Source organism: Desulfotomaculum copahuensis, from assembly GCF_001655685.1.
Taxonomy (GTDB): domain Bacteria; phylum Bacillota; class Desulfotomaculia; order Desulfotomaculales; family Desulfovirgulaceae; genus Desulfotomaculum_G; species Desulfotomaculum_G copahuensis.
The window spans coordinates 57,672-173,014 of the sequence record NZ_LYVF01000158.1; the positions used below are offsets into that span (position 1 = coordinate 57,672).

Here is a 115,343-nt window from a genome sequence, read left to right on the forward strand (position 1 = left end):
CGCTCCCCCTCGGCCACCACGGCCATCAACTGCCGCCCCATTTGCCCGGATTGTCCTTCCCGGCGCACGTGCTCAAAGGACACCGGCGTGCCGCAGACGATGCACCGCGCTCCCCGCCGGTTCACCGTTCCTTCCGGCGGGCCGCCGTTTCCCGTGCGCACCTCGAACCGCACCGTTTTTGCTTCCCGGTCCACCACCGGCTCCACCCAGGCCTGCTTATTTTTCTTTTTGGACAGCCAGAAGGAACGCACCAGGGGCATCTGTGCCTCGCAGGCCGGATTGGGGCAGCGCACCGTGCGCGCCCACAGCCAGGCGATCACCGTCTCACCATGCGGTCCTTTGGGGTATAAGTGGCCGATGCGCTTTTCCGCTTCCTGCCGCATCCAGCGGCCATAGTAGTACACGTCGGCAGCCAGGCCGGCGGCCCCGCGCCAGCCCTCACCCGCCAGCATTTCCCCCCTCTTTTCCGGATTCACCGGCGGCCGCCCGGCAAACCGGGGCGGAATTTCAATCAGCGCCCTGGTGATCAGCACGGCCACGGGGTTCAGGTCACTGCCATAAGCCTGCAACCCCAGCCGTTGCGCCTCCAGGGGGATGGAGCCGCCGCCGCAGAAGGGATCCAGCACCGCCGGCGGATGGCCGCCGGTTGATTTCAGGATTTCCTCCCTGGCCTGCTTCAAAACAGTTTCGTTATTTACATTTTCCCATTTGACCAGTTCACCAATTAACTCAAAGAGTTTTTCCCGTTCCCGGTCATTACCCGGATCATCCAACAGTGAGGCGAAAAGCACCGCCCGGCAGGCCGCCAGGGGACGCCGCGCCCACCATAAGTGCAGGGTGGATGGATGGCCATGCCGGATGGATTTTTCCCGGGCCGACTGCTGGTTGATCGCGTCCAGGGGCAGGGCCACTTCAATCAGTTTTTTGCGCACACCCATTATGTATATAACCTCGTTTCATCAACTGTGTTCAATCACCATCAGTTCCGGCATGGGGAAGTGCCGGACGTTTTTTGTCACCAGGGTCAGGGATTTCTCCACCGCCGCAGCGGCAATCAACGTGTCGGAAATGGACAGGGTGATCCCCTTCTTCTGATAATCCCGCCGGTACAGGCCGGCCCGGCGGGCCGTCCTGTAGCCGATAGGATGGTAGACCAACGCCTCCAAAAATTCTTCGATCCGGGGCAGTTCTTCCGGCTTGGCCCCGGAAAATATCTCGGCCACCGTCACCGGACAGCAGGCCAGCGGTCCTTCTTCCACCAGCCCGTTCAGCATCTCCGCCGCTTCTTTCCGGCCGCGGAGAAAGTCGATCAAAATGGTGGTATCCAAAAGAAATCCGTTATTGTTCAAAAAGTCTCCTCCTCCGGGCCTCCGTTTCTTCCCTCAATTTACGCACCCAGGAATAGGTGTCCCCGGAAGTGGCAAATTCGGGGTAATCCTTTTCCCTAAAAATGCCGGCCGCCGTTTGCAAAGCCTTTTTTTGTTTCAGCCGGAGCAGTTCTTTTTGCGTCGCTTCGATGATGAATTTGCTGCGCTTGCCCGGACCGACCAGCTTATCCAGGTCGGTGAGCAGGGCAACCGGAAACCGGACGGGCGTCAGTTTGGTGTTTTCCATACCACAGCCTCCATGTAAATGTGTTTGTATTATTTTATTGTATATACAATGGAGAGGCAAGCATTATTATTTAAAAACGGCCGGAGCAATAGAAACCGCCCGCTCATACACCCCTGGCCAGCAGTTCATCCAGGTCATAGTTTACACTGGTTACTCCGAAATCGGGCTCCTTTTGGAAGGGTTTGTTTAAATACGCCGTCCGTTCCACTTGATCCCCGTCCGCCACCACCAGGGCCAGAATGAACTGTTCGGGTTTGTTCAGTGCCGTCAGGATCTCGTTCCTGGTCACCGTAACCGTTTTGGCCCCTTTGATCCGTCCTTTGACCTCGATGAAGTAGAGCAGTCCGCGCGCTGGATCCCGGGACTCAATGTCGTAACCGCATTTATCCGCCGAAACGTCCCGCGGCTCCCGGCCCAGGCTCCGTTCCCGAACCAGCACCGCCTCCATGGCCAGACGCTCCACCCGGGCGGTTTCCCGGGCGAATAAATCCGGTTCCGCCGTTTCTTCTCCCCGCAAACGGGCCGGCAGACCGGCGGGTACCACCAGGGCGCCGCCCGTCACCACCGGGGGCAGGGGCGACAGACGCCGTTCCTGCGCCAGTTCGGTGAGGCGTTTCTGCAGCCGGGCGGCCAGCTCGTCGGCCCGCTGGCGGGCCTTGACCGAATTGATGCGGGCGTTTATTTTTCCGGCGCTCTCCTGTGCCTTGAGATCTTCCGCCCGGTGATCCCAGTAGTTGATTTCCTTGGTCAGCCGGTCTTTGACCGCCGCCGCCACTTTGTCCACCAGCTCTTCCCGGCGGCGGCGCGTTTCTTCGAAATGCCGCGGCACGATGTGCTCCACCGCGTGGGTGATTATGCTTTGCTCCAGCTCACCGTGCAGCCAGGGGGCATCCAGCGCCGGCCGCAGCAGGGCAAGCTCATCTTCTTTTGCCGGCCGGTAATCCAGATAGGGGGCGTAACCGGCGCTGCGCACCCGGCCGGTTTCATCCATCTCCACAAACTGCATCTGGCGGGAGACCACCCGCCGGTTCCCGGCCTGATCGCTGCGCCCGTCCTGGATGGCATGTTCCAGGTAAAAAAGCACCCGTGTCCGCCCGCCGTTGTCGCCGGGGTCGATCAAAACAGCACCTTTTTTCAATAGCTCCCGGTAGCGTTCGATGATCAGGTCGATAGTGGCGTCAAGCAGGGGATGGCCGGGACAGATAAAGGCGGCCGGCGGGAAACCGGGCATGTTGATCCTTTCTTTTTCAAAGCAGACCCGCTCATAGCAGGAAAGCACCGGGCTGCCGGTACCGATCAGCCGGTCCCGCTGGCGGATCGACGCCGGCACATGGGTAATCTCGTAACGCCCCGGCTCCCGCTGGCGGATGGTGCCGCCCAGCAGGGCAAAGGCTTCCAGAAAGAAGGAACGGATGAAATGAGGCTGCAGGCGGCGGGCCGCGGCCCGTTCCATATCCGCGCGGATCCGCTGCACCCGGGTGGCGTCCATGGAACCGGCGGCCAGCGCCCTTTCTTCCAGCAGCCGGGTCAAGTGTTCCCGGTCCAGCGCCCGGTCGACCACCTGGTATAAACGGGCGCGCACTTCCGGATTTTCACCGTAGCGGATGGCTTCCATGAGCAGATCCCGTAACGGGTAGTCGTCAAATACCCGGCCCAGCACGTCAAACACCCGGCCGCCCAGGGCCTCCCGCTCTTCGGCCAGTTTTTCCAGCAGACGGTGGTACACTTCCCCTTCCCTGGTTTCGGCGGCCACCAGGTTCCACAGGTGGCAAACTTCGGTCTGGCCGATGCGGTGAATGCGCCCGAAGCGCTGTTCCAAACGGTTGGGGTTCCAGGGCAGGTCGTAGTTGACCATCAGGTGGGCGCGCTGCAGGTTGATGCCTTCCCCGGCGGCGTCGGTGGCCACCAGGATCTGCACTTCCTTCTGGTGGATGAAGGCTTCCTGCACTTTGCGCCGCTCTTCCCGGGACATGCCGCCGCTGATGGTGGCCACCGCCTCTTTGCGGCCGAGCAGGTTGCTGATTTTTTCCGCCAGGTAATGCAGGGTATCCCGGTATTCAGTGAAGATGACCAGCTTGCGCCGGTGACCGTGGGCGTCGAACATGCGGGCCTCATCCTGCAAAAGGCTGGACAGCTCTTCCCATTTTTTATCCGCCCCGGACAGATAGACCCGCTGCGCCGTTTCTTCCAGCTGTTTCAGTCCGGCGATTTCTATTTCCAGTTCGGCGATGGTGCGGGCGGCGGTGGCCTGATCCACCAGGATCTCTTCCGTTTCTTCCCGCTCTTCGGCCGGCGCATCCTCCAGGTCGGCCAGGGCTTCCTCGTCCAAAGTGTCGCTTATGGTTAACCTTGCTTCCCGTCCCCGTTGAAGCAGCTTTTCTTCGCGCAGCCGTCTTTCCAGCCTTTCCCGCCGGCGTTTGAGGGACTGGTAAATGGCTGCCGGCGATGAGGCCAGGCGCCGCTGCAGTATGGTCAGGGCGAAGCCCACCGAGGTGCGGCGCGCCCCTTCTCCCTCCGCGGCCAGGCGGTCGGCGCGGTTCATTTCCTCCCGCACGTAAGCGGTCACAGCTTCATAAAGCGCCGCCTCTCTGTCAGACAAGCGGTAGGTGACGGTGTAGGCGCGTCTTTCGGGAAAAAGCGGTGTGCCGTCGAATTTCAGCAGCTGTTCTTTGACCAGGCGGCGCATCAAATCCGAGGTATCCACCACATGCACCCCGTCCCGGAAGCGCCCTTCAAAGCGGTCCCCGTCCAAAAGGGCCATAAACAGCTGGAAGTCTTCCTCCTTGCCGTTGTGCGGCGTGGCGGTCATGAGCAGGAAATGGCGGGTGATGGTGCCGAGCAGGCGGCCCAACCGGTAGCGTTTGGTCGTTTTCAGCTCGCCGCCGAAGAAGGTGGCGGACATTTTGTGCGCCTCGTCGCAAATGATCAGATCCCAGTCCGTGATCCGCAGTTTGTCCTGGATGTCGTCGTTGCGGCTCAACTGGTCCAGGCGGCAGATGATCAGGTTCATTTCGGCGAAGGGGTTCCCCGTGCGGGCGGTTTCAAACCTTTCCCGGGTGAGGATTTCAAAGGGCAGGTGAAACTTGCCGGCCAGTTCGTCCTGCCACTGTTCCACCAGGTTGCCGGGAACGCAGATCAAACAGCGGTGCACGTCGCCCCGGATAATTAACTCCTTAATCAGCAGGCCGGCCATAATCGTTTTGCCCGCCCCGGGATCGTCCGCCAGCAAAAAGCGCAGGGGCTGGCGGGAGAGCATTGATTCGTATACGGCGGTGATCTGGTGGGGCAGCGGTTCAATCAAAGAGGTATGCACGGCCAGCAAAGGGTCGAAAAGGTAAGCCAGCCGGATGCGCCGCGCTTCGGAAACCAGGCGGAAAAGCCCGCCGTCGCCGTCGAAGTTCCAGGGCCGGCTGCGGGTGACGATTTCCAATGCCGGTTCCCGGTCGCGGTAGAGCAGTTCGTTGCCCAGCCGGCCGGCGGCATCTTTGTAAGTCAACTCCACGGCCACGGTGCCGAGCCATTTGACGTCCACCACCGTGACCGGGGAGCCGGGCAGGATGCCTTTGACGGATGCGTCGCGGGTGAGGTCTTCCAATCGGGCCATAAAATTGCTCCTCGGTATAAGTTTGTTGAATATTTCTATTTCGAAGATGAAAATCCTTTAAAGAAACTATTTCCGACAATACCACAGGATGGCGTTAGCGAGAACTATTGCATCCCGAATTTCTTTATATAACGGCAAACCATGCTCCCCGGTTTCCACTCCGGAAAGCATCTTTAAACGCTTGTTTGCCATTCCGCAGACGGTCAAGGCCTACCGGATATTCCATCCCTAAAAAATAAATTCTCGCCCTACTGGTTTTGATTTACCACTTCAACACAACCCGTATCGGGATCCATCATTAGTCCATGTATTTTCACGTCACGGGGAATCAAGGGGCTGTTGCGAATTTGCATAACAACACGACGGACGTTTTCCGTTTCATCCGCAAAAGTACCGATCCATTCGACCAAATTTAATTCAGCGATCGCCCCCTCAGGCACCCCCCTGGCGAGCATTTTCTGCCGCAGCGCCTGAACATCCACCCCGACCATGCCGCAATCCCTGTGCCCAATGACAATGATTTCCCCGACCCCCAGCAGATAAACGGCAACCACCAGGCTGCGCAGCGCTCCCTGATCGAGGATATTGCCCGCATTCTTGATCACTTTGGCATCTCCCCGCGCCAAACCCAAAGCCGGTTCCACCAGTTCAACCAAACGCGCGTCCATACAAGTTAAGATGGCCAAACGCAAACGCGGGTATTTTGAAACAACGGGCGTTTTTTTCGCCATAAAGTTTTTGTTGGCTGATAAAAGCTCTTCAATCATTTTGGATTACCCCCCCCTTAATTTATCCGGGTAATTCTTTTGTTTTGAACGGAATCTCTGCCGGTACGGTAAAACTTTTTAGTTTCCCGGCATTGTCATCCCCGTTCCCGATCCGCACCGGGGCGGGGAATCATCCCAACCGGCATTAAAAATCAAACAATCTATAATCCGTCTTGTCAAACATAATCTTCCCCAGATAAGTTTCGCCGTCCATGAGCACGGCGCGTGCCCCCTGCAGTTGCCCGGCGGGGATGGCGATCAGCAGCCGGTGCGCGTCGCCCTCCACCTGTGCCGGCGGCAGGTCGAGGTTGTTGGGCGCCGGTGTCTGCACCTGCACCTGGCGGCCGGTTATCTCGTAATCCAGCCGTTTCACCTTGCCGTCCGGGAAGAAAAAGCGCATGTCCACCCGGTAGGCGACCCGGGTTGAGAGCGGCTGTTCGGTCTGCAGCACCAGCCACAGGCGGTCGTCCTGGCGCAGCATGCCCACGGCGGACAGATCGGGCAGCCTTTCCAGGCGGTAAAACAGCCGGTAGAAGCTGGTGTCCGTCCGGGCGTCGCGCACCAGGGAGGCAAAGTCCTCCCGGCCGGAAAGGGCGGGCGGCTCACTGCGGTTGGGGATCACCGGCACATTGAAGGAGCCGTACAACTCGGTGCTTCTGATAAAGGCACGCAGAAACGGACCCATCACCTTTTCCTGGGTGGCGTAACAGTGGATGGCCCGGCTTTTTAAATCAATTTCCTCTTTTGACAGGGGCACCTCCCGCCATTTGGTGCCGATCCCGAGCATTTCCTTGGGCGGCCGCAGCGGCTTGCCCGGCTCGGCAATCAGCGGTTCCGGCCAGTAACTGCGGTGCACCAGGTAGGTGTATAGATTGGCCCGGTAGTTCATTTCGGCCAGGGTATACTGGACAAAGGCGTTTACCGCCCAGTGATCGGGGTGCTCGTCCCCCGGGTCGGGCAGATAAATGTCCGTCGGCTTGTATTCGGCGATGATATTGGTCAGGGCGGCGACCACGCTCTCACCACAATAGGGGGCACCCGGTTTCCAGGCGCTGGCATAGGGGACCCGGTCAGCACCGTTGATGCCGGTATACGGATGGCTGCAATCCCAGTTGTTGTACCACAGGCGGCGCGTGCCGCCGTCGGGGTAACCGAGGAATATGACGTCCTTTTCCGGCAGCCCCAGCGTTTCCATGGCCCGGATGGTTTCCAGGCGCCGGGCTTCCCCCAGCCTGCGGTAGTCCGCGGCGGTGAGGCTGCGTTTGCCGGTAAAAGCCTGCGCCGCTTTGGCAAACCCGTCCCCGTAGGTGACCACGACCACGCGCACCGGCGTTCCCTGCTTCACCGCCCGGGCAATCATGCCGCCCGGTCCCAGCGTCTCGTCATCCGGGTGGGGGGCCACCACCAGCACCCGCTGCACCGGCACGTCGCCCGCCGGCACATTGACCCCGAACCACTGCGGGTAGGCGAAAAAAATGAACAGGCCCGCACCAACCAGGATCACCGCCAGGAGCAGGGAAGGAATAATTCTTTTCCGGGGGAGCCGTTTCAATCTATTGAACAAAGTGCCCCCTCCTCCGGTCCTCCGCCTCTTCCCTCAATACACGCACCCAACGGTAAATATCATCCGCAGCGGCAAATTCCGGGTAGCAGGCTTCCTTGAAGATGCCGGCAGCCCGCCGCAAAGCATTTTTTTGTTTTTCACGCCAAATTCGGCCGTTGTCTTTTTCCATTTCCATCACCAGAAATTAATTATTCGCCACCGGCGGCAAAATCACCTCCGTCATCTGCGCCCGGACATGCAAACCGGAAAACAAAACTGGTCTACCGGCCGGCAGGTGATCCATATAAATCTAAGGGAGGAGATGCATGCCAGCGGCCCGGCACAATTATGCCGTGCCGCTTCTCCCCAAAGGCAGGTGTTTTCCCTTGCTCACCCTTACCGTGGCCGTACTGACGGCGCTGGCACTGCTTTATGCTCTGGGGCGGCGCATGCTCCGCCTGGCCGGAAAATACCACCGGCAGTTGGCCCGTTTCTTCTGGACCGCCCTGGTGCTGTGCTTCGTCACCGGTATGGTGCTCCAGCCGAAGACGGTTTATGAAGGCGCCGTCACCGGCTTGAACGCCTGGTGGAACATTGTTTTCCCTTCACTGCTGCCCTTTTTTATCGCCTCGGAACTGCTGCTCAATTTCGGCGTGGTCCATTTCATGGGCGTTTTGCTGGAGCCGGTGATGCGCCCCCTGTTCAACGTGCCCGGCGCCGGCTCTTTTGTGGTGGCCGTGGGCTACACCAGCGGCTACCCGATCGGGGCAATGGTCACCGCCCGCCTGCGCACCAGCCGACTGTGCACACGCATCGAAGGTGAGCGGCTGATGGCCTTCACCAATAATTCCAGCCCCCTGTTTATGCTGGTGGCGGTGGCGGTGGGCATGTTCCACGATCCGGCCCTGGGCGCTTTAATCGCCGGCGCGCACTACCTGGCCAACCTCACTCTCGGGTTTGCCCTGCGCTTTTACGGGCGCCGCGACCGGGAAGTGCTCCCCGCCCCGCCGCAGACGGGAAACATCTTCAGCCGGGCGCTGCGTGAGATGCTGCGCCTGCAGCGGGAGGACAACCGTGCCCCGGGGCAGGTGATCGGCGATGCGGTGAAGAAAGCGGTCAACAACTTGTTGAACATCGGCGGTTTCATCATTCTCTTTGCCGTAATCATCCGCCTGCTCACCGGCGCCGGCGTGATCGACCTGCTGGCCCGCCTGCTCGGCCTGATTTTGGGCCCCCTGGGCCTGGCGCCGGCCGTCTGGCCGGCGGTGGCCAGCGGCATCTTTGAAATGACCATCGGCACCAAAATAGCCAGCGAAGCGGCGGCGCCTTTATTGCACCAGCTGGTGGCCGTGGGCGTTATCCTGGCCTGGAGCGGACTGTCGGTGATCGCCCAGGCGGCCAGCATGATTGCCGGCACGGATCTGCGCCTGACGCCCTTCATCATTGTGCGCGTCTTTCACGCCGCCCTGGCCGCGGTCTATACCTGCCTCTTGTTCGGCCCGGCCCGCCCGCTGGCGGAAACCCTGGCCCGCCCGGTATTCGCCCCGTTGGTGGAGCACACCGCCTCCCTTTGGACCGGCGCCTGGCTGCCCCTGATTGTTTTTTTACTTGCCCTGGGTGGAATTGTTTTATTGGCGCTTTTCTATCACCTGTGCCGCGGCGTGCGCATTTTGATTTTCCGGACCGGCCGCTGAAAAACTGTTTCCTCCCCCCTTTATTGCATGTTCAGCCCGCAACACGGAAATGCTAAAGCCGACAACAGCGGCAAAGAAGGTGAGCAGCTTGACCGGTCCGGCCAGTTTTTTCAGTCCGCAAACGGCGGCCATTATCGGTGCTTCCAAAAAACCGGGGAAAATCGGCTACGCCATTTTAAAAAACATGATCGACTGCGGCTTCAAGGGTAAAATTTACCCGATCAACCCGAAAGAGGATGAAATCGCCGGCCTGCAATGCTATCACAGCATCCGGGATATCGGCAGTGCGGTGGATCTGGCGGTGGTGGCCGTGCCGGCCAAACTGACGGTGGGCGTGGCGGAAGAGTGCGGCATCGCCGGGGCCAAAAACCTGGTGGTGGTTACGGCCGGTTTTAAAGAAACCGGCAAGGAAGGCATGGTGCTGGAACGGGAACTGACCCGGATCTGCCGCCGCTACGGTATGCGTCTGTTGGGGCCGAACTGCGTGGGCATGATGGACACACACGTGCCGATCAACGCTTCATTTTCCGCCGTTTTCCCGGCCGCCGGGGACATTGCCTTCATTTCGCAGAGCGGGGCCATGCTGCTGGCCATTCTGGACTGGAGCCTGGCCAACCGGGTCGGCTTTTCACAGGTAATCAGCCTGGGCAACAAGGCGGATCTGAACGAAGCCGACTTTATCGCCGCGGCGGCGGAAGATCCGCAGACCCGGGTCATTTTATGTTATATTGAAGACGTGGCTCGGGGGGAACAATTCCTGCAGGCGGCACGTGAGGCCAGCCGGCGCAAGCCGGTGATCATTTTGAAAAGCGGCACCAGCCAGGCCGGCGCCCGGGCCGCCTCTTCCCATACCGGTGCTTTGGCCGGCAGCGATCTGGCCTACGAAACCGCCTTCCGGCAGAGCGGCGTAATCCGCGCCCGCAGCATGGCCGAACTGTTCGATCTGGCGGTGGCCTTTTCCCGCCAGCCCGTGCCGGCCGGCGACCGGGTGGCGGTGGTGACCAACGCCGGCGGACCGGGCATTATTGCCACCGATCACATTGAACGGGCGCATCTGAATATGTCCCGGTTCAGCAAGGAAACCAGCGACGCCCTGCGCGCCGGCCTGCCGCCGGAATCGGCGGTGTACAATCCGGTGGACGTGCTGGGGGACGCCGGAGCGGACCGCTACCGGCTGGCCCTGGATCAAACACTGGCCGATCCCGGCACGGACAGTGCGTTGGTGCTGGTCTGCCCGACCGCCGTGACCAATGTGGAAGAAACCGCCCGGGCGATTGTGGACAGCCACCGCAACCACCCGGACAAACCGGTGTTTGTCGCCTACATGGGCGGCGAAACGCTCGCTCCGGGAGCGCGACTGGTGGCGGCGGCCGGCATCCCGGTTTACACCTTCCCCGAACCGGCCATTGCGGCAATCAGCGGTATGGTGCGCTACGCCCGGACATGCCGGCGCCCGGCCCGGGAGGAACCGGACGCCCTGCCGGATGCCAACCGGGCACTGGTGGCGGACATACTGAAGGCGGTGAAAAATGAGGGCCGCCTGGTGCTGCTGGGCAGCGAAGCCACCCGGGTGGCGGAAGCTTACGGCATTGCCGCCGCCCCCGTCGCACTGGCCGGCAGTCCCCGGGAAGCGGCACAAAAGGCGGGCGAAATCGGCTTTCCGGTGGTGATGAAGGTGGCTTCCCCGCAGATTATGCATAAAACCGATGTGGGCGGGGTGCAGGTGGGCATAAACAGCCCGCAGGAAGCGGAGCGGGCATTCATGCAGATCCATGAAAATGTGCAGCGCTACCTGCCCCGGGCGGTGATCCACGGGGTGGAGGTACAAAAAATGATGCCCAAGGGCACCGAATTGATCATCGGCATGACCCAGGACGTACAGTTCGGGCCGCTGATTGCCTTCGGCCTGGGGGGGATTTATGTCAATCTTTTAAAGGATGTTTCCTTCCGCCTGGCCGGCAGCCTCGGCGCGGGCGAAGCGCAGGCCATGCTCACGGAAACCAGGGCCTATACCCTGCTGCGCGGATACCGGGGCGAAAAACCGGCAGATATCAAAGCCCTAACCAATATGATCACCCGGGTGGCCCGGCTGGTGCTGGATTTCCCGCAGATCGCGGAAATGGATATCAACCCGGTGTTTGCCTACCCGGACGGGGCGGCTGCGCTGGATATTAAAATCACCGTATCGTGAGGTGTTTGCGATGAAAAACCTGTACATCATGGGCACCGCGGGCAGCGGTAAAACAGCCTTCGCCGTGGGCCTGGCCCTGAAGCTGAAACAACAGGGCCACCGGGTGGCTTATTTCAAACCGGTGGGTCATCCCGCCGGCATCACCGGGCAGGAAGACGAGGACGCCCGGTTGATGCGCCGGGTGCTCGACCTGCCCCAACCGCTGGATGTGATCGTACCCTTTTTGGCCGGACCTTCTTACCTGTCCGGACACCGGCACTGCGCCGGCCTGGACCGAATTCTTTCCTGCTACCGGCAGGTAGCTGCGGAAGCGGACGTGGTGCTCATCGGCGGCGCCGGCTTCCCCCATATCATGGGCTGCCTGGGCCTGGACGCGGTCACCCTGGCCAAGGAACTGCAGGCGGCGGTCATTTTCATGATCCGCATTGAAAACGACTTCAGCATGGACCAGGCCATCTTCATCAACACTTTTCTGAAAAGCCAGGGGATCACCCCGGCCGGCAATATCTTCAACCACGTGCCGCGGCCGCTGCTGGCCAAAACAGAAGGCATCTACCGTTCCATCCTGGAGGAGCGGGGATTCAAGAGCCTGGGTATCATCCCCCGGCGCCCGGAAATCGCCTCCCCCACCGTGGCCGAATATTACGAGGCGCTGGGCGGCGAACTGCTCACCGGGGAGGAGAGGCTGGACCGGGTGGTGGAAGACGTGGTCATCGGCGCCATGACCATTGAAAGCGCCCTCGGTTACCTGCGCCGGGCTCCCAACAAGGCGGTGATCACCGGCGGGGACCGGGCCGACCTGGCCCTGGCCGCTCTAGAAACCAGCACGGCGGTACTGATTCTGACCGGCGGCCTCTATCCCGACGTCAAAGTAATCGCCCGGGCGGCTGAAAAGGAAGTGCCGGTAATCCTGGTGCATTACGACACTTTTACGACAATTGAAAAAATTGCCGAGGTGGGACGGCGCATCCGTCCCGACGACGCCCGCAGCATCAACCTGGCCATGGAAAACGTGGAAAAATACTGCGACTGGCCGGCCATCCTGCAATTGTTCAAATCATGACCGGCAACCGGCGGCAGCGGACCGGTGCTTCAGCTAGCGGCTTTTTTGACGGCGCCGCCTTTCAATTCGGCGCGGCCGGCTTGAATTTCCAGCATCAGCTGGTTTAATTTTTCCTCCAGCCCGTTCAGGATATCGTCCGCGTATTCCCTGGCGCCGTGCTTGATCTGAGCCGCCACTTCCTCGGCCTTGTCCACAATTTGTTCGCCAATAACCCTGGCCTGGCGTACCACTTCGCTTTCCTCCGCCTGTTTTTCCATCTGCTTTTGGGCACTTTCCAGCAGGCGGCCGGCTTCCTTTTTGGATTCGGCCAGCACCTTTTCCCTTTCCTGAAGCACCCACTTGGCCTGCCGGATTTCCTCCGGCAGCACGGTGCGGATCCGGTCCACATAATCCAGCAGGCTGTCCTCATCAATAATGACTTTTCTGGTCATGGGGATTCTGGGGCTGTTTTCAACCAATTCCTCCAGTTCGTTAAGCACATTGAAAAGCTCCACTGATTATCCCTCCCGGCCCGCTTCCCGGCGGGCGTTGAATTTCCGGTGCAGTCTCTTTTCCACCGCCCCGGGCACCAGATCCTGCACGCAACCGCCGAAATAGGCCACTTCCTTTACGGCGCTGGAACTGATGAAGGAATACTCCGCCCGGGTCATTAAAAAAAGTGTGTCCACCGACGGCACCAGCTTTTTATTGGTCAGGGCCATCATAAATTCGTTTTCAAAATCGGAAATCGCCCGCAGCCCGCGGATGATGGCCTGGGCGTTCTGGCTGCGGGCATAGTGCACCGTCAGGCCTTCAAAGGAATCAACCAGTACGTTATAATAAGGCTGCAGCACCTCGCGCAGTATGTCCACCCGCTCCGCCACGGTAAACAGCGGCTTTTTGGCCGTGTTACGGGAGACGGCCACAATCAGTTGATCGAATAAAAGCGCCGCGCGCTCAATTACATCCAGATGGCCGTTGGTAACCGGATCAAAGCTGCCCGGATAAACCGCGATGCGCAAAAAAAGTCCTCCCTCCGGCGCCGTTCGTCTGGTACTGTTCCACAAAAACTGATATTTAATTCCGGCCGGCCGACCGTACAGCTTCGCCGCATCCGGACACCTTTCCAGACCGCGACGCTTCCCGGCGGTTAAATCACGTGCCCTGCGGGCTTCCTGGCGGAGACCGCCGGATCCACTTCATGCCGCCCCGGTTATATTGCATGCATACGGCGGAAATCTCACTCCGAACGCCAATGATCATGCCTGACGCCCGTCACTGCGGCGGGGCTGTGCCGGTACGTAAAGGGAAAGCATGGTATCACCATACCGCTCCTGGCGGAAAAGGATCAATCCGGCCGCCTCCCGGGGCAGGATTTCCCGCTTGCCGCTTTCCACGATCACCCAACCGCCGGATGCCAGCAGGCCGTTGCCGCCGATCAAATCCAGCGCTTTTTTTTCCAGCGCCCGCCCGTACGGCGGGTCGACAAAGATCAGGTCGAAACAATTCCGTCCGGCCATTTCAGCGAGTGCCGCCGGCATGTCCCTTTTTAAAACCTGCGCCCGCCCCTCCAAACCGGTGGCGGCCAAGTTTTCCTCAATGGCGCGCACGGCCCGCCCGTCCTTTTCCACAAAAACGGCCCGCTCCGCTCCCCGGCTCAAAGCTTCAATACCCACGTTGCCCGTGCCGGCAAACAGGTCGAGAAAACTGCTGCCGGGCACCCGGGCGGCCAGGATGTTGAAGAGCGCCTCTTTCACCCGGTCGGCGGTGGGGCGCCCGGGCCAGCCGCGGGGGGCTTTCAGCCGGCGCCCCCGCGCCGTGCCGGCGATAACCCGCAAGGCAAAAGCCCCTTTCCTTTTGATGCCAGCAATACCAACGGCAATATTATAGCATAAAGGGCTTAAAAAATCGATTTTTATCCGCATAATTCTCAACCGGCAGGAAAATATATGGATGTACTTGAAAGGGGAAATCAGGTTGCTTCTGGAAATTTACCGTTCATTCGGCGTCAATCTGGATCTGGCGGTGGAGGCCCGGGAAATTGTCCGGGGAGAAACCGGACAGGAGATACCGGGGGTGAAGGTGGACCGGGAAAGTTACGAGCACGCCAGCGTGACTATTGTGGAAATCGTGGACAAATCGGCCGAAGCAGTAATGGGCAAACCGGTGGGCACTTATATCACTGTTGAAGCGCCGGTTTTAAGGGAGAACAACCCGGCCGCCCACCAACAAGTCGGCGAAGTGCTGGCCCGCAATTTAAGCCGCTTCGTGAACTTATCCGAATATTCCAACATCCTACTGGTCGGCCTGGGCAACTGGCGGGCCACCCCGGACGCTCTGGGCCCCAAGGTGATCGAAAACAGTCTGGTCACCCGTCACCTGTTCAACTACGCCCCACAGGAGCTGAAGGGCGGCATGCGTTCGGTGAGCGCATTAGCCCCGGGTGTGCTGGGCATCACGGGCATTGAAACGGCGGAAATCATCAAAGGCGTGGTGGAAAAGGTGCGGCCGGAACTGATCATGGTCATTGATTCCCTGGCCGCCCGCAGCGTCACCCGGATCTGTACCACCATCCAGATTGCCGATACGGGCATCAGTCCCGGTTCCGGCATCGGCAACCGCCGGGCCGGCATCAACCGGGAAACCATGGGCGTGCCCGTGGTGGCCATCGGCGTGCCCACCGTAGTGCATGCAGCGGTGATCGCCCAGGACAGTATCAATGGTTTTCTGGAAGAAATGAAAAAGAACAATCAGGCTTTTCAGGGCTTGAACCCCGGGTTCGCACAGCACATCATCGGCAAGGTGCTCGAACCTTTCGGCGGCGGCAATCTTACAGTCACTCCGAAGGAAATTGATTCCCTGATTCACGCTATGTCCAAGGTGATCGCCGGCGGCATTTCCCTGGCCCTGCATCCCGGACTGACCGCCGATGATTACGCCTACTACCTGCATTAAAAGTTTAACAAGCGGAGTATTCCGCTTGTTAAGCTGGTCCCTGCCGGAGGCCGGCCAGACAGGCAACGGTCGCATCCAGACTATCCACCTCTAGTCTGCCGGTCATTCCACTTCCTGTTTTGACCGGTCCCCCCGCCAGGGCACTTAAGCAAGCCGGTACACAAACCCGCTGCAATCTGTGTACCTGTTAAGCTCATACCTCACCTCCGCTAGGGAGTGGTACGCGCATTGGTCACCTGGGGAGTCGGGGGCTGGGCACCGCCGGCCAAGCTTTGCTCATAAGCGGCAATCATCTTTTTGACCATGTTGCCGCCGATGGCTCCGTTTACCCGGGAAGGCAGGTCGCCCATGTAGCCGCTCTGCGGCACCTGGATGCCCAGTTCATTGGCGGTTTCCCACTTGAACTGCTCCATAGCCGCGGTGGCCTGAGGCACCACCATCTGGTTCCGTTTCTGTCCTAACGCCACTTTGTATCACCTCCTTGTTTGAACTTGGTCTTAGTATGAGCGTGGAATGTGCCCTTTATGACTAGAACATTTTACCCGGACGGGGTTAATTTAAAAGTGATGGCAGAGTGTTCATTCAATACAGGCGTAAAATAAGGGATGGCGCTTTAACGCCATCCCTGTTGATAATTTTGCCAATATTAATGACAATCTTTTAAAACCCATAAGGATAATCATACAAGCGATAGAAATGATTGTTTAAGCGGATGTAATACTCATGGAAACGGCTGCTTCTAAAATCACTGCGGTAAATAACCACATATTGATGATTATTTTCCCGGTAGATTTCCGGCCGTCCCAGGACGGTATACCAGCTAATTACCGGCAGATAAGACATGTGAATATAACGCCAGTTATATTCATCCGGACGGATATCAACGGTACGGAATCCATAACTGGTAAAATAAGCACTGCCATTGTCATAATTATAAGTGACACTTTGCGTGGAAGCCATGGCAGGAATGGCAAACGCAAGAGTTAATACCAATACGGTAGCCAATACAGCCAATTTTCTAAACATAGACCGCTCCTCCTTCAAAATTATTATAGGCTTACCCTGTTTTTAAGATTAACACGAATATACCAGGTTGTCTACTGGAGCATTATAGCAGATGAGGACTTAATTTCTTCTACATTTGTGAAGATAAGAATCATGCTATAGTGCAAACCACCCTGGACTTTGGCGACGCCAATGATAATATAGCCGGGATGGTGCTTTCCACATTGCAGTCCGGCATGATGATGATGAAATTCTTGGCTTCACCATTGGCCAGGCAGCGCTTCCCTGCTTTCCCGCATGATTCATAGATATATTTGGCCACTGCAGTCGAACCGACGAAGGTTACCCCGGCCACATCTTCATTCGCCAGCATGGCCGACACCACTTCCCGGTGGCCGTTGACCACATTCCAGACCCCCGGCGGAAAACCCGCTTCTTCCACCAGTTCAGTGAGTTTCATCTGACTAACCGGATCCTCATAGGGTGGCTTGATCACAACACAGTTGCCCGTGGCCACAGCGTAGGGCGCAAACCAGAGCGGCACCATGAAAGGAAAGTTGAAGGGCGCGATAATGCCAAACACACCCAGGGGTTGGCGGATGACGTATTCATCAATGCCCGCAGCCACGTCTTCCAGGTTGTAACCCATCATCAGGCTGGGAATGCCGCAGGCGACTTCCACATTTTCAATGCCGCGCCTCGTTTCCCCCCGTGATTCATCGATCACCTTCCCGTGTTCCTGCGTCTGGATTCTGCTCAATTCCTCAAAGTTTTCTTCCATCAGTTCCCGCAGTCTGAAAAGGCACCGCACCCTGGCCACCGGGGGCGTTGTCCGCCATTCCTGAAAAGCATCTTTAGCCGCTTTAACTGCCACATCCAATTCTTCCCCGGTGGAAATGGGAACTTTAGCGATCGTTTTTCCGGTGGCCGGATTTATTACGTCGCGCATTTCCCCATTGGAATCAACCCATTCTCCATCAACGTAATTTTTTACCAACTGCACTTCTTTTAAGGCTTCTTCCAGAACAGCCATAAAGATTCCCCTCCATTTGCCCGTAAAATTAATACTGTTGCAATTCTGAGCCGCACATGAAAACCATGGGAGCCAAAGATATTACCTGAACCATAAACAAGGTGCCAATATATTTGGAATAATGAGAATATTAGACACGTTCCCTCCCTTCAATTTTGCCCCGGCACCAGGCCCTTCCCAAAAAACAAAAAGAGAGCAACCAAGAACGGCCTCTCTCAAATACTCACTTACTCCCGGGATAATACCCGTGCCTGCTGTATTGATTTTACCTTGTGAAAAAGGATAGCAGGAGGAATGTTTCATGTAAACCAATATCCGGTGAGTGGTCATTTTCAATCGTTGACCGGTAGAATATAATTCTAAAACAAACTTTATTCACAGGTCATCTCGTCCGCCACAAAACCCTGGTGGATATATTTCAATCCCCACTCAGCTGATTTCCAGATATCCGCTCCGGCTGAAACGCCGCTTCAACTCTTCCGCCAGAGCCCGGTGTTCCGGCGCGGTCAGATCCGGATCGGCGGTTATTAATTTGACCGCTTCGGAGCGGGCGGTTTCCAGCGCCCGCCAGTCGCGCACCAGGTCGGCGATTTTCAAATCCGGCAGGCCGGACTGGCGGGTGCCGGTGAATTCGCCCGGTCCCCGCAGTTGCAAATCTTTTTCGGCCAGGACGAAGCCGTCGGTGGTGGCGGTCATGGCCGCCAGGCGGGTGCGGGCTTCTTCGGTGCGGGCGCCGGAAACGAGGATACAGTAGGATTGATGCGCCCCCCGGCCCACCCGGCCGCGCAACTGGTGCAACTGGGCCAGGCCGAAGCGGTCGGCGTCCAGGATGACCATCACGGTGGCGTTGGGCACATCCACGCCCACTTCCACCACCGTGGTGGCCACCAGCACGTCTATTTCCCCGCCGCGGAAGGCATGCATCACCTGTTCCTTTTCCGCCGCTTTCAACCGGCCGTGCAAAAGGCCGGTCCGGCAGCTTTTGAGCGGCCCGGCGGCCAGTGCGGCCGCCAGGTCCACCGCCGCCTGCACGTCCAGCTTTTCCGACTCCTCCACCAGCGGGCAGACAACGTAGGCCTGGCGGCCTTCCCGCACCTGCTCCAAAATCATCCGGTAGACATCCGGCAATTGCGCCGGCGCGCAGGCCAAAGTCTGTACCGGACGGCGGCCGGGAGGCAGTTCCTTGATCGTGCTCACGTCCAGATCGCCGTAAAGGGTCAGGGCCAGCGTGCGGGGAATGGGTGTGGCGGTCATCACCAGCACATCGGGATGCCGCCCCTTGTACTGCAGGTGCGCCCGCTGGCGCACGCCGAAGCGGTGCTGCTCGTCAATAACCACTACGGCCAGGCGCTGAAACTGCACCACTTCCTGGATCAGGGCGTGTGTGCCCACCACCAGTCCGGTTTCACCCGATTGCAGTCCGGCCAGCACCGCTTCCCGCTCCCGGTTTTTCATGCCCCCGGCCAGCAGGGCCGTTTTTACGCCCAGCGGCTCCAACAAGCGGCAAAGGCTCAGGTAATGCTGCCCGGCCAGCGTTTCCGTGGGCGCCATCAGGGCGCCCTGCAGGCCGCTCTCCACCGCCCGGAGCAGTGTCAGCACGGCCACCACCGTCTTGCCCGCCCCCACGTCCCCCTGCAGCAGGCGGTTCATGGGCGCCGCGGCATCCATGTCCCGGCAAATCTCCCGCCAGGCCTGTTCCTGGCCGGCCGTAAGCTGAAAAGGCAGTGTGTCCAGCAAACGCCTCACCAGTTCACCGGCCGGCCGGTAGGAATGCCCTTTTTCCTGTCTGACCAACCGGCGGCGCCGCCCGGCCAGGACCAGCTGGAGCAAAAACAGTTCCTCAAAAATAAAGCGCTTTTGCGCCCGCCGGGCTTCCCGCTCCGTGTCCGGGAAATGAATCTGGACCAGCGCCGTGGACAGTGCGGGCAGATGATAGCGTGCCGGCAAGGCAGGAGGCAAAAATTCGTCCATTTGACCGGCCCATTCGTCTAGCGCCTGCCTGACCACAGAGCGCATCAGGCGCTGGGTCAACTGTCCGGTAAGCGGATAGACGGGCACAATGCGCCCGGCATGCAACGTTTCCTCGCCGTCCAGCACCTCGTAGTCGCTCACCGCGACCTGTACCGCGCCGTATCCGCGCTCCACTTTTCCCGTCACCAGCAGGCGGGTGCCGGTAGGCAATTGTTTTTTTATGTAAGGCTGGTTGAACCAGACAGCGTAAAAAATACCGGCCCCGTCCTGCAGGACCAGTTTGGTGATGGTCAACCCCCGCCGGGGTTTTTGCTCCTGAGCCGCGGCGACCACGCCCTGCAGGGTGGCCTGCTCCCCGTGGACACAGGCGTGGGCCGGTTTGATCAGGCTGCGGTCATGGTAAGCACGGGGAAAATGATAAAGTAGATCCCAAACAGTGCCGATGCCCAGACGGCCCAGCAGGGCGGCCCGCCGGGGACCGACCGATTTCAGGTATTGCACCGGCTGTACGGCCGGATTGGAGACGGACAAAGCAGTCATCCTTTCACTAACAACCCTTGCGCCCGGGTGCCGTTTCTGTTAAAATAGCAATGTGTGTCAGCTTAAAGGAGGTGTGTTCAAAATGGCCAGGAAATGTGCCATCTGCGGCAAGGGCGTGGTGGTCGGCATGCAGGTGAGCCACTCCCACATCCGGAACAAGCGCACCTGGGCGCCCAACCTGCAACGGGTCCGGGCGGTGATCAACGGTGCCCCCCGGCGGATTCTGGTCTGCACCCGCTGCCTGCGCAGCGGCCGGGTCAAGCGGGCCATCTGAGCTTATAAAAGCGGCTTTCGGGCCGTTTTTTATTTTGAGCGCGGCCGGGACGGCCGCGCTCAAACCGCTTACAGAATCCGCTGCAAGCGCGGCGCCGCGGTAATGCCCGGAATGCGCCCGCGCTTGGCAACCGGCCGGCCGGCCACTTCCTTGATGTCCATGGTCATGTCAATGGCCGGGGCGCCGGATATGTAACTGCCCACGCCGAAAGAGTCCGCCCCGGCTTCGGCCAGCAGGGCGATGCGTTCGGGGGTCAGCCCGCCGCTGACCAGGATCTGCACGTGACCGAAACCAGCCTGGTCCAGCCGTGCGCGCACCTCCCGCACCAGCGCCGGCGTCACCCCGCCCCGTTCACCTGGCGTGTCCAAACGGATGGAATGCAGGTCGCCGCCCAGGGCCGCGGCCACCCGCAGCGCCTCCTCCGCTTCGTCCTTGAAGGTGTCCACAAGCACAATCACCGGGGAACCGGGCGGCATGAACTGTTTATAGGCCCGCGCCACTTCCACCGTATCGCCGGTGATCAAAATCACGGCGTGCGGTACTGTGCCCACCGGTTCCTGCCCGGCCAGTTTGGCCCCCAGGATGCAACTGGCCCCGTCGGCGCCGCCCGCCACCGCGGCCCGCTCCATCACCGGCGCCACCGCCGGGTGGACATGGCGGGCGCCGAAACAGACCACCCGCCGGTCACCGGCCGCTTCCTTGCAGTGCCGGGCCGCCGTGGCCCAACCGCTGGAACTGGCCAGGATGCCCAGCAGGGCGGTCTCATAAATGCCGAAACGGTCGTAGGAGCCGTGAATGCGCAAAACCACTTCCTTCGCCGCGAACCATTCCCCTTCCGGCAGCGCCCAGACCGCCACCCCGGCTTCGCACAAAAGGTTCTTCACCTCCGCGGTGCCAGCCAGCAGGCCCGGCCGGCCGGCAAACACCTCCGCCACCACCGGGGTGGCGGCGAGTTCCAGCCGGCGCAGAATCTCCCTGGTTTTGACAAAGTAAATATCCGTGGTCCAGCCCTGACGGATTTCTTCCTGGTCCGCGGAAAAAAGGCGCTCATCCGGGGAAACCCGCCGGGCGGTTACTTCCTGCAGGTCCTGGATGGTATGTATACTCATCGTCCGCAATGCCCCCTACATTTTTGTCTGTCTATGTTATATACCGGTCCGGACCGGACGCAAGATCACGCCGCCGTCAGACCCCGGCGCCGGGCGGTCCGCCCCGGCTTAACCGGCCAGGTTGCGCATCAGGTTGGCCATTTCAATGCCCGTCACGGCGGCGTCCCAGCCTTTGTTGCCGGCCTTGGTGCCGGCCCGTTCCACAGCCTGTTCGATGGTGTCGGCGGTGATCACGCCGAAGACGGCCGGCACACCCGTGTCCAACCCCACCTTGGCCACTCCCTTGGCCACTTCGGCCGCCACGTAGTCAAAATGAGGTGTCGCACCGCGGATGACCGCGCCCAGGCAGAGCACCGCGTCGAAACGCTGCATTGTGATCATGCGCCGGGCCACCAGGGGAATTTCAAAAGCGCCGGGCACCCAGGCAATTTCAATGTCCTGATCGGCCACCCCGTGCCGGTTCAGGGCATCGAGCGCCCCTGTCAAAAGCTTGCCCGTGATAAACTCGTTGAACCGCCCCACCACCAGGCCGAAGCGCAAACCCTGTCCGACCAGATGCCCTTCGTAAACTTTCGGCATTAAACCGCATCTCCCTTCAAGAAATATAATCTACTACCCGTTTTTGCACCTCAAACCATCCGGCGGGCATTGATTGCCGCCGGGCGGCACCGCCATAACAATAAGTTTGCTTTTAGCGCGAAACATCCGCCCGCCGCCGGTACCGGGACGCCGCCACCGGCGGCGGGCGCAATATCGTGCCGGGAGATCCTGTTGACACTGTCTCCCGGTGCAAAACCAATACCCGGTACGTTCCGGGCCCCTCCGCGGGGGAAAACAGCTGCCGGATACCTGGATATCCAGCGGAGGGGACGGGCGAAAGCCGGCCCGTTGCCTACCGCAGTCCGCCGGCTATTTGGATACCCGTTCAGGCGGCCTGTATTAGCCGACCTCGCTTGAGATATTGAGCAGGTGGCCCAGTTTGCGTTTTTTGGTCGTCAGGTAGAAACGGTTGTTTTTGCCCGGACGGATTTCAATCGGCACCCGGGCCACCACCTGCAGGCCGTGTCCTTCCAGCCCGGCAATTTTACGCGGGTTGTTGGTCATCAGGCGGATTTTCTTCAGCCCCAGGTCGGCCAGGATCTGGGCGCCGATGCCGTAATCGCGCAGGTCGGCCGGAAAACCCAGGGCTTCATTGGCTTCCACCGTATCCTTGCCCTGATCCTGCAAATGGTAGGCGCGAATTTTATTCAAAAGGCCGATGCCGCGGCCCTCCTGACGCATGTAAAGCAGCACACCGGCGCCTTCCGCTTCGATCATTTGCAGCGCCCGGGCCAGCTGATCGCCGCAGTCGCAGCGCGCCGAACCGAAAACATCCCCGGTCAGGCACTCCGAGTGCACGCGGACCAGCGGCGCCTCGACGCCGCCCGGATCGCCCTTGACCAGGGCGATGTGGCCCTTGCCGTCAAGCAGGCTTTCGTAGGCCACGGCGGTAAATTCACCGTATTTGGTGGGCAGTTTGGCCGTATCCACCCGCCGGATCAGTTTTTCCGTATGCCGGCGGTATTCGATTAAATCGGCGATGGTGATTATCTTCAGCCCGTGTTCCAGGCAGAATTCCATCAGTTCCGGCACCCGGGCCATGGTGCCGTCTTCCTTCATGATTTCGCAAATTACACCGGCCGGGTACATCCCGGCCAGCCTGGTCAGATCCACCGCTGCTTCTGTATGGCCGGCCCGGCGCAGCACGCCGCCATCCCGGGCGCGCAGGGGAAAGATGTGCCCCGGACGGCGCAGATCCTCCGGTTTGGTGGCCGGGTCCAAAATCGCCCGCACGGTCATCGCCCGCTCGTGGGCGGAGATACCGGTGGTGGTATCCTTGTAGTCCACTGAAACGGTGAAAGCCGTACAGTGGTTGTCAGTATTGTTGATGACCATCGGCTGCAGGTCGAGTTCATCCGCCCGCCATGCATCAAGGGGCATGCATACCAACCCCCGGGCGTAGGTGGCCATGAAGTTGATTACTTCCGGGGTGGCCTTTTCCGCGGCGACAATCACATCGCCCTCGTTTTCCCGGTCCTCGTCGTCCACCACCACCACCATTTTACCCTGCCGGATATCCTCAATCGCTTCTTCGATGCTGGCAAAACGCTTTTCCAACACGCTCACTCCCCGTTCATATTTTAAGCAAAACCATGTTCAACCAGGAAATTCATGGAGACGCCGCCGGGTGACGGGGCGTTTTCCCGGTTTGAAAGCAGCTTTTCCACATATTTGCCGATCAGATCCGCTTCCAGGTTCACCGTATCCCCGGGCTTTTTAAAGCCGAGGGTGGTGGCGCCGGCGGTATGCGGAATGAGGGAGACCTGAAAACCGGCGGCGTCCAGATCCACCACGGTCAGACTGATGCCGTCAACGGCCACCGAACCCTTTTTGACCACATAGCGCATTACTTCCGGCGGCGCGCCAATGGTGACCAGTACGGCAATGTCATGCTCCTCCCGGCGTGTAATCGTACCCACACCGTCAATATGACCGCTGACCAGGTGCCCCCCCAGGCGACCGCCCAGGCGCAGGGCGCGCTCCAGGTTCACCCGCCGCCCGGGCGAAAGCGCGCCCAGATTGGACTTGGCCAGTGTTTCGGCCATCACGTCGGCGGCAAATGATTGTTCATCACGGGCCACCACCGTCAGACAGACGCCGTTGACAGCGACGCTGTCCCCAATCGCCAGCCCGTCCAACACTTTCCGGGCGGTAATGTGCAGCCGGGCGGAATCGGTCCCGCGGGTCAGTTTTTTCAAGCCGCCCAACTCCTCCACCAGTCCGGTAAACATATGCCTCATCCCTCCCCGCGCCGCACGTATCCTTCCAGACAATAGTCTTCCCCGTAACGGGTCAACGTCATTTGTTCCAGTCCGACTGCACCGTCCAAAGTGGCCGGACCATCCCCGCCCACCGGACCGGGCGCCTGCCGCCCGCCGATAATCAGCGGGGCGATAAACCAGACCACTTTATCCGCCAGTCCGGCGGACAGAAAAGAAGCATGCACTTCGCCGCCCCCCTCCACCAGCACGCCGGTCAGTTCCCGCCGGGCCAGTTCAGTGAGCAGGGTGCGTAAATCCACCCGGCCGCCGTCCCCGGGCAGCATCAACACTTCGGCGCCGGCGCTTTTCAGCGCGGCCACCCGTTCCGCCGGGGCGTCCGGCGTCACCGCCACCAGCGTGGGCGCGGACGACTGCTGTTTGATTACCCGCGCCCCGGGCGGCGTACGGGCGCGGCTGTCCAGGATCACCCGCACCGGATCCCGGCCCCGGCCGTCCGCCAGACGGGTGGTCAGGGAGGGATCATCGGCCAGGACGGTATTCACCCCGGCCAGGATCGCGTCGTACCGGTCGCGCAGGACATGCCCCGCCGCCCGGGCCGCCGGTCCGGTGATCCACTGCGCATGGCCGGTGCGGGTGGCAATCCTGCCGTCCAGGCTCATGGCCGCCTTGAGCACCACAAAGGGCAGGCCGGTGGTGATGTACTTGATAAAAACCTCATTCAGCCGGCGCGCTTCCGCCTCGCATACCCCGGCCACAACCTCGATTCCGGCCCGGCGCAGCCGCTCCAGACCGCGGCCGGCCACCAGCGGGTTGGGATCGGTCATCGCCGCCACCACCCGGGTCACCCCGGCCTCAATTACCGCTTCGGTGCAGGGCCCGGTACGGCCGTGGTGACAGCATGGCTCCAAAGTTACATAAAGAGCGGACCCCCGGGCCTGTGCGCCCGCTTCGCGCAAAGCATGAATTTCGGCATGGGGGGTGCCGGCACGGGCGTGATAGCCCCGCCCCACCACCCGGCCGTCTTTGACCAGCACCGCCCCGACCGCCGGATTCGGACTGGTACGCCCCAGTCCCCGCCGGGCCAGATCCAGGGCCATTTGCATGTACCGCCTGTCCATAAACATCACCTGATGAAAAAAGTCCCCAAACTGCCGCTGCAAATGACAAAAGCCCTCAAGGCTGAATACCTCCAGGGCACATGAACATAAAAGCAATACCTTTTACCCAGGCAAAAGGCTGCTCCGCCACCTTCTCCCATCCAGACTTTTACTGTCGGCCCTGGCTTCGCACCAGGTCAACCCGTTACCGGGCTCGCGGGCTCGGCACCTCTTTGACGCCTTACCGCCGGTAGGGAATTGCACCCGTCCCCGAAGGTTGTTTGAGATTTTAGAATCCATTAATAATTATAATCCTGCTGCCCGCCGGTGTCAATGCCTTGCTCAAGGTAAAATGCGTAAAACCGTCCGGGATTGAAAAACGTCCATTGACCATTTATTTTAGTTCACTGAAGCAAATATTCTTAATGTTTACCCAATTTTGACTTATAATTATTTTCGGCAGGTTTATTACTCTTGCGGAGGAGAGGATGTATTTATGGGGGCGAATAAAGCTGGCACCGGCCTGGTACCGCCACAGGTAAAAAGTTTTATGCGCTGGGCGGAGGACGATGTGGAGGGCTTCTGGGAAAATGCCGCCATCAAGGCGGCGCATGACATTCACTGGTTCAGGAAGTGGGACAAGGTCTTCACCTGGGAGTACCCCACCTTCAAATGGTTTGAAGGCGGACTGACCAACATCAGCTACAACTGCCTGGATTACAACATCCAAAGAGGCCGCGGCGGCCGGGCGGCGATAATCGCCGAATCGGGCGAAACCGGCGAGATCCGGACGGTCACCTACGCCCAATTGCTGCACCTGGTCGGGCAATACGCCGCCGCCCTGCGCGGCCTGGGTGTCCAAAAAGGCGACCGGATCGCCATTTACATGCCTACCAGCATCGAGTCGGTGGCCGCCATGCTGGCCTGCGCCCGGGTGGGCGCCATTCACGTAGTCATCTTCGCCGGTTTTTCCTCCGTCGCGGTGGCGGACCGGCTCAATATCTCCGGCGCGCAGTACATGCTGATCCAGGATGAGGGCTCGCGGCGGGGCAAGCCCATCGACCTGAAAAAGATTGTGGACGAAGGACTGGACATGTGCCCGCCGGAACAGATTAAAAAAGTGGTGGTGCTCAACAAAGGCGGCAACCCGCCAATGAAACCCGGCCGGGACATTTTCTGGGAAGAGTTTCTGGCCGGCGGGGAAGGACAAAGCACCGCCGTGGAAATCATGGAGTCGAACGAACCCCTGTTCTTGCTCCCCACTTCCGGCACTACGGCCAAACCCAAAGTCACCGTGCAAAAGCACGGCGGCTATCAGATGTACGTCTATTCGATGGGCAAATGGATTTATGACCTGCAGGATAGCGACATCTGGTTCTGCACTTCGGACATCGGCTGGATCGTCGGGCACAGCTTCAATGTTTACGGTCCGCTGCTAGCCGGCTGCACCACCATCCTTTACGAAGGCACCCCGGATTATCCGCGCAAGGATATGTGGTGGGATGTGGTGGAAAGGAACAAAGTCACCGCCATGTGGCTGTCCCCCACCGGCGTGCGCGGCTTGATGCGGCTGGGCATTGAACATGCCCAAAAGCACGATCTGAGCACGGTGAAAAGGATTTTCTGCGCCGGCGAGGTTTTGAACCCGCCCGCCTGGCAGTGGCTGCAGGAGGATGTTTTTGACAACCGCATCCCGGTAATCGATCACATGTGGCAGACCGAAACTTCCGGTCCCATTTTCGCCAATCCTTACGGACTGGGCATGATTCCGATCAAGCCGGGCTCCGCCGGCATACCCGTTCCCGGCATCGTAGCCCGCGTGGTGGACGAGAAAACAGGCGAACCGGTGGCGCCGGGTGAAAAGGGCGTGGTGATCATCAAGCGGCCGTTCCCGGGATTGACCTCCACCCTGTGGAACAACGAGGAAACCTACCAGCGGGAATACTGGGAGCGCCTGCCGGTAACCAAAGGTTCCTATTACTGCGGCGACGCCGCCAGTCTCGACGAGGACGGCTACCTCTGGTTTGCCGGCCGGTCCGACGAAGTAATCAAAATCGCCGCTCACCGCATCGGCACCATTGAAATTGAGAACGCTCTCATTTCCCACCCCGCCGTGGTGGAAAGCGGCGTTTCCGGCGTACCGGACGAGCTGCGGGGCGAAGTGGCCTGCGCCTTTGTGGTGCTCAAATCTGGTTACGAGCCTTCGGAGGAACTGAAAAAAGAATTGATCAATCATGTGCGCAACACCATGGGCGCCATTGTAGTCATGCGGGACATCCAGTTCATCAGCACACTGCCCAAAACCAGGAGCGGCAAGATTATGCGCCGCGTCATGCGCACATTGTGGGCCGAAAAGGAACTGGGCGACCTGTCCACCATCGAAGAAGAAGCTTCCGTGTCGGAAATCCGGGAAGCGATCAAGAAAATGCGCGGTTGATCTCTTTGCCGGACCGGAGCACCGGAACGGTGAAACACGGCACGGCGGCCAAACGGAATAAAAAACCGGCCCATCACGGGGCCGGTTTTGTTCATACCGGGCTCAATACGGGAGGTTCGCACGGAATCAGGTCAACCCCGGACAGAACAATCCGTCTAGCGGTTGTCTTCCTCTATCCGGCCGGTTTCTTCAGGACTTTCCATCTCACTCTGTCTGCGCAGCAAAGCCCGGTCGGGTTTTACCCCGGTTTTTCCCTTAACGTCGCTGACCTTGCTTTCAAAGTCCTTCCAACCCACGGATATTACCTCCCTTGTTATTATGGTTGCCATTAGTATTCCCGGTACTTTCCAGGTATATAAGCAAATATTGAAAATTTATTATAATTATTATTGCGGCAGTATTCCGTTCACCAGATTGTACACCTGATCCTTCAATTCCGGCGGAGCCAGCAAAATCAAGGCATCTCCGGCCCGGATGACAGTTTCGGCGCGCGGGGAAAGAATTTCCTCCCCGCTGCGGTAAATGGACAGCACAGTGGAACCGGTCTTGGCGCGGAACTGGGCCTCGGCCAGGGACTTGCCCACCAGCGGTGAAGTAGGCAGGACCTTGATTTCCTCGATCCGCTGCAGGCTGCCGGCCATTTTGAAAGTGTATTCAAGCAGTTCATTCATCAATTTTTCGATTTCCGCGTTTACCTTGTCCCGCTGCCGGAGCAGGCTGTGCAACCTGTCCTGCATATCCCTCAACACCTGGCGTTGACCACATTCGGCTAGGAATTCTTCAGCGGCCTTCTGGGACTTCACCACCACCCCCACCCCGGGGGAGACCTGGACAATACCGGTATCCTGCAGCAGGGTCAGGGCACGGCGAATTGTTTCCGGAGAAACATTGTACTTGCCGGCCAGGGTGGAACGCCCGAAAACCTTCTGTCCTTCCCGGTATTCACCCCGCACGATGCGGGTGGCGATATCGATGGCAATTGTGGCATAACGTGCCAGTACGTGGGCACCCAGGGTATCCATTTCAATCTACTCCTTCTCGGATATAGCTGTATTATTCGCCGTTGGCGCAAAAGTAAACCGGCCCGTCCGGACCGGAGGCTGTATTGGCGCAGGCTCCGGTTGATGTTTTAACTAACCGAGATAATATTGTATTCATGCTGTTTCATGTCTTGGATTAACGCTTCCGGCTCGACCGTACTCAAACGGAGCATGATTTCAAATTTATTGCTTTCTTTTTCCAGGCAGGCCACACCGATCACATTGATATTGTGCTCCCTGACCAGCGCCAGTATGTCCGCCAACGCGCCGACATGGTCACCGGTTTCCACGACCAGGCGGGTACCGGCCTTACGCAAACCGAAGATTTTAATCATGGCCTCGAACACATCGGTCTGGGTAATGATGCCCACCAGTTGTCCGTTTTCCACCACCGGCAGGCACCCCACCTTGTGCTCGCGCATGATCAGGGCGGCTTCTTCTATGGAAGCGGTGGGGGCAATCACAATCGGTTGTTTAATCATCACCTCTTTGACCACCATCTTGGACATCAAATAATTTATTTCAAAAACGCTCAAGGTGGTGGCCGGCGAGGGGGACACGGTCAGCAGTGTCCGCTCGGTGACCAGGCCCGCCAGCCGGCCTTTTTCCACCACCGGCAAATGGCGTATTTTCTGCTTTTTCATCATGTTTAAAGCTTCCAGAATGGGAGTCGCCGGATTGATGTTAATTGGAGAGGTGCTCATGTGCTCCCGTACAAACATGCTTTCAACCTCCTCTTGGACTGGCTTTTTATTTTATTATAGCAGTATTTGGATGAACCGCAATGCTCCCTTAAAAATTTTATAATTGCACCGGCCGGTGGGAAACAACCCCCGCTTTTGATCAAAAAATGCCCCGCTTTTAAAGCGGGGGTCAGGAAAGGTAATATCGGGAATAAATCGCGGCAGCTTGATTATGTCATAAACGGCGCCCGGTTTCTGTCATTGCGGCGACATTTCCACTGTCCGCTAAAAGACCGGCGGTATTTATAACAAGCCGGGGAATGACGGGTGGCCGGGGTTGAAATAATTCACCAGCAGCCAGGCGCTGACCAGCAAAAACAGGCCGCAGATCCAGAAGGTGGCAATCTTCCAATGATTCCAGGCGGTAAAATCCCAAAAGTAAAAATATAACAGCATATACGGGCAGAGGATCAGGAACAGCCAGGTTATATCCATCTTCTCCACCCCCTGCGGCAAAATGCAATCTATATATATATTATATTTTAGCATAAGTTTGGTGCCGCCGGAAGAGGAAAAAGCAAGCAGGCCGGCCGCGGCCAGCCTGCATAAACAGATTGCTTCTGGGGCTCGATTATTCCGCTTTGAAATCCGCCTTGCGCTTGTTCAAAAAAGCATCGATCCCTTCCCGCCGGTCGGCGGTGGTGAAGACCAGTCCAAACAGGTCCGCCTCGTGGGCCAGGGCTTTCTCCAAATCCATTTCCAATCCGTTGTTGACCGCTTCCTTGGTCATAGCAACGGCCAAAGGACCCCGGGCGGCGATGCGCGAAGCCATTTCCTTGCAGAAAGAGAGCAGTTCCTCCGCCGGCAGCACGTGGTTGACCAGGCCCATGCGCGCGGCGTCTTCCGCCTTGTAGACATCCGCCGTGAAAAGTATTTCCTTGGCCAGACCGGGGTTGACCAGCCTGGTCAGACGCTGGGTGCCGCCGAAGCCGGCAATCAGGCCCAGGCCCACTTCCGGCTGCCCGAATTTGGCCTTTTCCGAGGCCACACGGATGTCGCAGGCCATGGCCAGTTCGCAGCCGCCGCCCAGGGCGAAGCCGTTTACCGCGGCGATGACCGCTTTCGGCAGGTTTTCAATTTTACTGAACACCTTTTGCCCCAACCGGGAGAAGTTCCTGGCCTCCAGGGGCGTCAACCGGCTCATGAAGGCAATGTCCGCGCCGGCCACGAAGGCCTTTTCCCCGGCGCCGGTGATGATCAGCACCCGCACCGTGTTGTCCGCGGCCAGTTCATCCATGGCCGCGTCTATTTCGCTCAGGGTTTCGGCGTTTAAGGCATTCAATACTTTGGGCCGGTTGATGGTCAATACGGCCACCGGACCCTCTTTTTCCAGCAGGATGTTGTTCCAGGTCATTTTTTCACCCCCGCCGTTAATTATTATAGACATAGAAGCCGCGGCCGCTCTTGCGTCCCAACCAGCCGGCGGCCACGTACTTGCGCAATAGCGGGCAGGGCCGGTACTTGCTGTCGCCCAGGCCCTTGTGCAGCACTTCCATGATGTACAGGCAGGTGTCCAGACCGATCAAATCGGCCAGGGCCAGCGGTCCCATCGGGTGGTTCATGCCCAGTTTCATCACCTGGTCCACCGCTTCCGGGGTGGCGATACCTTCGTAAACGCAGTAAACGGCTTCGTTGATCATGGGGATGAGCACGCGGTTGGAAACAAATCCCGGGGCGTCGTTAACCTCCACCGGCACCTTGCCCATACGTTCACTCATCGCCTTGACCGCCTCAAAGGTATCATCAGCCGTGGCCAGGCCGCGGATGATTTCCACCAGCTTCATCACCGGCACGGGATTCATGAAATGCATGCCGATCACCTTTTCCGGCCGTTTAGTCACCGCACCGATTTCAGTGATCGGCAGGGAAGAAGTGTTGGTGGCCAGAATGGTGTGGGCCGGACAGGTTTCATCCAGCGTTTTGAATATGTTGGATTTGATGTCCATGTTTTCCACCGCCGCTTCGATCACCAGGTCCGCATCCCCGGCGTCGGACAGGCTGGTGGAGGGAATGATCCGCTTTAAAATGGCCTCTTTGTGCGCTTCCTCCAACCGCCCCTTGCTCACGTCCCGGGAAAGGTTCTTTTGAATGATGCCCAGGCCGCGCTGCACAAATTCGTCTTTAATATCGTTCAAAATCACCCGGCAGCCCGCCATAGCCGATACCTGGGCGATACCGGAGCCCATCTGGCCGGCGCCGATGACCATTACTTTTTGGATTTCCATGTTTTGCTACCCCTTTCTTGACTAACCGGCATTTTCCACAACCATGGCCATACCCTGACCGCCGCCGATGCACATGGTCACCAGCCCGTAATGGAGGCTTTGCCTTTTCATTTCATGCATGATGGTCACCATCAGGCGCGCCCCCGTACAGCCGATCGGGTGCCCCAGGGATATACCGCTGCCCAGGGGATTGGTTTTTTCCATGCTCAGGTCCAGTTCCCGCATACAGGCGATAGCCTGGGAGGCAAAAGCTTCGTTCAGTTCGATCACATCCAGATTGGCGGCGGTAATTCCCGCCTTGTGCAGGGCCTTGCGCACCGCCGGAATGGGGCCGACACCCATGTAAGCCGGATCCACGCCGCCGGAAGCCCAGGACCGGATGGTCAGCCACGGCTTCAGCCCCAACTGCGCCGCCTTTTCCCGGGACATGAGCACCACCGCGGCAGCGGCGTCATTGATTCCGGAAGCATTACCCGCTGTTACCGTGCCGTCTTTGCGGAACACCGGTTTCAAACGGGCCATTTTTTCCCTGGTGGTGTCCATGGGCCGCTCGTCGGTGTCAAAAATGACCGGATCGCCTTTGCGCCGCGGGATAACCACCGGAACAATCTCCGCTTTGAAAAGGCCGTCCGCAATGGCCGCCCGGGCGCGCTGGTGACTTAAAAGGCCTATCTCGTCCTGTTCCTCGCGGGAAATGCCGTATCTGGCAGCCACATTTTCGGCCGTATTACCCATGTGGTAACCGTAAAATATTTCCCAAAGGCCGTCGTGGACCATTAGGTCCAAACATTCGCCTTTGGCCGTAACGTCCATCCGGTAGCCCCAGCGGGCGCGGGGCAGGGCGTAGGGAGCCTGGCTCATATTTTCCATCCCGCCGGCCACCACCACCTCCGCGTCACCCAGCATGACGGCCTGGGCGCCCAGGGCAATAGCCTTCAGTCCGGAGGCGCAGACCTTGTTTACAGTAAAAGCGTTCGATTCCTTGGGCACACCGGCATGCACGGCCGCCTGCCGGGCTGTGTTCTGGCCGCAGCCAGCCTGCAGCACGTGACCCATAATCACCTCGTCCACCTGGACCGGCTGCAGCGCGTCGTCCCAGTCCGCGGCCTCCTTTTCCAGTTCGGCCGGAGGTAATCCCTTTAAAGCGTCGGGAGCGAAATTCAACAATTCTTCGCCCGATTTGGGCCTTAAGCCGGACCTTTTAAGCGCCTCCTTGATTACCAGGCTGCCCAGTCCGACCACCGGTACATCCTTCAGCGAACCGCCAAAAACACCGATGGCCGTCCGGACGCCGCCGACAACAACCACTTCTCTCATCAATGACGCCTCCCCATTGATTACGGGCCGGTAGGCACCGCCCCGCAGCTTGCGGACTGCAGCCGTGCACTCCGTGAACACGAAATTTTACAGGCTTTCCTGCAATACTTCGCTGATGTCCTTGACGGCCATTTGCTCGTCCTTGTTCAGGTTTTTCAAGCTGTCCTCCAGCATGACAATGCAGTAAGGGCAGGCCGTAACCAAAAGGCTGGCCTCCTTGTCCGCCGCTTCCAGCACCTTGACGTCGGAAAAACGCTGGCCGGCTTTTGTTTCCATCCAGATCCGGGCGCCGCCACCGCCGCAGCACATGCTGGCGTCGTGGTTTTGATCAAATTCGGCCACTTCCAGACCGGGCACGGCGCCCAGCAAATCCCGGGGCGCGTCGTAGACATGGTTGTGCCGCCCGAGATAGCACGGCTCGTGGTAGATGGCTTTGCCGGCCACCGGTTTGGCGGGCTTGAGCTTTCCTTCGGCCAGCAGCCGGTCGAGCAGTTCGGTATAGTGCAATACTTCAAACTCCGCGCCGAATTCGGGGTATTCGTTTTTAAAAGTATGGTAGCAGTGGGGCGATGTGGTGATGATTTTTTTGACCCCTTTATTATTGAAAAGGTCGATATTGTACCGGGCCAGGTTGCCGAATTCCTCTTCGGCGCCGATCTTGCGCGTGGCCTCGCCGCAGCACTGCTCCTCCGCGCCAATCACGCCGAAATCAACCCCGGCCGCCTGCAGCAACTGCACAATGGCCCGGGCGATCTTCTGGCTGCGCCCGTCGTAGGCGCTGGTGCAGCAGACGAAAAGCAGATATTCGGTATCCGGGGTGAAGGCCGGTACATTCAAGTCCTTCATCCAGGCAGTGCGCTCGCTACGCTCCTGCGACCAGGGGTTGCCGTTGCTGTTGATGCTGCCGACTACCGCCTTCAGGTTTTTCGGAATGCCGCCGGTTTCACAAATCACACTGCGCATCGAACGCACAATTTCCGGTATTTTCACTCCCCGCGGGCAGTTGACCGCACACAGGTTGCAGGTGGTGCAGGCATACAAAAAGTCGTCCGATTCATAGCCCTCGTAGCCCAGCCGGCCCATATGGATCATGGACCGGATGTTGAAAGGGCTCTTTTCCTCCATCCGCCCCCAGGGACAGAGCGCCGAACAGAGGCCGCACTGCATGCAGGAGAGAATGGGCTCCCCGCCGCATAATACGATGGCGTCCCGCACTTCATCAAATATGGTCTGTGACACGCCGCTTCCTCCTTATTCCCGCCCGGTGCCCGGGCACCGGGTTTTCCAGACTTTTCCACCTTAAAAGGGCTGCTTTCCCGGGCCGAAACGCCCGGGAAAGCCGGTCAGCATTGTTCTTTATCCAGCATTTTTTTGAATTCTGCCGTCAGCAGGGGCACCACTTCAAACAGGTCGCCGACGACACCATAGTCGGCCACTTTGAAGATATTGGCCTCGGGGTCTTTATTGATGGCCACGATGCACTTGGAGGAGCTCATGCCGGCCAGGTGCTGGATGGCGCCGGAGATACCGCAGGCAATGTAGAGCACCGGGGAAACGGTTTTGCCCGTCTGGCCCACCTGCATGCTCTGGGGCACCCAGCCGGCGTCCACGGCGGCCCGGGAAGCACCCACGGCGGCGCCGAGCACATCGGCCAGTTCATCCAGGAGCTTGTAGTTTTCCGGCCCTTTCATCCCCCGGCCGCCGGAAACGATGATGTCCGCTTCGGTCAATTCGGGGCGGGTGCTGATCTGACAGACGATGTCCTTAATCACCTGGCGGATGTCACCCGGTTGGGCGTCCGCCTTGATTACTTCCGCGCTGCGGCCGGCCTGCGGCGCGGTAACGCCCAGCACATTGGGCCGCACGGTAGCCATGGCCGGCCGGGCTTCCGGTACGGCCGCCTTGACAAACGCCTTGCCGGCATAGATGGGCCGGGTGAAAACCAGCCGGCCGTCCGCCAGTTCCAGCCCGGTGCAGTCGGTACACAGGCCGGTGCCCAGGCGCTGGGCCACCTGTGCCGCCAGGTCGCGCCCCTGGACGGTGCAGCCCAGCAGGATCGCCGCCGGCTGCTGCTCTTTGGCCAGGGCGGCCAGCACATTGGTGTAGCCGTCGGTGGTGTAGTTTTCCAGGGCGTCGTTTTCGGCCAGGTATACTTTATCGGCGCCGTATTCGCCCAGGGTGGCGGCCAGGGCGGCCACATCCTTGCCGATCAGCACGGCGGCCAGTTCTTCATTCAGTTGACCGGCCAGTTTACGGCCTTCGCTCAGCAGTTCGAGGGTTACTTTTTTCAGTTGCCCGTTTTTATGTTCGGCGTAAATCCAGATTGCCATCTTTGCCTCTCCCTCCTCAGATGATCCTGGCTTCTTCGCGCAGGGCGCGGACCAGGGCGGCCGTTGCTTCCGCCGGTTCGCCGGGAATGATCTTGCCGGCCGCCCGCGGGGCGGGCAGGAAATATTCGAGTGCGCACACCCTGGCCGCCACCGCGGCGGCATCCAGTCCCAGACCGGCCGGATCTTTTTTCTCCATCGGCTTTTTCTTGGCCTTCATGATCCCTTTCATGGAGGGATAGCGCGGCTCGTTGAGCCCCTTCTGGGCGGTGATCACGGCCGGCAGGGGCACTTCCACCACTTCGCTGCCGCCCTCAATCTCCCGGGTGGCCAGCGCTTTACCATCCGCCACTTCCAGTTTGGTGACCACGTTCACCACCGGCAGGCCGAGAATTTCCGCCACCCGGCCGGCTACCTGGGCCGAGCCGTCGTCCACCGCCCGGAAACCGCCGATGATCAGGTCGTATTCCAAACCGGCGATGGCTTTGGCCAGAATGGTGGCGGTGCTGTACTCATCCATCGCCGCCAGTTCCGCCGTAACCAGCACGGCCTTGTCCGCGCCCATGGCCAGCGCCTGGCGCAGGGCGTCCTGCGCCTTGGCGCCGCCCACGCTGACCACGGTCACTTCACCGCCGTTTTTTTCCTGCAGGCGCAGGGCTTCTTCCACGGCAAATTCATCATACGGGTTCATAATCAGGCTGACGCCCTGATCGTTGATTTTACCGTCGGGATTAATCGTTATTTTAGCTTCGGTATCGAAGGTTTGTTTGAGGCAGACGACGATTTTCATGTTCTTCCTCCTTTAAGCCAATGTCTTATTTCAACAAATTGGCCGCAATGACGATGCGCTGCACTTCGCTGGTGCCTTCGTAGATTTCGGTGATCTTGGCGTCGCGCATCATGCGCTCCACCGGATACTCACGGGTATAGCCGTAGCCGCCGAAAATCTGCACCGCCTTAGTGGTCACCCACATGGCGCATTCCGAAGCGTAAAGCTTGGCCATGGCCGATTCCTTGCCGTAGGGCTGGCCCTCGTCTTTCAGGTAGGCCGCCCGGTAAACCAAAAGCCGCGCCGCATCAATGCGGGTGGCCATGTCCGCGAGCATCCACTGCAGGCCCTGATTGGCCGAAATCGGTTTGCCGAACTGCTCCCTGATTTTGCTGTAGGCCAGCGCCTGATCAAAAGCCCCCTGGGCGATGCCCAGAGCCTGGGCGGCAATGCCGATGCGGCCGCCGTCCAAAGTGGCCAGGGCGACCTTGAAGCCCTTGCCGTCCCCGCCGAGCATATTTTCTTTGGGCACACGGCAGTTTTCAAAGACCAGTTCGTAGGTATAGGAAGCGCGGATGCCCATCTTGTGTTCTTTTTTGCCGAAGGTGAAGCCCGGGGTGTCCTTTTCCACGATGAAAGCGGCGGTGCCCCGGTGTCCCTTGCTCTTGTCCGTACTGGCGATGACTACGTATATGTCGGCGCGGCCGCCGTTGGTGATGAAGATCTTGGTACCGTTGAGCACATATTCATCCCCGTCGGCCACGGCGGTCAACTTCACCGAACCGGCGTCGGAACCGGCCGACGGCTCGGTCAGACCGAGCGCGCCGATTTTCTCCCCTTCGGCCAGGGGCACCAGGAATTTTTGCTTCTGCTCCTCGGTGCCGAAATGGTAAATGGGCCATGAACCGAGCGAAGTATGGGCGGAAACGAGCACGCCGGTGGAAGCGCAGACCCGGCTCAACTCCTCCACGGCAATGGCGTAGCTCAGGTTGTCCATGCCGGCCCCGCCGTACTCTTCCGGAAAGGGGATGCCGGTCAGACCCATTTCGGCCATCTGATCCCACAGGCTCCAGTCGTACTCCTCGTTTTCATCCATTTCGGCCGCCTTGGGCGCCACTTCGCTTTCTGCAAAATCGCGCACCGTTTTCTTGAGGAGTTCCTGTTCCTCGGACAGTTTAAAAATCAAAACATTCTCCTCCTTGTTTTTGATAAAGTACCGGCGCAACCCGGCCGCAAGGGAACAGGCGCCCGGTCCTGTTCTATCCGGTACAAGGTTACATGCAAAAATCGTACCTGATTTTTTAGAAAACTCAGACTGACAATGCCGCCAGCAATGGCGCGATTTTCAAACTGCCCGGGGCAGGCTGGGGAATAGTTCCGGGTGCCATGAAAATAGACAGGTTTCGTGCGCCACCCCCCATCAATAATTACTTTACCGTTCTTGCGGGAAAAATACAAGCCCTTCCCGTCTGTCTACAAAAAGAAACACTGTAGACATAATACGGGCTTTCTGATTGAACGTTCACTCATATAATAAAAGATTTCACGCATCCGGTCAATACCCGCCCTCTCAAATGCGGTACGCAAAAACCGGGCGGGACCAGCATCCCGCCCGGAAAAATAGCAAGCGCAATATTATCTCTTGCCCGCCCATTCCTTTTCACGCAACTCGATGCGGCGGATCTTGCCGCTGACCGTTTTGGGCAGGGAATCCACAAATTCAATCTTGCGCGGATACTTGTACGGGGCGGTCACTTTTTTGACATAATCTTGTAACTCCTTGACCAGCTCATCGGAGGGCTGGTAGCCGGGAGCCAGGATGACAAAGGCTTTGACCACCTCGCCGCGCAGTTCGTCCGGACTGGATACCACCGCCGACTCGGCCACCGCGTCGTGCTCCAAGAGGGCGCTTTCCACCTCGAACGGACCGATGCGGTAACCGGCCGCCAGAATCACATCGTCCGAACGGCCGACAAACCAGAAATAGCCGTCTTCATCCTTGTAGGCACGGTCGCCGGTGATATACCAGTCGCCCCGGTACACGCCGGCCGTTTTTTCGGGATTTTTCCAGTACTCCTTGAATAAACCCACCGGCCGCTCCGGCTTCACCCGCACGGCAATGTCCCCTTCCTGTCCGGGCGGCAGGATCTTTCCTTCATCGTCAACCACCTGCAGGTCGAATCCCGGAGAAGGCTTGCCCATCGAACCGAAGCGCGGTTCAAGGCAGGGGAAGGTGCCGCAGATCAGCACCGACTCGGTCTGCCCGTAACCGTCCCGGATGATGATCCCGGTGGCCTCCTTCCAGGTTTCAATCACCTCGGGGTTTAAAGGCTCGCCGGCGCCCACGCAGTGGCGCAGGGTGGGAAACTTGTATTGCTTCAAATCCTCGAGCACGAGCATGCGGTAGTTGGTCGGCGCGCCGCAAAGGGTGGTAATTGGGTATTGCTGCAACAATTCCAGTGTTTTCTTGGTGTTGAAGCGGGGCGAGTGATGCACGAACAGGGCCGCCCCCATGTTCCAGGGACCGAACAGGCTGCTCCAGGCGGCTTTGGCCCAGCCGGTGTCGCTCAGGTTCCAGTGCAGGTCTTCCGGACGCAGGTCCAGCCAGTATTTGCCGGTGATCAGGTGCCCGAGCGGGAATGAAACGTGGGTGTGCACGGTCATCTTGGGATAACCGGTGGTGCCGGAAGTGAAATAGAGGATGGCGTTTTCATCGCTTCTGGTCGGCACGGTTTCAAACTCCTCGGAGGCGCCGGCCGTGGCCGCGCGCAGGTCCAGCCAGCCCTCCCGGGACTCGCCGACCATGATGCGTGATTTGACGGTGGGGCATTCCCCGATTACTTCGTCCACCTTGGGCGCATTCTCATTGTCGGTAATCACGCAAACTGCTTCCGCAGCGTCAAAACGGAACTTGAGATCCTTGGGCGTCAACTGGGTGGTGCCGGGACTGATCACCGCCCCCATCAGGATGGCGGCCAGGTTGATTTCCCACCATTCAATCAGACGGGGCAGGAGCAGAACAATCACATCGCCTTTTTTCACACCCTGCGCTTTTAATACATTGGCCGTCCGCCGGGCCGCCCGCGAAAAACCGGCGAAGGTTTTGCGCACCTCATTGCCGTCGTCGTCCACCCAGAGCATGGCCAGCTTGTCCGGATCCGCGGCCCACTTGTCCACTACATCACGGGTAAAGTTGAAATACTCGGGTACTTCCCATTTAAATGCGGCGTATTCCTGATCGTAGTCCATCATGTTATGTGTTTCCATATTATATACCCTCCTTAGTTGCAGCAGGATCACAAAACCACATCAAAGAAATATCCGGTTGATGCACCCCCTCCCGCCGGTTGCCATTGATAAGACAAGCAAGAACAGTGCCAAATTTCAGATTTTTCTTTTAAGCGGCTTAAATTCGCCGCTTAAAAGATTTACATGTCCATCCTCACCTGTAAACCATTGTTTTCACAAAATGCCCACCCTTTTTTGTACCACCGTTCCGGGGGCACCATTGTCAATGTAGAGGATAATAGACATGTTTGTCACAGTAACAACCGGCCGGAGAAAAAGCAAGTCCCCTCCCCGGCCGATTGTCCGTACTCCGGATTATTCTTCCGGGAATCCTTACCTTCTTTGGGCGGCCACAACCTCCCTCACTTTTTCCACCGCCGCCATATCCTCCAGGCCGGTGATATCCCCTTTGATCTCACCGGTGACCACTATTTCCTTGAGCAAACGGCGCATGATCTTCCCGCTGGGTGTTTTGGGCATCACATCGGTGAAGTAAATCCGGGCCGGAATGGCGATTTTGCTGATGTTGTCAACGACCTTTTGCTTAATTGCCTCCTCCATGGCCGGATCACCCGTATAGCCCTGGCGCAGGGTGACAAAGGCCACCGGAACCAGGCCCTTGATCTCGTCGGGCACGCCGATCACCGCCGCCTCGGCCACTCCGGGACATTCAATGATGGCGCTTTCCATTTCCATGGTGCTCAACCGGTGGCCTGCCACATTGAACACATCGTCAATCCGGCCGGTTACCCAGAAGTGTCCGTCCTTGTCCTTGATCGCGGCGTCATTGGCATAATAGGCGCCCGGCACCTGACTGAAATATTCCCTGACATAGCGCTCCGGCTCCTTCCACAATGTACGCACCATCATCGGAATCGGCCGCCTGATAATCAGGTTGCCCGGTGTTTCGGGCGGCACCGGATTGTTGTCTTCGTCCACGATATCCATCTGCGCGCCCAGGAACTGGATGCCGCAGGAACCGGGCTTCATGGGGGTAATCCAGGCCGCCCCGGCCAGGGGGCAGCCGGAGGTTTCGGTTTGTCCCCACGTATTATTGATGTAAATGCGCCGCTTGCCCAAATTGTTGTACGCCCAATGCCAGGCCTCGGGATTGAACGGTTCACCAACCAGGGAAAGAACGTCCAGGCAGGAGAGATCGTAAGGTTTCATCAGTTCTTCCCCGAAACGCATGAGCATACGGATGGCGGTGGGCGCAGTAAACAATTTATTCACCCGGTATTTGTCAATCATCTGGTAAAAACGATCCGGTTTGGGCCAGTCCAGCGCCCCTTCATAAAAAATGGTCGTCACGCCGTTGGCCAGTGCGCCGGCAATACCCCAGATATGCATGGTCAGCCAGCCGATGTCGGCGGTACACCAGAACATGTCGTTGGAGTGATGATCCATGTGGAACTTGCCGTAGACATAGTTGTTCACCACAAAGGCCACACTGGAATGCACAATGCCCTTGGGCTTGCCCGTTGTCCCGCTGGTGTAGAATACCAGACCGGGCTCATTGGCTTCCATGGGCTCCGGCGGGCAGTCCAGCGGGACACCGGCCATCAGCTCGTGCCACCAGTGATCGCGGCCCGCCTGCATGCTTACTTCACTGCCGGTGCGCTTGACCACCACCACACCCTTGATGCTTGACAGATCCCCGACCGCCTCATCCACCTTGGATTTCAGCGGCATTTCCCGTCCCCGGCGGTACCCGCCGTCGGCGGTGATGATCAATTGCGGCTCGTAGTTTACCAGACGGTCGTGCAGCGCCCGCTCGGAAAAGCCGGAAAACACCGTATTAAACAGGACGCCCAGACGGTAGCAGGCCAGTACGGCAATAACCGTTTCCGCCAGATTGGGCAGGAAAATGGCCACCCGGTCCCCTTTGGCCAAACCGAAGCTCTTAATCACATTGGCAAAACGGCAGACTTCCGTATGCAGCATACGGTAGGTGAAAAACTTGGTCTGATAGTCCTCACCCTCCCAAATCAGGGCCATTCGATTATCCGCACCCTGGTCCAGGTGGCGGTCGATCAGGTTGTAGCACGGATTGGTCACACCGCCGACAAAGAATCTGAAGCCGGGCATCCGGTCTTCCATCGTTTTTTCCCAGGGCTGCATCCAGTATAACTCACCGGCAACATCCGCCCAAAAAGCGGCCGGATCTTCCCATGACCTGCGCAATAAAGCGTTAAAAGCATCCACGCTGCCCATTACAGACTGTTTGACTTTATCCGGCGGCGGAAAATACAGCTTGCTTTCCTTGATCATTTTCAGCTCTTCCGGTCTTACTTCCGGCATATGTTTACATCCCCCCACCTGACGAGTTTTTTCAAATACCGGCCTTCCAGCCTAAAAAAATCGCGTTTGCCGGTCCGGCCGGTTCCCCGGCCGGACCGGCGCCCGGCACATCATCCCCCCCTCCCCCGACCGCATGCTCTTAAACCCGAAAGAACCGGCACATCATGTCTTCTTAAACCGGTGTCCGCGCCTGTCCACCTTCCCACCACCGGCTGATCGGATCACGCAGGCGCAAAACCTGTCTTTCCCCCCGGATCAGCCGGCCGGCCCGGGCCAGTTCATCGGCAAGCTGGTTGACCAGTTCCTCGGTCAACCCCAGGTGTTCGGACATCTCCGCACAGTTGTAGTCACCGCGCCCCAGCAACCAGAGCATGGCCTCCTTGGCCGCCGCGCGCTGCCGGCGGCTGAGCATGCCGTTTGGCAAAATGACATTTTCCCGGTACTTTCTCTTCATCAGCCGCTCCCTTCTTCGTAGAAAAGTTTTCCGCCGGCCCGCGACGGGACGGTTTCCCGTTTCCGCCGCGGGGCTCTCCACAGGCGTGAATTCCCGGGGAACTCCCGAATTGCCGGTTTGAACAATCAGTGTCCCCGGCAGGTCCAATCTTTTTGTTGCCCTTTGTATTGCATGTCCTAACGGGATTTTTCTCTTTTTTTAACAACCAAGCGCCCGGGCAATCACCAGACGTTGCACTTCCGACGTGCCTTCGCCGATTTCAAGCAGCTTGGCGTCCCGCAGGTAGCGTTCGACTGGAAACTCCCTGATGTAACCGTACCCGCCGTGAATCTGAATGGCCTCCAACGCGGCCCGGGTGGCTATCTCCGAACCGTACAGCTTGGCCATGGACGCCTCCTTGCTGTACGGACGGCCCTGATCCTTAAGCCAGGCGGCCTTCAGGTACATGTTGCGGGCCAGTTCAATCCGGGTGGCCATATCGGCCAATTTGAACTGAATGGCCTGGAATTTGGAAATGCTCTGTCCGAACTGCACCCTTTGTTGCGCATAAGCCAGGGAGGCTTCCAGACAGGCCTGGGCGATACCCACCCCCATGGCGCCGATGGCCACGCGCCCGCCGTCCAGCACACTTAAAAACTGCTTGAAGCCCTGGTTTTGCTTGCCGACCAGGTTTTCCGCCGGCACGCGCACATTGTCAAAAAACAGTTCCGTGGTGTTGGAACCATGCATACCCAGTTTTTCATAACCGGCGCGGACGGTAAATCCGGGCGCATCGGTGGGAACGATGAGCGCGCTGATGCCCCGCTTGCCCCGGGAGCGGTCGGTCAGTGCGGTGATAGTCACGAAACGGGCAAAACTGGCGTTGGTAATAAAGCACTTGGAGCCGTTGATCACCCATTGGCCGTCTTCCAGTACGGCGGTGGTCTGTGTACCGCCGGCGTCCGAACCGGCGTTGGGCTCCGTCAGGCCGAAGGAACCCAGGCATTCGCCCCGGCACAGGGGGGTAAGGTATTTTTGCTTTTGTTCCTCCGTGCCAAACAGGTAGATCGGCATGCAACCCAGGGAGATGTGCGCCTCATAGGTCAAACCGGTCGAACCGCAGGCACGTGTAATTTCTTCCAGCGCCAGGCAGTAGCTGACATTATCCGCGCCGGCGCCGCCGTACTGTTCCGGAAAGGGCAGCCCCATCAAATCAAGTTGCGCCAGCTTTTTTACGATGTCCATGGGAAACTGGCCCGTCCGGTCGGTTTCAGCCGCCCGGGGGGCAATTTCGTTGTCGGCAAAATCCCGGACCACATCACGAATCATTTGCTGGTCCGGAGTGAGGTCAAAGTTCACCCGCATTCCTCCCCGCTATGTTTTGTTCCAAATATTCTGTTAACAAGTTACCCACCGTTCGTCCTTCCCGGCACAATCCGCCGGTATCATCCTGCTGCCTCCCTTCCTGGCGTGCTCACGGCGGTGACGCAATCCGCCGTGATTTCTTACTGCAGATCCGCCGCAACAACACCGGATTTATCTACGAACGGCATAAAATAGCGGGTGAACAGGCAAAAACAACACTTCAACTGTCTTGGGAGCAAAAAACGGCGCCGGCCGGCAGGAGCAGTGTAAACCATTGCTTACACAAACCGGACAATTCAACCGGCCCGCCGGTTTCCGGGCAAGTGTTTATGATCATTGACAAATTTAAAATTATATTAAATGGTGTTTAACCAGCTTCTTGTACAAACCGGGGCGCGAAACACCGAGCGCCCGGGCGGTACGCGCCTTGTTGCCCTTGTTTTGCATCAAAGCCTGCATGATGACCATTTTTTCCGTCTTCTCCATCATTTCACCCAAAGTCATGCCCTGGTTGCCCGGCCCGGCCGGGTTGCCGTCCGTGACGGCCGCCCCGGACAGCAGGTGCTCCTGCCCGGACAGTGAAGACAGGTGGGCGGGCAAATGATGGAGCTTGATCACACCGCCCTCAAGTACATTGAACGCCCGCTCAATGGTGTTCTCCAGTTCGCGGACGTTGCCCGGCCAGGCATAGCGCTGGAAAACAGCGAGCACCGGGGGGGCGGCGCCGGTGACGTTAAAATTAAAGGTGCGGTTGAATTTCCGGATAAACCGGTCAACCAGGGCCGGAATATCCTCTTTCCGCTCCCGTAAAGGAGGAATGGTCAGGTTGACCACATTCAGGCGGTAATACAGATCTTCACGAAACTTTTTGTATTTAACCATTTGCTCCAGGTTTACATTGGTGGCGGCCACCACCCGCACATCGGCTACCTTGATCTCCCGGCTGCCCAGTTTCTGGATTTCCCGGTCCTGGATAAAACGCAGCAGCTTGGCCTGCAGGGCGAAGGAGAGGTCAGCGATTTCATCCAGGAAAACCGTCCCCCCGTGTGCCTGTTCCAGTTTACCCACTTGGCCGCCTTTGCGCCCGCCGGTAAATGCGCCTTCTTCATAGCCGAAAAACTCGGATTCGAGCAATGAGTCCGGAATGGCGGCGCAGTTGATTTTGACAAAAGGACCGGACCGGCGCAGGCTGGCGGTATGCAGGGCATGAGCGAAAAGTTCCTTGCCGGTGCCGCTTTCGCCGGTAATCAGCACGTTGGAGTTGCGCGGGGCCACTTTGAGCAGTGTTTCTTTCAGGTCCAGCATTTGCGGGCTGGAGCCGTCGATTTGATCCACTGTAAAAAGCGTTGCCGTGCATTTTTTGCTGCGCGGAACATTTTTTTCCGCCTGGAGGGCCGGCTGCCCGGCACTTAAAAAGGTCATCCGCACCAGGGCGCCGCAGATTTTCCGCCCCCGTTTCACGGGCAGATAATCAACCAGCACATCGCGCCCGCCCAGGGTGTCCATTTTACCGTACTCCGCATGTCCGGAAAGCAATACCCGGTTCATGTACTGCAACGCGCCCCGGCGGCAAACCTCACCCAGCACCCGTCCCACGAGCTGTTCCGGTGTACGGTGCAAAGCCCCGGTCACCGCCCCGGCAACCTGCCGGATCACCCCGCCGGTGTCAACAACCAGAATGCCTTCACGGCCATTGTCAAAAATGGACTGCAGCAGTTCATCCGCCGAATAGCGGACCGGATCAGGCACAAAGCACCACCCGCCGGCAAAAATGTTTTTGACTTCTGTGAATATTTTAACAACTGCCGGCATAATTGTACAGGACTAAATTTCACTGCAAAAACCACCCGCCAACGGGTGGTTTTTGCAGTGAACCGCTTATTCAACGGGCCTTCTGGAACGGGGTGTTCCAATCACGCTGTTTTGGCCAGCGCCAGATGCCTGCTCAATGCCTCCTGATAGAGCTGCAGATACTCCACTCCCGAACGCGCCCAGGAGAAATCCAGCTCCATGGCGCTTTTAACCAGCTTGAGCCATTGATCCGGATGTTCCCGGTAAAGTTTGATCGCCCGCCCGACGGCATCCCACAGGGCCGCCCCGTCATATTCGGAAAAAACAAAACCGTTGCCCGATCCGGTGGCCGGGTTATAGTCATGCACCGTATCGGCCAGTCCGCCGGTGGCCCGGACGACCGGGATGGTACCGTAGCGCATGGCGATCAGCTGCCCCAGGCCGCAGGGCTCGAATTTGGACGGCATCAGGAACATGTCCGCCCCGGCATAGATGCGCTGGGCCAGAATGGCGTTAAATCCGATATAGACGCCCATTTTTTCCGGATAGCGCTCGCGCAGGCTGCGGAACAGATCTTCATAATACCGGTCGCCGCTGCCCAGAACCACGAACTGCACATCCTGGGCAAGCAGTTGATCGCTGATACCGGCAATCAGGTCCAATCCCTTTTGATCCACCAACCGGGAAATCAGGCCGAGCACGGGCACATCCCGTACCGGCAGGTGCATTTCCTTCTGCAGGGCATATTTGTTTTCTTTCTTGTTTTCTACGCTGTCCCGGTCAAAATTCCGGTGAATGCGGTGATCTGTTTTAGGGTTGAATTCGTGATAGTTAATCCCGTTGACAATACCGTAGAGGTCGTGGCTGCGCTTGCGCAAAAGGCCGTCCAACCGCTCGCCCAGTTCCGGACGCTGAATTTCAGCAGCGTAAGTTTTGCTCACCGTGTTGATCACGTCGGCATAAAGAATACCCATCTTCATATAGCTGACTGTACCGTAAAATTCCAATTGATCCGGGGTGAAATATTCATCCCCCACCCCGAGCAGGTCAAGCGTTTCCCGGGGGAAGTTGCCCTGGTACTGCAGGTTGTGGATGGTAAACACAGTGGCCATCCGGCTGTAAAAAGGATCCCGGGCGTAGCGCACCCGTAAAAAGAACGGGATCGGGCCGGTCTGCCAGTCGTTGCAATGAATCAAATCAGGCTGCCAGTTCAGCCGTGGCAGCATCTCCAGCACCGCCCGGCAGAAAAAAGTAAACCGCTCCGCCTCGTCGGCAAACATATACATCCGGTCGCGGTAAAAATAATGGTGATTATCCACCAGGTATACCGGTATCATCCGGTGCTCGCCCTCGAACTGGGCTTCCAGGCTGGATTCCCGGATGATGGCCGTTTCCGCCCGGTTGTTGAACAACACCGGGAAGTCGGTGCGGTAGGCTGCCCCTTCAATACCCTTGTAATGCGGCAGGGCCACCCGTACATCATTGCCCAGATTGTCGTTGCCCACAGTGGCCAGCGCTTTGGGCAGCGAACCGGCCACATCGGCCAGCCCGCCTGTTTTGGCAAAAGGAACCACTTCCGAAGAGACCAGCAATATTTTCAGCGGCCGGTCAAACATAATGCGTCACCTCCCGTTCCGTTTGCTGATAGACAGGCGGGGGACAGAAGGTTTCCTGGTCCCGCAGCACCTGTGCGGCCAATTCCGGCGGCGTCGGATTGATATAATAACCGGTACCCAGTTCAAAACCGGCCATCACGGTCAGCCGGGGCAGAATCTCCAGATGCCAGTGATAGTGAATGGTATCCGCTACATTTACCGGCGCGGTATGCAGCACCATGTTGTAGGGCGGCCGGCCGATACTGTCGTGAATGGCACGCAATGTGGCACGCAGAACCAGGGCCAGGTCCGGCACCTGATCGGCACGGATGCCGCCGAAGTCATGCTGGTGTTCGCGGGGAACAATCCACACCTCAAATGGGAAGCGGGAGGCGTAAGGCGCAATGCAGACGAATTTTCCCGACTCCTGAACGATCCGCTCCTGTTCACCCAATTCCTGTTCCAGCAGGTCACAAATCAGACACCGGCCGGTGTTTTGCGCGTAGCGTTTCATGCCCGCCAGTTCTTCGCTTATATCCGGCGGAATCATGGGCAGGGCGACAATCTGGGAGTGGGGGTGCTCCAGCGAAGCCCCGGCGGTTTGCGCAAAATTCTTGAAGATCTGGATGTATTTAAAACGGGCATCCTTGCGCAGATCCAGGGAACGCTGCTGCCAGGCCCAGATTACTTCTTCCACCTGGCGTTCGTCCAAAAACTCCAGGCCGGTATCATGCCCGGTGGTTTCCACCACCACCTCGTGCGCCCCCAGGCCGTCCATGACTTCAAAAACACCGCGGCGGCGCACACCGGGCTGTGCTTCGATGCGTACGGCGGGAAACTTGTTCGGCACCACCCGCACCCACCACCCCGGCGTATCCGGACGGGAACCGGTTTCCCGGAAGGCGGTTACCTCCGGCGGCGTGTCTTTTTCATGTCCCGGGCACATGGGACAGCGGCCGCCTTTCTTTTCGTCGCTGACAACCTTGAAATCACACGGCCGCTTTCCCCGTTCGGTAGCAATGACCACCCAGCGATCAACCAGCGGATCCTTTCTCCATTCCGGCAACTTTTTTCCCCCTTTCCGGCGGCCCCTGCTCTAAAAAGGCCGTCTCCGGGATTAGTCAATGCAAAACGGCATCAACCATCTTTTCCATGGAATCCTGTTTATCACGTCGGTCGTCAATGGTTATGGAGGTCACCACACGCTGTACGCCGTCGTTAAATGGCACCTGGTGCATCTTTTTAACCACGTTCAATACCTGCTCCAGCTCACCTTCAATGATCGTTGACATCGGTGTCAGCTGGTGCTTTATCCCGGGCTCATCCTTCACCACCCGGTAGCAATTGCTGATATAACTGCTGACGCTGGGACCCGGTGTCCCCATGGGTACAATATTAATTTCCGCCACCGGCAATTTTTTCACCCCCTCGCCGGAACATTCCCGGATATCGTTCAATGTAAAGTTACCGCAAAGCGGCCCCTTTTATGCAGTTTGAGACAAATTTTTCGACAACGGCAGGAAAGTGACGTCTCAAATCGAAATATTATCCAAATTAGCTTATTAACAAGGAGTTTTGGTTATGGCCGGTGAAATGGTCAGCATCAAGGGAACCAGGGAAGGCCTGGTCATATTATTGGACCCCAGCCGTGAATTTGAAGACATCAAGCAGTACCTGCAGCGCAAAATGGACTCTTCACGGGGCTTTTTCAAAGGAGCAAGGTTTACCGTCTATCAGGGACACACGGCGATCAGCGTCCGGCAACGCCAGGAACTGGAGAACATCTGCCGGCAATACGGCCTGATCCCGTCACCGGAAGTGCACTGGCCACCCCGCCGCGCCAAAAGCGCCGCACCGCCGTTACGTCCCGCCGCCGCAGGCACCGGCGAACCGGCCGGCCTGATCCGGCGCACGCTGCGTTCCGGACAGGAAATTAACTGCCGCAATCATGTGATTGTTGCCGGCGACGTTCATCCGGGAGCAGTGGTCAACGCCGGAGGAAATATAATCATCATGGGCGTCTGTGCCGGCAGCGTCCACGCCGGCACAGACGGCAACACCCGCGCCCGCATTGCCGCCCTGCGCCTGACCCCGGTCCGGCTGGCCATCGCCGGCGTTGAAACGCCCGGAGACGCCCTGCCGTCCGGCGACGGGCCGCAAACAGCAAGCCTATCCGGTCGACGGATAATCCTGACCCCCCTCTTCCCGGGACAGGAAGCGTGCCGCCAATAACAGGCCGGCCACCGACTTGGCGTCGCAGATTTCACCCCGGCTGATCATGGCCAGCGCCTCCGGCAGCGGCACTTCGACCACCTGGACAAATTCGTCCGGGTCCGGGTGCTGCGCGGCCTGTTCCAGATCCCGGGCCAGAAAAAGATGCATTTCCTCGTTGGTAAAACCCGGAGTGGAATAAAAGCTGCACAACTGCTGCCAGCGGGCGGCGACAAGCCCCGTCTCCTCGCTCAATTCGCGCCGGGCGCAGGCCAGCGGCTCTTCAGCCGGTTCTATTTTTCCGGCCGGTATTTCTAGCAGTTCCCTTTTTACCGGATAGCGGTACTGTCTGACCAGGTATACCCCGCCGTTCCCGCCCAATGCCACTACGGCCACCGCCCCGGCATATTCCACCACTTCACGCATGCCGGTGCAGCCGTTGGGCAGCAGGACCGTATCCAGACGCAGATTGAGCACCTTTCCCCGGTAAACCAGCTGTGAGCTCAAAGTTTTTTCCAGCAGGCTCATCGCGTTCCCCCCTCAGATCCCGGCCAGCGATTTCATTTTGGCCAGCGCCAGACCGGGCAGCCAGGCATAATCCTCGGTGGGCAGATGACGCGGCGCCGAAGCATCGAAAAGCACATTGCCGGAAGGCGGAAATTCATCGTCCCCCGGCCAAAGCACAAAAGCCAGCGGGATCTTGGGCAACACGGGAATGCTCACCGCCACGTCGCCCGCCTGCTCCCGCTTCCCGCCGAGCAGCAGGCCGGCCCGCACCAGCTCATCCGGCCGGTTGCCAAATATTCCGACCAGGGGCAGAATGGAACGGTTGGTGAAGGGACCGGTATAAATAGAGCCGCCCGGCAGTTCCTTGAAAGAAATCCAGCGGTTTTCCGGTCTGGCCGGACCGGCCTGACCAAGGTAATGCAGCAGGACAACCTGTATTTCCAGCGGCTCTTCCCGCTCCGCCCCGATTTTTTTGATCCCGCCGCCAGGGTAAAAAACCTGGTATCGGTCACCGAGGAAGGCAACCGTAAACTCTCCCGTTTCCGGCCGGTAAGCCGCCGCCGCATTGTCGGCCATGGCCTGCGCATCCCGGGCGGCAAAAGCAAGTCTGGCCTGCGCCAGGGCAGGCTGCAAATTCATCCAGGCCAAAACTAAAATCCCTCCTAGAAATTCATCCCCGGATTCAGGCTTCGGCACGAAACCATGTTTTTCCTTCCTCCGACAAGAAAATGGTTTATTCTTTATTTTACGCTGAAACGGCCGTGCTCTTTAGTATGAAATGCTGGAAAAACTGTGACGGATACCGTCAACGGGAAAACCGCCCGGCGGATGCATCAAACCGGTTTGGAAAATTTAAACCCTGTTTCCTTTTTGAAACAGAAAACTTTGCTTTTTGCCAGTGTGCGCCTGTTCAGGAAAACATTATTCAATGCCCGGCCGGGATAAACCTGATATAATTTGCTAGTAAAGTAAATCAACGGGCGAAGGTGTCAGCAGCACCCTTGACTGCCAGCGGCAAGAATATGGACAAGGAGGTTTGCACGGCACCCTCAAGGGAGGTTTTTATGCAGCCGAAAAAATCAATCAGTTTCCTTGTACTGGGTATCTTTCTCTGCAGCATGTTGTTCATTTCCCCGGCCGCCCAGGCCGGACAGGGTTACGGCTCCTGCCTGATGCAGGGCGACTACGGACCGCCGGTGACCGCTCTGCAACAACAGCTGAAGCAACTGGGTTATTTTCAAACCACACCGACCGGCTATTTCGGGCCGGTAACAGCCGCGGCGGTAACCGGGTTGCAGGCCGGTCACGGTCTGACGGCGGACGGCATCGCCGGCCCGCTGACGGAGGAATTAATCCAAAAGCTGCTGGCAAGCCCCACCCCCGCCGGCAACAACACTGCTTCCTCCGGTAATACACGCACGGTAATGGGCTTCTATACGCAGGATGAAGGGGCCATTCCCTCATCTTACGCTGATCTGGTCAATCACGGCAATGCCCTGACCAGCATCGCCCCCTTCTGGTATCAGGTGGACGTCAGTGGCAGCGGCAGCCTACATACTCTGGACGGCGTTTCCAACCAGGATGCGGAGCAGGTGGTTGCCACCGCGCACCGGGAAAAAGTAAAGGCACTCGCCCTGATCTATAACATGCTGTATGACAGCGGCGCCGACGGCAGGGACGTGATGCACCGCGTGCTGGTCAATCCGCAGAACCGCCGGGCGCTGGTGATGAATATTTACAACCTGCTGAGAAGCCGGGGATTTGACGGGGTGGAGATTGATACGGAAAATATTTACCCGCAAGACGGCCAGTTGTTCAGTCAGTTCCTTACCGAACTGGGAGCGCAGCTGCACCCGGCGGGGTATGTAATTTCCGTCGCACTGCCGGCCAAGTTGAGCAACCAGTCCAGCGGCAGCTGGTCCGACTCCTTTGACTACGCCGCCGTGGGCAGCCTCGCCGACCAGGTGGTGGTGATGGCCTACGACGAACACGGCGCATACGGGGGGGCGGGACCGGTCGCCTCCATCGCCTGGGTGGAAAAAATAATCCGGTACACCCTGACCTGCGTGCCGGCGCAAAAGGTATTGCTGGGCATGCCGGCCTACGGGTTTGACTGGAATTATAGCGGCGGTTTTCCCCGTTATCTTTCCTTTGCCCTGGCCGCACAAACAGCCAACCGTTACGGTGCCGCCATAAACTGGGATAACAACGCCCAGGCCCCTTATTTCGGTTATACCGATGAAAACGGCTCCTGGCACCAGGTCTGGTTCGAAAACGCCAGCAGTTGGGCCGGCAAGCTGGATCTGGTGAACAAATACAACCTCGGCGGCATCGCCATCTGGCGCCTGGGCATGGAGGACCCGGCCGTCTGGCCGCTGCTCGGGGAGAAATTCACCATCAAAAAATAAGTAATTGGATGCCCCCCGCGGGGGGCATTTTTTGTGCCCGCCCACAGTCAAAAATGAAAAAGGATTTCCCTGCCTGTTGATAGAATAAATGGGTTAAAGGACGGAACATACAAAATATAATTTTTTTATAGGAGAGGATTGGATTGTCTGTCAGGGTGGGCATTCCCGGCGCGCTGCTTTATTATCTTTACTACCCCGCCTGGTCCGTTTTTTTCCGCAGCCTGGGCGCGGAGGTCGTTTCATCGGGAAGAACCACCAGTGAAATGCTGGACCAGGGGGTCAGGGAGGCGCTGGCCGACGCCTGCGTACCGGTAAAGCTGTATTTCGGTCATGTAATGACATTGGCCCAAAAGGTGGATTACCTGTTCATTCCGCGGGTGGTCTGCCTGAACAAGGAAACCACCTACTGCCCCAAATTTCTCGGCATGCCGGACATGATCCGCCATTCCATACCGGACCTGCCGCCAATGATCGACGTACGTCTGGATGCCCGGGAAGGCTGGAACGCCCTGCGGCTGGCCTACCGTCAGGCGGCGGAGATGCTGGGCGCCGGCCGGTGGGCCGCGGACCGGGCCTACTGGAAGGCGGCCGCCGCCGAACGGCGCCTGCAGGCACTGTTACAAAAGGGCTGCCAGCCGCCGGAGGCCATTAAAATGCTCAACCGCGGTGTCGCGCGGCCGGTACCGGAAACTACCGCCAGGGCAAGTACCGGAATGGTCTTTGCCGTTCTGGGCTATCCCTATATCATCCACGACCAGTACATCAGCCTGGGCATGCTGCCCAAACTGCAAAAGATGGGCGTACGGGTGGTCACCGCCGAAAACCTGCCCCACCGGCAGTTGATGCACTGGCATAGCAAGCTGGACAAAAGGCTTTTCTGGACATTCAGCGACCTGTGCATGCGGGCTACGGAATATCTTTATGCCCGGGGTGGTGTGGACGGCATCATTCACCTCACCGCCTTCGGCTGCGGTCCGGATTCCCTGCTGGACAAATTTATGGAAATGAAAGCGCGTGAGCAAAAAACCATTCCATTCATGAGCTTGACCATTGACGAGCAAAGCGGTGAGGCGGGCGTGGCCACGCGCCTGGAAGCATTCGTGGACATGGTCCGGCGCAAGAAAGGGGCGCTGCCTGGTGCCTAAAGTGACTTTTCCCCACGTGGCGGAATCGTATCGCGCCTTTAAAATGCTGTTGGAAGATCTGGGCAATGAAGTCATTCTGCCGCCCCGCCCAAGCATGCACACCCTGGACCGGGGTGTACAGTACGCGCCGGAATTTGCCTGTTTTCCGGTCAAAATCCTGCTCGGTACCTATCTGGAGACCTGTCCGCAGGGGGTGGAACTGATTGTCACCAGCGGCGGCGTCGGGCCCTGCCGGGCCGGTCACTACGCCCAGCTGCACAAAAAGATATTGCGTTCCCTGGGCTATCCGATCGATATTATCGTTTTTGAGCCGCCCCGCCTTTATCCACTGGATTTTTTACACAACATCCAGCGGTTGAACCCCGGACGGCTTTCCTACCGTTCCGTTTATGAATGTATAAAACGGGCCTGGCGCAAGCTACAGGCGCTGGACGACCTGGAAAAACTGAGCCACCGGGTGCGCCCGCGGGAAATTACCAGGGGCGCCACCACCCGCACCTACCGCAAGGTACTGGAATGGATCGACCGCGCCTATACCTGGCGGGAAATTGAAACAGCGGCCTCCAGCGCATTACATGCGCTGCATGAAGTCCCCCAGGACCCCTTTCGCCGCATTCTGCGGGTGGGCATCGTGGGTGAAATATATGTCCTGCTGGAACCGGCAAGCAATCTGGAAATCGAGGAAACACTCGGCCACCTGGGGGTGGAGGTGGAACGCTCCATGTTCCTCACCGGCTGGACCAGGGACAATACCTGGGCCGAAACCAGCGAAGGGCTGACCGTAAAAGACGCCGCCCTGCCCTACCTGCCGGAATTGCTGGGCGGTCACGGCCGCGACTCGATCGGCAACACCATACTATACGCCAAGCGTGGCTTTGACGGGGTAATTCAGCTGGCCCCCTTCACCTGCATCCCGGAAATCGTGGCACGCACCATCCTGCCCCGGGTCAGCCGGGATCACAACATCCCCGTGCTCACCTTTTTCCTGGACGAGCAGACAGGCAAAGCCGGCACGGCCACCCGTCTGGAAGCATTCGTTGATTTAATGCGGCGGAAAAAATCAAAACAAGCGGGAAGTGACTGCAATGAAAGCCTACCTTGGCATCGACGTGGGTTCGGTAAGTACCAATATAGTAACCTGCGGTGAAGACGGAGCGGTAATCACCGGTTTGTACCTGCGTACACGGGGACGCCCGATTGAAGCAATCCAGAAGGGTTTGCAGGAAACGGCGGAAAGCTTGCCGCCGGGAGTGGAAATCGCCGGTGTGGGCACCACCGGCAGCGGCCGTTACCTGGCCGGTGTGATGGTCGGGGCGGACGTGGTCAAAAACGAGATTACCGCGCATGCCGTGGCCGCCTCGGCACAGGAACCGGATGTGCAGACGGTGCTGGAAATCGGCGGGCAGGATTCGAAAATCATCATCCTGCGGGACGGCGTGGTCACCGATTTTGCCATGAATACGGTATGCGCCGCGGGCACCGGCTCTTTCCTGGACCAGCAGGCCGCCCGCTTGAACATCCCGATCACCCGCTTCGGCGAACTGGCCCTGCAGTCCACCGCCACCGTGCGTATTGCCGGCCGGTGCACTGTTTTCGCCGAATCGGACATGATTCACAAACAGCAGATGGGCCACGCCCTGCCCGACATCATCAACGGCCTCTGTGAGGCGCTGGTGCGCAACTACCTGAATAACGTCGGTAAAGGCAAGGAAATATTGCCCCCGGTGTTTTTTCAGGGCGGCGTGGCCGCCAACACCGGCATCAAGGCTGCATTTGAACGGGCGCTGCACATGCCGGTAACTGTTCCGGAACACCATAAGATCATGGGCGCGATCGGCGCCGCCATTCTGGCGGCGGAAGAAATAAAAGAATGCCGGACAACCCGCTTTAAGGGCTTTCAAATCGCCGGACTGCCCTACCGGACCAGCAGCTTTGAATGTGACGGCTGTCCCAATGCCTGTGAAATCGCTGAAATATATGAAAATGACAAGGTCATCGGCCGCTGGGGCGCCCGCTGCCCCCGCTGGGACGTGGTTTAGCCGCCGGCCTTTCCGGTCCGGACCGGCTGAAGGGAAACAAGCCCCGCAACCCCCGCCGGGGTCCGGCACGGCGCCGTATTTTTACAGGATCCGGAGATACATTATAATGACCGGCTGTTCTAATTTTGGCCAATTGAGTTCAGAAAGGGATATGAACGTTGTCCAGCAAAATAGAAATCGCTGAATTTGTTACCTGGACACTGCTCGGGCTGATGGCCGCCAACGGCCTCTGGGTGGCCTGGGACGCCCGCCGCAAAGGCAAGCCGCTGGTGGAGGTGATCGTCTGGGGATTGTTTTCCGCCTTCTTTTTCGGCATCGGGCTGGGTCTCTACCTGGCCTGGGGGCGGAACCTGCCGCCGGACCAACCGGAGGAAAAAAAGTAATTGCCGGCGGCACAACAGCCCGGTTTTTTCTCCCGGCCGGGTAATTTTACCTTGACGGCCGGATCACCGGCCGGGTAGAATAACCTCAGGGGGTGATTATGAAATGCCGGACATAAGCGCAACCCTGATGACCCAGTTTACTCATCTGATCTTCCTCTTATTTATCTTTTTAATTATTCCGGTCCTGGCGTTGCTGACCGGCATCGATGCCAGCCGGCGGGGCAGGACAGCGGTGGAAGTCATCCTGTGGGTGCTGCTGACGGCACTGGTGTTTTTCATCGGGGTGCCCTTATACCTGTTTTGGGGACGAAAGCCGCCGGCCGGGGAGAAACAACGGAGCATATAAATGACCGGGCCGGCAGGCTCTTTTTCTTTTCTGTATACTAATGTAGAACCGTTTTTTATTTTTAGATGTCACAAACGCCGGCAATCCCTAATTTTAAGAAATAACCGGAGTGTTACTATTATAGACATGTTTAAATGCGCCCGCGTTATGCAAAAAGTCTGTCTTGCCTTAAATTTGCGACGTCTTCCCCCGCCACCCGGAACCCGGTATGGTTTTTGCAAGTAAACTCTGGTGTAAGCCGGGCTGTGGAGAAATATAAAATAACCGCCGCGCGTTGCCATCCACAGCCCAATGGAGGGAGAAAACATGACTGAAACAGTAATTGTCAGCGCGGCCCGGACGCCTTTCGGCAAACTGGGCGGAGCGTTAACGCCCCTCACCGGGCCGCAACTGGGGGGCATCGTGATCCGGGAGGCCGTCAACCGGGCCGGCATCCCGGACGAAGCAATCGATAATGTAATCATGGGCATGGTGCTGCAGGGCGGCGCGGGGCAAATCCCTTCCCGCCAGGCCACACGGCTGGCCGGCCTGCCCTGGGAAGTGCCCTCGGAAACAATCAACAAGGTCTGTGCCTCCGGTTTGCGCAGCGTAACCATGGGGGATCAGATCATCCGCGCCGGCGATGCGTCCGTCATTGTGGCCGGCGGCATGGAAAGCATGAGCAACGCCCCCCACTTCGCCCGGGTGCGCTGGGGATTGCGCATGGGGGATACACAACTGACTGATTTGATGGTCCATGACGGTCTGTGGTGCGCCTTTTACAACCGGCACATGGGTATCCACGGCGGCGTGGTGGCCAAAGAATACGGCGTGTCGCGGGAAGAACAGGACGTTTGGGCGCTCCGGAGCCACCAGCGGGCGATTGACGCCATTGATGCCGGCCGGCTGAAGGAGGAAATCGTACCGGTTGAGGTGCCGCGCAAGAAGGGCGGTCCGCTGAACGTGGACACCGACGAGGGACCGCGCCGGGACACCGGCCTGGAGGCGCTGCGCCGCCTGCCGCCGGTTTTCGATCCGGAAAACACCGTTACAGCGGGCAACGCCCCGGGGGTGAACGACGGCGCCGGCGCACTGGTGCTCATGTCCCGGGAAAAGGCGCAGGAACTGGGCAAAACACCCCTGGCCACCATTCTGGGCCACGCCTCCGTGTCCCAGGAGGCCTCTTATATCGCCACCGTCCCCGGACTCTCGGTACAAAAGCTGCTGGCCAAAAAGAACATGTCCGCCGGCCGGGTTGATTTGTTCGAAATAAATGAAGCCTTCGCCGCCGTGGTGCTGGTCAGTCAAAAGATTGCCGGCTGGGATCCGGAAAAGGTGAATGTCAACGGCGGCGCGGTGGCCTTCGGTCACCCGATTGGCGCCAGCGGGGCGCGCATATTGATGACCCTGATTTACGAACTGCGCCGGCGGGGCGGCGGCATCGGCGTGGCTGCCATCTGCAGCGGGGCGGCACAGGGAGACGCCGTCATGGTGCGGGTGGACTGACCGCAACCAGTAACCGGCAATACTATTCCCGGGCCGGAAATTTGCAGACGAAAATATTTTAGCGCCACCCCCTTATGCCAAATTTGTCATTCATGCATCAGCGCCACGTCTGCGGTGGCGCCGGCGTCAATAGAGAAAAACGGAGTTGCTTTTTAGTTTAGGAGATGATTGAATTTGCCGGATCAACTGACCGAAGAGCAAATCATGATGCGGGACATGGTGCGTAAATTCGCCCAGAACGAAATCGCCCCCCGGGCGGCGGAAATTGACCGCACACACCGTTTCCCCCGGGAAAACCTGGAAAAGATGGCCGCCCTGGGGTTGATGGGCGTGCCCATACCGGAGGAATGGGGCGGCGCCGGCTGCGACTTTCTTTCCTACATCATCACCGTGGAAGAAATATCGCGCGCCTGCGCTTCCACCGGGGTCATCCTGGCCGTGCACACGTCTTTAGGCTGTTTCTCCACTCTTTACTTCGGTACGGAGGAACAAAAAAAGCGCTACCTGACTAAACTGGCGACAGGAGAATACCTGGGCGCCTTCGCCCTGACCGAAGCCAACGCCGGCTCGGACCCGGCCAACCTGTCCACCACCGCCCGGCTGGAGGGAGGCTGCTACATCGTCAACGGCAGCAAGATATTCATCACCAGCGGTGGCGAGGCGGACGTCTATGTGACATTCGTACGCACCGCACCGGGCAGGGGCTATCAGGGAATCACCTGCTTGTTGGTGGATCGGGACACCCCCGGCTTTACGATCGGCAAAAAAGAGGAAAAAATGGGCCTGCACGGCTCGGCGACCACGGAATTAATTTTTGACAACGCCAGGGTGCCCGAAGAAAACCGGCTCGGGGTGGAAAACGAAGGTTTCAAGGTGGCCATGGCCCTGCTGGACGGCGGGCGCATCGGCATCGGCGCCCAGGGTCTGGGCATCGCCCGGGCCGCTCTTGATGCCGCGCTGGACTACGCCAAACAAAGAGTGCAGTTCGGCCGGCCGATTGCTGAACACCAGGCCGTCCAGTTCATGCTGGCGGATATGGCCACCCGTGTTGACGCCGCGCGCCTGCTGGTCTACCGGGCGGCCCGGCGGCGGGACATGGGACTGTCCTATACCAAAGAAGCTTCCATGGCCAAACTTTACGCCACGGACACGGCCATGCAGGTGACTACCGATGCGGTGCAGATTTTGGGCGGCTACGGTTATTGTCAGGAGTACCCGGTGGAACGCTATATGCGGGACGCCAAGATTACGCAAATCTATGAAGGCACCAATCAGATCCAGCGTCTGGTCATTGCCAAACAACTTTTAAAATAACTAATCGGTGCCCGCCGGCGGGAAGGAAAGCTGCCGGTTGATTTTAATCCGGAGTTCAATCCGGCGGTGCACCCGGGGAGAGGATATTTTATGACCCGTCAGCACATAAAAAAAGGCTGCATACATGTTTACACGGGCAACGGCAAGGGCAAAACCACCGCCGCCCTGGGGCTGGCCCTGCGCGCCATCGGTCACGGCTACCGGGTTTTCATGCTCCAGTTCATGAAGGGAAGCAAGGAGTACGGCGAAGTGCAGGCCGCTGAAAAATACCTGCCCGACCTGATCGTCGTCCAGTCGGGGCTGGAAACCTTCGTGGACAAGGAAAACCCCTCCCGCGCCGATATCGATCTGGCCCGGCGGGGACTGGAAACCGCCCGCAAAGTGCTCCGGGAAGGACATTATGACCTGGTCATCCTGGACGAAATTAATGTTGCCGTTGATTTCGGTTTAATTACGCTCGAAGAAGTGCTCGAGCTGATGCGCATCAAGCCGGAACACGTGGAACTGGTGCTGACGGGGCGTTACGCCCATCCGGAGATAATCAAGGCGGCCGACGTGGCCACGGAAATGACCCTGATCAACCACCCCTACTACAGCGGCGTGGAAGCCCGGGAAGGCATCGAATACTAGGGGGCGACGGGATGAAAGATTACGTGGAAAAATTATTGTCCGGGGACCGGCGCAGCGCGGCGCGCTTAATCACCTTGATTGAAAACGACGCGCCGGAGAAACAGGCCCTGCTGCACCGGCTATACCCCCACACCGGCCGGGCGCACGTGGTGGGCGTCACCGGTTCGCCGGGAGCCGGTAAAAGCTCGCTGGTTGATGCGTTGACCGGTCAGATCCGGAATGAAGGTTTAAAAGTGGGCATCATCGCCGTGGATCCGACCAGTCCTTTTTCCGGCGGCGCGCTTTTGGGGGACCGCATCCGCATGCAGGAACACACCACCGACCGCGGCGTGTTCATCCGCAGCATGGGCACCCGGGGTTGTCTGGGCGGACTGGCCCAGGCCACCCGGGATGCGGTGAAGGTGCTGGACGCTTACGGCTGTGATGTGATCCTGGTGGAAACAGTGGGTGTCGGTCAGTCCGAACTGGACATCATGCACCACGCCGACACCACCCTGGTGGTGCTCAACCCCGGCGCCGGCGACCACATCCAGACGATCAAGGCCGGGATCATGGAGATTGCCGATATTTTTGTCATCAATAAGGCCGATCTGGACGGGGTGGAAAAACTGGTCCGGGACATCCGGGCCATGCTCGATTCCAGCCCGCGGGCGGGCGACTGGCGGCCGCCCGTGCTCACCACCAGCACTCTGGACGGCCGGGGCATACCGGAATTGTGGGCAACCATAAAAACCCACCGGGAAAAGATTTTCAACAACGGTACCCGTTCGGCAGTCAAAAGAAAGCGTATTCAGCGTGAATTGACCGAGATCCTGCAGCGGCGCATCAACCGGTTAATCACGCAAGGACTTGATGCCGGCGGCCGCTTCGAGCCCGTGCTGGAAGAAATCCTCGCCCGGCGGATGGACCCTTACCGGGCGGCCGACGAAATAATAAAACAATCCTGGAAAGGAGAACTGTCCGATGAGTGAACGGCAAAAAGAAATCAAGGACGGACTGGACCGCTGGCGGGAAACCCGCGGCCGCATGGCCGATCGCGACTGCCGCTTTGAGACCGTTTCCAGCCTGCCCGTCAATGATTTATACACTCCTTTGGATCTGACGGACTTTGATTACATGCGTGATCTGGGCTTCCCCGGCGATTACCCCTACACCCGGGGCGTACAGGGCAACATGTACCGCGGCCGGCTGTGGACCATGCGCCAGTTTGCCGGCTTTGCGACCGCCAGCGATTCCAACCGGCGTTACAAATACCTGCTGGAAAAAGGCCAGACCGGCCTCTCGGTGGCTTTCGACATGCCCACCATCATGGGCTATGACAGCGACCACCCCCGCGCCCTGGGCGAAGTGGGCCGGGTGGGCGTGGCCATCGACTCCCTGCAGGATATGGAAACGCTGTTTGACGGCATTCCGCTGGATCAGGTGAGCACGTCCATGACCATCAACGCCCCGGCCTCGATCATCTGGTGCATGTACATCGCCACCGGGGAAAAGCAGGGTGTGCCCTCGGAAAAGCTGACCGGCACCATCCAGAACGACATTCTGAAAGAATACATCGCCCAGAAATCGTGGATTTTTCCGCCGGAGCCATCCATGCGGCTGATTACCGATATTTTCGCCTACGCCTGCCGCCACGTACCCAAATGGAACACGGTGAGCATCAGCGGCTACCACATCCGGGAAGCCGGCTCCACCGCGGCGCAGGAACTGGCCTTCACACTGGCGGACGGCTTCGCCTATGTGGAAGCCGGCATCGCCGCCGGACTGGACGTAGACGAATTCGCCCCCCGGCTGTCCTTTTTCTTCAACGCACACATCGACTTTTTCGAGGAAATCGCCAAGTACCGGGCCGCCCGGCGCATCTGGGCGCGGCGGATGAAGGAAAAATACGGCGCCAAAAACCCCAAATCGTGGCTTTTGCGCTTTCATACCCAGACCGCCGGCTGCAGCCTGACCGCCCAGCAGCCGGAAAACAACATCGTGCGCACGGCCTATGAGGCCATGGGCGCCGTGCTGGGCGGCACCCAGTCACTGCACACCAACTCGATGGACGAGGTGCTGGCCCTGCCTACGGAAAAAGCAGTGCAAATCGCCCTGCGCACACAGCAAATACTGGCTCATGAGACGGGCGTGGCCAATGTCATCGACCCCCTGGCCGGTTCCTATTACGTGGAAGCGCTGACCAGCAAAATGGAAGCGGAAGCGGAAAGATATTTCGAAGAGATTGAAAAGCGCGGCGGTGTGCTGGCCGCCATCGACCAAAATTTCTTCCAGCAGGAAATCGCCGATGCGGCCTACCACTACCAGCGGGCGATCGACAGCAGGCAGCGCATTCAGGTGGGGGTGAACGAATTTGTCAACCCCGGCGAGACGGTGGATATTGAGATCTTGAAGATCGACCCGCAGATTGAAAAAGACCAGGTGGCCCGGTTGCAAAAACTGCGCCGGGAACGGGACAACATCCGGGTGCGGGAGACCCTGGACGCCCTGCGCCGGGCCTGCGCCGGCACGGAAAACGCCATCCCGCGCATTCTGGACTGCGTGCGCGCCTACGCCACCGAGGGTGAAATGATCCAGGTGATGCGGGAGGTTTTCGGCGAGTACAAAGAAAAACCGACGTTCTAAATATTCCCATACGGAAAGGAAGGAAGCGTATGTCCAGAAAAATCAGAGTGCTGGTGGCCAAACCCGGGCTGGACGGGCACGACCGGGGCGCGCGGGTAATCGCGCGGGGACTGCGGGACGCCGGCATGGAAGTGATCTATACCGGGCTGCACCAGACACCGGAACAAGTGGTGGAGGCGGCCATCCAGGAAGATGTGGATGTAATCGGCCTGAGCATCCTCTCGGGCGCCCACATGACCCTCTTCCCCCGCATCTGCGAACTGCTCAAGGAAAACAACGCCGAGGACATCATGGTGGTAGGCGGCGGCACCATCCCCGAGGATGAAATCAAAGCCCTGAAGGAGGGCGGCTGGGCCAAAGAACTGTTTACCCCGGGCACCCCCCTGGAGAAGATCGTGGAATGGATTCAGGAAAACGTGAGAGTTTAGAGCCGGGTTTATCCAAACACGGCAAAAGGCCGGGCAAAAGCCCGGCCCTGTTCATTTGGGCCGGCAGGGCGCTTTTAACAGCCGCAACCACCGCCTGCGGGAGCGGGGATGTTTTTTTCCACAATTTCGCGCAAACAGTACAGGGCGTATTCCACTTCGCCAGGCTGGTTGAACCGGGAAAAACTGAACCGGACCAGCTTTTGCTCAAACGTACCCAATGTGCGGTGGGCGTCCGGGGCGCAGTGCAATCCGGCCCGGCAGGCAATATTGTAATTTTGGTCGAGGATGGCGCCGATATCACCCGCCGGGCGTTCGCCGACGGCAAAGGAAACCACCGGCGCCTGACGGGAAGCATCACAGGGGCCGTAGACACGGATATCCTTGATACTTTTTACACCCTCCAAAAACTGCCGGGTCAGTTCCTGCTCGTGCCGGCGGATTTTTTCGATTCCCTCCCGGCAGATGAATTTGACGCCCTCCCCCAGTCCGGCCAACCCGGCCGTGTTTAAAGTTCCGCTTTCATACCGTTCGGGCAGGATCTCCGGTTGCCCGGGCAGATCCGAATGGCTGCCGGTACCCCCCTCTTTTAAAGGATTCAGTTCCACCCCTTCGGCCACATACAGCCCGCCGGTGCCCGGCGGTCCGTAGAGCCCCTTGTGCCCGGGAAAGGCCAGCAGGTGAATATGCATGTTTGTCACATCAATATCCAACACTCCCGCCGTCTGGGCGGCGTCCACGATGAAAACCAGGTCCCTGTCACGGGCCAGGCGGCCGATTTCAGCCACAGGCATCACAGTTCCGGTCACATTGGAAGCGTGGGTGAGCACAATCGCCCTGGTATTGCGCCGGACGGCGGCGGCCACATCCGCCACCCGGATGGCGCCGGTGTGGTCGCAGGCCACTTTGGTCACCTTGACCCCCGCGCCCCGCAGGGTATTGAGCGGCCTGGTCACCGAATTGTGCTCCATGGAGCTGGTAACCACGTGATCACCGGGCCCGAGCAATCCCTTTAAAGCCAGGTTCAGCGCTTCGGTAGCATTTAAACCGAAGACAATTCGATCGGGGTTGCCGATATTGAATAAGGAGGCCAGTTCTTTTCTGGTTTCGTCCACCAACCGGTTGGCGGCAATGGCCATTTTATGCCCGGCCCGCCCCGGATTGGCCCCCACCTCACGCAGGCAGCGCTCCATGGCGGCCAACACCTCCGGCGGTTTGGGCCAGGAAGTGGCTGCGTTGTCAAGATAAACCATTTGTCATTCCCCCCGCCGTAAGATCACCTTCCTTTAATTTATGCCGCTTTAACCGCCCGGGTATGCAAACCGGCCCGAATTTATTCCCGGGGAAAAAGCGGTAAAGACGCGTGATTCAGGCTACCGGTTTGCTTACCGAAAGCACTGTCGTATATGGAATTTTGTCTGTAAAAAAGTTGACAATCAGCAGGGGGGATTTATGATATAGTCGAAAAAAAGATTATGTTAGTTAAACTCCTCCGGGAACGGACAATATTAAGTATGGATGATTGGCGGGGAAATTATGGAAAACATGCACTGTATTTGTCTTAAAGACATACCCCTTTTTAGCGGCGTTGAGTTGGCATGTTTTAGACCTGTTTGCGAGATTGCCACCAAACGTAAGCTGCAGCGGGGCGAAATTCTCTTTCACCAGGGAGATGAAGTTGATACCGTTTACCTGGTGAAGGAGGGAAGCTTTAAAATGGTCCGGGTTACCGTGGAAGGGCAGGAGGTAATTTTACAAATTCTTACTCCGGGCGAGGTCATCGGTGAGGCCGCACTGTTTCAAAAAAAATGCCATCCGGCAAGCGCCGTGGCCCTGGAGGAAACCAAAGTTTGCAGTATCAACCGCGCGCACATGGAAGAAGTGATTAAACGAACTCCGGACCTGGCCTGGCAAGTTATCGCCAGTCTGGGGAGCCGCCTTTATGCCGTATGGGATCAGGTAGCCGAATTGAATACACTGACCACCCGGGAGAAAGTGCTGAGCCTGCTCATGCGGCTGGCCAGGGAACACGGTGAAGCCTGCCCGGAAGGCACCCGGATCAAGTTTCACCTGACGCAGCAGGAAATGGCCTCCATGGTGGGGGCGTCCCGGGTCATGGTGGCCCAGGCGCTGAAAGAGCTGGCCGCAAACAACTACCTCTACCGGGAAGAAAGATATTATGTGTTAAAACACCGCTGTTTTTAAATTTATTGATAAAGCACCTGCCGCTTATAGGCATCATTCCAGGAAACAAAAATCCATTTTCAGACCGTAACAAAAATTTTAGCAAATGTTAAATCTTTTACAGCCTCACCACCCTTGAAATATTAAACTTATAACAGGCCAACTCAAAGGGAGGTGAAAAAATGGGCTGTGATTGTGCAATGAATTGTGCGGGGATTTTGACCCCGGAAATCAAGAAAGTCATTTCTGAATCGCCCTTCCTGGCGCTGAACACCATGTCAAAAGACGGTCAGCCCCACTTGATTGTAGTTGGTAAGGCAAAAGAAATCCGGGATGATGATGCGCTGGTTTTCGGCGTATACAAAATGGTTAAAACCCGCCGGAACCTCTCCGAAACAGGCGTAATGCAGGTAGTGGCAGCTTCCGTGAAAAGCCGCGAAGAGGCGCACGGTTACCGCTTGAGCGGCAGGGCCGTCGCGGAAGATAACGAGGTGCTGTTCAAAGTCGAAAAAGCGGATATATTGTTATAGTGATGGTTCTTCCAGTGAATTGGCGCCGCAGAATACTGCGGCGCCAACTGCATCCCGGCCTGCTTAAAGTAAGCGGGCAGTTGTCCGTCCCCCTCTTCCCCCGGCTAACCATGCCGTGAGCCCATTTATTTGTCCGCAGGTACTTACATCCGTTTACTCCTGTGCTCGGCCGATCCATCTATCCCGGCGGCCGCATTTCAAAGCTGCCGCCCCCACCGGTTCCTGACACAACCATGCTGATCTTACACCTTAACCGGAGCCTGCCTGGGCAGTTGTGACCGGCAATATTTCTGCATTACTTGCTTGAATAGATCAATATGGTGCAGTTCATCTAAAATGATTCTGCCCAATAATTGTTTGATGCCCGGATCATCTATCAACTGCTGGTGCTTCCGGTAGTTCTCTATGGCCGCCCATTCACTGGCAATATCCGAGGAAATGCGGTCACAAAGTGAAACCCCATAGAAAACAAATGATGCATTCCAATATTTATCCATGTGGGCGTTATTTACTGTTCTTAAACGGGGATCCGCGCCAAGCTTGATAATTGTTTTTGCCAGCAATTCCATGTGATGCATTTCAACCAGTGAAATGCATGACAATAAATCGGCTGCATCCTTGTAATGACGCTCAAGTACAAAATGATGGTAAAGATACTGGGATATTGCCGAAAATTCACTTACCGTGCCGGCGTAATCTTCTAATAATAATTGGGCGTAATAAGGGTTTTGGGCAACGACACGAACTTCCGGATACGGCGCCGGATAGGCGCATTTATATAAAGCGGGGGTGACACATTCCTGTGCCGGTAGATTGGTATCCATTTTTTAAATACCTCCACTAAGCTTGTTTCTTTATATTTATTTAATGGAGGCATCCAAATATGTCTATAAAAGAGAAAATACCCGCACCTGACAATGTTGAATCAAGATGTTTTAACGAAACGGAAGCCTTCAACCGGAGAAATCGAAGCTCACCGGCACCGGCTTTATTTACTCTTTTTCAATCAACCCCCGCGCCATCATTTTAGCCTTCACGGTGGGGTAATAGTCCAGGTTGGTGTGGGGCAGAAACTTGCTGCCTACAAATTTGTTCATGAAGACTTCGCTGGCGTTCAGTTCGAAGTAGGTGATGTTGCGGGCGATCGCTTCGGCTTCGCGGCGCTTTTCATTGGCAAGCAGCACCAGCCGGGCGCCTTCCCCGGAGGCGTTGCCCAGACGCACCATCTTGTCGCGGGGCAGGTCGGGGTACAGGCCGATGGCGATCGCCGACTCCAGATGCAGGTACTGGCCGAAGGCGCCGGCGGCGTAAAAACGGTTGATCTCCGTGTAATCGCAGCCCACGCTTTCCAACAGGTATTCCAATGCGGCGTTCACCGCCCCCTTGGTGCGCATGAGGTTGTTGATGTCCACCTGAGTGATTACGATATCTTTGCCGGTGGCCGATTCCGCCGCCGGCACGACCACGAATTCCGTCCGGCCGTCTTTGAAATGCCCGGCCCGGTCGATGATCCCGGCCAGGAACAGTTCGGCCAGACAGTCAATCAGTCCGGAGCCGCAGATCCCGGCCGGCGGCGCATTGCCGATGGTGGTGTAGCGCACCCGGCCGGTGCCCGGCTTGATCCGCACACTGTCCACCGCCCCCGGTTCGGCGCGCATGCCGCTTTGGGCCACGCCGCCCTCCAGGGCCGGACCGGCCGCCCCGGCACAGCCCACCAGCCAGTCCCGGTTGCCCATGATGATTTCCCCGTTGGTGCCGATGTCCACAAACAGGGACAGTTCTGGCGAGCGGTGCAGACCGCTGGCCAGTACGCCGGCAATGATATCCCCGCCCACATAACTGCCCACCGAGGGCAAGCAGTAGACCGGGGCCAGCGGGTTGATGCGCAGCCCCGGTTGGCCGGCCGGTATGATGCCCGGATTGTTCACCACCGGGATGTAGGGGGCCATGCAGATACGCGAAGGATCCAGGCCCAGGAACAGGTGCACCATGGTGCTGTTGGCGCCGATCACTGCGGCGCTGATCTGCCGTCCGGCCAGTTTATGTTCCACTGTCAGCCTTTCAATCAGGCTGTTTAATGTATCCACAACGGCCCTTTGCATCTGCGCCAGACCTTCCGGCGTACCGGCCAGGTAAATGCGGGTCAGGATATCGTCGCCCAGGGCCACCTGTCCGTTATAATCCGCCGCCGTACCCATGATCCGACCCGTGCGCGTGTCCACCAGGTAGACGACCACGGTGGTGGTGCCGATATCCACGGCCAGGCCGTAATGAGCGCCTGTGGTATCGCCCGCTTCCAAATCCACCAGGCTCCATACCCCGGGCGCCTGCGCGCCGACTGTGGCCGTGACCCGCCAGTTGCCCTCCCGCAGCACGCCGGACACCATACGCATCAATTCCAGCGGCACAATCACCGTCCCCGCCGGTTCCCGCAGCCCTTCCAGCAAACGGTCCACATCGGCCTGGTTGTTCCCCGGAGCCGGCTCGTTCAGTTCAAGATATATCTTATTCGTGATCGGATCCAGTTCGACCTCTTCGCCGCCGCCCGTCCGTCCGGTCAGAATTACCGCTTTTCCCTCTCCCATGTTCAGCACCCCGTTTTGACTATCTTTCAGAATTATAACACATCCGGCCGGGGGGAGCGATAAAGCTTTCTTATGTTAAAGATTAAATCTTTAGGAAAAGCGAAAACACGGTTGATGCCGTTCTGGATCACAAGCGCAAAATGTCTGGAAACATACTTTTTACGCCACGCAGATGATGTCCCGCTCGATCCATCCCGTAAGGAAGCGGGTTTTCAAAGCCGGTTATTAATAAAAATATAACTACCGCATCTTTATAAATAAAGACCGGTAGTCATTGACAGGCATCAAAACAGTTGTTGTGCCCGGTAAGACAGTCCGCTTTCCTACTGCTTCAAACGCGGGTCCAGCGCGTCGCGCAGGCCGTCGCCGAGCAGGTTGAAGCCCAGCACCACCAGCATGATGGCCAGGCCGGGATAAAACATCATCCAGGGCGCCTGCTGCATCACCGAGCGGCCGTCGGACAGCATGGCCCCCCACTCCGGGGTGGGCGGCTGGGCGCCCAGACCGAGGAAGCTCAAGCCGGCCGCATCCAGGATGGCCGTGCCGATGCCCATGGTGGTCTGCACGATAACCGGCGCCATGCAGTTGGGCAGCACGTGCCGGAAGATGATGCGCAGGTCGTTGCCGCCGATGGCCCGGGCCGCTTCCACATATTCGGTTTCCTTCACCGACAGCACCGTGGAGCGTACAATGCGGGCATAGAAAGGAATATTCACCACCCCGATGGCGATCATGGCGTTTTTCAACTCCGGCCCGAGCATGGCGGTGATGGCGATGGCCAAAAGAATACTGGGAAAGGCCAGCATGATGTCCACCACCCGCATGAGCACGTTGTCCACCCAGCCGCCGTAATAACCGCCCGCCGCTCCGATCAAAGTGCCGATGAGCAGGGCGATGCCCACGGAAATCACCCCCACCTGGATGGAAATGCGGCTGCCATAGATGATCCGGCTCAAGACATCCCGGCCCTGGGAGTCGGTACCAAACCAGTGGGCGGCCGAAGGCGCCTGCAGGCGGTCGATGATGTTTCCGGACAGCGGGTTGTGGGGGGCCAGCACGGGGGCCAGCAGGGCCGCCAGGATCAGCGCCAGCACAATGACCGCGCCGGCAATGGCGATTTTATTTTGTCTCAAGCGGCGCCAGGCATCGTACCACAGGCCGTACTGCCGTGCCGGCATGATTGTCCGGGCGGCCGGAGCCGCAGTTTCAGAAGCCAGCATTTTATTCACCCTAGTTGTAACGGATTTTGGGATCAAAAAACTTGTAAAGTATATCCACCAGCAGGTTAATCAACACAAAGAGCAGGGCGATGAACAGGATGCCCCCCTGCACCACCGGGAAATCACGCGCCATGATGGCGATATACAGCATGCGGCCGATCCCCGGCCAGGAGAAGATGGTTTCGGTCATCACCGCCCCCCCCAGCAGTGTACCGAACTGCAGTCCCATCACTGTGAGCACCGGCAAAAAGGCGTTCTTCAGGGCATGCTTGAAAATGACCACGTTTTCCGTCAGGCCCTTGGCCCGGGCGGTGCGGATATAATCCTGGTTCATCACTTCCAGCATGCTCGACCGGGTCATGCGGGCGATGATGGACAAAGGGATGGTGGCCAGGGCCAGGCTGGGCAGCACCAGGTGCTTCAGGGCGTCCACCAGGGCGGGAAAATTGCCGGTCAGCAAAGCGTCCAGCACGTTCAGATTGGTAATGCTGTGCAGGCTGGTGGCCACGCTCAGGCGTGACGACGGCGGCAGCCAGCCCAGCACCTGGGCGAAAATCCAGATCAGCAGCAGGCCCAGCCAGAAGATGGGCATGGACACCCCGACCAGCGCCCCCACCATGCTCACATTGTCAAAAATCGAATACTGTTTGACTGCGGCAATGGTACCGGCGGAGATGCCAAACACTACGGCGATGAACATAGCGGCAATGGTCAGTTCCAGCGTGGCCGGGAAATGACTGGCCAAGTCGTCCAGCACCGGGTTCTGGGTCATGATCGAGCGGCCGAAATTGCCCTGCAGGATATGGCCCAGAAAACGCAGGTACTGCACATACAGGGGGTCGTTCAAGCCCAGGCTCTGGCGCAGTTGGGCCAGAGCCTGGGGGGTGGCCCGCTCCCCGAGCATCACCTGGGCCGGATCCCCCGGGATGAGGTGAATGAGGATGAAGGCCAGAAAGGACACGCCCAGCAGCACCGGGATTAAAAGCAACAGCCGTTTGATGATGTAGTTGGTCATAACAGGTAATCCTCCCCGCGCCGGACCTGCCGTTCACAGCGGACACCGGCGCCCGGCCCGGATATTTTCGTCCTTGACGTCCGGACGGCCATTTTAAGGAAACAGAAGCTCTGCAGCCGCACCTGTTTTCATGATCGCCGGTTTGCGCGGCTGCAGATACTCCATCCATATCCGGCGACCGGCGACCCGGGTGACGCCCGAACCGGTTGCGGCCTGATACAAAGCATACCCGTGCCGCCATTTGGTCACATCCGTGAAGCATGGACCGCCGGACGCCTTTTTTCAAAACACCGCTACTGCTGGATATCCACGTTGGCGAAACTTTCCGTGCCGGTGGGATGCGGAATCAGGTTTTTCACCGATTTCTTGGCCACCACCACTTCCATGGAATGCACCAGGGGCACCATCGGTTCGTCCTGATGGATGATCTCCTGCGCCTGTTCGTAGAGCGCGGCCCGTTTGGACTGATCGCTCACCGACTGCGCCTGCTTGAGCAGGTTGTTCACCTCTTCGTTCTGGTAGAAGCAGACGTTGCTGGCCGCCCCCTTGACCGTGTTGTCCTTGCCCAGCAATACATAGAGGAAGTTGTCCGGGTCGCCGTTGTCCCCCGTCCAGCCGAACAGGTACAGGTCGTGTTCGCCATTTTCACCTTTGGCGATATAAGTGGCCCAGTCATAGGTAACAATATTGGTCTTAATGCCCACTTTGGCCAGGTCGGTCTGAATGGCCTGGGCGATTTCCTTGGGCTGCGGCATATAGGGACGGGCCACGGGCATCGCCCACAAAGTGGTGGTGAAGCCATTCGGGAAACCGGCTTCGGCCAGCAGTTCCTTGGCTTTGGCCGGGTCGTAGGGATAGTCCTGAATCTTGTCGTTATAGCCCCAAATCGAAGGCGGCAGCGGGTTCTTGGCCGGTTTGCCCAGCCCGGCGTAAAAAGCGTCAATCAGCGCCTTTTTGTCAATGGCGCAGGCGATGGCCTGGCGTACCTTCGGATCGTTGAACGGTTTTTTCTGGTCGTTGATGGCCAGGTAGCCGAGATTCATACTCGGCCGCAACAGCACCTGCAAATTGGGATCGTTCTTCACCGTCTTGTAATCGTCCGGATTCAGGCCGATCATGGCGTCAATGGTTCCGGACTTCAATTCCATCAAACGGGCGGAGTTGTCTGGAATGGTGCGGAAGACTATTTCTGACAGCGCCGGTTTGGGGCCCCAGTAACTGTCATTGCGTTTCAGGATAATTTTCTGGTCCTTTTCCCAGCTGACAAAGGTGAAGGGGCCGGTACCCACCGGGTTCTTGAAGAAATCCTTGCCATACTTCTGCACGGCCGCCGGACTGGCGATGCCGAAGGTGGGCATGGCCAGATCGGCCAGGAAGGGCGCCAGCGGCCGGGTCAGTATAAATTTCACCGTGTTGTCGTTGACCACCTGGACGTCCTTGATCACACCCGGAAAGCCGCCGAACATGGAGGTGTAATACTCGAAGTTGCCGCCCACATGGTAGGGATTGTTCTGCAAACGCCAGCGGTCGAAGTTGAATTTAACCGCCTGGGCATTGAAGGGTGTTCCGTCCTGGAACTTGACCCCCTTGCGCAGGGTGAGCGTCCATTCCTTGCCGTCCTTGGAGTTTTCCCAACTGGTGGCCAGTCCGGGCACCAGTTCGGTGTCGGCTGGTTTGTAATTTAAGAGCGTCTCAAAAATCTGGTGGGTCACATAAAGAGATTCGCCGTCCGTGACGTTAGCCGGATCCAGGCCCACGGCGTCGCCGCTGCGGGCAAACACAAACGTCTTGCCGCCTTCTTTGGCCGCCTGCTGCCCCTGACCGCCGCACCCGGACAGCACCACGCCCAGGACCAGCACCAGTGCGGCAAGCAAAGCCACCGCTTTGTACTTGCGCATATACTTTTCCTCCTCCTTCTTTTTCTTGATCTGCAAGGGACGGCTAATGTACCAGATGGCAGGCCACCAGATGGCCGTTCCCGTCATCCATCAGCTCCGGCGTCTTCAGACTGCAATCCGGCCCGGCCCAGGGACAGCGGGGATGAAAGCTGCACCCGCCGGGGGGGGAGAGTGGGCTGGGCACATCACCGGGCAGGATGATCCGCTCCCTTTTGCGGCCGGGCTGCGGCACCGGGATGGCCGAAAGCAGCGCTTTGGTGTAGGGATGCCGGGGGGCACGGTAGAGTTCCCGGGAAGCGGCCAGCTCGACGATCCGGCCCAGGTACATTACCGCCACGCGATCACTGATGTGTTTGACCACGCCCAGATCATGGGCGATGAAAATATAAGTCAGGCTGAATTCCTTTTGTAAATCCTCCAGCAGGTTGATTACCTGCGCCTGAATGGAAACGTCCAGCGCAGAAACCGGCTCGTCGCAGATGATCAAGCGCGGATTGACCGCCAGCGCCCGGGCGATGCCGATGCGCTGGCGCTGACCGCCGCTGAACTGGTGCGGATAACGGTTCTCCTGTTCCACCGACAGGCCGACCAGTTCCATCAGCCGGCGCACCCGCTTGCCCAGTTCCGGGCCGCCGGCCAGACCGTGAATGCGCAGCGGCTCGGCGATGATTTCCCGCACGGACAGGCGCGGATTCAAAGAGGCGTACGGATCTTGAAAGATAATCTGCATTTCCCGGCGCAGGGCGCGCATCTGGCGCCGGGGCAGTTTGCGAATATCCCGCCCGGCAAAAATGATTTCCCCGTCCGTGGGTTCGATCAGGCGTAAAATGGACCGTCCGGTGGTGGATTTGCCGCACCCGCTCTCCCCCACCAGACCCAGGGTTTCACCCCGGCGCACGGCAAAGGAAACACCGTCCACCGCTTTAACCGCCCCCACCGGCCGTGGCAACACGCTGCGGCCGTAGACCGGAAAATACTTTCGCAAATTATTGACTTTGAGCAGCATTTCGTCCACCAGCAAACCCCCCCTCTTCCGCTCCGGCCCGGTGACAGGCCACCAGGTGCCCGGGGGCCACCTCCCGGCGGGACGGCCGGGCCTGCCGGCATTCCTCCCGCGCGTCGCGGCAGCGGGGGGCAAAAGCGCATCCGGCCGGATCGGCCAGCAGGCTGGGCGGCGCCCCCTCGATTTGCTCCAGCCGCCGTCCGGAATCGTCATCCAGCCGGGGCAGGGAAGCCAGCAAGCCCCGGGTGTATGGATGCGCAGGCGAGGCAAAAACGGCCTGCACGCCGGCATATTCCACCGGCCGTCCGGCATACATAACCAGCACCTGATCGCAAAGTTCGGCCACCACGCCCAGGTCATGGGTGATCATGATAATGGAAGTATGCAGCTCGTCCCGCAGTTGGCGCATCAAATCCAGAATCTGTGCCTGAATGGTCACGTCCAGTGCGGTGGTCGGCTCGTCGGCGATGAGTAACTGCGGGTTGCAGGCCAGGGCCATGGCGATCATCACCCGCTGGCGCATGCCGCCGCTGAACTGGTGCGGGTAATCCCGCAACCTTTGCTCCGCTTCCGGGATGCCCACCAGTTTCAACATCTCCACGGCCCTGGTCAGCGCCTGTTTTTTATCCACCCGCCGGTGCCGCAAAACTGCTTCGGCCACCTGGTCGCCAATGGTGTAAACGGGATTCAGGGAGGTCATCGGGTCCTGAAAGATCATGGAGATTTCATTGCCGCGCAGGCGGCGCATCTCCTCTTCCCCCGCACGCAACAAATCCCGGCCGTGGAATAAAATTTCACCGCCGGCCACCCGGGCGGTATTTTTTGGCAGCAAGCCCATGACGGCCAGGGCGGTCACCGATTTGCCGGAACCGGACTCCCCCACCACGCCCAGGGTCTGCCCCCGGCGCAGGTTCAAATCCACCCCGTTCACGGCGTACAGTGTACCGGCGGATGTATTGAAGTTTACTTTTAATCCCCGCACCTGCAGTAAGGTTTCCGTCATACCCCTCTCCCCGCATCAGACCAAAAACTGAATTTTGATTTATTTTCTCACAGAAAAGAGCCGGGCTCAATTTTATCTCATATTTCTCTTGAAATATGCATAAATAATCAGCGCCCTGCCGCATAGCCCCGGATTCAAAAGGGACGGTTTTTACAACCGCCCCCGGGCCTTTCCATCAAGTTTGTTTGCCGCCCGGCGCCAAACGGTAGAAGTTGCGCGGCCTGCCCACCCGGCCGTAGTTGCATTCCACCGTCACCAGACCGGCATTTTCCATATAGGCCAGATAACGGTGTACAGTTTGATAGGCCAGGCCCACACCGCCGGTAATCTGTTCAATGGACAGCGCTTCCTGTTGTTGAGTCAAAAAGTCGATAATCACCTGCATTGTGGTGTTGCTGATTCCTTTGGCGATAAAGACGTCTTCCGCCGGCACTTTTTTTTGCAGGGCGCCGATTTTTAAATTTACTTTCAAACGGCAGATCAGATCCGGCGCCTTGATTGGTTTCAAGGCAAAATCGGTGGCCCCCGCCGCCATCAGCATGTCCGCCACGGCCTGCTGCTCGTCCACCGTCAACACGACCAGGGGCACCAGCGGATCCAGGCGGCGGATCTGTTCCAGCGTGGCCAGACCGTCCATCACCGGCATGTGGTAATCGACAATCACCAGGTCCGGCTGCTCCCGGCGGAAAATGCGCACCCCCTCCCGGCCGTTGGCCGCAGTTACAGCCTGCCAGCCGGCAAAGGCACAGATCTCCCCGATCGTGTACCGGATATCGGCATCATCATCAATGACCAGAATCCTGGTCATCATCTTTCACCCCCGGAAAAATTATCGTCACCACGGTTCCCCGGTCCGGTGCGCCGATCAGTTCAATGCGGCCGCCATTGTTTTCCACCACCCGGCGCACAAAATCCAGGCCCAGTCCGGACGAACGGCCGCTGCCGCTAAATCCGTATTCCCAAACGTGCTCCAGTTCATCCGGATCAATGCCCGCGCCGTTGTCGGCCACCACCAGTACCACACCGCCGGCGGCGTCCCGGCCGGCGCGGATCTGAATCACGCCGCCGTCTTTGGCATTGATGGCCGCAATGGCATTTTCGATCAGGTTGATCAGCGCCCGGACCACCCGGATGAAGTTGATCCGCAGGGGGGGCAAATCCGGGGCGATATCAAATTTAATCTTCCCCCGGGTGGTGATCCGGACCGCTACATGAGCGCGGACGTAATCAATCAACTGGTCGACAGTAACATCTTTACGCATTTCATCGTAAAGCATTTCTGAAATCATATCGTTCAACCGGTCCACCCCTTGCGTGATCCGGTGCGTATATTCATGAATTTTGACATCTGCCACTTTCATGGCCACCAGGGAGTTGAGTCCCTGAATGGTCATCAGGGGCGTCTTCAAATCATGCACCAGGGAAAGCATTTCTTTTTGCACCTGTGCCTCGGCGGCCTGCATGCGCAGGCGCTCCATTTCCATTTCCCGGCGCTCCGTTTCCCGGAGCACCGCCATGCGGTTGATGTTCAAAGCCGTCAGCCCGGCCACGGCGGCCGCGGAAATAAAAAACGACAGAAACAGGGAAATGGACACCATATTCAGCACCTGTTTGTCCTGCAAAAAGATCCCCGCCATACGCATGGCATCGGGCAGATCGCCGCGCCCGAAACCCGGGGCGGAAAGTGCCGGCGCCAGATCCAGCCAGAAAAAGGCCAGGCAAAGCTGCAGCAGTACCAGCGTGGGCAGGAAAATGTTATGACGCAACAGACCGGGCAGGAAGATCAGTCCAATGGCCAATACGAACATAGGCGCCAGGTAGTTCCAGGGCGCACCGGAATGGGCACCGGCAAGCACATAAACAACCCCGGCCGCAGCCGCCGGCAGGACTGCTTCCCGCAGCCAGGACGGTTTTTCCGGCAGCGGCAGGGTCATGCCGAGCACGAAAGCGCTCCAGAAGCAGGGCATGATCACCAGTGTACGCAAAAAGACAAAAATAGCCGCCGCCCAGATTAACCGCCCGCTGTCCCCGGACAGTATGCTTTTTTCCACCAGATCCTCCACCAGGTTGAACTGCGGCTGCAGCGCGTGATTCAACCACGGGGGTGAGACAAGCAGCAGGATAACCGGCGCAGACAGCAGGTAGGGACGGAAACGGTCAACGGAAGGCGGAATTGAGGGGAACTTCAAGTTCATTAATCCCCGCCACCTCCGTCAGGGGTATATTCCGGGCACGGGTGAGCCTGGTAAACAGGCCGTCCTGATCGCCGTCCCCGGCCACCAGGACATAACTTGCCAGGGGCACGACTGCGTTGATCAACTGGTCGTTCAACCCGCCCCGCCGGTCCATGCCGCCCGGGTGCACCACAATAATTGGTATGTGCCGGTCCGCCGCATAATCAACCAGATTCAACACCCGGTTCTTTTCATCATCCGCAGTGGTATAAATGCTGCTGATCCCGGCCGGGCTCACACCGAGCACCAGAATCAGACTCTCCTTGTCCGCCAGATCGGCCGGGGTGCCCTGGTAATGGTAATCATAGTCCAGATTGAGTTGTTCGCACATTTTAGCCACAATCAACCCTTCCGCTCCCAGGCCGGCGGTGGTGACCAGCACCGGCTCTCTGGCAATGGGGGCGGGCAGGTTGGGATAAGTATAGGTGTTTTGATGCCGGCGGCCGGTCAGCGCGTTAATCGCCAGCAGCAGGGCTACGGCCAGGAGAATGTATTTCCACGGGCGCATTCCGGACCGCCCTTTCCCGGACATTATTTTCCCGCCGCCTCCGGTTTAAAAGACGATGCACGCCTTTTTTAACCGGCACGGCTCCAAGCGGCTGCAATCCTGGTCTAAATTTCTGCGTGGTACACCTATTTCCTGCCTTTTAACGGGGAAATTGGGCCGGGAAAAATATCCTGTAACAAAGCCGTAACAAATTGCCAATGATTTTGTGACAAATGTCGGTTATAATATAGTCGGCAGTAAAAAATTCCAGCAAGGAGGTGAATCCAATGAAGAAAAAATTGATCGCTGTTCTGGTTGTGGTGCTGGTCCTGGCTTTGGCCGTGCCCGCACTGGCCGCCACCGTTTCCCAAAGCCTGACCCCGGATCAAGCCAAACAAATCAATTCACTGCAGCAGCAAATGCTCAACCTGCGCAGTCAAATGGTGGATAAAATGGTGCAGTTCGGCCAACTGACACCCGAACAGGGACAGCAAATCAAGGCGAACATCCAGTCCCGGGTGCAGTATCTGCAGCAAAATCCCGGACAGGCCGGCTACGGCCCCGGTTTTTGCGGCGGCTACGGCATGCGCGGTTACGGCAACGGCCGCGGCGGTTGGGGTCCCGGCGGCATGATGGGAGGCTGCTGGAACAACCGGGCCCCGTCCGCCCCCGCTCCCAATACATCCAGCGGCAACTAGGGGCAACCCCCCAAGCCGCTCCCGCTCCACCTTTCGCCAGGCGGCGCCAACCGCCTGGTTTTTCATGTCCGTACAGCGGTATCCAAATGCAAAAAAAACGGGCCTTTATGGCGACCGTACCGGAGGGGTGACCAGTACCGGTCCGGAAACGAAACATGACCGGTGCTTTTCGGCAAGCGGACCGGCAGCGCGCATCGCACTGCCGGTCCGCAGTTAAAAAACCGGCCTTCCGCACCTGTTTGTGATATAATAATCTGGATTTGGATTAGTTAGTGGAGTGAAGCCTTTGAAAACGGAAGAACATATTACTTTGACCGCCGACGGACATCCGGTGCGGCTGACGGCGCTGATCAACCATCCGGAGGAGGCCGCCGGGGCCGTGGAACTGGGCGCGGACGGCCTCGCACTGTGGGATGCCGGCTTATCCGGAAACCGGCCGGACCACACGCCGCCGGAAGAAGACTACCGGGCGGTTTTTCAACAGGCGGCCCGGGCGGCGGCGGGCAGGCCGGTAACCGTCCGCACGGACGCGGCGCAGTTTTATCCCGGCCGTGAAACAACCGGAGGGTGCGCATGCCGGTCCGGTCCTCCGCCGGGAACAGGTTTTGAAGGGCATCCCCCCGGCCGGCCGCCGGATCCCGCGGCCGCGCCGCCCCGCCGGCTGTTGCGGCAGCTGCGGGCAATACTCGAAGCCGGCGCCGGCGGCCGTTTCCATATTCTTTTCCCGCCGCTCCGGCAGGTGGAGGAGTTGAAGCAGTACCGGGCCTGGTTGAACCTGGCCCGGGAAGAACTGGCGGCGGAAGGTTTTCGTCCGCCCCAGCCGGCGGCCGGCATGCTGGTGGAAATACCCGCCGTAACCGCCATGCTGGAATTATTCGCCCACGAACTGAACTTCATCTGTCTGGGCGAAAACCTGCTCTGGCACTCCCTGGTCCTGCCGGAAGATCACCCGGTCCGCCGCGCCATAGACTGCTCCTTTCATCCGGCATTGCTCTACCAGGCCCGGCTGCTGCTGGAAACCGCCCACCGCCGGCGTAAAAAAGCGGCCCTGAGTGCGCCGGCCGCCGGCGAACCGGCGGCGGTACCCCTTTTTCTGGCTATGGGCCTGGACGAATTGATCATGCCGGCAGAAAAAATTCCGGCCGTCCGCCGGGTGGTGGAACGGCTGACCCTGCCCGAGGCCAGGCTGATCGGGGCCAAGGCCATGTCCTTTCCCACCGCCGCCGGAGTGAAAAACTACGCCGGGGAAGCGCTGGCGCGGCTCATGCGCTAACGGTGTTCAGAGCGAACATAAAGGCGGTCCCCCTGCCGGGTTCGCTCTCCACTTTTATGGTGCCGCCGTGCAGTTCAATAATCTGCCTGGCGATGGCCAGGCCCAGGCCGCTGCCGGCGGAGCGCTGGCGGGAACGATCGGCCTTGTAAAACCGCTCCCAGATCAGGGGCAATTCATCGGCCGGAATTCCCGGACCGGTATCACGCACGGACATGATCACCCGTCCGTTTTCCAGCCGGGCGGCCACTTCAACCCGCCCGCCGGACGGGGTTACCCGCAGGGCGTTATCCACCAGGTTGATCAGCACCTGGGCCAGCCGGTCGGCGTCCCCGTATACCGGCGGCAGGTTTTCCGGCGCGGTGGTTTCCAGCGCCACCTGTTTTCCGGCCGCTAAACCGGCAAACTTTTCTCCCACCCGGCGCACCAGTTCACTGGGGCTGACCGGTTCGCTTTTTATGATCACCTTGCCGGCCTCCATGCGCCGCAAATCCAGCAGATCATCCACCAGCCGGCGCAGGCGCAGGGTTTCTTCCAGGATGTTTTGCAAATATTGCTGCCGCTGGTTTTCATCCCGGGCCAGACCGTCAATGACCGCTTCGGTGTAACCCTGCACAATGGTCAGCGGCGTGCGCAGCTCGTGGGAAACGTTGGCTACAAATTCCCGTCTGGTGGCGTCCAGCCGGTGCAGGGCATCAATTTTTTCCTGTAACTCGCCGGAAAGAGTGTTTAATGATTCGGCCAGATCGCCGATTTCGTCCCGGGAGCGCACCGGGACGCGGCGGGAAAAATCGCCGGCCGCCATGGCCCGCGCCGCCCGGTTCATCTGCACCAGCGGCCCGCTCAAAGTGCGGGAAACGAGCAAACTCAACAGGGTGGCGGCCAGCGCGCCCAAAATCAGCGCCCAAAGGCTGGCCTGCTGCAGCGCCTTCAGATTGGCCGCCAGGGGAGCCAGCGGCGCATGGATGAACAGGGCGCCGGTAACCCGGTTGTCCTGCCGGATGGGTATCCCGGCCACCAGCACATCGGTATTGAAGTACTGGTTATGCTCCTGGTGCACCACGCTTTTGCCCTGCAGTACCTGGAGCATTTCCTGCTGGCTGAACGGCATCACCTCGACAATACCGCGGCTCACCGGGATGGAACAGCCGTCCGGGTTGCCCCGGTCTGTGAAGCCGGAACCGGAAACGGCGCCGGTCCGCCCCTGTCCGGAACCGCCGGTGCCTCTCCAGCCCGGTGGAACCGCGGGGTTTTGCCGGCCGGGGCTTCCCTTCCCCGCCCCCCGGAAGCCCTGCCCGGCACCCGGACCGGACGGACCGGGCTGGTGTATCATGCCCATCATGCCCATGGCCTGCCAGTGTTCGATCAGCCCCCGGGTATCCACCACCATCACACTGGCGTTCATCAGACTGGCCAGCAGGCCGACCTGCTGGGCGGCCAGGGAGGGATCCTGTTCGCTGCCGATCACCCCGGCCAGCCGCTCGCCCTCATCAAGCAGGCGGGTGGCCTGCTGCTCGTAATAGATGTTCTCCAGAGCGCCGGACTGGATCAGCGCCGAAAGACCGAGCACCACCACTACCAGCAAAAGCATGGCCAGCCAGAGTTTGGCCACGATTCCGCGTAATTTCATTTACTCACCTCAAATTTATATCCCACGCCCCACACGGTGCTTACATATTGGGGTGCCCCCTTGACGCGGGCCAGTTTTTCCCGCAACCTGGTCACATGAGTGTCCACCGTACGCACCTCGCCGAAGAAATCGTATCCCCACACATTTTCCAGCAACTGCTCACGGGTATATACCCGGCCCGGGGACTGGGCGAGAAAATAAAGCAGGTCATACTCCTTCGGGGTCAGGGATACCGGCCGTCCGAGCACAGTCACCTGCCGGGACGACGGATCGATGCTCAAGCCGTCGAACTGCAGCCTGCCTTTCTTCGGTTCTTCAGGCAACGTACGGCGCAGCACCGCTTTGACCCGGGCCACCATCTCGCGCGGACTGAAAGGCTTGACCATATAATCATCCGCACCCAGTTCCAGGCCGAGCACCCGGTCGATTTCATCACCCCGGGCGGTGAGCATGATTATCGGCACGCTTGAGTTTTTGCGCACCTCCCGGCAGACCGCCCAGCCGTCAACATCCGGCATCATTAAATCAAGAATCACCAGGTCGAAATTTTCCCGGCTCAATATATCCAGCGCCTGCCGGCCGTTTTCCGCCTCCGTAACCTGAAAGCCCTCCGGTTCCAGGTAGATGCGGATTAATTCCCTGATTTTCTGCTCGTCATCAACAACCAGAATATTGGGCATTGCCGTCACTCCCCCAGGCAACAATATATCATATCGAAACATTTTTTGCACCAGACGTCTTCCCGACCGGAAGGCAAAAAAAAGCACCACCGCAGTGGTGCCCGGACTGGTTAATTCCACCCCCGCCCGGCGCCTTTTCGTGCACGGCGCGGCAGGCGGCACGGGTGTTTTTACACCGCCTGCCGGCCGTGATAGCCGCCGAACCAGGAACAAAGGCGGACGGCCATACGGACCAGGGGATTTCTGAGATGCATTTTCAGGCGCCGGTATTCCTCCTGGCAATGAGTCAGTTCCTGCTGGAGCAACTGACGGGAACGATGTCCCTCGTCCCCCTTTTCCAGTGATTCCTTGAGATCATTGGTCAATAAATTGATTTCTTCACGTAAACGGCGCTCCTCCTGCCGGGCCGTCTCCTGAACGCGCTCCAGCTTCTGGCGCAATTCCACGATCTCGGTCTGCAGTTCGGCCACCCTGGTGGCATGACGATCTTTGAGGTCGGCCAGGCGCCCCTTGTTCTCCCGCTCCCTTTCCTTATATTGCTGCAACTTGCTGAACAACGATTCCAGGCTGGCCTGGTTTTTGGCATTGTTTTGCTGCAACTGATGGATTTCCTTTTCAGCGTCCCGGGCACGCTGCACCCACAGCCGGCACTGATGCAGTATACTGTTGGCTTTGGCCTCCAACTTGTTGATATGCTCCCGGTAGCGGAAAATTTCCTTTTTGCGCAATGAGAGCAACAGTTCCTTTTCGGCCATCTGGGTGACCAGGTATTCATGACGGTTGATCTCCTCCGCCCGCTGGGCCAGAGCCGCCGCCGCCTCCCGGTGGGCGGCGCCGGCCTCCTGCAACTGGTTTTCCAACAGGGTCACCCTTTTGCGCCAGCGCTCGCGGTCCCGCCGCCAGCGCTGTTTCTGCCGGTTCAGAGAACCCAGGTAGCGTTTGATCAACCCTTCATAGGCAGCCTGAATGGACGGATTATATGACCAGACTCCGCCGCCCAGCAGCTCAAAAAACGGGAATTTACGTAAGACGCCTTCCACCGCCGGCATACTGGTGGGACGCCAGGCGTTGACCACCTCGTAAAGCTGCGGCAGCAGCAACCCGCCTGGATGCAGTTTCAGCGCTTTAATCACCAGATGCTTGAGGGCGAATTGGCCGGCCTCCACTTCCCACTCGGTCAGACCCCAGTGGCCATTGTTAAGCTGAATGAAGCGGCCGTCCGCGATCAGCGCCGCCTCATCCGTGAACAGGCGCCGTATCTTCTTGTTTTTGCTCTTGATCGCCCCGGTTTTGACCACCTCCTTCAGGCTTAAAGGCTGCTGGCGCTTGAGCAGCAGGGAATAAAAGCCGTCGTTTTCCCGTTGCCCCTCCAGGTCCAGGTGCCAGCCGTTGTTGTTATCCACATAAAAGCAGGCGTGCTGGCGCAGGCACTGGGTTACTTTTTCCTCTACCTGGGGCAGGGTATAGTCACGAAGCATTTTCCGGTGTACATAAGGGGTCAGTTCGGCCACCGTCAAAGCTTCAAAAAAGAATAACGTTTTTTTCAACACATCGGTCAGTGAATGCAGCTTGCCCTCCAAAGTCACTTCACCTTCCTTCTAAAATGTCCCGATCAGACATACATATTCCATATTTACCTTCATATACCTGCCTGACGGAAAAATAATTTTCCACTATTTTCCTCCACATTTCCCCTTCAACCCGGTTTTTCATCCGCCGGAACGACATCTCCGAGCAGCGGCGGCTCACCGCCCTTGGCGCGCAAGAGGGCACCGCCTGCGGCGCGGGCGGCGGTAAAAGGAAAATTTATGAGCGGCCCATTGTCAGGTGACGGACAGGTAAGCTATAATGGTTAATAACCCCGGCTGAAAAAATCACCCCGTGCATGACCGGAAAAACCCGTCCGAGGTGATCTGATGAGCGCCACCTGTTGTGAAATGCAGGACAACCACACGATTTATACACCGGCCGGCACCGTTTTTCTGGAAGGCCCGGTGGGCAAAGACGATCTGGAACCGCTGACACTCGATCCGGGCTTGAAGAATTTTCGCCTGCCCGAAAGGCAAAAAGTTGCCCTGCAGGAAATTGCCGCCCTGCCGGAAGGCATGGTTTTCATCGCCCGGGTGGAAAAACTGGTGGCCGGTTACGTCACCTTTCACTTTCCCGAAAAGTACAGCCGCTGGAGCAAGCACCCGCGGGTGCTTGAGCTGGGGGCCATTGAAGTCAGTCCGGACTGGCGTGAATTCAAACTGGCCCGGCAGTTGTTACAGGTGGCCTTTGCCAATCCGGTGATGGAGGAATATATAGTCATTGCCATTGAATTTTGCTGGCACTGGGACTTAAAAAACACAGCCCTGGATATCTGGCAGTACCAGAAGATGCTCACCCGGCTGTTCGGCTCCGCCGGGTTGAAAAAAGTACAGACCGATGATCCGGACATCACGGAACACATGGCCAACGTGCTCATGGCCCGCTACGGAAGCAAGGTGTCCCCGGCGGATGTGGATTTGTTCAAACAAATGCTTTTTATGGCGCAGGGAACCTTTCCGCAATGCCACTAAAACAAAAACCCCCTGTTTTCAGGAGGTAATGCAAGGGCGCATTTTTAATGCGCCCCTTATTTCAAGCTGTAGTTCGGCGCTTCCTTGGTGATTACCACATCGTGGGGATGGCTTTCACGCAGGCCGGCCGGTGTAATACGCATAAAGAAGGTTTTGGTCTTTAATTCCTGGATATTGGCCGCGCCGCAGTAGCCCATACCCGAGCGCAGCCCGCCGATCAGCTGGTAAACGGTGTCAGCCAGGGACCCTTTGTAAGGAACCCGTCCCTCCACCCCTTCGGGTACCAGTTTTTTCTGATCCTCCTGGAAATAACGATCACGGCTGCCTTCCTTCATCGCCCCGAGAGAGCCCATCCCCCGGTAAACCTTGTAACTGCGGCCCTGATACATCTCAATATCGCCGGGGCTTTCCTCCGTACCGGCCAGCAGGCTGCCCAGCATGACCACGTCGGCCCCGGCTGCGATGGCTTTGGTGATATCGCCGGAATACTTGATGCCCCCGTCCCCGATCACCGGTACATTGTATTTTGCCGCCTCCCGGGCGCATTCGTAAATAGCCGTGATTTGCGGCACGCCGGCGCCGGCCACCACCCGGGTGGTGCAGATGGATCCGGGGCCGATGCCCACTTTCACCGCGTCGGCGCCGGCTTTGATCAGATCCCGCGTACCTTCGGCCGTACCTACATTGCCGGCGATTAACGCCACTTCCGGATACTTCCGCTTGATCCGGGCCACCGTCTCCAGCACTCCTTTGGTATGACCGTGGGCGGTATCCACCACGATGGCGTCCACTCCGGCCCGGACCAGGGCTTCGGTGCGCTCGGTGGTGTCCGCGCTCACCCCCACCGCCGCCGCCACCAGCAGGCGGCCGCGCTTGTCCTTGGCCGAACTGGGATACTGGCGCGCTTTTTCAATATCTTTGATCGTGATCAAACCACACAGGTTGAACTCCTCATCCACAATGGGCAGCTTCTCCACCTTGTGCCGCTGCAGTATTTCCTTGGCCTGATCCAAGGTGGTGCCTACCGGCGCGGTAACCAGGTTGTCCCTGGTCATCACATTAGCCACCTGCTGGCTGAAGTCCTTTTCAAAACGCAAGTCCCGGTTGGTTAAAATACCGACCAGCTTGCCGTTTTCAGTAATCGGCACGCCGGAAATACGATAGCGCTCCATCAGCAGCAGCGCTTCACTGATCGGACTCTCGGGCGACAGGTAAATGGGGTCGGCAATGACACCATGCTCTGAACGCTTGACCCGGTCCACTTCCAGCGCCTGGCGTTCAATGGGCATGTTTTTGTGGATCACACCAATGCCGCCCTCTCTGGCGATCGCGATGGCCGTCCGGGATTCCGTTACCGTATCCATACCGGCACTCATCACCGGAATGTTCAACTTGATCTCGCGCGTCAAATAGGTGGATGTATCCACATCACGGGGTAAAACATCTGATCTGGCCGGAATCAGCAATACGTCGTCAAAGGTCAGTCCTACCTTGGCAAACCTTTCCGGAAACAGGATCTATCCCTCCCTACGCTTGGCTATTCGTTTATTATAACCTTTGTCCTTGCGGAATTCAAGAAAAGATAACTTTTGACAGTGCTGAAGGAATACCGGCCAGTTCCAGTTATTTAACCACCCGGGCAACCGGCAAAACAAATGAGCAAATTTCTTCTTGCAATAATATGCCGACTCATATTTTTTCTGCCGGTATAAATCGCAACCCGGGGGAAATAATAAGCTTACAGGAGGTGTTGCCGCTTGCCGAATAAAAAAGACTTGCTGATACCGGCGGCCGGCTCCCGCTTGAATGTTTTCAAATATGAGATCGCGGACGAACTTGGCTATCCGTTGCACGTAGGAGCGCAAAAAGCCACCCCGCAAAACTGGAATCAGATTACCGGCAGGATGAAATATGAGATTGCCAACGAGCTCGGCCTGACGCCCGGAATCGAAAACGGCTACTGGGGCAACCTCAGTTCCCGCGCCTGCGGTGCCGTGGGCGGGCGCATCGGCGGCAAAATCGGCGGCAACATGGTCCGCCACATGATCCGCTTCGCCGAGCAAAATATGGTCCGCTGAATCCCGCGCGGGGTGGTTTGCATAAAACCACCCCGGTTTTGTAAATACCGCTCCTGAAAAGCCGCTGCACGGTAAGAGAGGCATTGCCGGCGGAAAATAATCAATTAATCCTGGCCCATGATCGAACCGACTCCAAAACGCATGAAATGATCCCGCAAATGGGCAATCAATTTTTCCGTGACGCCGAATTCAGCGGCCATTTCAGCATCGGTACGGTTGTTTTTCAAGCCTTCGATAAAAACGTCAAAGCCGATTCCCACTTCATCAGTCTTTGTTTTCAAGCTCGGTTCGGTACTCCAGGGCACCCGGGAACGGATAAATTCTTCCACCCCAAAAACCCCCCATCGTTTTATCCGGAGTTAGTTTATCCATCCGGGCGGTCTTTATTACGCCCCGGGAACAGGTTGCTACCGGCAGATGTCTTTTGAACCGCTCCGGGCGGCGGGCACCAGTGATTCCCGTAAACGGCAGGATATTTGTTCACTGATCAACTTGTGATTTACCGCGCCGCCGGACGGAAAGATATCCCGGTGGGCAAGTTCCAGCGTGAAATAATTATCTGAATTCAGCCAGAGCAGCAAATCGACCCTTGCCTTCATCTGGACGAGCAAACTTTTCTCCTGGTTCGTAAACAACATTTCGATCTGTTCGATATCTTTATATTCCACCGGCGTCCCGGGCCCCGGGACAAAGTGAAAAACCTGCCGCCCGCCGGAATTGGACACCCCGCTCCCGATAAATCCCAGCTGCCAGGCCATTGTTTCCTGCACGACGCTGATGGCCGGTGAAGGCAGGATTTTTATTTTTCTGGTTGCCGTTGCATCAGGTGAAAGGCTTACCTCCACCCGGGCCTGCAAAATGCAGGTGCAGTGTTCGTGTGTGACCGGTATATTCACAGGCAGCGGGCGCCGGAAAGGAAAATTGGAAGCGCCCCCCGGCATGGCCCGGGCCTCCGTCAGCAACCACTTTTCCAGCACTTCGCGCTGCCGGTGCCGGCCCTTTTCCCCTTCCGCCCCGGCGTAACTTTCCACGATTAAATCCAGAAAGACCCGCCCCGGCCGGTGGTCCGCACGGTCGCCCCGCACCAATGCCGCGCCGGCTATTTCATCTCCCTGGACATATTCCAGCCGCTCCAGTTGCAAATCCAGAGTTAAACCCGACCAGTTGCCGGTTTTTATCCGGTCCAGCAGATTCATCACCGGACACCCCCAAACTGGTATAAATAATACTTTTTCTTCGACTTCCGGCTGCCGGTTTCCTTCTCTTAACTGGCATATATTTCAAATTGCTGGCGGATTGCAAAGTGCGTTAACATAATATCATGATATCTGGTCTGCCTCCTCATATGAAAACCTGAAAGGTGCATCCTTTCAGGTTATTTTTTATCCGCCTGTTCACCGGCGGGGCTGTTCAGCGCCCCGGTCAGACGGCCGAACTGCGCCTCGGCAAAAATGTCCTCCATTTCCTCCTTGACTGTCGTCAGCAGGGTGTTAAACTGCTCCGATAAACCCACCGCCCCGGCGACCACCTTTTTCGCCACCGGGCGCAGGTTTTTACGCACCCCCGGCAGCAACAGGGAGGCTGCCAGCAAAACTACCAGGATGTTGATCAGATTGATACCGTTTCCAGGCCAAAACCCGGCCCCGGAACGGGGATAGGCCCGGGCCAGTTCCTCCATGTCCATACCCCTGGCCTGCGCCTCATCCAGGATATCCCGCAGCAATTCTCTCACCTGCGGATCACGCACCCGGCCGGCCCGCTGTTCCACCGCCCGCAGGGCGGCAATTTCCCGGCGCAGATCATCCTGTAGGCGACGGGAAGCCTGTTGATAGTCAAGAACATTGCGACGCCGCCGGGGCAGCCCCCAACGCCGTGAGTGATCATTCCGGCCCCAGTCCCGGTAAGCTTCCAGTTCGTTGATCACCTGTTCTTTCCAAAGATCCAGCATGCCCTCGTCCATGTTTCTGTAGCGTCTGGAACGGTACATGAAACCCCCCCATTCATCTGCACCTATTATAGCCCCGAAAGCGAAACATTTATACAGATTCTGTCATGCGCGTAATTTTTTACAACCGTCGCGCCGGTAAAAAAATTTCCTGTATAAGGACCGGCACCGGGGTCTATAATATGTTCAGTTTTATCAAGAGGAGGTGAGGTAAAATGAAGTGGCTGCGGTTGGGCTTTTTAGAGGAACTTTCCCCTCTCGGCCTGCTGGCTACCGGACTGGCCGTGGGTGCAGTGACTACTCCCGCGGTGCGTAAAGGTCTGCGGGGCATGGCGGTCGGTCTGATCAAGGGGGCGCTGGCCATTTCCGAGGAGGCGCGGGAGGCGTCTTCAAAAGCCCGGGGGGAGTGGTCCCGGTTGGTTGAGGAAGTGAAGCAGGAACGGCAGGTTTCCGGCGACAAGCAGGGGCTTCTGCACGGGGCCGGCCTCGGTGTGGCCAAGGCGGTGGAGGAAATCCGGGAAGGGGTGGGCACCCTAGTGGCCGAGGCAAAAAACGAGTTGTCCGGATTGGAAAATCATTCGCCGGAATCAGACGGACACGGTGAAGGTGCCGGCCACCGGAACCCGGGAGAGGATGAGTAAATAAATCCGGCGGGGGATTAACCGGCCGCAGCCGGAACAGAGTGGTCGAAAACGCAAAAAATGTGTTCAGCCACTTCACGGCGGAACCGGGCGATCAACCGCAATCGGATGTTTTCCAGCCATCCTTCCAGTTGTCTTTGTAACACCGGCAGCAAATCCTCCCGCCGGCAGGGAGCGCTGACATGCTGCCACAATGCATCGCCCTTGCGCTTGAATATCCGGTGCAATGCCGGCGGCAAATGGGAACTCAGCAACTGATCAAAACACCACCGGCCGAGGTGGTCAAACACGGCTTCTTGTTCCAAACCGGTTACGAGCAGTTTTAGATCCATCAAGACATCTGCTTCCAATACGTTAAAACCGGTCCGGCTCATCAAGCTTGGCACGGAAAATTTTTCGGACAGCTTCTTTTGTAAAAACTCTTTCAGTACCGCGAAATGATTTTCGTTCCATAACTGTGCAAGCGCCTGATCGGGGTTGATTTCTTGTGCCACCATCTTCCGGCAGAGGGACGGTACCTCTGCTTTTTTATTGCTGAAGCAGGCATCAATCACCCGGACTGCTTCCTGCTGGCATTCTTCCACCAGTGTGCATACCGCCGCCTCAATAACTGCATGATTAAAGACGGCTTTTTGTAAACTTAACGCCAGGGCATGGCCAAGAAGCTGATGTTTTAAATTTTGTTCTATATTTCCATATTGCATTTTGGCCACCTCCAAAGTCAAAATACACTACGGACAGTATACCGTAATCAGGTTAGGGAAGTGTTAAAATAAAAAAAAGATCCGGTTAAATTTTTCAGCTAAAAAAGAAAACCCGTCCGTTGACGGGTTTTCCCCGGTTTGGTTGAAGTCTGTTTCTTCAAGACACATCAAACCGCCGCTGCAACCGCGCTGTTTCCCTGTTTAATGGAAACGCTTCCGGCGCAGGCCGCGCAGGTTGCCGCGCAACAATTCGGACAGGGCCAGGCCGGCGCCCAGTGCCTTGACCCCAGCGTTCCGCCCCAGCAGGGCGGCGGCGGTACCTCCGACCAGTCTGGCCGCCCGTCCCAAATCCGTGTGTCGTGCTCGTCCCATGTTTATTCACCTCCATTATTATTTTGCCTAGTGTTTGCTTCTTGATTAGAGGAAATAGGTGGCCCTGGCGGCAATAAACCGCTAATCACCGGCCTGGACAAATAATCCAGGGCATTGGTACACAATGCGCTGCCGAAAACCGTTCCCCAATCCGTCACTGACAACGGAAAGGTTTTAAAAATACGCCGCCCCAGCGGCAGGTAAACCGCCGACAAAAGCAACGCCCCGGAAAGACCCACCGCGCCGTCCAAGAACCGGTTGGCGGTTTTTACATTTTCAGTGCCGTCACGACGGCAATCCAGGGCATGCACCAGCTGGCTGGTGGTAATGGCGGCCAGGGCCAGGGTGCGGGCACGCATCAGGTTGCCCTGCCGCAAACCCCACCAGTAGGCGCCCAGGCTGGTCACTCCGATAGCCAGGCCGCGGGAAATGATCCGGGAGACATACCGGGAATCGAAAAGCCCGGCTTTGAAGTTGCGCGGCGGCTGCTCCATCACCGCCGGATCGGGTGGATCCACGCTCAGCGCCACGGCCGGCAGGCCGTCGCCCAAAAGGTTCAGCCAGAGCAACTGGATGGGCAGCAGGGGCAACGGCAGCCCAGCCATGACAGTAAAAAACATGAGCAGCACTTCCCCCACATTGGTGGCCAGCAAATAGCGCACCGACCGGCGGACATTGGCGCAAATACCGCGTCCCTGCTCCACGGCGCCAACCACGGTGGTGAAATTATCGTCGGTGAGAATTAACTGGGAGGCCTGTTTGGTTACTTCCGTACCGCTAATCCCCATGGCCACGCCAATATCCGCCTCTTTCACCGCCGGGGCGTCGTTGACCCCGTCGCCGATCATGGCCACCAGTTCCCCTCTTTGTTTGAACAGCCTGACCAGGCGCAATTTATGCCGCGGCAAAACCCGGGCAAACACCCGCACACTTTCCAGCGCCGCCTGCAGCTGCCGGTCGTCCATTTGTTCCAGTTCCGCGCCGGTAAGCACCTGGCCGGCGTCTTCAATCAAGCCCAATTCACGGCCGATAGCCAGGGCGGTATTGCGATGGTCGCCGGTAATCATCACCACCTTGATGCCGGCCCGGTGGCAGGCGGCAATGGCCGGCCGCACCTCCGGCCGGGGCGGGTCCTGCATGCCGATCAAACCGAGAAAAATCAACTCTTCGTCGGCCGGGGCGTCATCCACCGGCATCGGACGGTAGGCCACCGCCAGCACCCGCAGGGCGGCGGCGGTCAAGTTTTCGTTGGCTTTCAAGAAGCGCCGGCGGGCAAGCTCGTCCATCGCTGCCGGAGCCTGCTCTCCCTGGTAGTGGCGGCATAATTTCAGGATCACATCGGGCGCCCCTTTGACAAAAGAGATCTTTTCCCCGGCCGGATTGCGGCAGACCACCGTCATCCGGCAGCGTTCGGAATCAAAGGGTATTTCCCGCAACCGGGTGAAACTTTTCTCCAGTTCATCCCGTTTTATACCGGCCCGGCCGGCTGCGGCGAGCAGCGCCCCTTCCGTCGGATCCCCGTCCACCTGCCATTCCCGTCCGGATGCGCCTGTTTTAATCAACCTGGCGTTGCTGCACAAACTGGCTGCCATCAGCACAAAAACGAGGTTTTCCCGCTTCCCGTCATCCGTGGCCTCAAAACCACCGCCTTCCGGATCGTAGCCCGGGCCGGAAGCGCGCCACCAGCCTCCGTCCGCACAGTAAACCAGGCGCACGGCCTGCTCGTTCCTGGTCAGCGTGCCGGTCTTATCCGTACAAATCAGCGTGGCGCTGCCCAGATTCTCCACCGCCGGCAGGCGCCGCACCACCGCGTGGGAACGGGCCATACGCCGCACGCCGGAAGCGAGGGCCACGGTGACAATGGCCGGCAGTCCTTCGGGAATGGCCGCCACGGCCAGGCTGATGCCGGTCAGGAACATCTGCAGCATTCCCCCGCCCCGCCAGATGCCGGCGGCAATGACCAGAGCGCTGACCGCCAGGGAACTTTTTAAAACAATTTTCCCCACATCGGCCAGGTTGTTTTGCAATGGAGTTCTTTCATGTTCGTAATGGGCCAGCAAATCAGCGATTTGGCCAAGTTCCGTAAGCATGCCGGTGGTTACTATCACAGCACGGCAACGCCCGCGGGTAACCACGGTACCCATAAAAATCATGTTCTGACAGTCCAGCAGGCTCACGCAATCCAGGGGCGCGCAGGTATCTTTGGGCACCGGGCAGGATTCACCGGTCAGCGCGGCTTCCATCACCTGCAGTTCGTTTATTTCCAGCAGGCGGGCATCCGCCGGCACGCCGTCGCCCGCTTCCAACATGATCACATCACCGGGAACCAGATCCGGCGATGCGATCTGCTGCCACTGTCCGTCCCGCAGCACCCGGGCGACGGGTATGGTCATCTCCTTGAGCGCTTCCATCGCTCCCTCCGCTTTGTGCTCCTGCACCGCCCCAAGCATGCCGTTTAATAGAATAATCACCATAATGGCCAGGGCGTCAAAGAATTCGCCCGCAAACAGGCAGACAATGCTGGAACCCAGTAAAGCCTGTACTAAAAAATCCTTCATCTGGACGATGAAACGGGCCAGCAAACCCGGCGCCGGCGCCGCCTCCAGCCGGTTCGGACCGCAAGCGGCCAGGCGCCGGGCGGCTTCTGCGGCCGTCAGCCCCCTGCCGGCGTCTGTCTGCAAATGTTCCAGTACTGCCGCGACATCAAGCTGCGACCAGTTGCCGTTGTGGATCGCCGTATTCCCTTGGGCCGGTATTACAACCGGGGCGGCATCCGCCCGTCCGGCCGCCACCGGGACAAGTGCCGGCCGGACGCCGCCACCCGCCGGTTCCCCGGCCGGTTTTGGAGCCCTTGCCCGGCCCGGGAAAAACAGGCGGTATGAGTTGAGGGTCACGGCCACGCTGATCAAGTTGTTGAAAATAGTGGCCGCCACCGGCAACAGCCGGCCGGTGGATCCGAGCACCAGGCCCAGCGCATTCATCCCGGCCACCAGGTGCAAATTTTGCCTTTCCCGCTGCTCTATGGCCCGCCCCAGACTGAACAGGCGGGGTAAAGCATCCGGGGGGAGCATAACGGCCGCCGCCTCCCGTACCGGCCAGGGCGCCTGCAGGCCGGTCAGACCCAGATCGGCGGCCGCAAGCAAAGTCTCTTCCCCTTCCCCGGCCGCCGCCACGGCCACCACCAGTCCCTGTCGCTTCAGGGAAATGATTTTTTCCACGCCTTCCGCCACGGTCAGACCGGACCAGCATTCCAGCCCCAGTTCCGCAGCCGCTGCCCGGTACACACCTTCATGTTCCCCGGCGAACAGGATCAAGCGCTCAATGCCCCGGGCACGCAAACCCTCGAGCATGCCAGCCGTATCCGCCCCAATCCGGTGCGTCACGCCCATGACGGCCGCCAGGCGGTCGTTAAGGGCGATAAAAAACGGCGTCGCCCCCAGGCTGGCGAACCGCCTGGCCTTGAGCAGTCCCCAGGCCGGATCGACGCCCCGGGCACGCAGATAGCCCGCGCTGCCGACGGATACCGTCATACCGTTTACAGTGCCGGTCAAACCGTCGTTTCCCGCTTCAAGCACCTGTACGGCCATCCGGGGCGCATCAAGCATGAAACTGGAGCCGCGGCCGCCGGCGGCGGACAGGGGATGACCGGCGGCGGCCAGCAAATCTGCCGCCGCCCGTTGCACCGCCGGGCGCTCATAGCCGGGCAGGGTGTAAAAATGGTTCACCAGCAAAGGCAGTTTGACCCAGCTTTCCGCCAGGATCAGCACATTTACCGCCGGCAGCAGGGAAAGCGCCGGCGGGTGGATCACACGGATTCCCTCACGGCCGGCGGTAACCAGACCGGCCGCCCGGGCGGTCCGTCCGGCCAGTCCGGCCGGACCGGGCGAGGCGGCAAGCAGCATGGCCAGACTGCGGTTCAGATCACGTCCAAGCAGTCCGGCCAGGGCGGAAAAGCCCAGCGCCACCGGCAGCATGCGATCACCATAACGCGTCGCGACATCCCGGGAACCGGCGCCATACGCCGCTGCCGCGGATTCCTTCCCGCCGGGCGTCCCGCCGGCGGAAAAAGTCCTGGTCATCCCGCCGGACACTTCTTGTCCGCCGCCGGCGCTCTCACCATTGTCCGTACTGGCGCTTCCCGGCCCGGCCAAATGCCCGGACAGGGTTTGGGCCTGTTTTTCCGTCAATCCCGGCGCCAGGCATTCCCGCCGGGCCAGCGACAGGGAGTGGGAAAGCACCAGCGACTGCAGGAGCGCGTTTAAGTTCACCAGCCAGAGAACGAGCAGCCCCGGCACGCTTTCACGCAACAACATGGTGCCCAAACCCGCGGCGCCCAGCAAAAAATCAAAATTCATCCGGCGCCGCACCGACAAATGATGCAGCCCGCTTTTTAAAACCGGATAACCGGAAACCAGCGCAGCCACTGCGGTCAAATGGAACAACAGCGGCGACCGGGACAACCGGGACGGTCCACGGAACAGATGCTTCACGCCTATCACGGCCAGAACAGCACCGCTTAAAACAACATTAAAAAACTGCCGCCTCAGGGGCAAATCTTCCGGCTCCGTCAGCCGCGCCGGCATATTTCCGGCGGCCCGCCCGCCGGCCGGAACGTGTATTGCCCCGCCGGCCGGCGTTTCAGAGAAGTTGACCAGGGTATCCAGTCCAGTCAGGATGTTTTGCAGCGATTTCAAGCCGGCATACGGATCAGACGCGTCCGGGAAGGCAAAGGTAACCAGGATGCGCCCGGAAGCGGCATTGCCCCTGACTTCCCGTACTTCCGCCAAACGGCTTAAACCGGCGGCCACCTGTTCCAGCAACTGCCGGTTGCGTTTTACGCCGGGCACGGCGATACGCACGCGGCCCGGCAGATAATGCACGATTTCCCAGGATGACGGATTCTTTTTAGCCAATACCTTCCACGGCCTCCTCTGCAATTGTGCTTATTTTCCCCCGGCAAACGGAAAATAATAAGTAAGCCGGCAAGTTTGTCCCGCCGGGCGCTCTTCTTTTTTGCCGCCGCCCGGGAAGGCCGGATGGCGAATTAGCAGACGGCTATGAACCGGCTTTCCAGTAATGCCGGAATGTAGCTCACGGTAAAAACGAAAGACCTGCGCTTTGGCAGGCCGCATTCCCATGACATGGGTAACCTTCGTCGAGAAGCCTTCGGGCAGGTCCCGGAGGGGGTTCGCTTTAAAGGCAACAAAAAACCCGCCCGGCTTCAGGCGAGTTTTGCAGTGCCAGCTTTTACCCCGCGTTTCCGTTTCCGGTACTGGTTTCAGGCATCGAACGGTTCTGTTTCCTTCCTCCGGCCCTTGACGGCAGTTTGTGGTTCCCGGACACCGCACCGCGCAATACTAAGCCGTGATCCGAAAAGAACGGGTCTGTTCCAGCGGCGTAACCACCTGTACGCGGGTGGCGTGCTCGGCGGCCCACAGAATGCTGGAAACCATTGTTGATATGTCGCCCGCAGCCATCCCCCGGTGGGTCAGGACCAGGGGAAGACAAAACTCGGGGCATTCCGCCGGACGCAAATAGAGCTCCAGGTAGAGCCTGCCCTCCCCGGACGGGCGGCAAACCAGCCGGGTGATCCGGGCATCCCGGGCGATTACTTCCTTTTCCACCCGGGCCAGCAGGTTATCAAGGCTCCGCGTACCGTAAACTTCATCCCGCACGGCAAGCACCTCACTCCTGCTTCAATTTACAAATATTGTACGTTCCCGGTGGAAAAATGTCTATGCGGCAGCGCCCAAAGCTAAAAAGAAACGCTTCAGCCGGCCAAATTGGCAGCCCAATTGATAACTTGCCCGGACAGCCGGAAAACCGTTGCCCCTCGCCCCCTCAAGGCAACCATTCGGCCGGCCGTTTAATCGTAATTCCGGCAAAACGGCTGTATATTGCTCCGGCCGGTGGTTATAATAGCCTTACCAGGGTCTGTAGTGACCGGGCCGGGATCAGTAGCGGAACCGGAAGCCTTACCACCCATGGGAGCTGGTAATCACAGGGTTAGACGCGGCAGGAAGATAGCGTCGAACCCGCCGGGTATCTGATTCTGGCCGGGCAAAGGCCGTCACGGGTGCCGCAACGGTTTGCGGCAGCTGGAAGGTTGCCGCAAACCGTGCAAGAAAAGCGTAGCGGCCATAGCGCAGGTCATTACAGGCCCTGTATAAAGAAACCCTTCTCCGGTGGAGAAGGGTTTCTGCCTGCCCTCTTTACTGCCGGACCGCCGCTGCACAGCGCGGGCAAAGGGTGGGATGTGCGGCATCCTGTCCCACTGCCGGGTGGTACATCCAACAGCGCTCGCATTTCTCACCAGGTGCCCGCTTAATCACCACACCCAAACCGGGTACGGTTTCCGAAACCGGTACACCCTGCCCGGGCAGCGGCTGTAAATGCACACCGGAAACGATAAACAACGCCGGCAGATCCGCCGCCGCCCCGGACAAAAACTCGAACAGTTCACCACCGGCATACAGCTCCACCATTGCCTCCAGGGAATTGCCGATTAACTTGTCCCGCCGGGCCGTTTCCAGCGCCCGGGTTACCTCGGCGCGCACCGCCAGCAGGCGCTCGTACTTTTGCTCCAGTCCGGCATCCAGGTAGTCTTCGTTTACTTCCGGCATGTCGGTTAACTGCACGCTGACCGGCAGATCCTTTTCCCGGGGTACGTAAAGCCAGATCTCTTCCGTGGTGAAGGCAAGCACCGGCGCGAGCAGCCGCACCAGAACGTGCAGGATCCGGTAGAGCACCGTCTGGGCGGCCCGCCGCTGCTGTGAAGCGGCGGGTGATGTATACAGCCGGTCCTTGATCATGTCCAGATACAGGGAACTCATGTCAATCGTACAAAATCCGTGCACGGCATGATAGACCACGTGATATTCGTATTCCCGGTAGGCATCCAGCACCCGCCCGATCATCCGGTGCAGGCGCAGCAAGGCCCAGCGGTCGATTTCCGGCAGGTTTTCGTAGGCCACCTGATTCGTTTCCGGATTGAAATCATACAGGTTGCCGAGCAAAAAGCGGATGGTGTTGCGAATTTTACGGTAGGACTCGGTCATCTGCTTCAAGATGTTCGGCGACGCCGCCAGATCGCCGCGGTAATCGGCGGAACTGACCCACAGGCGTAAAATATCGGCGCCCATTTGTTTGATTACTTTGAGCGGATCGACCACATTGCCCAGTGATTTGCTCATTTTACGCCCCTGCTCGTCGACCACGAAACCGTGGGTGAGCACGGCCCGGTAAGGCGCTTGGCCCCGCACAGCCACCGCGGTGGACAGCGAACTGTTGAACCAGCCCCGGTGCTGGTCACTGCCTTCCAGGTACAGATCCGCCGGCCAGCGCAATTCCGGCCAGACGGCCGGTTGTTCCAGCACGCCCAGATGGGAGGAGCCGCTGTCGAACCAGACGTCCATGATGTCGGTTTCCTTGGTGAAGCCGGTGGCACCGCAGGACGGACATTTAAGTCCGGGCGGCACCAGTTGGTCCGCTTCCCGGGCGAACCAGACGTCGGAGCCGTATTCTTTGAACAACGTCTGTAAATGCGCAATCGTTTCAGCGGTAATGATCTCCTTCCCGCAGCCGGCGCAATAAAAGATGGGAATGGGCACGCCCCAGGTACGCTGGCGGGACACACACCAATCGCCCCGGTTGGCCACCATATTATGAATGCGCTCCTCGCCCCAGGCCGGGATCCAGCGCACCTGGCGGATGGCCTCCAGCGCCTGCCGGCGGAAACCTTCGATCGAGGCGAACCACTGCTCGGTGGCCCGGAAAAACACCGGGTTTTTGCAGCGCCAGCAATGCGGATACTGGTGCCGGATGGTCCCTTCATGCATCAGGTGTCCCTGACGGGTTAACTCCGCACTGACACTCCGGTTGGCGTCGGTGTAAAACTGGCCGGCAAACGGCCCCGCTTCGGCCATGAAATGTCCCTGCCCGTCGACAGGTGAAAGAATGGGCAACTTGTACTTCAGCCCCACCAGGTAGTCCTCGTGGCCATGTCCGGGAGCGGTATGCACACAGCCGGTGCCCGCCTCAAGGGTCACATGGTCGCCCAGGATGAGCGGGGAATCCCGGTCGATAAAGGGATGACGGCAAATCACCATTTCCAGCTCCCGGCCCGGGATTTCCTTTTCCACCTGCCAGTCTGTCAGACCCACCGCTCCGGCAAAAGAAGATAAGAGCTCCTTCGCCACCACATATCGCTCCCCCGCCGAACGGACCAGGACATAAGTAAAATCCGGATGTACGGAAATGGCCAGATTGGCGATCAACGTCCAGGGGGTGGTAGTCCAGATGACCACATAACTGCCGGCGGGCAGGATCCCCCGCCCGTCTTTTACCGGGAAGCGCACATAAATGGAAGGGGATTTTTTGTCCTGGTACTCCACTTCCGCTTCCGCCAAAGCGGTTTCACAGGTGGCGCACCAGTATACCGGTTTCAAACCCTTGTAAATATAGCCGCGCCGGGCCATCTCGCCGAATACGCCAATCTGCGCCGCCTCATAATGCGGCATCAGCGTCAGGTAAGGATGTTCCCAGTCGCCGCGCACCCCCAGGCGCTTAAATTCCTCCCGCTGGATGGACACAAATTTCAGGGCGTATTCCTTGCACTGGCGGCGGAATTCCACCGGATGCACAGCATGCCGGTTCAAACCCAAATTTTTAATCGCCTGCTGCTCAATAGGCAGGCCGTGAGTATCCCAGCCCGGCACATAGGGAGCATCATAACCGGCCATACTGTGGTACTTGACGATCATATCCTTGAGCACCTTATTCAAAGCGGTGCCCAGGTGAATGTGACCGTTGGCGTAGGGAGGGCCGTCATGCAGGATGAATTTCGGCCGGCCGGCGTTTTTTTGCTGGACCAGCTTATAGACGTCAATCTCCTCCCAGAATTTTTGCATTTCCGGTTCCCGCTGGGGCAGGTTGGCCCGCATGGGGAAATCGGTACGGGGTAAGTTTAATGTTTTTCCGTAATCCATGACTACCACCTTAACTTTGATTTAGAAGCAAAATGGCCAATAAAAAACCCCGCCCCTAGGGACGGGGATATACCCGCGGTACCACCCTGGTAGGCGGGTCGTAAAACCCCGCCCGCTTGGATAACCGATAACGGCGGTCAACCGTCCGGGCTTAATGGGCAAAGGCCGGAACCCCGCCGTTCAGCCGGCGCCTCACGGGTGATTTTCGTCGCCTGCCCGTACCCGGTTCACAGCTTCCCCGGGCTCTCTGGTACTGGGCCGGGCCACTACTCGTCCCGTTCAACGGTGGTTTGAGAAAATATAGTATATTATATACATAAAACCGGGCCAAGGTCAAATCAAACCCCGTTTTTCCCGGCCAGGGCGATAATTTTTTCCCTCTTCGCCCCGGCCACCCGGATCACCTTGTTGCGCCCGGTGTGCCCGGATACGATGTCCACCTGCGACCGGGGCACGGCCAGCAACCGGGCGAGGAAAACACGGCAGGCCTCATTGGCTTCGCCGTCCACCGGCGGCGCGGTCAAACGCACGCGCAGGGCGTCCTCATACAGGCCGGCCAACTGGTTTTTGGCCGCCCGCGGCTGCACACGCACTTTGAACAGCACACCGTTTTCATCCTCCCTTACCCAGAGCAAATAACCGCACCACCTTGATTATGTAAACCTAATAGCCCAACGCGCGCGCCAGATTAATCAGCAACTGGCGCAGTACTTCCAGGGCAAAAAACGCCACCAGGGGTGAAAAATCCAGCGCGCCCACCGGCGGCACAAAACGGCGGATAAAACCCAGCAGGGGCTCCGTTGTTTCGTATATAAAACGAATCAAGGGGTGATAGGGATTGTGACGGATAAACGACAAAATGATCCGGATAAAAATCAACCATACATAAACCTGGAAGATGATATTAATGATTCTTTCAATGCTCATTTTTCACCCCGCGTTTTCAAGCCGGCCGACATTTCACGGGAACGGCCGGTGGCGTCCTCCACCGCCCGCATCAAAGTAACCCGCAGACCGCCCTCCTCCAGGGCGTAAACGCCGGCAATGGCGGTGCCGCCGGGCGTGGTAACCATGTTTTTCAGCCGTCCGGGGTGCTCTTGCGTCTCCATGACCATCCTGGCCGCACCAAGCATGGTCTGGGCACTCAACAACAGGGCTATATCCCGGGGCAGCCCCACCCTCACTCCGGCGTCGGCCATGGCCTCCAGGATGACGAACATATAGGCCGGGCCGCTGCCGCTCAAACCGGTTACAGCGTCCATCAGGTTTTCGGACACCTGAACCGCCTTGCCGACCGCCGAAAAAACAGCCATCGCCCGCTCCCGGTCCTCCGCACCGGCATACTTCCCGGCGCAAAGCGCACTGGCACCCGCACCCAGCAAACAGGCCGTATTGGGCATCACCCGGATCACCGCCACCGGTTGGGACAGAAAACCTTCGATAAAAGCGGTGGGGATCCCGGCGGCGATTGAAATCAAGGTTTGACCGGGGTAAAAAGCAGCACCGGTTTCGTGCAGCACTTCCTCCACCATTTGCGGTTTGACGGCCAGGATCACGATATCCAGTTCCTGCACCAGATCACGGTTTCCCTGCACGCCGTTGATACCCAGCTTGCGTTGCAAATATTCAATGCGTTCCGGACGCACATCGCTGACAAAAAGGTTGGCGGCGGCTATGCCGCTGTTTAGCAAACCGGTCAGCAGCGCCTCGGCCATGGCTCCCCCGCCCAGGCAGCCGATTTTTAAACCGCTTAAAACCACAAGAACACCTCCGCCGCATGCTTAATCAGTCCAGGGCACTACTGTCCGCCCGGTTAATTCCTTGACTTCGCTGGCTATATCCACATTGCTCGGAACAAAAAGGAAAATCCCGTTGCCCACCTTCTGCGTGTTGCCGTTGAGCGCAAAGGTGGCGCCGCTGACAAAGTCCACCACCCGCCTGGCCAGTTCCGGTTCGGCCTTTTCCAGGTTGATGATCACCGGACGCCGGTTTTTCAGGTGCTCGGCGATTGCCTGCACTTCATCGAATACATCCGGTTCGGCCACCACCACCCGCACCTGGCGCTGGGCGTGCAAACTGAGCACCTGACCGCGGCGCCTGGCCGGCGGTATGTCCTCCTCTACATCCTGATAGCGCTCTTCCCTGTCCTTTTCCTCCTCCTCCAGCGGTTCCTCTTCAAAACCCATAAAACCCAGTACTTTGTCCATCAACTTTCTGGCCATCACTTATCCCTCCCGAGGACCAAAAATTGCAGTACCGACCCTGATCAGCGTGGCTCCTTCCTCCACTGCAACCGCATAATCACTGCTCATACCCATGGAAAGAAGCTCCAGCGGCAATGACGGCATCTTTTGCCGCAACTCCTCCGCCAGCAGGCGCAACGCCCGGAAAACCGGCCGCGACTCTTCCGCGCGGGATGCCAGCGGTGGAATGGTCATCAATCCGCGTACCTGCAACCCTTCAATCAGCAGGCATTCTTGCAAAAACCCGGCCACTTCCCCGGGCGGCAAACCGTATTTGGCCGGATCGCCGGCCACGTTGACCTGCACCAGCACCGGCGCAACCCATCCCTTTTCCACCGCCCGGCGGCCAATCTCCCGGGCCAGATGCAGACTGTCCAGGGAATGGATGAGCTGAACCCGGCCGGCAATCAATTTTACTTTGTTGGTCTGCAAGTGTCCGATCAGGTGCCATTGCACCCCGGACGGCAGTTCCGGCTGTTTGGCCAGCAACTCCTGCACCCGGTTTTCGCCGCAGGCGGTCGCCCCGGCCGCCAGTGCCTCTGCAATGCGGTCCGGAGCAACCGTCTTGGTGACCACCACCAACTGCACCCGGGCCGGATCCCGTCCGGCCCGGCGGGCCGCTGCCGCCGCCGTTTCCTTTACATGGCGCAGGTTTTCGCCTATGCTTGCCATACTATTCAATCCGGTCCCCTTCCCGCGCCCACCGGGGATTGACCACAATTTGCGTGGCATTGTTCAAACCGGCGCCAGTAACGGCCGCCCGTCCGGACAAACTGCCGCGCACATCAACCGGCGTCCAGCGTACGGTTTGACGGGAAAGCACAAACAGCCCCGTTCTTCCCCCCCGTACGACCAGCGCCCCGGCCGGCACCAGAAAACCGGACAGATCCCCCTTTATCAAATCAACTGTCACCTGTCTGAAATGAACCAACTGATCGGGATAATCAGTTACCGAAACCACCGTCTGCCAGCAACCACCGCTTTGACGGCTCTCCACAATCCTTCCGGACAACCTGTTCCCCTGCCAGAGCAGCGACAGGCTCTTACCCCGCGCCATATCCGCCGTCCGGTAATCCTTTTCCGGTGTTTGCAGCCAGAACAAGACCGGAGACAGGTTGTCCACCACCTTGCCCACCGGCCGTCCCTTTTCCACTGTCATGCCATTGACCGGACGGTCCCGGTTCTGTTCCAGTTTTTCCAGTTTGTTCATTTCTAATGCATTTAACATTTCCGGCTTGAGAGTATTTTCCAGACCATCCACGCCGGTGCTAAAAATACCGGCCACCGGAGCCCTAACTTCCATCCGGGCGCCGCCGGGGGTTTCGATCACCGCCACCGTATCCCCGGCCCGCACCCGCTCGCCGTCTGTAACCGGCAGCGTCAGCCGGCCGCCGGCGGGAGCGGACAACAATGTCTCCTTTTTCACCAGCCAGGCGCTGACGGCGGCTGTTTCACGCATGCTGCCCGGCACCAGAAACTCCACCCGGATCAGCCTCACCCGGCATGCCTGCCAGAGAAAATATCCGGCCAGGCAGAGAACCAGCAAAGCAAAAACAACCAGCACAAACGCCGCCCTCCGGCGCCGCCCGGCCGCTCCAGTCCGTCCGGTCACGATCCACCATCTCCCGCCGGATGGCACGTTAACTGGTAATATTCAACGGGGCCGCGGTAAATCCTGCCTGAAAAGGCGCCTTTACGGGCGCCCTGGCAAAAAGTTTTATTTTTTTGTGCGGGTTAATTAAGTTCCCGGCGCTCACCGGTGACCAGATAGATCACCGCTTCACCGATATTGGTGGCATGGTCGGCAATCCGCTCCAGGTAGCGGCTGACGTAAAGCAGGTAGGTGGATTGCATGACCACCTTGCTGTTTTCCATCATGATGTTGATCAATTCCCGGAATGTCTTGGCAAAAAGAAAATCGACCTCGTCATCCAGGGCGCACATTTCCCGGGCTTTTTCCACATCCCCGTGCACATAGGCGTCCAGCCCGTCCTTGACCATCTGCTGGGCCAGCCGGGCCATCTGCGGAATATATTCCAGAGGCTTCACCGTCAGGGGTTGACCGCTCAAACACATGGTTGCCCGGGCGATATCCACGGCATGATCGGCCATCCGTTCCAGGCTTAAAAGGATTTTGATGCCTGTAATGGCTACCCTTAAATCCCTGGCGATGGGCTGCTGGGTGGCAATCAGCTTGACGCATTTATCCTCGATTTCCAGGTATAATTCATCAATCATCTCGTCACCCATGATCACCTGGGCCGCTCCGGCCACATCCAGCTTGACCAGCGACTGTACGGAATCATAAATGGCCTGTTCGACCAGGCTGGCCATACGCAGGATGTCCTGTTGCAATTCGGCCAGGGCTTTATCGAAAGATGAGCGGGGACTCATGCTTTATCCCTCCCTGACAATAAGTTATGACGATTATAACCCGCCGGTCCCGGTTGAACAAGCTTTTTTCTAACCGAACCGGCCGGTAATGTAATCCTCTGTGCGCCGGTTTTGGGGACGGGTGAATATATCGTCGGTAATTCCCCACTCCACCAGTTCGCCGTTCAGGAAATAGGCGGTGATGTCGGAAACCCGCGCCGCCTGCTGCATGTTGTGCGTCACAATGATAATCGTGTAGTCTTGTTTTAAAACCTGGATCAATTCCTCAATTTTCAGCGTGGAAATGGGGTCCAGCGCTGAACTGGGTTCGTCCATCAACACCACTTCCGGCTCCACCGCCATCAGGCGGGCGATGCACAAGCGCTGCTGCTGGCCGCCGGACAGCCCCAGGGCGGATTTGAACAGGCGATCCTGTACCTCATCCCACAGGGCGGCGCCCCGCAGGCTCATTTCCACAATTTCGTCCAGTTGACGTTTATTTCGGACACCGTGAATACGCGGGCCGTAGGCCACGTTATCGTACACCGACATGGGGAACGGGTTGGGCCGCTGAAACACCATGCCCACCCTTTTGCGCAGATCCACCACATCCACATCCGGGGCGTAAATATTTTCCCCGTCCAGCAGCACCTTGCCCTCCACCCGCACTCCTTCGAAAAGATCGTTCATCCGGTTCAAAGTGCGCAGGAAAGTGGATTTGCCGCAGCCGGACGGCCCGATCAAAGCCGTAATCCGGTTGGCGGGAACCTTTAAATTGATGTTTTTCAGTGCCTGAAAATCTTTATAATAAAGGTTCAGGTTTTCGACCAGGATTTTTATTTCCTCCACCCGGCACCCTCCCTGGTAAATAAATTATCTTGCCCGGGTATGTCATAATTTTTCGCCCGTCCTCCGGCCATTGCCGTTTATACTAGCAAATAAATATTACCACTGCATTAGCAAAAGGTTAATTTTACATTAAGGTTGCCGCGCCTTCCCCCGCCGGCAGGGTGAAACTGAAAACGCTGCCGCGGCCCGGCGTGCTTTCCACCTGGATCTTCCCGCCGTGGGCGCGGATAATGTGTTTGACAATGGCCAGACCGATGCCGATCCCCCCCAATTCCCGGGAACGGGCTTTGTCCACCCGGTAAAAACGTTCAAAGATCCGCGGTAAACTTTCCGCCGGAATGCCCACGCCCGTGTCCGCCACACTCACCTCAAGCCGGCCGTCAGCCGCCGCCGCGCTTACAGTAACCTGTCCGCCGCCAGGGGTATATTTCAGGGCGTTGTCAACCAGGTTGATCAATACCTGGGCCAGCATATCCGGATCGCCCTGCACAACCGGCAAACCGGAAGGTAACCGGCTGAGCAGGGTGATGTTCTTTTCCCTGGCCTGGGGCCGGAACATGGACAACACCCGGCTAATCACATCAATCATGTCCACCGGTTGCCAGCGGTGCACCACACGCCGCTCTTCGATCTTGGAAAGGTCCAGCAAATCATCGATCAATCTGGTCAGCCGTTCGGTTTCCGCGCTCATGATCTCAAGAAAGTGACGGGCCGTTTCCCGGTCGTCCAGTGCACCGTCCAGCAGGGTTTCCAAAAAGCCGCGGATGGAAGTGAGCGGCGTACGCAATTCGTGGGAGACATTGGCCACAAATTCACTGCGCATGTCATCCAGTTTCTTGCGCTCGGTGACGTCCCGCAGTAAAACGACCACTCCGCCTTTTTCCCGGTCCGCTTCTTCCAGCGGGGTGGCATGCAAACGAAAAATACGCGGCTCGGGCGCAATAATTTTTATTTCCCTGGTCAAAGGCTGCTGCGTTTTCAATGCCCGCTCAAGCAGCAGTTCCAGGTCGAAATTGCGGATTACGCCAAGGATATTTTTACCCTGGCAGTCCTCCTGTTTAATATTGAAAATCTCCTCCACCACCGGATTGACCAGCAGAACCTGTCCCTGCCGGTCCAGGGCAATCACCCCGTCGGCCATGCTGTTCAGGATGGCCCGGGCACGGTCCTTTTCCTCTGTAATCTGGTTGATCGTCCGGCGCAATTGCCGGGCCATTTCGTTGACACTGTTGGCCAGTTGGCCGATCTCGTCCCGGGAATAAAGGTGCAGTTCCCGGTCCAGCCTGCCGCGGGCCATTTCCCGCGCCGTTTCATTGATTTCACTCAACGGCGCCACCACCCGGCGGTAGAGCAACCAGGCCAGCACCACGGAAAGGAGCAGGGCCACCGCCAGGGCGCCGGTCAGGTTCAACTTTTGGGCGGCAACCAGCTGCAACAGGGCGAAAAAGATGATCACCATAAAAAAGTAACTGGCCACCGGACGCCAGGTGATGCCGTGCGGGAGTTTCCAGTTCATTATTCCGGCACCTCCTGAAAACGGTAGCCGACCCCGCGCACGGTTTCAATATATTGCGGCGCACCGGGCACCTGCTCCAGCTTCTGGCGGATGTGCCGGATGTGTACATCCACCGTGCGCGAATCACCCACATAATCATAACCCCAGATCTGTTCCAGCAGGTACTCCCGGGAAAAAACTTTCCCCGGCTGCCGGGCCAAAAACCGGAGCAACTCGAATTCCTTGGGGGTGAGCTCCTGTTTAATGCCGTCCAGGGTGACCAGAAACCGTTCCTGGTCGATGACCAGGCGGCCGTGCACGATGCGCCCGCCTTGCTCCGCCCGGATCAGCCCCGCCCCGGCGCCGGGCTCGCTGCGGCGCAGCCGGGCCTTGACCCGGGCCAGCAATTCCCGCGGGCTGAAAGGTTTGGTCACGTAATCGTCTGCGCCCATTTCCAGCCCGAGCACCTTGTCCAGTTCCTCGCCGCGGGCGCTGAGCATAATTACGGGAATCTTCCTGGTTTGCCCGTCCTGCTGCAAGGCCCGGCAAACGGAAAGACCGTCCTGGCCGGGCAACATGATATCAAGCAGAATTAAGTCGGGTATTTCGGCACGGGCCAGTACCAGCGCGCCGTTGCCGTCCCGGGCCACCAGCACCTGGTAGCCTTCCCGCTCCAGGTTGAATCTGACCAGTTCAATTATGTTTTCTTCGTCATCTACCACCAGGATTTTGGACATGACAACCTCCTTCCCGGTCCCGTCATAACAACATAAGCAGGGAAGCCATCCGGCCGGTACGACCCCCGCTGCCCCGGTGGGAAAAGAAAAGCGCGGGATGGCAGGCGGTGCAAAGGCCGGCCACAGAAATAGCGGCTGCCGGCAGTCCGGCGTCCAGCAGGGTGCGCCGGTTGGCTTCCTGGAGATTTAAATACCAGCGGCCCGGACCGGCCGGCCGGACCAGTTCCGGCCAGCCGGAAAAACTTTCCCGCAAACGTTCCAGCACCGGTTCATCCACCTCATAACAGCACGGGCCGATGGACGGCCCGATCCCGGCCAGACAATCCGGCGGCCGGGTGCCGAAGGCAGATTGCATGGCATGCACTGTTTTTTCGGCAATGCGCAGGCATGTCCCCTTCCACCCGGCATGGGCCAGGCCGATCACCCGCTGAACCGGATCGAACAGGAAAACGGGCACGCAATCGGCATAAAAGCTGGCCAGGGGCAACCGCCGCTCGCCCGTGATCAGCGCATCGGTATCCGGCAAGGCGCCGTCCGGCGATTTCGCCCCCCGTCCCCGCTGCCCGCCGGTCACCACCGCCACCCGGTCGCCATGCACCTGCCGGCCGGCCACCAGATGCTCCGCCGGCCAGCCCAGGGCGGTGCAGATGTGTGCCCGGTTGCTCAATACATGCACCGGATCATCCGGTACATTAAACCCCAGGTTCAAGGCGGCGAAATCGCCGCCGCTAACACCGCCGCACCGGGTGGTGAAGGCATGGGCCACCAGGCCGGTGGCTTGAAAAGAGTCAATTACCAGGTATTTCAGGCCGCCCTGCTCAACTAAAGTAAAACCGGACAAAATGAAACAAATCCTTTCCCAACGACCATGATTTTTTGCCCACCACCCGCAAATGAAAAGGCCGGTGGCCGTACCCCGCCGCTCCAACGCCCCGGTCCGGCGAAACACGGCCGCCGCGGTCAAGACCGGTCAAAAGGTGGCGGCCGTAAATGACACCGGTTGAATACTGCATTCACATAGATTATATCTACCCCGTGGTGATCGCGCAACTTGTCAACCGGCCTGTTTGTTTATGCGCTCCAACAGGCCGTTCAAATCATTCAGTTGATGCATGATCTGGCTGTAATGGCCCCGCCCCAGCCCGCCTTTGAGCATTTCTTGCAATTTTGCCGCCACCGCCGCCTGCACCCGGCTGATTTCCTCCGCGCTGACCGGTATGCCGGGAGTCAACTGCACCGTTTCACCCAGCGCCGGTACGCTGACGGGCAGGGCATAGCGCTGGCCGATTTGTTCAGCCAGGGCGCTTGCCGATTCCGGTTCTCCGTGCACCAGAAAAACACGCTTGATCTGGGAGCGGAAAAAGCCCAGCCATTCCAGCAGATCCCGTTGGTCGGCGTGCGCCGAATAGCTGTCGATACTTCTGATCGCCGCCCGTACGGCGATCTCTTCGCCGTGAATGCGCACTGTTTTGGCACCGTCTTTAATCTGCCGCCCCTTGGTCCCGGGTGCCTGGTAGCCGACAAACAACACTGTGCACTCCGGACGCCACAGGTTATGCTTGAGGTGATGCTTGATGCGGCCGGCGTCGCACATACCGCTGGCCGAAATGATCACCGCCCCGCTTTTGATATTGTTCAGGGCCACCGACTCCTCCACGGTATGGGCGAAATGCAGGCCTGGCATAGCCAGGGGATCCCGCCCATGATTGATTAAAAAGCTGGCCTCCGCGTCAAAGCAGTCACTGTGCTTGCGGAACACCTCCGTGGCCGCCGCGGCCATCGGACTGTCGATGAATACCTTTACCGGCGGGAAACGCTTGTTGATCACCAGCTTGTTCATGTCATAAATCAAGTCCTGCGTGCGTTCGACCGCAAAGGCCGGGATAATCAGATTGCCCCCCTTACGGTAGGCCTCCCAGACCACCTGGTGCAGTTGCTCCGTCGTATCCCCCTGTTCGGGATGCAAACGGTTGCCATAGGTGGATTCCATGATTACATAGTCGGTCCGCCGTAAAAGCGACGGATCTTTCAAGAAGGGCCTGCCCCGGCTGCCCAAATCACCGCTGAACACGAGTTTGGTAGTCTGCTCCCCTTCCAGGGCGTAAACCTCCAGCAGGGCGGAACCGAGAATATGCCCCGCGTCCATGAAGCGCACGCTGAGCTCCCGGTTCAGTGATACAATCTCGTTATAGTCCACCGGTTCAAAGAAACGCAGGCAGTCCCGGGCTTGATCAGCGGTATAGACCGGCTCCAGTTCCGGCCGTCCGGCCCGCCTGGCCTTGCGGTTCAGACGTTCCACTTCCATTTCCTGAATGTAGCCGCTGTCGGGCAGCATTACCGAACACAAATCCATGGTGGCCGCCGTGGTCACGACCTTCCCCTTAAAGCCGTGTTTGACCAGTTTGGGGATCAGCCCGCTGTGGTCGATATGGGCATGGGTAAGCAAAACATAATCAATGCTCTCCGGCGGTACGGTAAAAGGCTGATAGTTGCGTTCCCGCAACACCCGTGCCCCCTGGAACATCCCGCAATCCACCATCACCCGGGTGGCCCCCACCTCCAGAAAATGGCAGGAACCGGTGACTGTCTGGGCGGCTCCCAAAAAGCGTATGCGCATGTTGAAACCTCCCGTCCCTCTTTCTTCAGAAGCACTTGACAGATGATTTAATTCCCCTTATCGACGGCAAATCCCTGCCGGTGGTTAAAAATAACCCGGCTTGACAGCGGCCCGGCAGGAGCGTAAGCTATAATCAAAAAGCGGTTGACCTCCCCCGGCGCTGCTGTACATGCGGGGAGAGGCAAATTTCATCAACCGCCGCCCGGAGGGTGGCCGGTTGCTGGTAATTTACAGCACCGGTTGCTGGTAATTTACAGCAAAGGAAAGGTGTGATTTTAATGCCGATTTACGAATTTCGTTGTGCCGCCTGCGGACGGCGATTTGAAAAATTGTGTGCGCTCGGTGAAAACGGACAAAATCTGACCTGCCCGCAATGCCACACCGCGGCGCCCAAACGGGTGATGAGCGGTTTTGCCGCCGCCGGCAGGCGCGATGAAGCCGGCGGGGGCGCTGGAAGCAGTTGCGCCGGGTGCTCCTCCGGCAATTGCTCCTCCTGTGGGCATTAAGGATTGGCCGAAGCGACCGGACCGTACGGTTCAATGTCCGGCCAAACGCCGCGGGCCGTTCAGCCGTCCCGCCTCCGGCGGCCTTTATCCGCCGGAGGGGATAATTGATGGTAGAAAAATAAAAGTAAGGTGCGGAGGTTTTTCCCCGCCTTACTTTTTTATACCGGGAACCCCTTTTCAGCGTACCAGCGGAACAGGCCGGGTAATTGAAAAGACTCCCGCCGTATGGCTCATACTGCATTTCCGGTCCACCCCCTCCGGCCGCACGCATCTTCACCCGGTGCCATTTTATGTTCCCGGAGGGAAAAAAGTGATTACACCGACGCCCAGCGGGCCGGGATTACCCTCCCGGCGTCCATGGACGCGGCTACATCGATGATGCGCTGGTTATCCGAACCCCGGAAAGGCAGATCCGGATTCCGCCGTTCCTGCTGGAACGGTCCGTCAACCAGATAATCGGAGGACACCAGCAACTCCCGGATCCCCCTGTCCTCTCCGGCCCGCGACCAAAGGTCCTCCCAGGTATAGCCGGTATAAGTGATCACATCCTTGCCCAGCCCGCGCACCCGGCCGGCCAGCGCAGCCAGGGCGGCGGCCTGCCCGAAGGGCTCGCCGCCGGAAAGAGTCACTCCTTTGAGCAGCGGATTGGCCCGCACCATGACCATTATTTCCGCCACCGTCGTTTCCACGCCCCCGGCCGGATCCCAGGTATGCGCATTGTGGCAGCCCGCACAGTGGTGAGGACAACCCTGCACAAAAACCACCAGGCGCAACCCCGGCCCGTCCACCACGCTTTCCTTGATTATTCCGGCCACACGTAACTTCATATTAATTCTCCCCGAATGACATTTTTTCGATCCCGCGTCCTGTTTCCGGACTCACTCGCGCAAACAGCCAGGTGCGATGAAATTCCCCGCCGGCACACTCTTCAGCCAACCGTTCACCGGCAATGCCGGCCGGCCCGGCCGGATGCAGGGGAGGAACCGGCCATTCACCTTAACTCAAGCTATGGGTCACACGATCGTTCAGCTCCGCCACCTTGCTGTCGTTAAAGCGGTCCACCGTGCTCAAATAGCCGGTGATGCGCCGTACCCGCCGGATCGCGGCCGAGCCGCAACGCGGGCAATTTTCTTCCGCGATCACACCGAGCAAGTTGCAGTTGGTACAGAAATCCACCGGAAAGTTCACCGCCGCGTAGCCCATATCACTGGACGCCATATGCCGGACGATGGCTTCCATCGCCTCATTGTTATGCAGCGGCGGCGAGGCCATTTCCACATAGCTGATGTGGCCGGCGTTGCAATATTTGTGGTAAGGTCCTTCCAGACTGATTTTATCGAAACTGCTGATTATATAGTCAACTGGCACATGGAACGAATTGGTATAGTACTCCTTGTTGGTCACCCCCGGAATAATGCCGTATTCCTTGCGATCCAGCTTGACAAAGCGGCCGGACAAACCTTCCGCCGGAGTGGCCAGCAAAGTGTAATTCAAATTGTATTCCTCGCAGGCCTGGTCGATGCGTTGCCGCATGAAGGCCACAATCTCCCGGCCCAGGGCCTGGGCTTCTTCGCTCTGTCCGTGATGACGGCCGGTCAGGGCGGTAAGCGCTTCAGCCAGGCCGATAAAGCCCATGGCCAGAGTGCCGTTGACAATGGCCGGTTCAATCGGATCCTCCGGCTTCAAACCGGCCGACCCCAGGTAAATACCCTGCCCCATGACAAAGGGCAGATCCTTCACTTTCAGTTTGGCCTGCACCTGAAAACGGTGATACAACTGTCTGATCGCCAGTTCCATGGTTTCCGAAAGGAGCCGGTAAAATTTTTGCAGGTCACGTTCAGCTTTGATGCCCAACCGGGGCAGGTTGACGGTGGTGAAGGACAGGTTGCCCCGCGCCGGCGTCACCGCAGGGCCGCGGCGGTTGGCCATCACCCGGCTGCGGCAGCCCATGTAGGCCACCTGATCCCCGTAGGGCCGGTTGAAAGATGCATCCATGAAGCCAAAGGTGGGGTTTAAACGCTTGCTGGCCACCCGGATGGCCAATTGGAACAGGTCGTAGTTCGGGTCTTCCGGAGCGAAGTTCACGCCCTTTTGCAACCGGAAGATAATGTTGGGGAAGATGGGGTTTTCACCGTTTCCCAAACCGGCCTCAAAAGCAAGCAGCAAATTGCGGGTCACCTTGCGCCCGGATTCGGAAGTGTCCGTACCCAGGTTGATGCTGGAAAACGGCACCTGGCTGCCCGCCCGGGAATGCATCGAATTAAGGTTGTACACCAGCGCCTCCATGGCCTGGAAGGTTTCGTGCTCGTCGGCGTTCTCCACGAAAGACGCCATTTCCCGGTCAAAGAAGGGGAAAGACTGGCCGCCGAACATGTCATTCTGTGAGCTCTGTAAAATGATTGCCGCCAGTGCCGTGGCCGAAGTGGGCCTTTTGGGCGGCCGGATATAGCCGTGGCCGGTGTTGAATCCTTCCCGGAGCAGCTTGTCCAGGGGCAGTTGCAGGCAGTTCAATGTTTTGCCATAAAAATCAAGATCATGAATATGGATGTCCCCGCGCAGGTGGGCACCAGCGAAATCCTCGTCCAGCAGGCGGGTCAGGTAGTATTTTTTGCTGGCCGCGCTGGCTATCTGCAGCATCTTGGCCGACGGCGAATTGCCCACATTGGCGTTTTCCCGGTTGGTTTCATCCAGTATTTCCTCCACCGCATCCATCAGGTCGCCTTTGGCCTCCCGGATGCGCGTTCGCCGGTCACGGTAAAGGATGTACGCCTTGGCGGTACGGGCGTGGCCGGCCTCGATGAGCACCTTTTCCACCACGTCCTGCACTTCTTCCACGCCAAAAGTATTACCATTGTACTGCTTTTTCAACAGTTTGAGCACTTCGATAGTCAGCTCCATGGCCGTCTGCCGGTCCTCTCCCCCCACCGCACGGGCGGCCTTGAAAATGGCGTCGGTAATTTTTCCCTCGTTAAAGGACACCTCCCGCCCGTCACGCTTGCGAATTACTTTGAACACTGCTGGCAGCCTCCTTGAAAAGTATTAGCAGGTTAAATGCAACCATATAACCCAATATCATCAATTTATGTATGAATATACCATCAAGAAAGGGCACCGGTTCCACCGACTGCCTCTTCCTCATCCCGGTTTCCTGAAAAGCGCTATTTGTTTTCTTCCCGGCGGCAATCCGACAAACTTTGTATTTCCCGCAAAAAGCCGTCTACATCCCGGAACTCGCGGTACACCGAGGCAAAACGCACATAGGCCACCTCATCCAAACGGCGCAACCGTCCCATAACCATCTCCCCGATGTCCCGGGTGGCTACTTCCATTTCCCCCCTGTTACGCAACTCCTGTTCAATCTCATCCACCATGGCTTCCAGACCGGCCATGGGCACAGGCCGCTTCTGACAGGCCCTGGTCAGACCGGTAAGCAGTTTGTGCCGGTCAAATACTTCCCGCCGCCCGTCCTTCTTCACCACCATCAAGGGAAGTTCGTCCACCCGCTCATAGGTGGTAAAACGGCGGCCGCACCCGCCGCATTCCCGGCGCCGCCGGATGGAGCGCCCGTCATCCGCCGGACGGGAATCCAGCACCCGGCTGTCCGGGTAACTACAGAAAGGACAGCGCAACCGTATCACCGCCTCCCCGCTTGTTAAAGGTTCATTAACATTATATTGTGTTTTCTTTTTAACTATTATACTACATGTTGAAGCGGACAGACAAAGACAGCAAAAGGTACCAGGGGACAACCTGGATAAAATTGCTCATCCGCATGCCCGCTTGGTACCTCTTTCGTATGACGGTGATTTTTGGTCCTGCCTGTCCGTCGTTTCACCACTTGCCAAAAAACTGCATCCGGGGGATTCAGGCCACCGGTATTGCCCGGCGGTTATCGCCAGGGCCGCCCGCCCCCTTCCTCCGGGCCGCTGGCGGCGGTGTTGATGTCGGTCAGATCACGCAAATCAACCAGGATCACGTCAAAGCCGATTTTCTTGATTTTATGCCAGGGCACCACAATTTCTTCCTCCCGTCCGAAAAAGCCCATCAGACGGGTCCCCCCCTGCCCGGGCAGAATGATAGCCCCGATGCGGCCCTGTTCCAAATCAATATCAATATCCTTGATTGGCCCCAATCGGCGGCCGTCGCTGACATTGATCACTTCCCGCGTACGCAAGTCGGAAATCTTAACCAAAAAATTCACCCCCGCCCGGAATATTTTTCCGTTTCATTCTCCGGAAAACCAATGATGCCGGTGGCGCCGCCGTCCGGCGGACGGCTTTGACCCGGAAACCGCCCTGCATAATATATATGCCGCCGGGCAGGCAAGCTGAACTGCTTGTTCCGGGGCAGCAAAAAAACCGGCCCGCGCCGGATTTTTTGCCCGTTATCTTGCCGCCGTCAGCCCCACAGACGGTCAAACCAGTTTACTGAACTGTGCCACCAGTCCAGTACGCGCAGGCGATACTCGACAGTCCCGTCCGGCCCCGGCCCGGCCGGGGCGGCCGCCGCCCGGGCCATAACCGCCGGCGGCAGCTGCAGCCTGAATGCCGGTTCCGCCGGCCGGCCGGCCGGACCGTTTGAATGAACCGGGCAACTGCCCGGGCCGGCCGCCGGTGCGTTCATGCCGTCCGGCCCGGCTGTCGGACCGCGCTCTTCCGGCCGGGAGGCACCGCTGCGCTGTCCATTGTTCCCGGCCACCGGCGGTTTTTCCCCATCCGTCCGGACGGCGCCATTTTCCGGCGGCGCCGTCCAACTGGCCGGCACATCCACAAAACACAACGGCGGAAACAGCACGCACCACCAGTTATGCCCCGCCCCCCGGCCGATAACCACCCGCACCGCCTCATACTCGCCGGCCGGCAGGGTCAGATAGTCCTTTTCCCAGGGATTGCCAGCCGTGGCCAGGTGATAGGTCTTGACCGGAAAAGGGAAATGTCCCATACACACGCTGACCGGATAATCTTTGCCCTCCCGGTGGATTTCCCGCACGGCCAACTGCTGCATGTACCCCAGATTGGCCCGGGCGATTTCCCTGGCCTGAGTGATGTTTTTGGCCTGCCGGAAGCGGGGGGCCATGGTTCCCACAATTACATCCCGCACATGCAGCTTCAAGGCCTGATCGGCTGCTGAATCACTGTTGGCGATGACATGAAAGCGGATCAGTTGATCGGGGGCGTACATCCGCGCCTGCTGCACCCGGTGCCACTGCCAGCCCCCGGCCAAACCGGCCGCCAGCAATCCCAGGGCGACCAAACTGATACGCATTTTCCGGTTCATACTTCATTCTCCCGCGTTTTACATTAGTTTGCTTACACCACCTATTTTCACCAATAAATCCCGGGGTTAAACATTTTTTACTCAACCAGCCGGTTGATGATCAAAAAATAAAAAAAGAACCTCTTCAGGTCCGTTTACTGGAATTTGCTTTTATTGTGACTGACTTCCCGGTCCGTATTCCGGGGGGACGTTACCGCCGGGTGTCCGCCGGTGAGCTTAAAGATATTTGCGCATGTGATTCAGAGCCGCTTTTTCCAGACGGGAAACCTGTGCCTGGGAGATGCCGATTTCATCGGCCACCTCCATCTGCGTTTTGCCTTCATAGAAACGCAGGGTCAGGATCAATTTCTCCCGGTCGCTCAACCGCCGCAGGGCGTCCCGGATGGTGATCCCCTGCAGCCAGTTCTGATCGTGGTTTTTTTCGTCGCTGATCTGATCCATGACAAAAATGGGGTCGCCGCCGTCGTGATAAATGGGTTCAAACAGGGAGATGGGCTCTTGAATGGCGTCCAGGGCAAAGACCACTTCTTCCCGGGGCAGTTTCAACTCGCCGGCGATTTCATTGATCGACGGCTCGCGGGAATGCTTGTTGACCAGGCTGTCCCGTACCTGCAGTGCCTTGTAGGCAACGTCGCGCAGGGAGCGGCTCACCCGGATCGGATTGTTGTCCCTCAGGTAACGCCTGATTTCACCGATAATCATCGGTACCGCATAAGTGGAAAACTTGACGTTCTGGGAAAGATCAAAGTTGTCGATGGCTTTCATCAAACCGATGCAGCCGACCTGAAAAAGATCATCCACATACTCCCCCCGGTTGGTAAAGCGCTGAATTACACTGAGCACCAGCCTGAGGTTGCCGTTGATCAACCGGTTGCGGGCGGAGGGGTCGCCGTTGTGCATTGCTTCGAACAGTTGCCGCATTTGACTTCCTGTGAGCACCGGGAGTTTTGATGTGTTGACACCGCAAATCTCCACCTTGTTGACCAGCATGGACGGCCTCCCATCCCTTAGAGCAGTATGCATTTTTGCCGTAATCACATTATTGCCCCGGCCTGCCGGCTTTATACATCTCCCAGGAAGCTGAGGACGTGAAGAAGGCCCTGGCGGAGGT

The 115,343-nt window shown here is 58.5% G+C and carries 107 protein-coding genes, 1 riboswitch and 1 other annotated feature (1 of these 109 only partly in view); of the genes, 27 read left to right on the forward strand and 80 right to left on the reverse strand.

Annotated elements, in window-relative coordinates:
- From A6M21_RS09375 to A6M21_RS09400, 6 genes are all read right to left on the reverse strand, one after another.
- Nucleotides 1–938 carry the 5' end (the start) of a DUF1156 domain-containing protein gene (locus A6M21_RS09375; protein ID WP_066668118.1) on the reverse strand. Its footprint begins 1,825 nt before the window's first position, so the window shows 938 of its 2,763 coding nt (coding positions 1–938); its start codon is at nucleotides 936–938; the stop codon falls past the left edge of the window.
- Nucleotides 939–959: 21 nt separating this feature from the next.
- Nucleotides 960–1,349, reverse strand: coding sequence for a type II toxin-antitoxin system VapC family toxin (locus A6M21_RS09380; protein WP_066668120.1), 390 nt, complete (start codon nucleotides 1,347–1,349; stop codon nucleotides 960–962).
- Nucleotides 1,339–1,614: a hypothetical protein gene (locus tag A6M21_RS09385; RefSeq protein WP_066668122.1), complete on the reverse strand. Its 276-nt coding sequence runs from the start codon at nucleotides 1,612–1,614 to the stop codon at nucleotides 1,339–1,341. The genes A6M21_RS09380 and A6M21_RS09385 overlap by 11 nt, the downstream gene beginning before the upstream one ends.
- A gap of 103 nt (nucleotides 1,615–1,717) precedes the next feature.
- Nucleotides 1,718–5,218 (reverse strand): helicase-related protein, encoded by a 3,501-nt coding sequence (locus A6M21_RS09390; RefSeq protein ID WP_066668125.1) that lies wholly within the window; start codon nucleotides 5,216–5,218, stop codon nucleotides 1,718–1,720.
- 248 nt (nucleotides 5,219–5,466) lie between these two features.
- Nucleotides 5,467–5,985: a beta-class carbonic anhydrase gene (locus A6M21_RS09395; protein ID WP_066668127.1), complete on the reverse strand. Its 519-nt coding sequence runs from the start codon at nucleotides 5,983–5,985 to the stop codon at nucleotides 5,467–5,469.
- 145 nt (nucleotides 5,986–6,130) lie between these two features.
- Nucleotides 6,131–7,549: a PIG-L deacetylase family protein gene (locus tag A6M21_RS09400; RefSeq protein WP_078060547.1), complete on the reverse strand. Its 1,419-nt coding sequence runs from the start codon at nucleotides 7,547–7,549 to the stop codon at nucleotides 6,131–6,133.
- A 305-nt stretch (nucleotides 7,550–7,854) separates the two neighbouring features.
- Here A6M21_RS09400 and ylbJ point away from each other — a divergent pair, with 305 nt between their 5' ends.
- The 3 genes from ylbJ (at nucleotide 7,855) to A6M21_RS09420 (ending at nucleotide 12,476) form a co-directional block, all read left to right on the forward strand.
- Nucleotides 7,855–9,222: a sporulation integral membrane protein YlbJ gene (gene ylbJ, locus A6M21_RS09410; protein ID WP_345788093.1), complete on the forward strand. Its 1,368-nt coding sequence runs from the start codon at nucleotides 7,855–7,857 to the stop codon at nucleotides 9,220–9,222.
- A gap of 88 nt (nucleotides 9,223–9,310) precedes the next feature.
- Nucleotides 9,311–11,413: an acetate--CoA ligase alpha subunit gene (acs, locus tag A6M21_RS09415; RefSeq protein ID WP_242868817.1), complete on the forward strand. Its 2,103-nt coding sequence runs from the start codon at nucleotides 9,311–9,313 to the stop codon at nucleotides 11,411–11,413.
- A 10-nt stretch (nucleotides 11,414–11,423) separates the two neighbouring features.
- Nucleotides 11,424–12,476 (forward strand): phosphotransacetylase family protein, encoded by a 1,053-nt coding sequence (locus A6M21_RS09420; protein WP_066668130.1) that lies wholly within the window; start codon nucleotides 11,424–11,426, stop codon nucleotides 12,474–12,476.
- Between the two features lie 29 nt (nucleotides 12,477–12,505).
- On the opposite strand, the gene A6M21_RS09425 is transcribed toward A6M21_RS09420, so the two are convergent.
- The 3 genes from A6M21_RS09425 to rsmD all read right to left on the reverse strand — a co-directional run bounded on the left by A6M21_RS09425 (nucleotide 12,506) and on the right by rsmD (nucleotide 14,380).
- On the reverse strand, nucleotides 12,506–12,970 hold the full coding sequence (locus tag A6M21_RS09425; RefSeq protein ID WP_066668132.1) for a F0F1 ATP synthase subunit B family protein: 465 nt from the start codon (nucleotides 12,968–12,970) through the stop codon (nucleotides 12,506–12,508).
- A gap of 3 nt (nucleotides 12,971–12,973) precedes the next feature.
- A complete protein-coding gene (coaD, locus tag A6M21_RS09430; protein ID WP_066668134.1) occupies nucleotides 12,974–13,477 on the reverse strand; it encodes a pantetheine-phosphate adenylyltransferase in 504 nt (167 codons plus the stop codon).
- 237 nt (nucleotides 13,478–13,714) lie between these two features.
- Nucleotides 13,715–14,380: a 16S rRNA (guanine(966)-N(2))-methyltransferase RsmD gene (gene rsmD, locus A6M21_RS09435; RefSeq protein WP_078060548.1), complete on the reverse strand. Its 666-nt coding sequence runs from the start codon at nucleotides 14,378–14,380 to the stop codon at nucleotides 13,715–13,717.
- A 52-nt stretch (nucleotides 14,381–14,432) separates the two neighbouring features.
- On the opposite strand from rsmD, the gene gpr reads away from it, so the two are divergent.
- Nucleotides 14,433–15,410 (forward strand): GPR endopeptidase, encoded by a 978-nt coding sequence (gene gpr, locus A6M21_RS09440; protein ID WP_242868810.1) that lies wholly within the window; start codon nucleotides 14,433–14,435, stop codon nucleotides 15,408–15,410.
- 209 nt (nucleotides 15,411–15,619) lie between these two features.
- Here the strand turns inward: gpr and A6M21_RS09445 are convergent, their stop codons facing one another.
- The 4 genes from A6M21_RS09445 to recG form a co-directional block, all read right to left on the reverse strand.
- Complete coding sequence (locus A6M21_RS09445; protein WP_066668137.1) at nucleotides 15,620–15,877, reverse strand: alpha/beta-type small acid-soluble spore protein; 258 nt, start codon at nucleotides 15,875–15,877, stop codon at nucleotides 15,620–15,622.
- A 193-nt stretch (nucleotides 15,878–16,070) separates the two neighbouring features.
- Complete coding sequence (locus A6M21_RS09450; RefSeq protein ID WP_066668139.1) at nucleotides 16,071–16,436, reverse strand: hypothetical protein; 366 nt, start codon at nucleotides 16,434–16,436, stop codon at nucleotides 16,071–16,073.
- Between the two features lie 130 nt (nucleotides 16,437–16,566).
- Nucleotides 16,567–17,448 (reverse strand): aldehyde dehydrogenase family protein, encoded by an 882-nt coding sequence (locus A6M21_RS09455; protein ID WP_066668142.1) that lies wholly within the window; start codon nucleotides 17,446–17,448, stop codon nucleotides 16,567–16,569.
- 429 nt (nucleotides 17,449–17,877) lie between these two features.
- Nucleotides 17,878–19,959, reverse strand: coding sequence for an ATP-dependent DNA helicase RecG (gene recG, locus A6M21_RS09460; RefSeq protein WP_066668144.1), 2,082 nt, complete (start codon nucleotides 19,957–19,959; stop codon nucleotides 17,878–17,880).
- Between the two features lie 82 nt (nucleotides 19,960–20,041).
- On the opposite strand from recG, the gene rpmB reads away from it, so the two are divergent.
- Entirely contained in the window at nucleotides 20,042–20,233 is a 192-nt protein-coding gene (gene rpmB / locus A6M21_RS09465) for a 50S ribosomal protein L28 (protein ID WP_066668146.1), read from the forward strand.
- 68 nt (nucleotides 20,234–20,301) lie between these two features.
- On the opposite strand, the gene A6M21_RS09470 is transcribed toward rpmB, so the two are convergent.
- From A6M21_RS09470 to ribD, 5 genes are all read right to left on the reverse strand, one after another.
- Complete coding sequence (locus A6M21_RS09470; RefSeq protein ID WP_066668148.1) at nucleotides 20,302–21,342, reverse strand: nicotinate phosphoribosyltransferase; 1,041 nt, start codon at nucleotides 21,340–21,342, stop codon at nucleotides 20,302–20,304.
- Between the two features lie 108 nt (nucleotides 21,343–21,450).
- Nucleotides 21,451–21,921: a 6,7-dimethyl-8-ribityllumazine synthase gene (gene ribH, locus A6M21_RS09475; RefSeq protein WP_066668150.1), complete on the reverse strand. Its 471-nt coding sequence runs from the start codon at nucleotides 21,919–21,921 to the stop codon at nucleotides 21,451–21,453.
- 360 nt (nucleotides 21,922–22,281) lie between these two features.
- Complete coding sequence (locus A6M21_RS09480; protein WP_078060559.1) at nucleotides 22,282–23,499, reverse strand: bifunctional 3,4-dihydroxy-2-butanone-4-phosphate synthase/GTP cyclohydrolase II; 1,218 nt, start codon at nucleotides 23,497–23,499, stop codon at nucleotides 22,282–22,284.
- 23 nt (nucleotides 23,500–23,522) lie between these two features.
- A complete protein-coding gene (locus tag A6M21_RS09485; protein WP_066668152.1) occupies nucleotides 23,523–24,173 on the reverse strand; it encodes a riboflavin synthase in 651 nt (216 codons plus the stop codon).
- 5 nt (nucleotides 24,174–24,178) lie between these two features.
- Nucleotides 24,179–25,288, reverse strand: coding sequence for a bifunctional diaminohydroxyphosphoribosylaminopyrimidine deaminase/5-amino-6-(5-phosphoribosylamino)uracil reductase RibD (ribD, locus tag A6M21_RS09490; protein ID WP_066668376.1), 1,110 nt, complete (start codon nucleotides 25,286–25,288; stop codon nucleotides 24,179–24,181).
- A 118-nt stretch (nucleotides 25,289–25,406) separates the two neighbouring features.
- Nucleotides 25,407–25,543, reverse strand: a riboswitch (FMN riboswitch).
- A 214-nt stretch (nucleotides 25,544–25,757) separates the two neighbouring features.
- Between ribD and A6M21_RS09495 the strand changes: the two genes are divergently transcribed.
- Nucleotides 25,758–27,698 carry an acetate--CoA ligase gene (locus A6M21_RS09495; protein WP_066668154.1) on the forward strand — a complete coding sequence of 647 codons (1,941 nt, stop codon included), beginning with the start codon at nucleotides 25,758–25,760 and terminating at the stop codon, nucleotides 27,696–27,698.
- 155 nt (nucleotides 27,699–27,853) lie between these two features.
- Here A6M21_RS09495 and A6M21_RS18780 read toward each other — a convergent pair whose 3' ends face one another.
- The 19 genes from A6M21_RS18780 to A6M21_RS09590 form a co-directional block, all read right to left on the reverse strand.
- The gene (locus A6M21_RS18780; protein WP_161486044.1) at nucleotides 27,854–27,994 is read right to left on the reverse strand and encodes a hypothetical protein; all 141 of its coding nucleotides are present in this window, start codon (nucleotides 27,992–27,994) and stop codon (nucleotides 27,854–27,856) included.
- 90 nt (nucleotides 27,995–28,084) lie between these two features.
- Nucleotides 28,085–28,720, reverse strand: coding sequence for a GntR family transcriptional regulator (locus A6M21_RS09500; RefSeq protein ID WP_066668156.1), 636 nt, complete (start codon nucleotides 28,718–28,720; stop codon nucleotides 28,085–28,087).
- Between the two features lie 107 nt (nucleotides 28,721–28,827).
- Nucleotides 28,828–29,460: a CBS and ACT domain-containing protein gene (locus tag A6M21_RS09505; protein ID WP_066668158.1), complete on the reverse strand. Its 633-nt coding sequence runs from the start codon at nucleotides 29,458–29,460 to the stop codon at nucleotides 28,828–28,830.
- 264 nt (nucleotides 29,461–29,724) lie between these two features.
- Nucleotides 29,725–29,916, reverse strand: coding sequence for a hypothetical protein (locus A6M21_RS09510; RefSeq protein ID WP_151191881.1), 192 nt, complete (start codon nucleotides 29,914–29,916; stop codon nucleotides 29,725–29,727).
- A gap of 136 nt (nucleotides 29,917–30,052) precedes the next feature.
- Nucleotides 30,053–30,835 (reverse strand): enoyl-CoA hydratase-related protein, encoded by a 783-nt coding sequence (locus A6M21_RS09515; RefSeq protein WP_066668378.1) that lies wholly within the window; start codon nucleotides 30,833–30,835, stop codon nucleotides 30,053–30,055.
- A 16-nt stretch (nucleotides 30,836–30,851) separates the two neighbouring features.
- A complete protein-coding gene (locus tag A6M21_RS09520; RefSeq protein ID WP_066668162.1) occupies nucleotides 30,852–31,706 on the reverse strand; it encodes a 3-hydroxybutyryl-CoA dehydrogenase in 855 nt (284 codons plus the stop codon).
- A gap of 21 nt (nucleotides 31,707–31,727) precedes the next feature.
- Nucleotides 31,728–33,023 carry an acetyl-CoA C-acetyltransferase gene (locus A6M21_RS09525; RefSeq protein WP_066668164.1) on the reverse strand — a complete coding sequence of 432 codons (1,296 nt, stop codon included), beginning with the start codon at nucleotides 33,021–33,023 and terminating at the stop codon, nucleotides 31,728–31,730.
- A gap of 87 nt (nucleotides 33,024–33,110) precedes the next feature.
- Nucleotides 33,111–34,262 (reverse strand): (Fe-S)-binding protein, encoded by a 1,152-nt coding sequence (locus A6M21_RS09530; protein ID WP_066668165.1) that lies wholly within the window; start codon nucleotides 34,260–34,262, stop codon nucleotides 33,111–33,113.
- Between the two features lie 104 nt (nucleotides 34,263–34,366).
- Nucleotides 34,367–35,353 (reverse strand): electron transfer flavoprotein subunit alpha/FixB family protein, encoded by a 987-nt coding sequence (locus A6M21_RS09535; protein ID WP_066668167.1) that lies wholly within the window; start codon nucleotides 35,351–35,353, stop codon nucleotides 34,367–34,369.
- A gap of 16 nt (nucleotides 35,354–35,369) precedes the next feature.
- Nucleotides 35,370–36,140, reverse strand: coding sequence for an electron transfer flavoprotein subunit beta/FixA family protein (locus A6M21_RS09540; RefSeq protein WP_066668169.1), 771 nt, complete (start codon nucleotides 36,138–36,140; stop codon nucleotides 35,370–35,372).
- A 25-nt stretch (nucleotides 36,141–36,165) separates the two neighbouring features.
- Nucleotides 36,166–37,305 carry an acyl-CoA dehydrogenase gene (locus tag A6M21_RS09545; protein ID WP_066668380.1) on the reverse strand — a complete coding sequence of 380 codons (1,140 nt, stop codon included), beginning with the start codon at nucleotides 37,303–37,305 and terminating at the stop codon, nucleotides 36,166–36,168.
- A 449-nt stretch (nucleotides 37,306–37,754) separates the two neighbouring features.
- Nucleotides 37,755–39,386, reverse strand: coding sequence for an AMP-binding protein (locus A6M21_RS09550; RefSeq protein ID WP_066668171.1), 1,632 nt, complete (start codon nucleotides 39,384–39,386; stop codon nucleotides 37,755–37,757).
- 354 nt (nucleotides 39,387–39,740) lie between these two features.
- Nucleotides 39,741–41,708, reverse strand: a complete 1,968-nt coding sequence (gene acs / locus A6M21_RS09555; RefSeq protein WP_066668173.1) for an acetate--CoA ligase — start codon at nucleotides 41,706–41,708, stop codon at nucleotides 39,741–39,743.
- 172 nt (nucleotides 41,709–41,880) lie between these two features.
- On the reverse strand, nucleotides 41,881–42,162 hold the full coding sequence (locus A6M21_RS09560; RefSeq protein ID WP_151191882.1) for a hypothetical protein: 282 nt from the start codon (nucleotides 42,160–42,162) through the stop codon (nucleotides 41,881–41,883).
- Nucleotides 42,163–42,360: 198 nt separating this feature from the next.
- Nucleotides 42,361–43,500 carry an acyl-CoA dehydrogenase gene (locus A6M21_RS09565; RefSeq protein ID WP_066668382.1) on the reverse strand — a complete coding sequence of 380 codons (1,140 nt, stop codon included), beginning with the start codon at nucleotides 43,498–43,500 and terminating at the stop codon, nucleotides 42,361–42,363.
- A gap of 357 nt (nucleotides 43,501–43,857) precedes the next feature.
- Nucleotides 43,858–45,255, reverse strand: coding sequence for a sigma-54 interaction domain-containing protein (locus A6M21_RS09575; protein WP_161486045.1), 1,398 nt, complete (start codon nucleotides 45,253–45,255; stop codon nucleotides 43,858–43,860).
- Between the two features lie 164 nt (nucleotides 45,256–45,419).
- Nucleotides 45,420–46,913 (reverse strand): glycogen synthase GlgA, encoded by a 1,494-nt coding sequence (gene glgA, locus A6M21_RS09580; protein WP_066668182.1) that lies wholly within the window; start codon nucleotides 46,911–46,913, stop codon nucleotides 45,420–45,422.
- Nucleotides 46,906–47,958 (reverse strand): galactose-1-phosphate uridylyltransferase, encoded by a 1,053-nt coding sequence (gene galT / locus A6M21_RS09585; protein WP_066668184.1) that lies wholly within the window; start codon nucleotides 47,956–47,958, stop codon nucleotides 46,906–46,908. Before galT ends, glgA begins: the two co-directional genes overlap by 8 nt.
- Before the next feature lie 55 nt (nucleotides 47,959–48,013).
- Entirely contained in the window at nucleotides 48,014–48,301 is a 288-nt protein-coding gene (locus A6M21_RS09590; RefSeq protein ID WP_345788095.1) for an MTH1187 family thiamine-binding protein, read from the reverse strand.
- A gap of 172 nt (nucleotides 48,302–48,473) precedes the next feature.
- Here A6M21_RS09590 and A6M21_RS09595 point away from each other — a divergent pair, with 172 nt between their 5' ends.
- The gene (locus A6M21_RS09595; protein ID WP_066668185.1) at nucleotides 48,474–49,124 is read left to right on the forward strand and encodes a septum site-determining protein MinC; all 651 of its coding nucleotides are present in this window, start codon (nucleotides 48,474–48,476) and stop codon (nucleotides 49,122–49,124) included.
- Here A6M21_RS09595 and A6M21_RS09600 read toward each other — a convergent pair.
- Entirely contained in the window at nucleotides 49,062–49,631 is a 570-nt protein-coding gene (locus A6M21_RS09600) for an NUDIX domain-containing protein (protein ID WP_066668190.1), read from the reverse strand. The genes A6M21_RS09595 and A6M21_RS09600 overlap by 63 nt on opposite strands.
- A gap of 12 nt (nucleotides 49,632–49,643) precedes the next feature.
- A complete protein-coding gene (locus tag A6M21_RS09605; RefSeq protein WP_242868818.1) occupies nucleotides 49,644–50,249 on the reverse strand; it encodes a DUF3786 domain-containing protein in 606 nt (201 codons plus the stop codon).
- Nucleotides 50,250–50,674: 425 nt separating this feature from the next.
- Here A6M21_RS09605 and A6M21_RS09610 point away from each other — a divergent pair, with 425 nt between their 5' ends.
- From A6M21_RS09610 to icmB, 12 genes are all read left to right on the forward strand, one after another.
- Nucleotides 50,675–52,018: a glycosyl hydrolase family 18 protein gene (locus A6M21_RS09610; protein WP_066668193.1), complete on the forward strand. Its 1,344-nt coding sequence runs from the start codon at nucleotides 50,675–50,677 to the stop codon at nucleotides 52,016–52,018.
- Nucleotides 52,019–52,161: 143 nt separating this feature from the next.
- The gene (locus A6M21_RS09615) at nucleotides 52,162–53,163 is read left to right on the forward strand and encodes an acyl-CoA dehydratase activase-related protein (protein WP_066668194.1); all 1,002 of its coding nucleotides are present in this window, start codon (nucleotides 52,162–52,164) and stop codon (nucleotides 53,161–53,163) included.
- Nucleotides 53,156–54,310, forward strand: coding sequence for an acyl-CoA dehydratase activase-related protein (locus A6M21_RS09620; protein WP_066668196.1), 1,155 nt, complete (start codon nucleotides 53,156–53,158; stop codon nucleotides 54,308–54,310). The genes A6M21_RS09615 and A6M21_RS09620 overlap by 8 nt, the downstream gene beginning before the upstream one ends.
- Complete coding sequence (locus A6M21_RS09625) at nucleotides 54,249–55,202, forward strand: acyl-CoA dehydratase activase (protein ID WP_066668197.1); 954 nt, start codon at nucleotides 54,249–54,251, stop codon at nucleotides 55,200–55,202. The genes A6M21_RS09620 and A6M21_RS09625 overlap by 62 nt, the downstream gene beginning before the upstream one ends.
- A 158-nt stretch (nucleotides 55,203–55,360) precedes the next feature.
- The gene (locus A6M21_RS09630; RefSeq protein ID WP_066668198.1) at nucleotides 55,361–55,585 is read left to right on the forward strand and encodes a hypothetical protein; all 225 of its coding nucleotides are present in this window, start codon (nucleotides 55,361–55,363) and stop codon (nucleotides 55,583–55,585) included.
- A 103-nt stretch (nucleotides 55,586–55,688) separates the two neighbouring features.
- Nucleotides 55,689–55,931 carry a PLD nuclease N-terminal domain-containing protein gene (locus A6M21_RS09635; RefSeq protein ID WP_066668199.1) on the forward strand — a complete coding sequence of 81 codons (243 nt, stop codon included), beginning with the start codon at nucleotides 55,689–55,691 and terminating at the stop codon, nucleotides 55,929–55,931.
- Nucleotides 55,932–56,237: 306 nt separating this feature from the next.
- The gene (locus tag A6M21_RS09640; RefSeq protein ID WP_066668200.1) at nucleotides 56,238–57,416 is read left to right on the forward strand and encodes an acetyl-CoA C-acetyltransferase; all 1,179 of its coding nucleotides are present in this window, start codon (nucleotides 56,238–56,240) and stop codon (nucleotides 57,414–57,416) included.
- 174 nt (nucleotides 57,417–57,590) lie between these two features.
- Nucleotides 57,591–58,730: an acyl-CoA dehydrogenase gene (locus tag A6M21_RS09645; protein ID WP_151191884.1), complete on the forward strand. Its 1,140-nt coding sequence runs from the start codon at nucleotides 57,591–57,593 to the stop codon at nucleotides 58,728–58,730.
- A gap of 90 nt (nucleotides 58,731–58,820) precedes the next feature.
- Nucleotides 58,821–59,360: a cob(I)yrinic acid a,c-diamide adenosyltransferase gene (gene cobO / locus A6M21_RS09650; RefSeq protein ID WP_066668201.1), complete on the forward strand. Its 540-nt coding sequence runs from the start codon at nucleotides 58,821–58,823 to the stop codon at nucleotides 59,358–59,360.
- An 11-nt stretch (nucleotides 59,361–59,371) separates the two neighbouring features.
- Nucleotides 59,372–60,331, forward strand: a complete 960-nt coding sequence (meaB, locus tag A6M21_RS09655) for a methylmalonyl Co-A mutase-associated GTPase MeaB (RefSeq protein ID WP_066668203.1) — start codon at nucleotides 59,372–59,374, stop codon at nucleotides 60,329–60,331.
- Between the two features lie 55 nt (nucleotides 60,332–60,386).
- Entirely contained in the window at nucleotides 60,387–61,985 is a 1,599-nt protein-coding gene (locus A6M21_RS09660) for an acyl-CoA mutase large subunit family protein (protein WP_242868819.1), read from the forward strand.
- Nucleotides 61,986–62,014: 29 nt separating this feature from the next.
- Nucleotides 62,015–62,413 (forward strand): coenzyme B12-dependent isobutyryl CoA mutase small subunit, encoded by a 399-nt coding sequence (icmB, locus tag A6M21_RS09665; RefSeq protein ID WP_066668207.1) that lies wholly within the window; start codon nucleotides 62,015–62,017, stop codon nucleotides 62,411–62,413.
- Nucleotides 62,414–62,487: 74 nt separating this feature from the next.
- Here icmB and A6M21_RS09670 read toward each other — a convergent pair whose 3' ends face one another.
- Entirely contained in the window at nucleotides 62,488–63,663 is a 1,176-nt protein-coding gene (locus A6M21_RS09670) for an aminotransferase class V-fold PLP-dependent enzyme (protein WP_066668209.1), read from the reverse strand.
- A gap of 340 nt (nucleotides 63,664–64,003) precedes the next feature.
- Between A6M21_RS09670 and A6M21_RS09675 the strand changes: the two genes are divergently transcribed.
- Nucleotides 64,004–64,615, forward strand: a complete 612-nt coding sequence (locus A6M21_RS09675; RefSeq protein WP_242868812.1) for a Crp/Fnr family transcriptional regulator — start codon at nucleotides 64,004–64,006, stop codon at nucleotides 64,613–64,615.
- A gap of 161 nt (nucleotides 64,616–64,776) precedes the next feature.
- Complete coding sequence (locus A6M21_RS09680) at nucleotides 64,777–65,124, forward strand: pyridoxamine 5'-phosphate oxidase family protein (RefSeq protein ID WP_066668211.1); 348 nt, start codon at nucleotides 64,777–64,779, stop codon at nucleotides 65,122–65,124.
- Between the two features lie 242 nt (nucleotides 65,125–65,366).
- Here the strand turns inward: A6M21_RS09680 and A6M21_RS09685 are convergent, their stop codons facing one another.
- The 10 genes from A6M21_RS09685 to A6M21_RS09730 form a co-directional block, all read right to left on the reverse strand.
- Nucleotides 65,367–65,948: a ferritin-like domain-containing protein gene (locus tag A6M21_RS09685; RefSeq protein ID WP_066668213.1), complete on the reverse strand. Its 582-nt coding sequence runs from the start codon at nucleotides 65,946–65,948 to the stop codon at nucleotides 65,367–65,369.
- Between the two features lie 168 nt (nucleotides 65,949–66,116).
- Nucleotides 66,117–67,709: an ASKHA domain-containing protein gene (locus tag A6M21_RS09690; protein ID WP_066668215.1), complete on the reverse strand. Its 1,593-nt coding sequence runs from the start codon at nucleotides 67,707–67,709 to the stop codon at nucleotides 66,117–66,119.
- Between the two features lie 323 nt (nucleotides 67,710–68,032).
- Nucleotides 68,033–68,929, reverse strand: coding sequence for a nickel transporter permease (gene nikC / locus A6M21_RS09695; RefSeq protein WP_078060550.1), 897 nt, complete (start codon nucleotides 68,927–68,929; stop codon nucleotides 68,033–68,035).
- A 10-nt stretch (nucleotides 68,930–68,939) separates the two neighbouring features.
- Nucleotides 68,940–69,944, reverse strand: a complete 1,005-nt coding sequence (locus tag A6M21_RS09700) for an ABC transporter permease (RefSeq protein WP_066668217.1) — start codon at nucleotides 69,942–69,944, stop codon at nucleotides 68,940–68,942.
- Between the two features lie 293 nt (nucleotides 69,945–70,237).
- Nucleotides 70,238–71,842 (reverse strand): ABC transporter substrate-binding protein, encoded by a 1,605-nt coding sequence (locus A6M21_RS09705; protein WP_066668392.1) that lies wholly within the window; start codon nucleotides 71,840–71,842, stop codon nucleotides 70,238–70,240.
- Nucleotides 71,843–71,885: 43 nt separating this feature from the next.
- On the reverse strand, nucleotides 71,886–72,848 hold the full coding sequence (locus tag A6M21_RS09710) for an ABC transporter ATP-binding protein (protein WP_151191892.1): 963 nt from the start codon (nucleotides 72,846–72,848) through the stop codon (nucleotides 71,886–71,888).
- Complete coding sequence (locus A6M21_RS09715; RefSeq protein WP_066668219.1) at nucleotides 72,829–73,848, reverse strand: ABC transporter ATP-binding protein; 1,020 nt, start codon at nucleotides 73,846–73,848, stop codon at nucleotides 72,829–72,831. The genes A6M21_RS09710 and A6M21_RS09715 overlap by 20 nt, the downstream gene beginning before the upstream one ends.
- Nucleotides 73,849–74,023: 175 nt before the next feature.
- Nucleotides 74,024–74,659: a response regulator gene (locus A6M21_RS09720; protein WP_242868813.1), complete on the reverse strand. Its 636-nt coding sequence runs from the start codon at nucleotides 74,657–74,659 to the stop codon at nucleotides 74,024–74,026.
- Entirely contained in the window at nucleotides 74,634–76,043 is a 1,410-nt protein-coding gene (locus A6M21_RS09725) for a sensor histidine kinase (protein ID WP_066668223.1), read from the reverse strand. The genes A6M21_RS09720 and A6M21_RS09725 overlap by 26 nt, the downstream gene beginning before the upstream one ends.
- The gene (locus A6M21_RS09730; RefSeq protein WP_151191885.1) at nucleotides 76,006–76,590 is read right to left on the reverse strand and encodes a DUF6305 family protein; all 585 of its coding nucleotides are present in this window, start codon (nucleotides 76,588–76,590) and stop codon (nucleotides 76,006–76,008) included. The genes A6M21_RS09725 and A6M21_RS09730 overlap by 38 nt, the downstream gene beginning before the upstream one ends.
- Nucleotides 76,591–76,856: 266 nt before the next feature.
- On the opposite strand from A6M21_RS09730, the gene grrA reads away from it, so the two are divergent.
- Nucleotides 76,857–77,267: a GrrA/OscA1 family cyclophane-containing rSAM-modified RiPP gene (gene grrA, locus A6M21_RS09735; protein ID WP_066668227.1), complete on the forward strand. Its 411-nt coding sequence runs from the start codon at nucleotides 76,857–76,859 to the stop codon at nucleotides 77,265–77,267.
- Nucleotides 77,268–77,553: 286 nt separating this feature from the next.
- Entirely contained in the window at nucleotides 77,554–78,540 is a 987-nt protein-coding gene (locus tag A6M21_RS09740; protein ID WP_066668229.1) for a putative PEP-binding protein, read from the forward strand.
- Here the strand turns inward: A6M21_RS09740 and A6M21_RS09745 are convergent.
- From A6M21_RS09745 to A6M21_RS09755, 3 genes are all read right to left on the reverse strand, one after another.
- Nucleotides 78,530–80,167 carry a sensor histidine kinase gene (locus tag A6M21_RS09745; protein WP_066668231.1) on the reverse strand — a complete coding sequence of 546 codons (1,638 nt, stop codon included), beginning with the start codon at nucleotides 80,165–80,167 and terminating at the stop codon, nucleotides 78,530–78,532. The two genes, A6M21_RS09740 and A6M21_RS09745, sit on opposite strands and share 11 nt — an antisense overlap.
- Nucleotides 80,164–80,847, reverse strand: coding sequence for a response regulator transcription factor (locus tag A6M21_RS09750; protein ID WP_066668396.1), 684 nt, complete (start codon nucleotides 80,845–80,847; stop codon nucleotides 80,164–80,166). The genes A6M21_RS09745 and A6M21_RS09750 overlap by 4 nt, the downstream gene beginning before the upstream one ends.
- A gap of 170 nt (nucleotides 80,848–81,017) precedes the next feature.
- A complete protein-coding gene (locus tag A6M21_RS09755; protein WP_345788094.1) occupies nucleotides 81,018–82,433 on the reverse strand; it encodes a phage-shock protein in 1,416 nt (471 codons plus the stop codon).
- Between the two features lie 330 nt (nucleotides 82,434–82,763).
- On the opposite strand from A6M21_RS09755, the gene A6M21_RS09760 reads away from it, so the two are divergent.
- Nucleotides 82,764–83,408: a GNAT family N-acetyltransferase gene (locus A6M21_RS09760; protein WP_066668233.1), complete on the forward strand. Its 645-nt coding sequence runs from the start codon at nucleotides 82,764–82,766 to the stop codon at nucleotides 83,406–83,408.
- A 56-nt stretch (nucleotides 83,409–83,464) separates the two neighbouring features.
- Here A6M21_RS09760 and guaB read toward each other — a convergent pair whose 3' ends face one another.
- On the reverse strand, nucleotides 83,465–84,922 hold the full coding sequence (gene guaB, locus A6M21_RS09765; protein WP_066668235.1) for an IMP dehydrogenase: 1,458 nt from the start codon (nucleotides 84,920–84,922) through the stop codon (nucleotides 83,465–83,467).
- A 243-nt stretch (nucleotides 84,923–85,165) separates the two neighbouring features.
- Here guaB and A6M21_RS18415 point away from each other — a divergent pair, with 243 nt between their 5' ends.
- Nucleotides 85,166–85,486 (forward strand): alpha/beta-type small acid-soluble spore protein, encoded by a 321-nt coding sequence (locus tag A6M21_RS18415; RefSeq protein WP_066668237.1) that lies wholly within the window; start codon nucleotides 85,166–85,168, stop codon nucleotides 85,484–85,486.
- 104 nt (nucleotides 85,487–85,590) lie between these two features.
- Here A6M21_RS18415 and A6M21_RS09775 read toward each other — a convergent pair whose 3' ends face one another.
- The 3 genes from A6M21_RS09775 to A6M21_RS09785 form a co-directional block, all read right to left on the reverse strand.
- Entirely contained in the window at nucleotides 85,591–85,815 is a 225-nt protein-coding gene (locus A6M21_RS09775; protein WP_066668240.1) for a histidine kinase, read from the reverse strand.
- 78 nt (nucleotides 85,816–85,893) lie between these two features.
- A complete protein-coding gene (locus A6M21_RS09780) occupies nucleotides 85,894–86,682 on the reverse strand; it encodes a sporulation protein (RefSeq protein WP_066668242.1) in 789 nt (262 codons plus the stop codon).
- Nucleotides 86,683–86,861: 179 nt separating this feature from the next.
- Entirely contained in the window at nucleotides 86,862–87,473 is a 612-nt protein-coding gene (locus A6M21_RS09785; protein ID WP_066668244.1) for a ferritin family protein, read from the reverse strand.
- 173 nt (nucleotides 87,474–87,646) lie between these two features.
- Between A6M21_RS09785 and A6M21_RS09790 the strand changes: the two genes are divergently transcribed.
- A complete protein-coding gene (locus A6M21_RS09790; protein ID WP_066668246.1) occupies nucleotides 87,647–88,072 on the forward strand; it encodes a hypothetical protein in 426 nt (141 codons plus the stop codon).
- Nucleotides 88,073–88,089: 17 nt separating this feature from the next.
- Here the strand turns inward: A6M21_RS09790 and A6M21_RS09795 are convergent, their stop codons facing one another.
- The 17 genes from A6M21_RS09795 to A6M21_RS09875 form a co-directional block, all read right to left on the reverse strand.
- Nucleotides 88,090–88,776: a hypothetical protein gene (locus A6M21_RS09795; protein ID WP_066668248.1), complete on the reverse strand. Its 687-nt coding sequence runs from the start codon at nucleotides 88,774–88,776 to the stop codon at nucleotides 88,090–88,092.
- A 201-nt stretch (nucleotides 88,777–88,977) separates the two neighbouring features.
- The gene (locus A6M21_RS18785; RefSeq protein WP_161486046.1) at nucleotides 88,978–89,148 is read right to left on the reverse strand and encodes a hypothetical protein; all 171 of its coding nucleotides are present in this window, start codon (nucleotides 89,146–89,148) and stop codon (nucleotides 88,978–88,980) included.
- Between the two features lie 2 nt (nucleotides 89,149–89,150).
- Nucleotides 89,151–94,061, reverse strand: a complete 4,911-nt coding sequence (locus A6M21_RS09800) for an HAD-IC family P-type ATPase (RefSeq protein ID WP_066668250.1) — start codon at nucleotides 94,059–94,061, stop codon at nucleotides 89,151–89,153.
- 444 nt (nucleotides 94,062–94,505) lie between these two features.
- Nucleotides 94,506–94,823, reverse strand: a complete 318-nt coding sequence (locus A6M21_RS09810) for a hypothetical protein (protein WP_151191886.1) — start codon at nucleotides 94,821–94,823, stop codon at nucleotides 94,506–94,508.
- 537 nt (nucleotides 94,824–95,360) lie between these two features.
- Nucleotides 95,361–98,135, reverse strand: coding sequence for an isoleucine--tRNA ligase (gene ileS / locus A6M21_RS09815; RefSeq protein WP_066668256.1), 2,775 nt, complete (start codon nucleotides 98,133–98,135; stop codon nucleotides 95,361–95,363).
- A 54-nt stretch (nucleotides 98,136–98,189) separates the two neighbouring features.
- Nucleotides 98,190–98,427 (reverse strand) — a binding site (T-box leader).
- A gap of 46 nt (nucleotides 98,428–98,473) precedes the next feature.
- Complete coding sequence (locus tag A6M21_RS09820; RefSeq protein ID WP_066668258.1) at nucleotides 98,474–98,770, reverse strand: DUF167 domain-containing protein; 297 nt, start codon at nucleotides 98,768–98,770, stop codon at nucleotides 98,474–98,476.
- Nucleotides 98,771–98,798: 28 nt separating this feature from the next.
- On the reverse strand, nucleotides 98,799–99,062 hold the full coding sequence (locus tag A6M21_RS09825; RefSeq protein ID WP_066668260.1) for a YggT family protein: 264 nt from the start codon (nucleotides 99,060–99,062) through the stop codon (nucleotides 98,799–98,801).
- A complete protein-coding gene (proC, locus tag A6M21_RS09830; RefSeq protein ID WP_066668262.1) occupies nucleotides 99,059–99,895 on the reverse strand; it encodes a pyrroline-5-carboxylate reductase in 837 nt (278 codons plus the stop codon). Before proC ends, A6M21_RS09825 begins: the two co-directional genes overlap by 4 nt.
- Nucleotides 99,896–99,916: 21 nt before the next feature.
- The gene (locus A6M21_RS09835; protein ID WP_066668264.1) at nucleotides 99,917–100,357 is read right to left on the reverse strand and encodes a cell division protein SepF; all 441 of its coding nucleotides are present in this window, start codon (nucleotides 100,355–100,357) and stop codon (nucleotides 99,917–99,919) included.
- A 3-nt stretch (nucleotides 100,358–100,360) separates the two neighbouring features.
- Entirely contained in the window at nucleotides 100,361–101,050 is a 690-nt protein-coding gene (locus A6M21_RS09840) for a YggS family pyridoxal phosphate-dependent enzyme (RefSeq protein ID WP_066668265.1), read from the reverse strand.
- A 1-nt stretch (nucleotide 101,051) separates the two neighbouring features.
- A complete protein-coding gene (locus A6M21_RS09845) occupies nucleotides 101,052–101,990 on the reverse strand; it encodes a biotin/lipoyl attachment domain-containing protein (protein ID WP_151191887.1) in 939 nt (312 codons plus the stop codon).
- Nucleotides 101,991–102,112: 122 nt separating this feature from the next.
- Nucleotides 102,113–102,772: a phosphate signaling complex protein PhoU gene (phoU, locus tag A6M21_RS09850; protein ID WP_066668268.1), complete on the reverse strand. Its 660-nt coding sequence runs from the start codon at nucleotides 102,770–102,772 to the stop codon at nucleotides 102,113–102,115.
- A gap of 69 nt (nucleotides 102,773–102,841) precedes the next feature.
- Complete coding sequence (pstB, locus tag A6M21_RS09855; protein WP_066668270.1) at nucleotides 102,842–103,600, reverse strand: phosphate ABC transporter ATP-binding protein PstB; 759 nt, start codon at nucleotides 103,598–103,600, stop codon at nucleotides 102,842–102,844.
- 124 nt (nucleotides 103,601–103,724) lie between these two features.
- Entirely contained in the window at nucleotides 103,725–105,116 is a 1,392-nt protein-coding gene (pnpS, locus tag A6M21_RS09860) for a two-component system histidine kinase PnpS (protein WP_066668272.1), read from the reverse strand.
- A complete protein-coding gene (locus tag A6M21_RS09865; protein ID WP_066668275.1) occupies nucleotides 105,116–105,832 on the reverse strand; it encodes a response regulator transcription factor in 717 nt (238 codons plus the stop codon). The genes pnpS and A6M21_RS09865 overlap by 1 nt, the downstream gene beginning before the upstream one ends.
- Nucleotides 105,833–105,854: 22 nt before the next feature.
- Nucleotides 105,855–106,673 (reverse strand): peptidoglycan editing factor PgeF, encoded by an 819-nt coding sequence (gene pgeF / locus A6M21_RS09870; protein WP_066668400.1) that lies wholly within the window; start codon nucleotides 106,671–106,673, stop codon nucleotides 105,855–105,857.
- A gap of 213 nt (nucleotides 106,674–106,886) precedes the next feature.
- A complete protein-coding gene (locus tag A6M21_RS09875) occupies nucleotides 106,887–108,449 on the reverse strand; it encodes an MBL fold metallo-hydrolase RNA specificity domain-containing protein (RefSeq protein WP_066668281.1) in 1,563 nt (520 codons plus the stop codon).
- Between the two features lie 278 nt (nucleotides 108,450–108,727).
- Here A6M21_RS09875 and A6M21_RS09880 point away from each other — a divergent pair, with 278 nt between their 5' ends.
- Entirely contained in the window at nucleotides 108,728–108,955 is a 228-nt protein-coding gene (locus A6M21_RS09880; RefSeq protein WP_066668283.1) for an FmdB family zinc ribbon protein, read from the forward strand.
- A 314-nt stretch (nucleotides 108,956–109,269) separates the two neighbouring features.
- Here the strand turns inward: A6M21_RS09880 and nrdG are convergent, their stop codons facing one another.
- The 6 genes from nrdG to sigG all read right to left on the reverse strand — a co-directional run bounded on the left by nrdG (nucleotide 109,270) and on the right by sigG (nucleotide 115,222).
- Nucleotides 109,270–109,782, reverse strand: coding sequence for an anaerobic ribonucleoside-triphosphate reductase activating protein (gene nrdG, locus A6M21_RS09885; RefSeq protein WP_066668284.1), 513 nt, complete (start codon nucleotides 109,780–109,782; stop codon nucleotides 109,270–109,272).
- Nucleotides 109,783–109,951: 169 nt separating this feature from the next.
- Nucleotides 109,952–111,970: an anaerobic ribonucleoside-triphosphate reductase gene (gene nrdD, locus A6M21_RS09890; RefSeq protein WP_066668285.1), complete on the reverse strand. Its 2,019-nt coding sequence runs from the start codon at nucleotides 111,968–111,970 to the stop codon at nucleotides 109,952–109,954.
- A 143-nt stretch (nucleotides 111,971–112,113) separates the two neighbouring features.
- Nucleotides 112,114–112,584 (reverse strand): transcriptional regulator NrdR, encoded by a 471-nt coding sequence (gene nrdR, locus A6M21_RS09895; protein WP_066668287.1) that lies wholly within the window; start codon nucleotides 112,582–112,584, stop codon nucleotides 112,114–112,116.
- A gap of 260 nt (nucleotides 112,585–112,844) precedes the next feature.
- The gene (locus A6M21_RS09900) at nucleotides 112,845–113,147 is read right to left on the reverse strand and encodes a YlmC/YmxH family sporulation protein (RefSeq protein ID WP_066668401.1); all 303 of its coding nucleotides are present in this window, start codon (nucleotides 113,145–113,147) and stop codon (nucleotides 112,845–112,847) included.
- Between the two features lie 206 nt (nucleotides 113,148–113,353).
- A complete protein-coding gene (gene spoIIR, locus A6M21_RS09905) occupies nucleotides 113,354–114,232 on the reverse strand; it encodes a stage II sporulation protein R (RefSeq protein ID WP_066668290.1) in 879 nt (292 codons plus the stop codon).
- Between the two features lie 216 nt (nucleotides 114,233–114,448).
- Nucleotides 114,449–115,222: an RNA polymerase sporulation sigma factor SigG gene (gene sigG / locus A6M21_RS09910; RefSeq protein ID WP_066668292.1), complete on the reverse strand. Its 774-nt coding sequence runs from the start codon at nucleotides 115,220–115,222 to the stop codon at nucleotides 114,449–114,451.
- Between the last annotated feature and the right edge of the window lie 121 nt (nucleotides 115,223–115,343).

Excerpts from the sequence above, each read along its gene's own strand:
- A6M21_RS09385 (WP_066668122.1), bottom strand. The coding sequence starts at position 1,614 with ATGGAAAACACCAAACTGACGCCCGTCCGGTTTCCGGTTGCCCTGCTC.
- A6M21_RS09390 (WP_066668125.1), bottom strand. The coding sequence starts at position 5,218 with ATGGCCCGATTGGAAGACCTCACCCGCGACGCATCCGTCAAAGGCATC.
- A6M21_RS09395 (WP_066668127.1), bottom strand. The coding sequence starts at position 5,985 with ATGATTGAAGAGCTTTTATCAGCCAACAAAAACTTTATGGCGAAAAAA.
- ylbJ (WP_345788093.1), top strand. The coding sequence starts at position 7,855 with ATGCCAGCGGCCCGGCACAATTATGCCGTGCCGCTTCTCCCCAAAGGC.
- A6M21_RS09420 (WP_066668130.1), top strand. The coding sequence starts at position 11,424 with ATGAAAAACCTGTACATCATGGGCACCGCGGGCAGCGGTAAAACAGCC.
- rsmD (WP_078060548.1), bottom strand. The coding sequence starts at position 14,380 with ATGCGGATAAAAATCGATTTTTTAAGCCCTTTATGCTATAATATTGCC.
- A6M21_RS09450 (WP_066668139.1), bottom strand. The coding sequence starts at position 16,436 with ATGTTTAGAAAATTGGCTGTATTGGCTACCGTATTGGTATTAACTCTT.
- A6M21_RS09455 (WP_066668142.1), bottom strand. The coding sequence starts at position 17,448 with ATGGCTGTTCTGGAAGAAGCCTTAAAAGAAGTGCAGTTGGTAAAAAAT.
- recG (WP_066668144.1), bottom strand. The coding sequence starts at position 19,959 with ATGACTGCTTTGTCCGTCTCCAATCCGGCCGTACAGCCGGTGCAATAC.
- rpmB (WP_066668146.1), top strand. The coding sequence starts at position 20,042 with ATGGCCAGGAAATGTGCCATCTGCGGCAAGGGCGTGGTGGTCGGCATG.
- A6M21_RS09470 (WP_066668148.1), bottom strand. The coding sequence starts at position 21,342 with ATGAGTATACATACCATCCAGGACCTGCAGGAAGTAACCGCCCGGCGG.
- ribH (WP_066668150.1), bottom strand. The coding sequence starts at position 21,921 with ATGCCGAAAGTTTACGAAGGGCATCTGGTCGGACAGGGTTTGCGCTTC.
- A6M21_RS09485 (WP_066668152.1), bottom strand. The coding sequence starts at position 24,173 with ATGTTTACCGGACTGGTGGAGGAGTTGGGCGGCTTGAAAAAACTGACC.
- ribD (WP_066668376.1), bottom strand. The coding sequence starts at position 25,288 with ATGTTTATGGACAGGCGGTACATGCAAATGGCCCTGGATCTGGCCCGG.
- A6M21_RS09495 (WP_066668154.1), top strand. The coding sequence starts at position 25,758 with ATGGGGGCGAATAAAGCTGGCACCGGCCTGGTACCGCCACAGGTAAAA.
- A6M21_RS09500 (WP_066668156.1), bottom strand. The coding sequence starts at position 28,720 with ATGGATACCCTGGGTGCCCACGTACTGGCACGTTATGCCACAATTGCC.
- A6M21_RS09505 (WP_066668158.1), bottom strand. The coding sequence starts at position 29,460 with ATGTTTGTACGGGAGCACATGAGCACCTCTCCAATTAACATCAATCCG.
- A6M21_RS09510 (WP_151191881.1), bottom strand. The coding sequence starts at position 29,916 with ATGGATATAACCTGGCTGTTCCTGATCCTCTGCCCGTATATGCTGTTA.
- A6M21_RS09515 (WP_066668378.1), bottom strand. The coding sequence starts at position 30,835 with ATGACCTGGAACAACATCCTGCTGGAAAAAGAGGGTCCGGTGGCCGTA.
- A6M21_RS09520 (WP_066668162.1), bottom strand. The coding sequence starts at position 31,706 with ATGGAAATCCAAAAAGTAATGGTCATCGGCGCCGGCCAGATGGGCTCC.
- A6M21_RS09525 (WP_066668164.1), bottom strand. The coding sequence starts at position 33,023 with ATGAGAGAAGTGGTTGTTGTCGGCGGCGTCCGGACGGCCATCGGTGTT.
- A6M21_RS09535 (WP_066668167.1), bottom strand. The coding sequence starts at position 35,353 with ATGGCAATCTGGATTTACGCCGAACATAAAAACGGGCAACTGAAAAAA.
- A6M21_RS09540 (WP_066668169.1), bottom strand. The coding sequence starts at position 36,140 with ATGAAAATCGTCGTCTGCCTCAAACAAACCTTCGATACCGAAGCTAAA.
- A6M21_RS09550 (WP_066668171.1), bottom strand. The coding sequence starts at position 39,386 with ATGGAAACACATAACATGATGGACTACGATCAGGAATACGCCGCATTT.
- acs (WP_066668173.1), bottom strand. The coding sequence starts at position 41,708 with ATGCCGGAAGTAAGACCGGAAGAGCTGAAAATGATCAAGGAAAGCAAG.
- A6M21_RS09560 (WP_151191882.1), bottom strand. The coding sequence starts at position 42,162 with ATGAAGAGAAAGTACCGGGAAAATGTCATTTTGCCAAACGGCATGCTC.
- glgA (WP_066668182.1), bottom strand. The coding sequence starts at position 46,913 with ATGTTTGACCGGCCGCTGAAAATATTGCTGGTCTCTTCGGAAGTGGTT.
- A6M21_RS09595 (WP_066668185.1), top strand. The coding sequence starts at position 48,474 with ATGGCCGGTGAAATGGTCAGCATCAAGGGAACCAGGGAAGGCCTGGTC.
- A6M21_RS09600 (WP_066668190.1), bottom strand. The coding sequence starts at position 49,631 with ATGAGCCTGCTGGAAAAAACTTTGAGCTCACAGCTGGTTTACCGGGGA.
- A6M21_RS09605 (WP_242868818.1), bottom strand. The coding sequence starts at position 50,249 with ATGAATTTGCAGCCTGCCCTGGCGCAGGCCAGACTTGCTTTTGCCGCC.
- A6M21_RS09610 (WP_066668193.1), top strand. The coding sequence starts at position 50,675 with ATGCAGCCGAAAAAATCAATCAGTTTCCTTGTACTGGGTATCTTTCTC.
- A6M21_RS09625 (WP_066668197.1), top strand. The coding sequence starts at position 54,249 with ATGAAAGCCTACCTTGGCATCGACGTGGGTTCGGTAAGTACCAATATA.
- A6M21_RS09635 (WP_066668199.1), top strand. The coding sequence starts at position 55,689 with ATGCCGGACATAAGCGCAACCCTGATGACCCAGTTTACTCATCTGATC.
- A6M21_RS09640 (WP_066668200.1), top strand. The coding sequence starts at position 56,238 with ATGACTGAAACAGTAATTGTCAGCGCGGCCCGGACGCCTTTCGGCAAA.
- cobO (WP_066668201.1), top strand. The coding sequence starts at position 58,821 with ATGACCCGTCAGCACATAAAAAAAGGCTGCATACATGTTTACACGGGC.
- meaB (WP_066668203.1), top strand. The coding sequence starts at position 59,372 with ATGAAAGATTACGTGGAAAAATTATTGTCCGGGGACCGGCGCAGCGCG.
- A6M21_RS09660 (WP_242868819.1), top strand. The coding sequence starts at position 60,387 with ATGGCCGATCGCGACTGCCGCTTTGAGACCGTTTCCAGCCTGCCCGTC.
- icmB (WP_066668207.1), top strand. The coding sequence starts at position 62,015 with ATGTCCAGAAAAATCAGAGTGCTGGTGGCCAAACCCGGGCTGGACGGG.
- A6M21_RS09670 (WP_066668209.1), bottom strand. The coding sequence starts at position 63,663 with ATGGTTTATCTTGACAACGCAGCCACTTCCTGGCCCAAACCGCCGGAG.
- A6M21_RS09680 (WP_066668211.1), top strand. The coding sequence starts at position 64,777 with ATGGGCTGTGATTGTGCAATGAATTGTGCGGGGATTTTGACCCCGGAA.
- A6M21_RS09685 (WP_066668213.1), bottom strand. The coding sequence starts at position 65,948 with ATGGATACCAATCTACCGGCACAGGAATGTGTCACCCCCGCTTTATAT.
- A6M21_RS09690 (WP_066668215.1), bottom strand. The coding sequence starts at position 67,709 with ATGGGAGAGGGAAAAGCGGTAATTCTGACCGGACGGACGGGCGGCGGC.
- nikC (WP_078060550.1), bottom strand. The coding sequence starts at position 68,929 with ATGCTGGCTTCTGAAACTGCGGCTCCGGCCGCCCGGACAATCATGCCG.
- A6M21_RS09700 (WP_066668217.1), bottom strand. The coding sequence starts at position 69,944 with ATGACCAACTACATCATCAAACGGCTGTTGCTTTTAATCCCGGTGCTG.
- A6M21_RS09705 (WP_066668392.1), bottom strand. The coding sequence starts at position 71,842 with ATGCGCAAGTACAAAGCGGTGGCTTTGCTTGCCGCACTGGTGCTGGTC.
- A6M21_RS09710 (WP_151191892.1), bottom strand. The coding sequence starts at position 72,848 with ATGCTGCTCAAAGTCAATAATTTGCGAAAGTATTTTCCGGTCTACGGC.
- A6M21_RS09715 (WP_066668219.1), bottom strand. The coding sequence starts at position 73,848 with ATGACGGAAACCTTACTGCAGGTGCGGGGATTAAAAGTAAACTTCAAT.
- A6M21_RS09720 (WP_242868813.1), bottom strand. The coding sequence starts at position 74,659 with ATGATGACCAGGATTCTGGTCATTGATGATGATGCCGATATCCGGTAC.
- A6M21_RS09725 (WP_066668223.1), bottom strand. The coding sequence starts at position 76,043 with ATGAACTTGAAGTTCCCCTCAATTCCGCCTTCCGTTGACCGTTTCCGT.
- A6M21_RS09730 (WP_151191885.1), bottom strand. The coding sequence starts at position 76,590 with ATGCGCCCGTGGAAATACATTCTCCTGGCCGTAGCCCTGCTGCTGGCG.
- grrA (WP_066668227.1), top strand. The coding sequence starts at position 76,857 with ATGAAGAAAAAATTGATCGCTGTTCTGGTTGTGGTGCTGGTCCTGGCT.
- A6M21_RS09745 (WP_066668231.1), bottom strand. The coding sequence starts at position 80,167 with ATGAAATTACGCGGAATCGTGGCCAAACTCTGGCTGGCCATGCTTTTG.
- A6M21_RS09750 (WP_066668396.1), bottom strand. The coding sequence starts at position 80,847 with ATGCCCAATATTCTGGTTGTTGATGACGAGCAGAAAATCAGGGAATTA.
- A6M21_RS09760 (WP_066668233.1), top strand. The coding sequence starts at position 82,764 with ATGAGCGCCACCTGTTGTGAAATGCAGGACAACCACACGATTTATACA.
- A6M21_RS09780 (WP_066668242.1), bottom strand. The coding sequence starts at position 86,682 with ATGAATCTGCTGGACCGGATAAAAACCGGCAACTGGTCGGGTTTAACT.
- A6M21_RS09785 (WP_066668244.1), bottom strand. The coding sequence starts at position 87,473 with ATGTACCGTTCCAGACGCTACAGAAACATGGACGAGGGCATGCTGGAT.
- A6M21_RS09790 (WP_066668246.1), top strand. The coding sequence starts at position 87,647 with ATGAAGTGGCTGCGGTTGGGCTTTTTAGAGGAACTTTCCCCTCTCGGC.
- A6M21_RS09795 (WP_066668248.1), bottom strand. The coding sequence starts at position 88,776 with ATGCAATATGGAAATATAGAACAAAATTTAAAACATCAGCTTCTTGGC.
- A6M21_RS18785 (WP_161486046.1), bottom strand. The coding sequence starts at position 89,148 with ATGGGACGAGCACGACACACGGATTTGGGACGGGCGGCCAGACTGGTC.
- ileS (WP_066668256.1), bottom strand. The coding sequence starts at position 98,135 with ATGGATTACGGAAAAACATTAAACTTACCCCGTACCGATTTCCCCATG.
- A6M21_RS09825 (WP_066668260.1), bottom strand. The coding sequence starts at position 99,062 with ATGAGCATTGAAAGAATCATTAATATCATCTTCCAGGTTTATGTATGG.
- A6M21_RS09835 (WP_066668264.1), bottom strand. The coding sequence starts at position 100,357 with ATGGCCAGAAAGTTGATGGACAAAGTACTGGGTTTTATGGGTTTTGAA.
- A6M21_RS09840 (WP_066668265.1), bottom strand. The coding sequence starts at position 101,050 with ATGGCAAGCATAGGCGAAAACCTGCGCCATGTAAAGGAAACGGCGGCG.
- phoU (WP_066668268.1), bottom strand. The coding sequence starts at position 102,772 with ATGAGTCCCCGCTCATCTTTCGATAAAGCCCTGGCCGAATTGCAACAG.
- pnpS (WP_066668272.1), bottom strand. The coding sequence starts at position 105,116 with ATGAACTGGAAACTCCCGCACGGCATCACCTGGCGTCCGGTGGCCAGT.
- A6M21_RS09865 (WP_066668275.1), bottom strand. The coding sequence starts at position 105,832 with ATGTCCAAAATCCTGGTGGTAGATGACGAAGAAAACATAATTGAACTG.
- A6M21_RS09875 (WP_066668281.1), bottom strand. The coding sequence starts at position 108,449 with ATGCGCATACGCTTTTTGGGAGCCGCCCAGACAGTCACCGGTTCCTGC.
- A6M21_RS09880 (WP_066668283.1), top strand. The coding sequence starts at position 108,728 with ATGCCGATTTACGAATTTCGTTGTGCCGCCTGCGGACGGCGATTTGAA.
- nrdG (WP_066668284.1), bottom strand. The coding sequence starts at position 109,782 with ATGAAGTTACGTGTGGCCGGAATAATCAAGGAAAGCGTGGTGGACGGG.
- spoIIR (WP_066668290.1), bottom strand. The coding sequence starts at position 114,232 with ATGAACCGGAAAATGCGTATCAGTTTGGTCGCCCTGGGATTGCTGGCG.
- sigG (WP_066668292.1), bottom strand. The coding sequence starts at position 115,222 with ATGCTGGTCAACAAGGTGGAGATTTGCGGTGTCAACACATCAAAACTC.